Raw genomic sequence first — 115,343 nt, forward strand, 5'->3', positions numbered from 1 at the left:
CCCTTTAATTAAAGGTGTTTGAAAGTGGAATTTTCTCTGTTTAATAAACGAGGAGATTTTTATGAAAACGACTAGATTTACCGATCCACAAATCCTTGCAATCTTACGCCAAGCTGAGGGTGGTGTGTCTGTTCCTGAGCTTTGCCGCGAACACGGCATGAGCAATTCAGCATTTTATAAATGGCGCTCGAAATATGGCGGCATGGATGCCTCGATGGTCAGCCAGATGAAATCTATCGAGGATGAAAACCGTCGGCTAAAGAGAATGTTTGCTGACCTGAGCATGCAAAATGACTTACTGAAAGAAGCTCTTGGAAAAAAGTAACGGGGCGCTCGGAGCGTCGAGATATGGCCGTGATAGCTGCGAAACGGCCTGATGTCAGTATTGCGTGTGCATGCCGAGCTTTTGAAGTAAGCGAGACCTGTTATCGCTATAGCCCTCTTCTTCGTCATGAGAATGAAGAAATTGCAGATCTTCTGATTGGACTAACGGCAGCTAAAAAGACATGGGGTTTTGGATTGTGCTTTCTTTATCTTCGTAATGTCAAAGGCTATGGCTGGAACCACAAGAGGGTTTATCGTATTTATTGTGAGTTGGAGCTGAACCTTCGAATTAAGCCCCGAAAACGCCTTAAAAGGGATAAACCTGATGCTCTGGTAGTTCCAACAAAACCTAATTTGGTCTGGTCGATGGATTTCATGGCAGATCAGTTGGCAGACGGCCGGTCATTCCGGCTATTGAATGTACTGGATGATTTTAACCGTGAAGGCTTAGGCATTGAGGTGGATTTCTCTTTGCCAACAGAACGGGTTATTCGAAGTTTGAACCAGATCATCGAATGGCGCGGCAAGCCAGAGACTATACGCGTTGATAATGGCCCGGAATATATCAGTGGTAAACTTCTGGGGTGGGCTGAAAAACACTCTATTACCATCTTGTATATTCAACCAGGACAGCCTCAGCAAAATGCCTATATTGAACGCTATAACCGGACTGTCAGGCACGAATGGCTAGACCAATATATCATTGAGACAATTGAAGAAGCGCAAGCCTTCGCGACAGATTGGTTATGGACTTACAACAATGAACGTCCCAATATGGGCATAGGCGGAATAACACCCGCGCAGAAACTGAAAATGGCAGCATAAATTCCACGCCAGAACCCCGTTAAAAATGGGGGTATTACCGTTGTATTCCTTGAGCCAGCATAAATTGCTGTAATTGTGATACCTGATGGCGTAACTGATCGTGGGACAGACGGAAGCTGACACGATCTTCACCGCGGAAGACGAGGGCATCGTCGCTGCCGGTGCTGCGGAGAAGATTTTCAGCATAGTTGAGCGTGGCATCAGGGAAAAATCGCGCCTGTAGCATATCATTCGCATGAATAAGAATACGCGTTCCTTTATCGCCGATAATCTCACATTCGTCCCAAAGCAGTGACCAGAACGTTTCGGGATTTTCTACAGACCACTGATGTAGCTGCTGATAAGTTGACAGTGGTAAATTGCTGATATTTCGTGCTTTTTCGGTGAACTTTGTAAGGCCGGCATCTGCAATGAATTGCACATCTGGCTGCCATAAAGGGGGGGCAACAGTTTTATCTGATAGAGTAACGTTGCTCATCCAATTCTCCTCCGCACGGCTTGTTTCAGCTTGCATACAAGAAGACAAAGATTATCAGACGAAAGCAAGCAGGGATTTATAAAATTATGCTCACCCATAAGACGCTATTGGCTCAAATTGGTTGATTACAATCTCTGCAACTCAATAACCTTCCGGCTCACACGTGCTTGTTCGGCGGCCAGTGCCATAATGTGACTTGTGACAGATTTTTTTGCAGCCGTTTTGATCTCGTGCCCAAAAGGCGCGCGCAGGGCAGCCGCGAAATCTTCCATTAATCGCAAATCGCCACCCATATGGTCACCGACCAGTGTTTCAATTTGAATTGTAATATTTGGCCGGTCGTCAAAGAATTTAATCACCAAACTGCCGTCTTCAAAGCAGCCGGTCAGCTCTCCCTCGCTGCCGCCAATGTGAATATGGCGTTCGGTGCGCTTGTTGAAGGCATGAACTTCAAAACTGGCGGTAATATGATTGGTAAATTCGATGCCGACAATCTGCCGGTCAACCACCGTATTGTCACTGTGATAAACGCAACGACCATAGGGCCCGTTACGGATGGCCTGCGTGCGAGCTTCAAGACTGGTATCAACGGAAATCATCGATACCGGCCAGCCGGTATGCTCTCCCAGATAAATCCGGCGCGCAGAATAAGGGCATGTCATTTCCACCAGACAGCCGTCGAGGCAACGTTCAGCAGAACCCTGCGGGGCATTTTCAGGTGTAAATTGTTTCAAGCTGCCGAAACTGGAAATACGCAATGGCTCTTCATCCGTTAGCCAGTGCAGAATATCCATGTCATGGCTGCATTTCGCTAATATCAGCGGACTGCCATCCTCTAAGCGCCGGAAGTTGCCGCGCACATAACTGTGCGAGTGGTGATAATAACCGATATTCTCGGAAGCACGGATACTCTGCACAGTACCGAAAGTCCGGTTCTCAATCAGCTCTTTGATTTTGGCAAAAAACGGTGTGTAGCGCAGCACATGGCAGATCAACAAAAAGCGCTGGTTGCGTTCAGAGGCGTCTGCCATGCGCTGGCAGGCTTCCACTGTTGAAGCCATCGGTTTTTCCAGCAGCACGTTGAATTTGCGCTCGAGAGCTGCAACGGCAACAGTTTCATGATCTTTGTCGAGATTGGCAACCACAACTGCATCAATATTTTTGAGTGTATTGAGCATGGTAATGCTATCTGAAAAGCAGTTCTCCGGTGCAATGCCATGCTTGTTGGCGAAAGCAACAACCGCATCTGGTTTTATATCGCAGACGGCGACAAATTTCATGAGATGCGGGTTTTTCAGGGCAATATCGCCATAGGCATTGCCGCGATAACCGGCACCGATAAGAGCAACCTGCGGGATCTGTGTCATACTGCTATCCGCTTGTAACGGGAAAAAAATGCGGAGCAAAAGCTCCGCAGTCTTGGGTGAAGGGGTAATGGTTATGATTTGCGTGCGCCGACCAACTCATCCCACTTGCGGAAAGCCTGCACCATTTTTTCAGGTCTTAGCGGCAGCTCAATCGGATTATTGGCGATCAGGTCATCATATTCAGGACGACCGAATTGCTTGATAATGTCCTGACTATGCTGCGGTGCCATGGAAAGCGGTACATTTTTCACTGCAGGCCCCGGATAGAGCGAGCCTTCATTATAGGCAAAGGCCTGTGCTTCCGGTGTGAGCAGAAAAGCCATAATATCCAGCGTCACCGCCAAAACATCATCTTTCACGCCTTTTGGAATACACATGAAGAAGGCGTCCGAAACCCAGTGAAAGCCTTTCAGTGTGGAGATTTTGGCTGTCTCCGGCACAATGCCGACCGCGCGCGGGTTAATGTCCCAGCCGGTGGTGGTCACGATAATATCGCGTGAACCTTCGCCGAATTCCTTCATCGTTGCGCCGGTACCCGCCGGATAATAGTCGATATAATCGCCGAGTTCTGCGAGATAGTTCCATGTTTTCTCCCAGCCGTTGATCGGATCGGTCGGGTCTTTATCACCGAGAATATAAGGCAGCCCCATCATGAATGTGCGGGCAGGGCCTGAATTTGTCGGACGGGCATAGAGGAAGCGTCCCGGATTTTCTTTTGCCCAGGCCAGCAGTTCTTCAGCACTTTCCGGTGCTTTTGCCACACGCTCCGGTGCATATTCAAGCAATGGGCCGGAAGGGTAATAGGTGACAACCACACCGTAACCGGCACCCTGAATTTTATGCAGGTTCAGGGCTGCGGGTTCGTAATTGGCCTCAATATCAGGGAAAGTTTCGTTAAATTCCGGCAGGATTTGCATCCATGTATCTTCGACAAGACCGGCTGCGAGACCGTCACTGCCGGTTAGCACAAGATCAATATCAACGCGGTTGCTCTTTTGCTGCACTTTGAGCTTACCGGCGAGTTCGGTCACCGGTGCTTTCAGAAACACAATACGGGAAACCTTATCCGGATTGCGCTCGGCATATAGTTCAAGCGCAGGCTGAACGAGCGACAAAGCCCCGCCGACATCCATCAGCTTCACTTCGACCGGTTTGGTAGGCAGCGGCATTTTGCGGGCAAAACTTAAACCGCTGCCGGCCAGAAATGCGGTGGCGGATGCACCTGTAATCAGCACACGGCGGTTCATTCTCAAATCATTGATTTTCATCCTGTTCCCCTTTTTTATTTTTATAGGTTGAGCGGTTTTGATGCTTATGTGTCATGCTCCGGAAAAGCTGCTTTCCGTATAAACAGATCAGATGTCCATTCGATGAAACTCACAGGCTGCTTAATGCCTCGGGCAGTGAGGGCAGGTGCCAGAAGCGCCTCAACATTACCGGATGCCATGTGCACTGCTTCTTCAAATGAGGTGATGCCCCATGTCACAAGATTGCGTACGGCCTGATCGAGACACAGCGTTGAACCGGCGAGACCGGCACCATTCGGATTTCTGACCATGCCATTGTCATGGCGCTCAATCCGCATATCCGCGAAATGATAAAATCCTGTCTCTGCCGCTGCTGCGGAAACCGCATCGGTTACCAAGACGGAACGTGAAATTCCCTTCGCCCGTATCATTACTTTGAGAGCCAGTGGCGGAATATGAAATCCGTCGGCAATAAAGCAGGCAATGAGGCGGTCTTCGGCCAGCTGGGCAAAGAGCGGATTATCCAATTTCGGCATATGCTGCGGCAGGCCATTGCCGAGATGAGTAGAAAGGCTGGCTCCGGCCGAAGTCGCTTGAGCTGCAGTTTCAAAGTTACAATCAGAATGTCCGATGGCTGTGAGAATATTGCGAACCTTCATTGCTGCAATGAATTCTCCAGAACCGGACAGTTCCGGTGCCAGTGTCACCAGCAGGATTGGTGTGGGGATCCGTGCCTGCAAATCATCAATCAGGCTGGTATATGGTGCTGTCATAACACTAGCCGGATGGCATCCGGCAAAACCCTGTTGCGGATTAAGAAACGGCCCTTCAATATGCAGGCCTAAGCACATCAGACGGCCAAGTCTGCTATGCTGAATGGCATTATCCAGTGCTTGAATACGCTGTAACAGCACATCCGGTGCAGCAGTGATCAGCGTCGGCAAACAGGCGGTGACACCTGTCGCGAGCATAGCTTCTAATGCATGGTCGAGTTCAGATGCTGTGAGTTTGCCGGAGTTGAAATCAACACCGGCAAAGCCGTTGACCTGAAGATCAGTTAAGCCTTTGGTGCGCATGACAGGAGCGATGCTGATTGTGTGTCGAGCAAAGCCATTGTGTTGTTGTGGTTTTGCAGAATTGACGCCGGATGAAGCGGTGTTACTGATCCTTCGAGGGCGTTTTTAACAGCCTGCGCCTTGCGTTGATCCGGCACGGAAAGAATGATCAGCGACGATTTCATAATCTGTTTAATGCTCATGGAGATAGCCTGAGCAGGCACATCTTCCAGCGTGGCAAACCAGCCTTCACCCATTTGCTGGCGGCGGCAGGCTTCATCCAGATCAACAATAATATAAGGCTTGTCAGTTTCGAAATCGGCCGGCGGGTCATTAAAAGCCAGATGACAATTCTCCCCGATACCGGCAAAGCAAACATCAATGGTTTCATCGACGATCAGCTTGCTGAGCCTGACGGTTTCTGCTTCCGGATTGTCTTCGGCGTTGATTTCGTGGAGTGTCACTTTGCCGCCGAGCGGTTCAACAAAGCGTTCAATCAGATAGCGGCGGAAGCTGGCCGGATGGCTCTTTTTCATGCCGACATATTCATCGAGATGAAAGGCGGTGACTTTGGACCAGTCAATATCCGGTTCTCGGATCAGCACTTCCAGCATTTCAAACTGGCTGGCACCGGTAGCAACAATAATTGAGGCTTTTCCCTTGTTGCGCAATGCCGATCTGATGGCTTCTGCACCCTGTTTGGCAGCAGCCTCTCCCAATTGCTGTTTCGTGTCAAAAACACGTATTTCCACGCCATTCTCCCCGTTTTAAAAGACAAAGCATCAGCATTCCCGCGCAAGACGCAGGCTGCAAAGCTCTGATTGTAAGGCTGTGTGGCTTTGTCGCTTTTTTAAGCTGACACTGACCTCTGCCTCCTCCTGATTAAAAGAATACACCTTCATTTTAGGCTTGCAAGTTATTTTTGAATAATATTATTCAAAATAATAATATGGGATAAGTTGCTATGCAGAATTTTCAGAATCTCCGCTTTTCCGATGCGCATCAGCGTGATTGTGCCCGTGTTGTCAGCAGTCTGCTGAAGGCGGACGGGCAGTCCCGCGCCAGCCTTGCGGCTGCGCTTGAACTCACGTCCATGACAACATCCCGTATTATTGCGGATTTGCTGGATAATGGTTTTGTAACGGAAGACGTGGCGGAAAAGCGCGGACGCGGGCGCCCCGGAACACTCGTACGGCTGAATGCACAGCGGATTGGTTTCACCGTTATTAAAATGACCAGCTATCTGGTGGAAGGCGCTTTGCTGGATTTGCAGGGGAATATTATTGTCTCGCAGACAAAGCGTTTAAGTGCCTCGGCAGATAATCAGCAGATGACGGGTTTTCTGCGGCAAATGATACTGGAGTTACAGGCATCACAACCGGCTATGATGGTGCATGTCGGCACAACAATTCTCGTGGCGGGTATTGTCGATGTTAAAAAGCGGGTCTGGTTGATTACATCCCGCTGGCCGCAGGTGCGGGATTTTAATCTCGCTGAAGCCTTAAACCCTGTTACGCCGTTTGTCTGTTTGTTCCGCCAGCTGGATATCGAGCTGGATGTGCATTTCAAAGCAGAGACTGCGCCGGTCAATACGGCTGCACTGTTGCATTGGGGCTGGGGGATCGGGCTTGCTTATTGTTCACATAATGTCGCCAGTATTGCCCATCAGGGGCCTTTCGGGGAGATAGGCCACTGGCGCTTTGATACATTGCAAGATCGCCCTTGCGGTTGCGGAAACCGAGGTTGTCTGGAAACGGCGGTTGCCTTGCCGGTGCTGTTATCGCAACTCGGGCTGGATGATCTGATTAATCAGGGTCAAGAGCAGGATATTGGCGGCTATTTGCAGGATGTATCTCTGGCCGAACATCAGGATATGCAGCTGGCGATCCGTCTTGTGGCGCGGGCAATGGGAAATATGTGCCGCATTCTTTTTCCGGAAAGAGTGTATCTGACAGGGCCATTCACCTCAAACAAGGCTGTTTTTACTCAGCTATGCAGTCAGTTTCAGGCAGAAGGGCTGGTTGGTGCTTTAAAATTACCGGATGTGGTTATGGTACAAACCGAAAATCAGGATATTTTGCAAAGCGCTATTCGCCCGCTGATTGAGAGTGCTCTCGGAAATTTACCTGCAATTGCAGCAGGAGAATTATAGCGTATCCCGAAAAGTGTGAAGCGGTTTTCGGATAAGATACGCATTGAAACAAAGAGTTAGAGCGATTTTACCGATTTAATTTTAACGGGAACCGCTCTAAACCCGCCGACAGATCATGTTATCTGACGGCGGGTTTTTGGTTCAATTGTTAGACTGTTTGGCACGGGCAACAATCTGTGTCGGGTTGACAAAGCGCAGTGCCAGCAACAGCCATACCAGAGTTGTGATCATATAGATCACTGCCATGGCATCAATAGACTGAACAGAACGCACGCCCGAGGCAAAGACAGAATAATAGAGCGCCACAACAAGGGTCTGGCTGGTTGGTCCGGCGGTGAGGAATGTCAGTTCAAACATGGCGACTGTGCGTACGAGAACCAGCAGCAATGCAGCCAGAATACCGGGCAGCAGCATCGGCATTAGCACATAGCGAAATAACTGGAATTTGTTTGCACCGAAGACATGAGCAGCTGCTTCCACTTTTGGGTCAATCTGCTCGATGAACGGGATCATCACCAGAATAACAAAGGGAACGGTCGGCACGAGGTTTGCAAGTACAACGCCCCAGAATGTTCCCCCGACGCCAGCTTGATACAGCACGGTTGCCAGCGGAATACCGAAGGTGATCGGCGGCACCAACAATGGCAGCAGGAATAACAACATCACCAGACTGCGCCCGGGGAAATTGCGGCGTGCCATCGCATAAGCGGCCGTGATGCCAAGCAGTCCTGACAGCGCGACAACTGTAAAAACGATCTGGAAGGTGACAATCAGCACATCACCGAGTTGAAATTCCCGCCATGCGGTGAAGTACCAGCGTGTTGTCAGTGCTTGCGGTAGCCATGTGCCGAGCCACCTTGTTGAAAAAGATGACAAAACGACAGTTGCAATCATTGCCAGCAGGTTGATGACAAAAAAGGCAACGATGACCCAGACGGCGGTGATCCATAATTTGGATCCGATTGAGGTATCTCTGATCATATTAACCCTTACCTCCGCTGGTTGCGCCGCGATAAAACAGACTGCGCAGGGCAAGAACCGCCGTGACAATTGTCAACTGCACTGTTGCCATAATCATAGCAACCGCTGATGCCATAGAATAATCATATTGCTCAAAGGCTGCCTGATAGGCGGCAATGGAAATGACCCGGGTTGGCCCTGCCGGAGCGCCAAGCAATACGGCAGACGGGAAGACTGCAAAAGCCAGTACAAAGGACAAGCAGAAAGTGATTGCCAGCCCCGGCACCAGCAGTGGAAGCAGAACATGGCGAAAACGCTGCCAGCTCTTTGCCCCATGCGTTGCCGCGGCCTGTTCCAGCGCAGGATCAATGCCGGTGACATAAGACAGAGTGAGCAAAAACGTGAAAGGAAAGCCCGTAATAATCAGCGATGCGAAGACGCCCCAGTAATTATTGGTCAGCTTTAACGGGCTGTCGACAAGGCCGATAAACATCAGTGTCCGGCTGAACCAGCCCTGTGGCCCCAGATAGTTCAGCAGGCCTTCAGCGACCAGCACTGTGCCTAATGTGACTGGCAGGACGAGAATTGTTGTCAGCAGGCGCTGGCGCCGCATCAACCGGACCCGGAATGCTACAGGCACCGCAATCAACAGGCTGATAAGCGTAACAGGAATAGCCAGCCACAAAGTCGTGCCGATGGTTTTATATAAAAAAGGATCGGAGAAGAATTTGATATAATTGGCGAACATGCCTTCACCTTGTTGCGGGGTGAAAGACAACATCAGGCCGTAAATGAACGGATAGATAAAGACTGCCAGCAGAAAAAACACAGCAGGCAGCACCAGCATGGTTGTGCCGTCTATGCCTTTGACCGCTAGTCGCTGGCGTAAGGACAGTCTTTCAATGTTGAGAGAATTATCCATCATCCACCTCAAGCAGGAAAGACGAGTGCGCGGTTTGCATCAATCGCGAGTGTAATGGCGCTGCCGAGCTCTGCATTGGCAGGGGCGTGGAATACCAGCTCATGCGCATTGTCTGTGCTGGCGGTGCCGACAAAATCACGGCCGCGATATTCGATCGTGTCTACTTTGGCCTGAATGGTTGAACGGCTTGGTTCCGCTGTACTCACATCATCTGGTCGTACAGCAAGGATTGCACTCTGACCAACGCTCAGCGGTACGCGTGCCGTACCGGAAATGTGGGCATTGCCGATATCTAGCGTGATTTTATCGCCCTGTGCTTCAATCACTTTGCCAGACAGGCGGTTACGATACCCCATGAACTCGGCCACATCGAGATGATCCGGATGTTCATACAGCTCGACCGGCGAGCCGACCTGCCTGATTTCACCGTCTCTCAGCACGACAATCCTGTCTGCCAGCGACAGAGCTTCGTCCTGATCGTGGGTCACATAAATCGTTGTAGCGCCAAGCTGATTATGAATGCGGCGGATTTCGGCGCGCATTTCAAGACGTAGTTTGGCATCAAGATTGGACAGTGGTTCATCCATCAGAACCAGAGGCGGTTCAATCACGATGGCGCGGGCAATGGCAACACGCTGCTGTTGGCCGCCGGATAATTGTCCCGGAAGTTTGTCTTCCTGACCATGCAAACGCACCATGGCGATGGCGGCTTCAACGCGGCTGTTCATTTCCGCTTTAGGGGTGCCACGCATTTTCAGGCCGAAACCGACATTCTGGCGTACAGTCATATGCGGAAACAGCGCATAATTCTGAAACACCATACCGAAGCCGCGATCTTCCGGCTTCAGTGTGTCGATACGGGTTTTGTCAATATAAATCCCACCGCCTGTTGTTGCGAGCAGTCCGGCGATACAGTTTAACGCTGTGGATTTTCCGCAGCCGGACGGGCCGAGCAGGGCAATAAATTCACCTTTTCGGATCGAAAGGGAGATGCCTTTTAATGCCTGATGGGCTCCGAAAGACCGGCTAAGCTTTTCAAGCCGGATTTCCTCAAAGGGTAGTGACGCAAGTTGCATGAAATACCTCATTGACGGATGTCGCCTGACAAGCAGACGACATCCGTCGTTTACCGGTTTTATTTTGGCTGACTGGCGATTTCTTCGTCCCAACGGCGGAACGCGACGACCATGGCATCCGGATCAAGCGGAAGCTCAACCGGATTATTTGCTATCCAGTCCGCATATTCCGGACGACCATATTCCGCGATTGCATCCTGACTGGATTGCGGCGCCATTGAGAGCGGCACATCTTTAACCGCCGGGCCCGGATAGAAATAACCTTCATCATAGGTATAGGCTTGCTGCTCAGGTGTGAGGAGGAAGCTCATCAGGTCAAGCAAGACGGCGAGTTTTTCATCGCTGACACCTTTGGGTACACACATGAATTGTGCATCGGCAACCCAATGAAAACCATCCAGTTTGGCAACGGCTGCTTCTTTCGGCACCACACCGAGAACACGGGGATTAATATCCCAGCCGGTTGTGGTCACAGTCATATGACGGGTACCTTCACCAAGCTCTTTCATCAGGGCGCCGGTGCCGGTCGGGTAATATTCTACATATTTATGCAGCTCTTTTAAGTAAGCCCATGTTTTGTCCCAGCCTTTGACCGGATCGCGCGGATCTGCATCGCCCAGCAGATAAGGCAGCCCCATCAGGAATGTACGGCCGGGGCCGGAATTGGCCGGACGAGCATAGGCAAACTTATTCGGATTTTCTTTTGCCCATGCCAAAAGCTCATCGGCAGTGGTCGGCACTTTTTTCACATGTTCAGGCATATATTCCAGCAGCGGACCTGACGGATAATAGACGACGGCAACGCCGTGATCCTTGGCAAATGCCTGCATACGCCATGCCGGTTCCAGATAAATTGATTTGAGATCAGGAAGGGCTGCTGCCTGATCTGGAAACAGTTTGACCCACAATCCCATTTCCAATCCGGCAGCCAGCGCATCTGCGCCGGTCAAAACTAGATCAATATCCAGACGTTTGGCGGCCTGCTGGGCTTTTAGCTTGCCCGGAAGTTCGGGTGCGGGTGCTTTGGTAAAGGTGATTTTTGAAACCAGCTCAGGTTTCGCTGCAGCATAATTCTCAATGGCTTTCTGGGTCAGCGCCAGATTGCCGGCGACATCAACAATGTTGATTGCGACCGGCGATGTCGGCAGTGCCAGTTTGCTTTGTGCCCAGAGTTTTGTCGGAAGTGTAGCGAGAGCTGCTATCCCGCCCAAGCCTGCAATGGTCTGTCTGCGTGTGAAATGCATAATTATTCCTCCCCGTTTATTTGTTCCGTTTTATGAACGGTCTACCTCCTCAGAAAGATCGTTCTTTTATTTTAATATATTAGTCTATCAATTTTGCAGGGCAAGCAAAAAATATCCGAATTTACTGCGTACTGTTTTGTGGTTTGAAATTCTGAACTGTTTTAGCCGCGCCGTTTGTCAGTAATGTTTCAAGTTGCTGTAAAATGATGGCTTTGAAATGTGCATTCTGCGCCAGCTCGGGCGCGAAAATACTGTCAAAAGTTAGCAATGCACGCAGTATATCCTGTGCAGTGGTGAGCCCCACCGTTGCCTGCAAGAGTTGATCACATAGCGGATCACGAATGTCGATAGCCTGCCCGTTTTCATCTTTACCGGTCACAAAACGCATCCATGCGGCGACACCCAATGCCAGACGGTCAAAAGACTGACCGGCCAGAAGACGGTTATGGATTGTATTGAGCAGGCGTTGCGGCAGTTTCTGGGAGCCGTCCATAGCAATCTGTGCTGTGCGATGATGCAGAGCCGGATTGCAAAACCGTTCAATCAGCTGGTCTTTATAGGTTGAAAGATCAAAATCCGGCAGAGTGGGCAGTGTCGGCGTTATTTCTTCATCCATCATTGTTCGGATGAAGTTTTTAAAACCGGCTGCGGCCATAGTTGCGGATACGGTTTCATGACCGGCGAGAAAGCCGAGATAGGCAAGTGTGGAGTGACTGCCGTTGAGCAAGCGCAGTTTCATCAGTTCAAAGGCAGCGACATCGCGGACAAAGGTTGCGCCGGATTTTTCCCATGAAGGACGACCGGAAGGAAAGTGATCTTCAATGACCCATTGGCTGAATGGTTCGGTACAGACCGGCCATTGATCGTCCGCATTTAAGCTGCGGCTGACAGTTACACGGTCCTGATCCGTGGTCGCCGGTACAATGCGGTCAATCATACTGGACGGGAATGCAACATGTTCGTTTATGTAACTGCTAAGCCCCGCATCTGTCAGCTCTGCCAGTCGAACAGTCACGCACTTCAGTGTTTCACCATTAGCTGGCAGATTATCGCAAGACAGAACAGTGAATGGCTGTAGTCCTGATGCGTGTCTTCTTCGGATGGCCTCTACCAGAAAGCCGGGTGCAGAGCGCGGCGCATGCGGGTGTTTCAGGTCATGGATAATATCGCTGTTGCTCTCATCCAGCGTACGGCTGGCAGGGGCGTAGCAATAGCCTTTTTCGGTCACAGTAAGCGTGACAATACGAATATCCGGCTGGCACATAGCTTGCAGCACAGCTTCCGGATTTTCCGGTGCAACCAGAATATCAGTCAGGCAGCCGATAACATGCAGCTTTTCACCGGCGCCATCACGCACGGCAACACTATAGAGATAATCTTGCGGGGCGAGTGCATCTCTGGTGTCGGGACTGCGCAGTGAAACGCCGGTAATGCCCCAGTTCGGGTCATCTTGAAGGATGTTTTCCGTATAAACTGCCTGATGGGCACGATGAAACGCACCGATGCCTAAATGGATTATACCTGTTTTCAATTGAGAGCGATCATAGGCAGGCTTGCCCACAGTGGCTGGCAGATCAGGCAGTGTTTTATTGGATAAGCGGTTCTGTGGCTGGCTCATAATTTATAGGCCTGTTTGGCGAGGCGGTAGCTCAGATCATGAGCGACTTCATGGGCTTCGTCTTCATCAAGGCGATGCTCTGTAACCAGACGGGCAAGGAAAGCGCAATCCACACGACGCGCCATATCATGGCGTGCGGGAATGGAGAGATAAGCGCGGGTGTCGTCATTGAAGCCGACAGTGTTATAGAAACCGGCGCTTTCTGTTGTCAGCTCACGATAACGCCTGATGCCTTCCGGACTATCATGAAACCACCATGCGGGGCCGAGCTTAAGCGCAGGGTAATGGCCTGCAAGCGGCGCGAGTTCGCGGCTGTAAGCCGTTTCATCCAGTGTGAAAAGAATAAGAGTGAGGCGCGGGTCATTGCCATGCGCATCCAGCAAAGGCTTGAGTTCTTTGACATAGCCTGTTGAAGTCGGAATATCCGCACCTTTGTCAAAACCAAAAGCGCAGAAAATTTGCGGGTTGTGATTGCGGTATGAGCCCGGATGGATCTGCATGACCAACCCGTCATCAATGCTCATACGCGCCATTTCGGTCAACATTTGCGCGCGGAACAATTCCGCATCTTCTGCTGTCACCGATTGCTTGATGATCCGTTCAAACAGTGCCTCCGCTTGCCCTGCTGAGAGATTGGCAGTTTGCGCAGTCGGATGACCGTGATCGGTGGATGTTGCGCCGCGTGCCTTGAAATAGGCACGGCGGTTCCGGTGTGCCTGCAAATATCCCTGATAGGTCATCGGGTTGTTTGTGAGCGCGATAAACTTTTCCAGTTCACTCTGAAAATCCGGACGGGATGCATCAACCACTGCATCTGGCCGATAGGCGGGAACAACCCGCCCATGCCAACCGGAGGCGAGAATAGCATCATGATGTGTGAGCGGATCATTGGCGGAATCTGTAGTGGAGATTACCTCAATATTGAAGCGGTCATATAGCGCGCGCGGGCGCATTTCCGGCGTGGCCAGCTTCTCGGAAATCAGATCATAAAGCCGGTCGGCATTGTTTTCATTGAGACGCTCAGTAATACCGAAAACACTCTCCAGAGAATGTTCAAACCAGAGACGGGATGGGGTGCCACGAAACAGAGGCCAATGTTTTGCAAATAATCGCCAGATTGTGCGGCTGTCGGTTTCCACCGCTACACCATCCAGACGGGCAATGCCTAATTGCTCCAGCGGAATGCCCTGCGAGTAGAGCATACGGCAGATATAATGATCGGGTTTGACAAACAGGGTTGCCGGATCAGGAAAAGCTGCATCTGTTGCATACCATGCCGGTTCCGTATGTCCGTGCGGGGAGATGATCGGCAGCTTCTCGACCGATGCGAACAAGCGTCGCGCTATAGCGCGGCTGTTTGCCTCCGCAGGCAAAAGGCGATCCGGATTGAGTGCCATTGCTGGTCTTTTCCTCCCTGACAGACTTTGAATATCTGTTTCCCGTCATTGCTGTCCGGTTTTCTGCCTGCGGTTTTGATCCGTCTTGTACAGAATTTGCATCCGGTGCTTGGCGAACAGTAAATAATAATATATTAGTATGTCAACAGCGCATAGATTTTTTGTTTCGGATCGCAGTTGCGAGCGGATAAACAAGGCCTGAAGATTTAAGATTCAGGCAGGAGAGCAAGATTGAACACGCAGCCGACATTCGGGCAGATATCTACAGTGAGACGGCCAGCCGCAGCTCGCGAAACCGCAGCAAAGCTGATTTATCGTGCATTGCAGGCGGATATTGTTGCGATGAGACTGCTGCCCGGCACGGCTCTCAATGAAAAGAATTTTATTGAACAGTTCGGCGTGAGTCGCACACCGGTGCGAGAGGCACTTATTCGTCTGGCTGAAGAAGGTCTGGTCGATATCTTTCCTCAATCAGGAACTTTTGTTTCGCGGATTCCTGTTGATCTGATACCGGAATCCGTAGTGATCCGTCAGGCGCTTGAGGGAGCTGCGGCAGAACATGCTGCGCTTTCCGCAACGCCTGAAGCCGTTGACAAGCTCGATGAGTTGATTGCTTTGCAACAATTTCACGCCAGCCGTGAAAAACTTGGTCTGTTTCATGAAGCCGATGATGCTTTCCATGAGGTAATTGCCGAAATTTCTGGCTTTCCCGGTATCTGGCAGCATCTGAAGCTTGTGAAAATTCAGATTGACCGTGCGCGACGTATGACGGTTCCCGTATTGGGGCGTATAGATCAGGTTTTGCGCGAGCATAAATTCATCAGGGATGCCATAGCGGCCAAAGATGCACCGGAAGCGGTAAAGGCGATGAAGCACCATCTTAGTGCAGTTCTGCCGGATATTGATGAATTGCGAAAAAGCCATCCGGACTTCTTTGTTTGATCTGGCAGTACGTTCGCGGCCTTAAACTTGCAAAATCATAAAATATAAGTACTCGAGTGGAGGAGGGGTTAATGCGTCAAGCGTGGAGATGGTTCGGGCCGGATGCCGGTGTGCCTTTGGATGCTGTGCGTCAAGCCGGAGCGACAGATGTTGTGTCTGCTTTGCATGATGTGCCGATCGGTCAGGCATGGACTTCAAATCAAGTTTCCGAGCGCAAGACGCTGATTGAAAATACCTCTTCTGGCCGCACCCCGCTTGTCTGGTCTGTGGTGGAGAGTATCCCGATTTCTGATGCAATCAAGCGCGAAGGCGGTGCTGCTAAACAAGATATTACCGCATGGATTGCCTCAATGGAGGCTCTGGCGGCGCATGATATTAAAACCATTTGCTATAATTTTATGCCGGTTGTGGACTGGTGCCGCACCGATCTGGACTATGTAACGCCGACTGGCGCGACTGCTATGCGCTTCGATCAGGACAGATTTGCTGCTTTTGACCTTTATATTTTGCAGCGTAAAAATGCGGAACAAGAATATTCCAACGCTGACCGTCTTGCCGCCCGTGCGACCTATGAGGCAATGAGCGAGGCTGAGATCAATCAGCTGATTTTCAATATTGCCAGTGCTTTGCCGGGGTCGACAACCGAGCCGCTGACGATACCGGCTTTTCGCGACAAGCTGGAAACCTATGCGCATGTGGATGCCAATAAGTTAAGACAAAATCTGGTTGCCTTTCTGGAGGAAGTGACCCCTATTGCGGACGAGCTGGGTGTGCGCCTGACCCTGCATCCGGATGATCCGCCGCGCTCTCTGTTCGGACTGCCGCGCATTGCTTCAAATGAAGCCGATTATGCAGCGATTTTTGATGCGGTGCCGTCTTCGGCCAATGGCATGTGCTTCTGTTCTGGTAGTCTTGGCGTGCGGGCGGATAATGATCTGCCTGCAATGGCACGCCGTTTTGCATCACGTATCTATTTCTCGCATTTACGGGCAACCACACGACAGGGTGACGGACGCAGCTTCTATGAAGCCGCCCATCTTGAAGGTGATGTGGATATGGTTGCATTGCTGCGTGCGCTGGTCGAGGAAGACCGCAAGCGGGATAGTGGCTCGAAGATTATTTTCCGCTCTGATCATGGTCACCGCATGCTGGATGATTTGGCAAAACAGGTGACACCGGGCTATCCGGTTATCGGCCGGTTGCGCGGGCTTGCAGAATTGCGGGGTGTGATCGCCGCATTGGATGCCGGTGCTTTATGTCCGGCAAAGGCGGGCGGGTGAGCTATGACCCGTCAGAACAGCTCGGTTATTGTCCTTCATCCGTCTGACCATGTGGCGGTTGCGCGGGTGACAATCCGCGCCGGAGAACCTGTCGGCAGTGGTGAACTTGTAGCCACTAATCTGATCGGCAAAGGGCATAAAGTTGCACTTGTACCCATCACAAAAGGACAGGAAATCCGCAAATACGGCAATGTGATTGGTGTGGCGACAGAGGATATTGCTGCGGGTGCGCATGTGCATCTGCATAATCTGGCAATGCTGCCGTCACAGCACGAGCATGAATTCTGTGTTGATTATGCTGAGCCGGAACTGTTTCCTGAAGCGGAAAGACGCAGCTTTTTGGGCTTTGACCGTGGCGCAGGCGGGGTTGGTACGCGCAATTATATTGGTGTGATTGCAACGGTGAATTGTTCAGCCACAGTTTCGCAATATGTGGCAGATCATTTTAACCGCATGGGCGGCTTGAAAGGTTATGACAATATTGACGGTGTTGTGGTGCTTGGTCATGCGGGCGGCTGCGGGATCAATACGCAGTCGGAAGCCTATCGCGTTCTGACCCGCACGATACAGGGATATGCCCGTCATCCCAATTTCGGTGGCGTGTTGTTGATCGGGCTGGGTTGCGAGACCAACCAGATTGCTCCGATCCTTAAACATTACAAACTGGAAGAAGGTGCGCGCTTGCAGACGCTGACCATCCAGAACTATGGCGGCTCACGGAAGACAATTGAGGCGGCTATTGCGGTGATTGAAACAATGTTGCCGGTTGTGAATGCGGCGCAGCGCACGCAACAGCCTTTGTCGCAGCTTAAACTGGGTTTGCAATGCGGCGGCTCGGACGGTTATTCGGGCATTTCCGCAAATCCGGCACTGGGCTATGCATCGGATTTACTTGTGCGACATGGCGGCACCAGTGTTTTGTCGGAAACGCCGGAGATTTACGGTGCTGAACATTTGCTGACCCGAAGGGCGGCGCGGCCGGACATTGCTGAAAAGCTGTTGTCACGGATCGACTGGTGGCGTGACTACACGCAGCGCAACGGCGATGAACTCAACAATAATCCGTCTCATGGCAATAAGCTGGGCGGGCTGACCACAATCCTTGAAAAATCACTCGGTGCCGTGGCGAAAGGTGGCTCTATGCCACTGCGTCAGGTTTATGAATATGCGCAGACGATTGATGAAGCGGGTTTCGTATTTATGGATACGCCGGGTTATGATCCGGTTTCTGTGACCGGACAGGTGGCAGGGGGCTGCAATCTCATTTGTTTCACAACGGGACGCGGCTCGGTCTCAGGTTTCAAACCGGCACCGAGTATTAAAATCGCAACCAATTCAGATATGTATGAGCATATGAAGGAAGATATGGATCTGAATTGCGGTGGTATTGTCACCGGCGAAGAGACTATTCAGCAGGCAGGCGAACGTATCTTTGAGGAGATTATCGCTGTTGCTTCCGGCCGCAAGACAGTGAGTGAGATTTACGGCTATGGCGATAATGAATTTGTGCCGTGGCAACTCGGGGCAACGACCTGAAAAAACAAATAGCACTACGGGGGAATGGTGAGGAAAAAGCTCTTTTTGTCTGCCGGTGAATGTATGATTGAAATGTCCTCACTGGGAGGCAGTGAGTTTCATCTTGGCTTTGCAGGCGATACTTTAAATACCGCATGGTATGCGCGCGCTTGCCTGCCTGCGCAGGATTGGGATGTGTCATATTTTACCCGTATCGGTACGGATAGTTTTTCTGCCAAGATGAAAGATTTTCTGAACCGGAACGGGATCGGTACTGACTATATTGAGGAGGATGCGCAGCGTCAGGCTGGCCTTTATCTGATCGAAGTTGAGAACGGCGAGCGGCATTTCACCTATTGGCGCAACCAGTCGGCAGCACGTCTGCTGGCGGTTAATCAGCCCTTGCTCGCCAAGGCTTTCTCTGATGCCGATATCATCTATTTTTCTGCGATTACGCTGGCTATTCTTTGTCCTGAGCAGCGGACAGTATTTATCTCTCATTTGCGAGATGCTGCGCGTTCCGGAAAAACGGTGGTTTTTGATACCAATATCAGGCCGCGTTTGTGGGAGAGCCACGATATTTTGCGTGAAACAATTATGCAGGCGGCGGCGGTTGCGCAGATTGTTTTGCCGAGTTTTGATGATGAAGCCGCAATGTTTGGTGATCGTAGCTTAGAGGATTGCGCTGCCCGCTATCGCGCTGCCGGTGCACAAAACGTTGTAGTTAAAAATGGTGGCGGCACAATGCTGATTGGCGATGACAATGGCATGCGTCAGATCACCGATATTGAACCGCTCATGCCAGTGGACACAACCGGTGCCGGAGATTCATTCAACGGTGGTTTTCTCGCGACACTGTTGAGTGGCAAAGATATTGAGACTGCTGTCAAAGCCGGACATGCTGTAGCCGCTCAGGTCGTGATGCAACGCGGTGCATTAATGCCGATGGTGAATCTGGTTTATTAGAGAGCAAACATGCCGGTAATGCTCTGGCAGCTTATACTGTATCTTCTGTCGCGATTTTAAAAAATGCATTGATGAGCGTTCCGTTGCTGCGCTCTTGCAAGCAGATCAGCGTTTCGTCCATCAATTCTTCACGTGTATTGATAGACAACGGATGCAAGCGGCTGTCATTGCTGAATTCAGCCAATGATACAAAGCCAATACCCGCGCCGCCCGCAACGATTTCACGAACGGCCTCGCGTCCTTCTGCCTCAATTGCAGGTTTCAGCACGATATTTTTTTCAAGCGCGAGGTCTTCCAGTTTCTGGCGCGTTTTCGACCCTTTTTCACGGAAAACCAGTGGCCATTGCAACAATTCTGCGAGATCAATATTGGAAAAACGGCTAAGCGGATGATCTCTGGCCACAAAGGCAATAATAGGTGAGGAATTCAGTTTGTGAATGAGGAAGTCCCGTGCTTTGGGCACTTCTCCTAAAACACCAATATCAGCCTCATAGCGATACAGGCTAGAGATAACTTCTTCACTATTGCCGGTTTGAACGTTGATTTGAACTGAGGGATATTTTTCGCGAAAAGCACCAAGAATGCCGAGAATATGATGCGCCGCATCGGCCATAATCCGCAATTTGCCTGCACGCAGCACACGCGATTCTGACAAGAAGTCCAATGCCTGCTGCTCCACTTCGAATAGCCGGTGCGTGATCTCAAGCAGTTTCACACCGGCATCGGTCAGGCTGACTTGTTTCTTATGCCGGTTGAACAGCAAAACATCATATTCTTCTTCCAGCTTGCGCACCTGATCGGAAATAGCGGGCTGTGTCAGGCATAAAGCTTCCGCAGCGCGGGAAAATCCGCCGGAAATCGCCACATAATGAAACGCCCGTAACTGAACATAGCGCATGGATTTTTCCTGACGTTGAGTGTTTTCTGATTTGAGAGCGAAGCTTAGCACAGCAATTTTTTAACACAATATGCATCTGTAAAACTTATGGATTGATTTGAAATAACGATTTTACAAATAATTGTCTTTGCCTGAGGATGAGGCAAATCCGCATTTTGCAAGGTATCCGGAGGGACATAAAATGCAAGCAACCGGTGAAAAACAACAACAGCCACAAACGGATATGCTTCCGCACTGGAAACCTAATCAGTTTCTCGCACCGGCACTGGGGGAGCCCTATTTGCTGACACCGGGGCCACTGACAACTGATTATGCGGTGAAGCAGGCAATGTTGCGCGATTGGGGCTCATGGGATGATGATTTCCGCGCAATGACTGCAGAAATGCGTGAGCGTTTGCTGCGTGTTGCCGGTGATGACAAGCATGAGTTTGATTGCGTGCCGATACAAGGCAGCGGCTCCTTTGCGGTCGAGGCGATGCTCGGAACTTTCCTGCCGAAAGACAGTAAAATTCTGGTGCTGATGAACGGTGCCTACGGGCAGCGAATTGTGCAGACACTGAACTATCTGGGGCGTGCCCATAGTAAAATCGACAAGGGCGACTATCTGCCACCGCGTGCAGAAGAGGTGGCGCAGGCACTGGATGCCGATCCGGCGATTACCCATGTGATTGTAGTGCATTGCGAAACAAGTTCAGGCATTCTCAATCCGGTCGCGGAAATCTCAGAGGTGGTTTATGCCAAGGGACGTAAGCTGCTTGTTGATAGTATGAGTGCTTTCGGAGCGGTTGATCTGAGCGTCAATAAAATCCGCTATGAAGCTATGGTGTCCTCCGCCAATAAATGCATCGAAGGTGTGCCGGGTTTTGGCTTTGTCATTGCCCGCAAAAGCGTGTTGGAAGCATCTAAAGGGAATTGTCACTCCCTGAGCCTTGATATTCACGAGCAATGGGCGACCATGAATAAAACCGGACAGTGGCGCTATACACCGCCAACCCATGTGGTTGCAGCCTTTCTGGTCGCATTGCGGATGCATGATGCGGAAGGCGGTGCCGAAGGGCGCTTGGCGCGCTATACCAATAATCGTGATGTTATGGTGGAGGGCATGCGCCAGCTGGGTTTTGAAACACTGCTGCGTGACCGCTGGCTCTCCCCGATCATTGTAACTTTCTTCAATCCTGCCCATCCGAATTTTGAATTTTCCCGCTTTTACAATCTGATGAAAGCGAAAGGCTTCATCATCTATCCGGGTAAATTGACGGTCGTTGACAGTTTTCGTGTCGGCTGCATCGGGCGCATGGATGCTAATATTATGCGGCAGGTGGTTGCCGCAGCTGCAGATAGTCTGGCTGAGATGGACGTGGATACAGCCGCCCCGCCAGCCGCCGCACTGGATGAACGTGCCAAGCTCGCAGCCTGAGTTTTAAATTTAAAACAGCAGGTTAGCGTAATACTGCCTGCGGAGGATAATGAAGTGAACAAGATGACCAAGGTAACCGTAACCGTGAACGGCCGTGATTATAACTGGCCGAACGTCCCCGCCATCGCGATCTGCCTTGACGGGTGCGAACCGGCTTATCTGGATGAGGCGATTGCTGCGGGGCTGATGCCGACGCTGAAGCGTATTAAAGAGACCGGAACAGTGCGCACGGCCCATAGTGTTATCCCAAGCTTTACCAATCCGAATAATCTTTCCATCGCCACGGGGCGTCCGCCAGCAGTGCACGGTATTTGCGGGAACTATCTCTATGATCGGGAAACCGGCACCGAAGTGATGATGAATGATGTACGCTTTTTGCGTGCGCCGACCATTTTCAAAGGTTTCTATGATGCCGGTGCCAAAGTCGCCGTTGTGACAGCCAAAGACAAGCTGCGGGCTTTGCTGGGGGCAGGTCTGCAATTTGGAGACAGCCGTGCAATTTGCTTTTCAGCAGAGCGTTCCGATACGACAACGAAAGCGGAAAACGGTATTGATAATGCATCGCAATGGCTGGGTATGCCGGTGCCGGAGGTCTATTCCGCAGAGCTTTCAGAATTTGTATTCGCTGCTGGTGTAAAACTGCTCAAAACATTCCGGCCTGATGTGATGTATCTGACCACAACAGATTATGTGCAGCATAAATATGCACCGGGTGTGCCACAGGCCAATGCGTTTTATGAAATGTTCGACAAATATCTGGCAGAGCTGGATGCATTGGGCGCGGCCATTGTGGTGACTGCGGATCACGGCATGAAAGCAAAACATAAGGCTGACGGTTCTCCTGATGTTGTCTATGTGCAGGATGTTCTCGACGAATGGCTGGGCAAGGATGCCGCACGGGTTATTCTTCCAATCACAGATCCTTACGTGGTTCACCACGGCGCTCTCGGCTCTTTTGCAACGGCCTATCTGCCGGATGGCACGGATATCAGTGATATTATGAAACGGTTGGCTGCCATTGAAGGCATTGATGTGGTGCTGAATAATGCCGATGCTGCAGAGCGTTTTGAACTGCCTCAAGACCGCATCGGCGATATTGTTTTGGTGTCATCGGAAAACAAAGCCATCGGCACCAGTGAACATCGTCATGATTTGGCAGCCTTGAACGAGCCTTTGCGCTCGCATGGTGGTCTGACAGAACAGGCTGTGCCTTTTATCGTAAATCGCCAGATGCCGGATCTGCCCGAAGCACCGGTTTTGCGCAATTTTGATGCATTTTTCTATGCTGTGACTGCCGCAGCTGCTCAGCATTCATAACTGAAATTAAATACCGGAACATATTCCCCCGCGGCGGTAAGCTGGTGCCTGATTGTCATGTCAGGATGGCTTACCGTTGACAGGGGTGAAAGGAGCCTTCTGTGGTCAAGCCGGAAATAGCGATTAAAACAAGACATGAGCCAATGCGTATTGCCGGTAAAAAGGTTGATGCGGATGTGGTTTTTGACGTGCACTATCCTTATACGAATGCCGTGATTGGCACTGTTCCGGCAGGGCGTGCTGAACATGCCCGCGAGGCCTTCAGAATTGCGGCAGGCTATAAGCCGAAGCTGACACGCTATGAGCGTCAGAAAATTCTGCTGCGCACCGCTGAATTACTGGTGGCACGCAAGGAAGAAATGGCTGATCTGATTACTTCAGAACTGGGCATCTCGAAAATGGATTCCTATTATGAAGTCGGACGAGCTTATGACGTGTTTACATTGGCAGGGCAGATGTGCCTGCATGATGACGGCGAGATTTTTTCTTGTGATCTGACGCCGCATGGCAAAGCCCGTAAGATTTTCACGTTCCGTGAGCCATTACGTGCGATTTCAGCAATTACGCCGTTCAATCATCCGTTGAATATGGTTTCGCATAAAGTAGCACCGGCGATAGCCACCAATAATTGTGTGGTGGTAAAGCCGACCGAGCTGACACCGATGACTGCATTGCTGCTGTGCGATATTATGTATGAAGCTGGATTGCCGCCGGAAATGCTGTCAGTGGTAACAGGCCTGCCGAAAGATATCGGCTCGGAAATGATTACCAATCCGGATATTGATCTGATTACCTTTACCGGTGGTGTTCCTGTGGGCAAGATGATTGCCAATACCGCGGGCTATAAGCGCACAGTGCTGGAACTTGGCGGCAATGATCCGCTGATTATTCTCAATGATCTGAGCGATGATGATCTGGCAAAAGCGGCCGATCTTGCTGTGGCGGGTGCAACCAAAAACTCCGGCCAGCGCTGTACAGCAGTAAAACGAATTCTATGTCAGCAAAGTGTGGCCGACCGTTTCGTGCCGATGGTATTGGAGCGGGCAAAGAAAATACGCTTTGGTGATCCGATGGACCCGAAAACAGAACTTGGCACCGTTGTCCATGAGCAGGCGGCCGCACGGTTTGAAAAACTGGTTCATATGGCAGCCGAGCAGGGAGCAAAAATACTCTATAATCCGGGGCGTCAGGGTGCATTATTACCACCGATAGTCGTGGATGAAGTGCCGCATAGCTCGGAACTGGTGATGCAGGAAACTTTCGGGCCAATCATTCCGATTATTCGCGCACCGGATGATGATGACGCGCTGATCGCGCTGTCCAATTCAACGGATTTTGGTCTGTCATCCGGTGTTTGCACTAATGATTACCGGCGTATGCAGAAATATATTCGCGGGCTTAATGTTGGTACGGTCAATATCTGGGAAGTGCCGGGTTACCGTATTGAGATGTCGCCTTTCGGCGGGATCAAAGATTCCGGTAACGGTTATAAAGAAGGTGTGATTGAAGCGATGAAAAGCTTCACCAATGTTAAAACTTTCTCGCTGCCATGGGAGTGAGCAGCGGAACTGAGAGAAGGGTATCGATGTGCGCGTGCGATAAATTATAAACAGGCACATTATCTGAAAACCGTAGGGGGAGGCGGCGAGTATGAAATTGGGAGTGCATACAGAGGGCGAGTCCAATCGCTCCGAGGCAAGGAAGCGATGGCAGGCGCAGCAGAACAGTCCTTATATGGAAGAGGTGTTGCGGCGTGATGCGGATGTTTTTCTGCATCAGAGCCTTTCCAGTCCCTGTCTCACAGCGATTGTTAAGGCGCAGGGCATCTGGATTGAGGATGCCAATGGACGCCGTTTTATGGACTTTCACGGCAATAGTGCCCATCATATCGGCTATGCCCATCCTAAGTTAATTGCTGCCGTTAAACAGCAAATGGACGATCTGAGTTTTGCACCGCGCCGTTTTACTTGTGAGCCGGCGATTGAACTGGCCGAGAAGCTAGCCGAAATTGCACCGGGTAATCTGGGAAAAACGCTGTTCACTACCGGAGGGTCAGATGCCATTGAAGTCGCGCTGAAAGTGGCGCGTGCGGCGACAGGGCGGTTTAAAACCCTGTCTTTCTGGGATGCATTTCATGGGGCGGGGTTTGGTGCATCGTCAGTCGGCGGGGAAGCAACATTCCGCTCGGGTATTGCAGGGCCTTTATTGTCCGGTGCCGAGCATGTGCCGCCATTTGCCTGTTACCGCTGCCATTATAAGCACAAGGGGCCTGAGAACTGCGGTATTGCCTGCGCAGACGTTGTGTCTTTCGTGCTGGAACGTGAGGGCGATATTGCGGCAGTGGTGGCTGAGCCGATGCGCGCCACACCCTATCCACCGCCGCCAGGCTTTTGGCAAAAAGTGCGCGAGGCCTGCGACCGTCACGGAACTTTGCTGATCTTTGATGAGATACCGACAGGGCTTGGCAAGACGGGCAAGTTTTTCGCGTCAGATCATGATGGTGTGACGCCGGATATGATCGTTCTTGGCAAATCATTAGGTGGCGGTATGTTGCCGATTGCAGCTGCAATTGTGCGCCGCGATCTGGATGTATGTGGTGATTTTGCTATCGGGCATTACACACATGAGAAAAATCCGGTGACAACCCGTGCTGCGCTCACCACGATTCAAATTATTGAAGAGGAAGGGCTGGTTCAGCGAGCGGCCGAACTGGGGCACTATGCGATGAGCCGTTTACGCGAATTGCAGTTACGCTCACCGCATGTGGGAGATGTGCGTGGCCGTGGCTTGCTGTTCGGGGTGGAACTGGTGCGTGACCGGCAAAGCCGTGAACCGGATAATGCGCTGGCTGAGGCGGTTTATTACCGTTGTCTGGAGGGCGGCGTCAGCTTCAAGATCAGTCAGGGCAATGTGCTGACATTATCGCCGCCACTCATTATCACGCAGGAAGAACTGGAGCAGGCTTTATCCATTGTCGAAGAGGCAATATTGGCAGGCGTGTAGTTTTTGCGCCTTATAGAAAATCCCTTCAACCTATAAGTTTTGAAGGGCGATGTATAAAATAAATAGATTTTACTTATTGAAATACGGTTCGCACTATGAGGAGCCATAAAAGGGAACAGCCTGCAAAAGCAGGTATAAAAATAAGCAATCAGCTATCAAACAGATAATAAAAAGCTGATATAATAATGGGGAAATATGAAATGAAAAAGCATCGCGCTTTTATTCTGTCCCTTGCTGCCGGTATTGTTTTGGCATCAAGTGCTTATGCACAAACGGAACTATCTGTTTATACCGCTTTTGAGGCTGTTGATTTACAACGCTTTGCAGAAGCTTTCAACAAAGATCATCCGGATATTAAAGTGAACTGGGTTCGTGACTCAACCGGTGTCATGACCGCCAAATTGCTGGCTGAGAAAAATAATCCGAAAGCCGATATCGTCTGGGGTATCGCTGCCACATCACTGCTAATCCTTAAAAATGAAGGTATGCTCGAGCCTTACACGCCCAAAGATGTTGATAAGCTTGACCCGCGTTTTGTAGACAAGGATCGTCCGACCAGCTGGATTGGTCTTGATGCCTATGTTGCCGCCATTTGTTTCAATACGGTTGAAGCTGAGAAGCTTGGTCTGAAGCCGCCGAAAAGCTGGAAAGATCTCACTAAGCCTGAATATAAAGGCCATGTGGTGATGCCTAATCCGGCATCCTCCGGTACAGGTTTCCTTGATGTTTCATCATGGTTGCAGATGTTCGGTGAAAAGGGTGGCTGGGACTATATGGACGGCCTGCATGAGAATATCGCCAACTATACACATTCAGGTTCCAAGCCATGTAAAATGGCGGGTGCGGGTGAAGTGCCGATTGGCGTTTCCTTTGAGTTTCCGGCCTCTCAGGTAAAGAGTGCCGGTGCGCCAGTGGATATTATCTTCCCTGAGGAAGGCTCCGGCTGGGAGTCCGAGGCTGTGGCGATTATGGCGGGTACCCAGAATATGGATGCTGCCAAAACGCTGATGGACTGGACATTGACCCCGAATGCCATGGAAGCGCTAAACAAGAGTTTCGCCGTGGTGGCACTGCCGGGTATTGCCAAGCCGGTAGAGCATATTCCTGCTGATCTTGAAAAGAAGATGATCAAAAACGATCTGGAATGGGCGGCGAATAACCGCAAAGCCATTCTGGAAGAATGGTCGAAACGCTACGATTCAAAATCTGAATCCAAAGGCTGATCAGGGTGTCGTTTCATTGAGCAGCGTGAGTTTCGTCATCTGTATCATTTCGGATGGATGGCGGTTCTCATATGAAACGAAGCTGCTCTAGCAGACACGCATAATGCGACTGCGAACGCGGATTTTCCGCGTTCGTTCAGGGAGTGTGAACATGTCAGTCCAGAGGAATGAATTCGTGAAACATGAAATGGCGACAGGTGCGGTTCGGATCGGTCAGCATGGGCTTAATGCTGATGATACGACAGCCAACAAACAGGAATATCTCAAAGTTGGCGGTCTCTGGAAAGCTTTCGGAGAGTTTTATGCCCTGAAGGATATTAATCTTGAAATCAGGGAAGGTGAGTTCGTCTGTTTTCTCGGGCCTTCAGGCTGTGGCAAAACCACACTTTTACGCGCTATTGCGGGGCTGGATTTACAAACAAGAGGCACAGTTCATCAGGCATCAAAAGATATTTCCGATCTGCCGCCGGCACAACGTGATTACGGGATTGTCTTTCAGTCTTATGCTCTGTTTCCCAATCTGACGATTGAAAAAAATATCGCCTTCGGGCTTGAAAACATGAAGAAATCACGCGCGGAAATTACGCAGCGTGTTGCAGAATTACTGGAGCTGGTCGGACTGGCGGATCAGGCGAAAAAATATCCGTCGCAATTGTCCGGTGGCCAGCAGCAGCGTATTGCGCTGGCACGCGCGATTGCGATTTCTCCTGGCCTTTTGCTGCTCGATGAACCGCTTTCTGCGCTCGATGCTAAAGTGCGCGTTCACTTGCGCCATGAGATTAAAGAGCTGCAACGCAAGCTCGGTGTAACGACAATCATGGTCACCCACGATCAGGAAGAAGCGCTGGCTATGGCTGATCGGATTGTGGTGATGAACAAAGGGACAATCGAGCAGATAGGCACGCCGCTTGAGGTCTATCGTCAGCCGAGCAGCCTATTTGTTGCAGACTTCATCGGGGAGACCAATAAATATCCGGTCAGGATTGGTGCGGAAGGCACAGCCGTTTCGGGCGATCTGGTATTGCAATGTCATGACCATAATCTGGCAGAGGGCAGTGATGCGATTGTGGTGATCCGCCCGAATGATGTGATCCCTCATGGCCGCGCGCTGGATACCAGCTCATCTGCCGGTAACGGAGAAAATCTGATTGAGGTGCAGATTGAGAGCATGGAATTTCTTGGCTCGTTCTGGCGCACACATATGCGTAGTACGTATTTGCAAAACCAGCAATTGATCGCGGATTTTTCCATTAATGCGGAGCGTCGTCTCGGCCTGACAGAGGGTATGACCATTCTGGTGGAACTGCCGAAAAGCCGTTTGCTGATTTTTGACGGAAAGGGCAAGCGATGAGTGCTGTAAGTGATTATCACGCTGCTCCGGTGATGCCTGCAGGAAAGGCTATCCGTCAGAAAGTCAGCTCGGATGATTGGATCAAACGCGGTATGATGCTGATTATCGGCGCATATCTGCTGGTGACATTGGCCGCGCCGCTCTATGTGATGTTATCCAAATCCTTTGCCAGCTATCAGTTTCAGTTGGAGAATTATGAAGTTCAGATTGGTGACGGCAAAGGAAACTGGGCTCCGGCACAATCTTTGGGTCAGTTGAATGCTGAACTGAAAACGATTTCATCCGAAGAATTGGCAACATCCAATAGTGGTCGCCTGTCTCCGGTGGCATTGTTTCCGGATTTCAGTTTTCGCGGGGCTGAACATTACCGCATCCGTGGTCTGACGGATGACAGCTGGTTTCTGATCGGTTCTGCTCCATATCGTGGGCAGGAATGGCAGGAGGTGGATTCTAATAATTTCCGCCGTGTCATGCTGATGCCGCAGCAGACCACAGGTCTGGATAATTACCGGACTTATTTCACATCGCCGGCACTGTTTCAGTCGATCAAAAATTCACTGGTGATTGCGTTAATCAGCATGGTGCTGACCGTGTCGCTGGCTTTTGGTTTTTCCTATGCGCTGAACCGTTCAAAAATGCGCTTTAAAGGCTTCTTCAAACTGGTCGCCGTTATGCCCATTCTGGTGCCGTCACTCTTGCCGGGTATTGCGCTGATCTATCTGTTCGGTAATCAGGGGATTTTAAAGGAGCTGCTGTTTGGCCTGCCGATTTACGGACCGCTGGGTATCGTGCTGGGTTCGGTTTTCTTTACGTTTCCGCATGCGCTGATGATTATTTCAACGGCTCTGGCCGTATCTGATGCTCGTCATTATGAGGCGGCAGATTCCCTGCGCGCTAGCAAATGGCGCACGTTCTGGACAGTGACGGTGCCGGGTGCCCGTTATGGTTTGATCTCTGCTGCTTTTGTTGTGTTCAATCTGGTCATCACAGATTTTGGCCTGCCAAAGGTTATCGGCGGTCAGTATAATGTGCTGGCGGTGGATATTTATAAGCAGGTGATCGGCCAGCAGAATTTTGAAATCGGTGCTGTTGTCTCCGTGATGTTGCTGTTTCCGGCGATTATCGCATTCGCTGTTGACCGGTTTATTCAGCGCAAGCAGGTCGCTTTGTTATCCGCACGCGCTGTACCGTTTTCTCCGAAAAAGAAACCGCTGTTTGATAATCTGTGCTTGCTTTACTGCACTCTGATCGGGCTGTTCATCACCGGACTTCTGCTGGTTTGTCAGTTGGCAGCTATCGTTAAATTCTGGCCATATGATATGAGCCTGAGCCTGCGCAATTTTGATTTCGGACGGATGGATGGCGGTGGCTGGAGTTCCTATTTCAACTCTATTCAGCTGGCTTTTTTGACGGCTATTATCGGCACAGTGGTTGTGTTTGTTGGTGCCTATGCGGTTGAGAAAACTGAGGGCTTTGCTAAAGGTCGTGCTTTGTTTCAGTTTCTGGCTATGTTGCCGATGGCTGTGCCGGGTATGGTGCTGGGGCTTGCCTATATCTTCTTCTTCAACAATCCTGCCAATCCGTTAAGCGGCATTTATGGAACGATGATTATTCTCGTCATTTGTACCGTAACGCATTTTTACACAGTTTCTCATTTGACGGCACTGACCGCACTGAAACAAATGGACCCGGAATTTGAATCGGTTTCGGCGTCACTAAAACAGCCGTTCTATAAATTATTTGCACGGGTGACGGTGCCGGTGTGTCTGCCAGCTATTCTGGATATCTCGATCTATCTGTTTGTCAATGCGATGACGACAGTATCAGCCGTCGTGTTTCTGTATTCTGCCCATACAACGCTCGCTTCTGTAGCTGTGTTGAATATGGATGATGCAGGGGATGTGGCGCCTGCCGCCGCAATGGGGATGATGATCTTCTATACCAATGTTGCAGCGCGACTGGTGCATTATGGCTTGTCGCAAATGCTGCTGCGTAAAACACAGAAGTGGCGAATGTAGAATTATGCGCCTTTAACGACCGGTAGTTACAGAATATGTTGCATTGCGTGGCTGTTTTTGATTAAAGGTCACAAAATGCAACATTTCTGTGTCGGGAGTTGGCTGTGGTAAAAAAATCATCGCATGTTGAGCAGCATGGTCCGGCAGAGCATCGCATTCTCGCCTCGCAGCGGCATGATGAAATATTACGCAGGCTGAATGAAGATGGTGTTGCGGGTATCAGTGAAGTCGCGACATTTTTCGATGTATCGCGGGAAACGATCCGTCGCGATCTGAAATATTTGGCACAGCGCGGGTTAATAACGCTTGTTCATGGCGGGGCAACAAAGCCCCAGTTGAATGAACCTGCTTTCGGGTTGCGCAGTAAGGAGAATGCCGCAGGAAAAGCGGCAATCGGAAAGGTGGCCGCCGCTCTGATCCGCTCTGATATGGTGGTTTTCCTTGATTCAGGAACCACAACTTTGGCGCTGGCACAGGCACTGAGCCAGCAAGAGAAAACACCGGAAAACCTGACAATTTGCACGACAAGTCTGCGGATTGTACTGCAACTTTGCCATATGCAGGGTGTGCGTGTGCATATCCTTGGCGGAGAGATCAATGCAATCGAAGAATCCACTGGTGGAATTGATGTGCTGAGGGCAGCAGAGAATTTTCGGTTCGATCTGGCTTTTCTTGGTGCCGGTGGCATTACCCCGAATGGGGAGGTCACTGATTTCACGCGGGATGGTGCCGAGTTACGCTCAAAAATGGCAGTGAGTGCCACTGAGGCGTGGTTTCTTGCAGATGCTGAAAAATTTGGTCGGATGACTCCGCTACGGGTTGCACATTTTGAGCAGGCTGCGGGCATTATTACGGATCGCAAGCCTGAGCCACAGTTTTTAACGGCCCTAGCTGAAAAAGGTATCAAGCTGCACATTACTTAAATGTGATTTTTTGTTGCATTTAATGTTGTGTTTTGTGGTTTTATTTTTATACTGATCTCAATAGGGGAGTGAGATCATGACGCAGCATTCAGCAAGCAATAAAGAAATATCGGATAAGTTCCCGTCTCAGGCACGGGTTGTGATTATTGGCGGGGGCATTATCGGTTGCTCCGTTGCCTATCATCTGACAAAAGCGGGCTGGACAGATGTCGTGCTGCTTGAGCAGGGCAGCCTGAGTTGCGGGACGACATGGCATGCGGCGGGATTGGTAGGGCAATTACGCAGCCACGCCAATATGACCGGTCTGATCCGCTATTCCACACAGCTTTATAGTGAACTTGAAGCGGAAACCGGTCTGGCAACTGGCTGGAAAAAATGCGGCTCTCTGTCCGTAGCACGCACAAAAGACCGTATGACTGTTCTGCAACGCACTGCCGCTTCTGCACGAGCGCAGGGCGTGAACGTCGAGGTGATTTCAGCTCGTGAAGCCGGTGATCTCTGGCCGGTTATGGCGACAGATGATTTGCAAGGCGCTGTCTGGTTGCCGGATGACGGCAAGGCCAATCCGAGCGATTTGACGCAATCTCTGGCGCGCGGTGCACGAATGCGCGGTGCCAAAATATTGGAACGCGTTCAGGTAACCGGTATTACTGTCAAGAATGGCGTGGCCTGCGGTGTTGAGACTGAGCGCGGAAATATTGCGGCAGAGATTGTCGTCAATTGTGCAGGGCAATGGGCGCGAAAAGTCGGTCAAATGTGTGGTGTTACGGTTCCGCTGCATTCGGCCGAGCATATGTATATTGTCACCGGAAAAATTGAAGGCGTGCATCCGGATTTACCGGTCATGCGTGATCCCGATGGTTATATTTATTTCAAGGAAGAAGTCGGTGGTCTGGTCATGGGGGGCTTTGAACCCCAGGCTAAACCTTGGGGTATGAAGGGCATACCGAATAAATTTGAATTTGCTTTGCTTGAGGATGATTGGGATCAGTTTGAGCCGCTGATGGAAAATGCGCTGCTGCGTGTACCGCAATTGGCCAATGCCGAAGTGAAAAAGTTTTACAACGGACCAGAGAGCTTTACACCGGATAATAATTTTATACTCGGGGAGGCGCCGGAGCTGAAAAATTTCTTTGTCGGAGCAGGCTTTAATTCCATGGGCATTGCCAGTGCCGGCGGAGCTGGGCGTGCACTGGCGGAGTGGATTATCAATGGCGCGCCAACAATGGATCTCTGGCCGGTGGATATTCGCCGTTTTGCCGGATTTAATAATAATCAGCGCTGGTTGCATGATCGGGTCAAAGAAACGCTGGGTTTGCATTATGCTATGCCGTGGCCGAACAGGGAGTTGGATACGGCACGGCCATTTCGGAGGTCACCGCTTTATCATCTTCTGCAGGCAAAAGGCGCTTGCTTTGGCTCCAAAATGGGCTGGGAACGGGCGAACTGGTTTGCCGATAAAGGGCAACAGCCAGCAACAGTTTATAGTTTCGGACGGCAAAACTGCCATGATAATGTCGGACGCGAAATGCAGGCGGTACGTGAGCGTGTTGCTTTATTTGACCAGAGTTCTTTCGCGAAACTGCTGGTGCAGGGGCGTGATGCTTGCCATGTTTTGAATTATCTTTGTGTGGCCAATATTGATGTACCTGTTGGGACATCAGTATACACCGGTATGCTCAATGAGCGCGGTGGCTACGAGACGGATTTGACGGTGTTGCGTCTTGCAGCAGAGAAGTTTCTGATTATTACCGGATCAGCGCAGGCAATCCATGATGCGGATTGGATCAACCGGCATATTAAGAGTGACGATCATGCCATTGTCACGGATGTTTCTTCTGCCTATGCGGTACTGGCACTGATGGGGCCAAAATCCCGTGATGTGTTGCAAAAACTGAGTGATACAGATTTTACGAATAAGGCATTTCCTTTCGGGCACGTACAGGAGATTGCTCTGGGCTATGCGACAGCCTATGCAAATCGTATGACCTATGTGGGGGAGCTTGGCTGGGAGTTAATTGTTCCGGTTGAATTTGCAGTCGGTGTTTATGAAGCGTTGCATCAGGCCGGACAAGAGTTTGGTCTGTCTGATGCCGGATATTATGCACTTGAAGCGCTACGTCTTGAAAAAGGCTATCGCGCATGGAGCCGTGAACTGACACCGGATATAAATCCCTATGAAGCGGGACTTGGCTTTACCGTGGCAATGGATAAATCTGGCGGTTTTATCGGGCGCGATGCGCTGGCGAAATTCAAAGCTGAAAACAACATCAAACGACGCATTGTGCAACTGACACTTGAAGATGGCGATGCCGTTTTATGGGGCGGTGAGCTGATCCTGAGAAATGGTGTGCCTGTCGGGGAAATCCGTTCGGCTGCGCATGGCCATACATTAGGATGCGCGGTAGTGCTCGGACAGGTCTCTGATGCAAGCGGCATTGATAAGGACTGGATGGAGCAAGGCAACTTTGAAGTTGATGCAGCCGGAACGCTCTATCAAGCAAGACTACATCTGCGCAGCCCTTATGATCCGAAATCAGAACGGATAAAAATTTGAGTTTGACGTCGGATGCCAATTCTTGCGCGTGAAGATTTTACCTTTATGTTACAGGAAGTGCCAGGGCATATGCTGTGGGTAATAACGACAATGTACAATAAGTACATTTTGGAATTGTAGCTGCTATCTCTTGTATGAGCTTCAGATTTTTTGTCGTTGAGTTGCGTTATTCATATCTGTTGGAATAATGATTTATATATAGTTCTCTTGCTTTAGAGCGAGAGAGCTTTCCTGAAGATGTATATTCGAGACTACGAGGAGGAACCAGAACGGCTTTAATTATTGTACCGTGGCTAGCAGTCATTGTTGTTTGAACCGCGGAGATTAGCTTTTTCCGTTCTGCCGGACTGCTGATATTGTTTTCAATAAGGATGATTATTGCCTCGCTTTTATCATCGTTAACGGAAAATGCAGCGGCACGGTTCGATGATAAGCCAGGTAAAGTCGCAAGAGTATGCTCTATGTCCTGTGGCCATATATTTCTGCCATTCACCGTTATCATATCCTTATAACGACCGGTGATAACGATCTCTCCATCACACAAATATCCCATATCTCCGGTATCTTGATAAATCGAGTTATCGTGGGGCGGATGGGGTGTTGCATTTTGATTGCAGTAACCTGACATCAGGCTGGGTCCGCACAGATAAATATGCCCGACATGACGTGCTGGTAATGGTTTACTCTGTGCATCTCCGACAAATAGTTCATGTCCTTTAAGAGATTTCCCGCAGAAGGTAAAAGTAAGTGAATGGCTGTTATTATGGTTACAGGGAACGGCAACACCGTCCTTTTCCAGCTTGCACTTGTCGATGGTGTCCGTCTTTAAACCATGTCGGTAGCTGACTAAAAGTGTTGATTCAGCCATGCCATAGCTAGGGGTCAGACTATCGGAATTGAAGCCGCTATCGGCAAATATTGTGCAGAATTGCTGCAACTGTCCGGCGTTGATCATATCGCCGCCAATACCTGCAATTTTTAAAGCGGAAAGATCAAGTTTTGTATCTTCGGGCTTATGGCGCAATGCAGCGAGATTATAACCAAATATTGGTGCATAGGTTATTGTTGAGCGACGCTCAGACATTAATTGCAGCCATAATAAAGGTCTGCGCGCGAACAGGGTGGGGGAAATATAATCAACAGGTGTCTGTGCAAAAAGCGGCGCTATTGAAAAACCGACCAGTCCCATGTCGTGGTAAAGTGGTAACCAAGAAAAGGCGCGGTCTGATGGTGTAATACAGATACATTCACGCAAAATCCCCCGCGCATTATGCGAGATTGCGCGCTGAGAAATGATAATGCCTTTCGGCTCCGAAGTTGAACCGGAAGAGAATTGAATATAAGCGGCTTCATGCGGTTGCAGTGGTGTGGTTTCCTTCGTAGCGGGAAGGTCTGCAAGGTCGGAGAAGCTAAAGGCCTGAATTTGCATTGCCTCAGTAAACTGTTCCGACAGATTTTTCAGGCCGTCTGGGTGCCATAAGATCTTCGCATCTGCGGCTTTGAGTAAATTGTTGACGCGCTGGGTATAAGCTGCTTTTCCACCAAGATATATTGTATAAGGCAGAGGACATGGGATAAGTCCTGCATATTGGCAGCCGTAAAAAAGCGCAAAAAACTCCACACATGTATCCGCTATAATCGCGACAACATCACCGCGCCCAAGACCAAGAGTAAGTAATTTCTTGCCTGTATACAGAGCCAATTCCCGCAGGCTTTTATATGATAGCTCCTCTTGAACCTCCCCTTTTGCATTATAAATGCGGATGCCATTTGTGCCCTGAGCAGCATAATCCAAAGCCTCACAGATCGTATCGAAATCACCGATGCGTTGCGCAGGCTGCTGGGCCGGTGTCATTGTTTCAATTGCAATTTGAGATGATGAGCACATTATCGAACCGGAATACTGGCGCTGTCAGAAGACGGTACTGCGAGGAGAGATGGCATCATTGCTGTTTCAGTCTCAATGTCGTTGCTGAGGCTTTGTGTTTGAGCCTGATCTATTGCACCTTTGATTATTGCTAGTGAAAGAATAATCATATTTTTGCTTAGTTTTTCCAGCCGCGGCAGAACTTCGATCTCTTTACCACCCGTTGTCTGTAGTCGGATCAGCTTTGCATCATCTGCTGCTTGAAGCATTTTCTGCACATGTGCTCTGGATACACCAAAACTACGGGACAAATGAGAAAATGGCAGTGAAATTACTTTATTATGATGCGAACAGTGACGGGTAGCTTGGAGGATTTTTAACAAGATAGGATAACCAGCTTCACGCTTTAAAAATACATATAATGCTGATTTTGGTCTGTATAATAGAGATGTTCTAAAATATATATCTAAATAATTTTCAGAAATAGATGCTGATTTTGTCGTTGAATCAAATTTAATATTAGAAAACATTAAATTTAGTATTTTTTTGTTGCGGTCAATTTGCTCATCTTTGATTTTGTAAAACTTTTCCGTAGCCGAGAGAATATTGTGACGCCGATCATTGATTGATGGCTTTGATATTAAAAAACCAAGATGAATAGCAGTATCAATAATCGCCGAGGTTCGGTTCGGCGTTGCGAGCTGTTTGTCACTTGTAAATATTTGCAAGTTGCTTTTGGTAAATGAAGATGAACTGGATTTCAGTATTGCTGAAATTTTTATAGATATTAAGTATTTTTTATATTCAGATATTAATTTTGATAAAAATTTATTTTTCTCAAAAAAATCTATTTGACTAATTACATGGTTGTAAATCGCATCATCAATGTTCGAAGAACATTTTATTGCTTTTATATCTTGATGTAATTTTTCATAAATCAATAAAATCATCCTGATTTTATTTCTGATAGCATGAAAATTAATTTAAGTATTTATTAATTTTCGTCAATAAATTTTATATCTGTACTTTTTGCTGTTTTTTGCTGTTCCTTTGCAGCCTGTAATCTGTTTTCTGTTTCGCGAATTATGTTTTTATAACTATCGCTGCCCAGAATAAGGCGGAGTGGTGGGTTTGTAACTGTGCTGACCTTAATTATCATTTGCGCAACTTTGGCGGGGTCTCCGATCATTGGAAATCGCCCCATCGCTAAAAGACGGAAATATGTGCCGACTGTCGTTTTGCGATAATCGTCAAGTTGAGGTTCTGTAATCACAGCATTATTGTCGAACTCCGTTTTAATCCGTCCGGGTTCAATGAGCGTAACCTTGATGCCCAAATTTTGCACTTCTTTGGCAAGAGCTTCAAAAAAGCCTTCAGCGCCCCATTTGCTGGCATGATAAATGCTTGCAGACGGGTAAGTAATTTGGCCACCCTCACTTGAGATATGCAGGATATGTCCGGTTTTTTGCTCCCTGAAATATGGTAAAGCGGCTTTAGTAAGGTAAATCGGTGCCAGCAGATTTGTGGTGATCTGGGTGGAAATCGCATTTTCATTCAGCTCTTCTGCCGCGCCGACCAGCGCATAACCTGCCGCGTTGAGTAAGACATCTATGCGACCCGCGTGCTGAAAAGCACGCTCCACTGATGGTGCGATTTTCTCTGTTTGTGTCAGATCAAGTTTCAGGATGTTGAGTGTTGTAGGATATTGGTCTGTGAATGCCTGAAGCTTTTGAGGGCTGCGTACCAAAGCAATAACTTTGTGCCCATCTTGTAATAACTGCTTGGTTGCGTTCAAGCCGATGCCACTGCTTGCTCCGGTGATGAGCCAGGTCTTTAAAAGAGGAGTGCTGACGGTCATCTTATAGCTCCGTAACGCGAACTGGTTGCCCGCCAAGACGCAGCATTTGGGATTTCCAGAGATAAGCGGGCGGCTCGTCGGACGTCAGCTCAAATCGCGCCCGCGTCAAAAATATACTTAAAAAGGTGATCATTTCCAGAAGGGCGAATTGTTTGCCACCACAGACACGCGGACCAATACTGAATGCCATTGTATCGCCGGAAGCAACCTGTGCGCGGGTATCTGTAATATTCGGCAACCATGGATCATCGCGCAGGCGTTTATCATGCTGAATGCCGATAAAGGACACCATAATATTTTGTCCGGCCTGTACCGGATTGTCGCTGAGCTGATCCTCTTCAATGGCATAACGCGCAACGATCGGAGTTGGCGGAAACAGACGCAAAGCTTCTGAGATGAAGCGGGCTAAAGGTGTGACAGAAGAGAGGCTTTTCCAGCTTGGTTGCGGTGAGTGCCAAAATTGTTGAGACAGGCCGCGCAACTGGTCTTGTATATCCGGATAAAGCGCCAGTAAATAACATGCCCAGCTCATTGTTGCGGCAGATGTTTCTGCTCCGGCGGCCATGAATGTCATTAATTCATGTTCGAGTACCACACGGTCTGTATTACGTTGGTCTGCTGCCAGTAAATCCTGCAATAAAGGAGAGTGAGGCAGATCGGCGCTGCGGAAATATCCGAGTTGATGGAGAACTTTTCTGCGTAACTCTGGAAGTTGCTGCAATCTGCTACGATACAGATCTGTGGTTTTGCCTTGTGGTACAAAGGAATAATCTGAGCCGGCTTCCATAAAAGTAGCCAATACAGATAAATCAATGCCCGTTGTATTCAGCTTAATATTAAAAAAGTTATCGACAAGAACGCTCGCTGTCATTGTGCGCAATATCGCATCATCAATGCGGTCACTTGTCGATCCTGCTTCTGTGAGAGCTGCCACTGCCTGCGTGGCATAATGACGGGCAAGTTGAAACGTTTTCTCGCGGTCGAATTTGTTAAAATAAGATTGTGTCAGATCCCGCCTTATCTGCCATGCATGGCCGTCTTCGGAGAACCGTGAGGGCCCAAATACCAGACGGAACCATGCCATATTTTTGCGATAGTTGGTCGCATTGAGACGCAGAATGTGATCAGCATCTTCATGGCGCTGAATGATGCGAACATCGACGCCATTTAGTGTCGTCGAAATATTTTTACCATTATGTGTACGGGCAAAATCATAGAGCTGCGCACAAATACCGGAAGAAAGACTCATTGGCGTGCTTTTTTCAAAAGTTCAGCCATGTCTTTGACTGTTCTCATATCAAGAAGGGCAATCGGATCGACTTCTTGTCCGATAAATTTTTCAGTTTCCAATATAATGAGTTCGAATGTGAGACTGTCGATATCGCTGAGCGAATTAATATCCGCGTCCTCAGCAATCGTTTCCGCAGGAATGAACAGGCAGCCTGCAAGAATTTCACGGGTTATTTGCATATAGTCAATTTTATCAGTCATCGCTTTGGCGCTCTTGATGATGCAGGGCATGGCGGGAAATGGTTTGAGGCGGTGTGTCTTTAAATGAAGCAAACACCAATAAATCAACGCGTTTGCCATCCGGTGCGAGACATTCGCGCTTCAGATGAGCCTCCAACGTAAAGCGGGTGTTGTTTTTAAAATTAAACAGCATGGCATAATTGCGCGCCAGAATACGGGCTGTGAATTTTTCAATATCACGCTGTGCATAAAAATGATCAAGAATGGCGTCGATTGTCGCCCATAATGTACGTCTGCCTCGTTCGGAGGTGTCGCCAATTCCGGTGGTCAGGCTGCCGGTTTTATGTGTTCGGTTAACATCAATCGTGTAAAAACCAACGAGTCTATTGTCCGGGCAATCAAAAATCCCAAGAATGTAATGGTGATAATTATCAAAGCTGGCGATGAAATTACGTAACTGTGGGAGGTCGAAATCGATTTTTTTGAGATTGAGACCGCGCAGCATGTCTGCCCGGTTCAACCAGGATAACAGCTCTTCGCTTGCATCTGTCGTTCTCAGACTGCGAACGATATAGGTGCCGCTTTCAATGTAAACTGGTTGGTATGTATTGTTGACTGTGGCTTCTTCTTTCAGCTCAGGAAGAGGAACCGTGACTGGTCGTTTGGCAAGGGGAATAACAGACATCTCTATACCTGCTCCGCAAGCTGTGCGGCTTTTAAATGCCGGTGCCAATGTAAATGTGAGAAAATGATAAGGGTGGCAGCATCAAGCCAGCCTTTCTGATGCCAGCTATGCACAATATGAGCAGGCAAATTACGATAAGCCTGCTCATCAATCATGAAAAACGGATGGATTTTATCTATCCCATCTTCCTGTACTTTAAACTCAAGCTGGCTGGGGATGAGTATCCCGACATCTTTCAGGGCAAGCGCCAGTTTTTTTGCCTGTAAATGGCCTGTGTAAAACTGTGCTGCGGCAGCACCTATCTGATACAATATATCGGTGGGATTCCCGTTCTCATCAAACAGAGCAAGTGCGGAACTGTCAGCTGCTGATGACGTGATTTGCTTGCTGCTTTCATCAAAAATCAGAACACCAGCTGCCTGATCTGGCAATTTGTGCAATGCGAATGGATAAAGCTGTTTAAGCGCTGGCTGATAAATCTCAGACGTGTTGCCGGAATGAGTGACGGAAGGGTTATGAAGGCCGGTGATTGCAACAGGAATGATGTCATCTTCGCCTAAAAAAAAGATCGGATAATGGTTCACTATGTTGATCAGTTCAAATAAAGCGATAGGCGTAAAGAGATTATTTGCGGGCTTTGACTGGAGATTTTCTTGAGTGAAACCGTATTTTTGATGTTTTTCTGCACAAAGAGAGACAGGTGATTGCAGTATTGAGGAATAAGAAATCTGCATCAATTACAATTCCTGTTTTCATGTTGTGATTTTTACATCAAAGATAAATCATAAACAAAAACAATGATTGTCTTATTTGTAACGTCATATGAATCATGAGCATCATTCAATAAAAATCCAAGAAATAACAAGTGTTTTATGTTTTAAATTATTAAAATATAAAATTACCACCAAATTTTATCAAAAAAGATCAATTGCAAAGATTCCAATTCTGATTCTATCCGGTATTTTTTTGATTCTATAAATAATTACTGAATCTCGATACGCGATAGACGCAGGAGGTAATCATGGCAACATTGATGACACGGAATCAGGGTGCAGCAAGATATGCCTCGGTTAGAGACAGGGTGCGACTGCATCTGCTCACCTCTGCTGCTATTGCTATAGTTGTTATAAGTTCGGCATCTGTGGCCACGGCAAATGAATGGGTGGGGGCGGTTGATAATGATTTCTTTAAAAAAGAAAATTGGGATGACCTTGGCGGGCCGCAAGGTGCAGGGTCATCTGTCAATAACGGGCACGCTGTCGGGGTAATCAATTTAAAAACAGACTCGAGTTCTGTTATCGCTGAGGATATCGGGGCTGTTGCAAACGCTAATGCGAGTCTGAAACTGCAAGTTTTGACAAATCCTGACGATATTATGAATAGTTTCGTATTAAATTTCGGCCCGCAGTTACAGGTCGGTGCGAATGGTGGAACAGGTCTACTTCAGATCTCGCTGAATGGGTCTGCCATGAGTAATATTTATTCAGAAAGTATTGAGGTTGGTGCTGGAGCGGGGAGTGTTGGTACTATTAATTTGATTGGTACCGGAAAAAACACGAGTAGCGGACCAAATTCATCATTCAAAATATCAAATAAATATCGGGATAAAACTATTGATGAGCTAATTAACATGCCCAAGGATGGGCAAGATTGTATGATTTGTTCCTCTTTATATCATTTTGATGGCAGCGGCGGTATTTTCATTGGTAAAGACCAAGGAAGCGGTACCCTCAATATTAGCAATAGTGCGTTCAATGTTAGTGAGCGCAGTGATTTTGTCATCGGTGAAGGTGCCGGTAGTTCGGGTGTCGTCAATGTGCTTGCTGGTGGCAAACTGAGCGATGCCGGCTATGGCTATGAAAATAAAAATAGCATGCGTATCGGCAATGCAGGAGGGCGGGGTACTCTGAATGTCGCTGGCTTGGCAGGAGGTAGCCAGGGATCTTCTCCGGTTGCAATTTTCTCTGCCGGCTTGCAAGTCGGGAGCGGGGCAGGCAGCCGTGGTGAGGTAAATATTTTAGCCGGCGGTAAGGCTCATAGTTATCTTAATACGTCATTGGCGAACGGGGCTGACAAGCCTGATGCTTCAGCTGCAGAATATTCGGATTATCGTACACGTATTGGTGCAGATTCCGGTATAGGTTCCCTGACTGTCTCAGGTGAAAATTCTGTATGGTATCAATCCGGTTTTGTTGATGGTTCACTGCTGAAATGGAACACTAATGTTACGACATCGACCGGGCATCTCTATGTTGGTGAGAGTGGCGAAGGGGCACTGACCATTGCTGATGGCGGGGTTGTGCGCGTTGGTACCGCCTCTTGGTCTTATGATGATGATAGTTATTATACCTATCGTAAATTGAATGATCATGTCGCAGACGGAACCGTTTTTGTAGGAGAAAAAGCCGGAGGTAGCGGAACTATCAATATCGGTGGTAAAGTCGGCGAAGCACCGACTGCGGCTGGCAGACTGATGGCAAAAACGCTTGAATTCGGTGAAGGATCAGGCCTCGTTCGCTTTAATCATACTTCATCCGATTATATTTTTGACGAATTTGATGCCAAATATCGTGACGGACCTTCGCGGCTCAGCAAGCTTGAAATAAAAGGCAAGGGAGTGCTTGAAGCAGCTGCCGGACGTACTATTCTTCAGCACGATCAGCTCGGGTTTACTGGTGTTCTCCGTCCTGCCGGCGGTATTTTGCAAGTGAACAGCGATATTTCGACGGCTGAAGCGCAAGTCCAGCTTGGCGGAGTTCTGGAAGGCGTTGGCTTTGTCGGAAATACTAAAAATGCCGGTATTATTGCTCCGGGGAAAACACCAGACGGCGCGCAAGGATATCTCAGTTCCATAGGAACATTAACAGTCAAGGGTGATTACACCGGTGAAAATGGTGTGCTGTCTCTGGACACTGTGCTGGGTGGTGATGCTTCGAGAACAGACCGGCTGGTTGTGACCGGCGACACCTCAGGGCAGACAACAGTCATTGTGAAGAATATCGGGGGGGAAGGCGCTCAGACTGCTAATGGCATCGAGGTTATCAGCGTTGGCGGTAAATCTGAGGGTCAATTTACGCTGCTTGGAAATTATAACTTTAATGGCAATCAGGCAGTTGTCGGCGGCGCTTATGCCTATCAGTTGTATCAGGGTGGTTTGGTAAATCCTGCTGATGGCAATTGGTATCTGCGTTCTGAGTTGATCCCGGATAAGCCGCTCTATCAGGCGGGTGTACCGGTTTATGAAGTCTATCCGCAATTCCTATTAGGCTTAAATGGTTTGTCGACATTGCAACAGCGCGTTGGCCGCCGTTATTGGAATGATGACGGTAACAGGGTGGTGGCTGAGGGAGCAGATGTTGTCGGCTCGCCTTATGCTGCACCACAAGAAGCTGGTAGTGTTGTTGATCGTAATGGTGTCTGGGGTCGTATTGAGGGCTCGTATAGTAAAGTTAAGCCGCAGACTTCCACATCGAATGCGAATTATAATTTTGACAGTTTCCGTATGCAGGCAGGCATTGACGGTATGCTGGCTGAATATGAAACTGGTAAGTTGATTGGCGGAATTACAGCACATTATGTCCACGGCTCTGCAAGAATCCGTGCAACATATGAAAACAATACGATTTCAGCGACATATGGTGGCGGAGATATCTCAACGGATGGTTATGGTTTTGGCGGAACGCTGAGCTGGTATGGCGAAAACGGTTTCTACCTGGATGGGCAGGCACAGGCGACATGGTATGACAGTGATCTGAGCTCGCGACTGGCCGGTACAGGACTTACAAATGGTAATAACGGTTTTGGTCATGCGTTCTCGATTGAAGGCGGGCAGCGGATTGCCATGGATCAAAACTGGACGATTACCCCTCAGGGGCAGCTGATTTATTCTCATGTGTCTTTTGACAGTTTTGATGATGTGTTTGGTGCCCATGTTCGGCTTGATCGCGGATCAAGCTTACAGGGACGCATGGGACTTGCCGTTGAACGACAAAATTCATGGTATGCTTCAAATGGTATGATTGCCCGCAGTAATATCTATGGCGTCGGTAATCTGTATTATGAATTTTTAAACGGAACAAAGGTTGAAACTGCTGATGTTACGTTTGCTAATCGCAATCAAAGACTTTGGGGCGGAATAGGGGTTGGTGGCAGTTATAACTGGAATGGTGATAAATATGCCATTTATGGTGAGAGCTCAGTTAATACCAGTTTGAGCAGTTTCGGAGACAGCTACTCCTATAAAGGGAATGTTGGCTTCCGTATGAAATGGTAGTGCAGAGTGAGGTCAGAGGATTGGCTGGCCAGACATCGAGCAATTGGTTTTAGCGAAGTTGATGACAGTTGTCATAGAGAGTTCCAGCGAGTTTTGCATAACCCGCTGGAGCTCTAATTTCAGATACAGGTATTTAGGCATACCTGAAGCCGTGAGAAAAATTACTTAGCAGCTAAGAAGTCTGCAACGTCCAGCAAGATAAACTCGTTATTCGCGGCTTCACCGATCTGACGCCCTGCTGAGAATGGCAGGTTGTTGTCGTTGGCGATCAGGATATGCTTATCGTCAACGCGCATTACATTTTCAATGGTAAAGAACGGGAAGGTGAATTTGCCTTTGAGGTCTCGTGCTGCTGCAGTCTTCAGGATTGCCTTATTGTCCGGATCCTGAATATCCATCAAATTGATATGCCCTATACGGTGAATATAGCCGTCTGCATCAATTTTAGCTGTATCAACCAAAACGATATTCTTCACTTTGGCCGGCAGCGGATAGCAGGCTGAAAGATCGTCTGTCTTACATTCAAGGCTCGGATCGCCTTCACCATTATCGCGCTCAATAACTAATGCGCGGGTGTCGTCAATGAAATTAAAATCACCGATAGCTGTAGCACCCTCTGCAAGACGGAAGCGATAGTTGTTGCCTGTCCACTCAGCTTTGCCGGTATCAAAAGTCATAACACGTAAGAAGTCGCCTTCCGGCTTACCGCTGTCGTCATAAAGCGGTTTTTCCAGCATCGCCCACAGCTGGTTGGTTTTTGGTTGCAGCGCCATGCCTTCATAACCGCCCGAACGCTGAACACGATAATCCTTGCCGGCAACCGCTGGCACGACGATGCCGGGTGTATCGGGGCCTGCCAGTTGCTTGCCATCCAGCATGGTTGGATAAACGGCTTTCACGCGGCCATCGATACCCGCACGGATGATGTAAGGCCCGAATTCGTCACCGATCCAGATTTCGTCATTGAGATACTGGATGCTTTCCGGATCAAAATCCGCGCCGGTCAGATAGCGGCTGTCAGTGCCTTCATAAGCAATACGGAAGGGTACTTTCTTGTCAGGATCGCTGAGAAACACCGATTCCATACGCTCGACTTTACCGGTTTCGAAATCAGGCTTTAAGCGATGGAAAAACAGCAATGCGTCCGGGCTGTTGGCCTTCGTACCAAAACCGTTATCGGTCAGTGTAAAAACGCTGCCGTCGTCTGCGCGGTTCATCGCGAAGCCTGACAGGCCCTGCACCGGCTGGCCAATGAAAGGAAGCGAGATACCGGTGGTGTGACTGCCATAGGCTTTGCCAACATCACCCATGACACTCATTGGCTTGTCATTGCGTGCCTTGCCTGTGAACTTGCCGGAAACCCATGCATCGCGGGGTGCATCTGCAGGCGGCGTGATCAGTGTCAGAGCTGGCAGATAGGCGTGACCTGCCAGTTTAGCTGTAAATGTCTCTTCAGCCATTGCTGATGACGTCATAGCAATTGTGGCAATGGAAGCGAGAAGATGGCCAAGGCGCATAAGGAATCCCTCTGGTTACAAGAATAAGCAGGCGGATTCATAAAGACGCTTTGTGACGTATAATTATCATCCAAATAAAAATTAAATGACGGTTTTTACGCGTTTTATTGGGTTGCTAGGGCTGGGTAGCATCTTTTCATAAATGTGTCGGACATCTGTTATATTAGTGTCATCTGAGCTTCTTATTTGTGTATCGAGTGAACATACCGTAAGGAATTCTGATATGCACAAACTGCTTATTGCTCTTGCCTCGTCAACTATGCTGACGACTGCTGCTGGTGCTGCAACTGTCTATCCGATTGATCGGGCGACAATTCTTGTCAACTCACCATTCGATTTCAAGGTTGAGTTCGATAAGGTCGTTAAGCCAGAGGACGTGAAGGTTAGCGTCAATGGCCAGAACTACGAGGCTGTGTTTGGCAGTAAGGCTGAATTCGTTGCTGAAGAAAAAGGTGCTGAAGACAAAGTGCTGGGCTCTGCCCTCATTTTGCGTGGCCTCAAAATCGATAAAGCCGGTGATTATAAGGTTGAAGTCTCTGCCGGTGACGAAACCAAATCGGTCAACTGGGATGTCTATGCAACCGGTTCTGAAGCCAAAGCCAAGAATGTTATTTTCCTGATTGCTGATGGCCTGTCTGTTGCTCACCGCACCGGTGCGCGCATCATGTCCAAAGGCATGACCGAGGGTAAAGCCAATGGTCGTCTGAGCATGGATGATATTCCGCCGGTTGCGTTTATCGGCACCTCATCAACCCATTCGATCGCGACGGATAGTGCCAATACGATGTCGGCTTATATGACTGGCCATAAATCGCGGGTGAATGCACTCGGCGTTTATGCAGATCGTACACCGGACAGTCAGGACGATCCTAAAGTTGAAACCATTGCAGAAGCAATGCGCCGTGAAACGAAGAAATCAATCGGCATTGTTACGACTTCCGAACTTCAGGATGCCACTCCAGCAGCATTGGTTGCACATACACGCAAGCGTTCTGACAAAGCCGATATTGTCGGCATGATTTATGATGTCAAACCTGACGTGCTTCTCGGTGGCGGCTCTGCTTACTTCCTCGCCAAAGATATTCCGGGTTCGAAGCGCAAAGACGACAAAGACTATATCCAGCTTTTCAAGGATGCAGGTTACGCGCTGGCGACGAGCAAGGATGAACTTGCGGCTTCCAATACGTCTAATCAGGATAAATTGCTCGGCCTTTTCCACACCGGTAATCTTGATGTGACGCTTGACCGTGAGTTTCTCAAAAAAGGCACTGTCGACAAGTTCCCTAACCAGCCGGGTCTGGTAGACATGACCAGAACGGCTTTAGAAAAGCTTTCCAAAAATCCGGAAGGCTTTTTCCTGATGGTTGAAGGTGCGTCGGTTGACAAGATGAGCCATCCGCTTGATTGGGACCGTGCATTGATCGAAACTATCGAGTTCGACAAAGCTGTGGGTGTTGCCCGTGAGTTTGCCGCGAAAAACCCGGATACATTAATCATCGTGACCGGTGACCATACGCATGGTGTTTCAATTATCGGCACAGTTGATGATGAAAAACCGGGCGATGATATGCGCGAAAAAGTCGGCACTTATGACAATGCCGGTTTCCCGAATTACGAGGATACCAATGGTGACGGTTATCCGGATCGCGTTGATGTCTCACGCCGCCTGTTCCTCTCGGCCAATAATGGTCCGGATCATTATGAAACTTTCCGTCCGAAAATGGATGGTGCTTTCGTACCGGCCGTCAAGAATGAGAAGGGCGAATATGTAGCCAACGAAGCGTACAAAGATGTACCGGGTGCGGTTTTCGTACAAGGTAACATCCCGCGCGAAGATGACACCGGCGTACACTCTGTGGATGATGTTGTTCTGCAGGCAACGGGCCCAGGTTCTGAAGGACTGCGCGGCTATATGGAACAGAGTGACGTTTACCGTGTGCTCGCTGACGTTCTCGCGCTTGGCAAGGCAAAGTCCGAGTAATTATCCACTTGAATAAGGGCAGGCGGCAAAACCGCCTGCTCGTCTTTTTACGGGAGTGCACGATGCACACAGGACAGTATTTCAATCGCAGGCAATTCATGCTTGGTGCATTGGCAACCGCCCCCTTGATGTGCATTGCAAACAGAGCATATGCCGCAGAACAGCTTGGTTTCGATAATCTCTACAAGAGCTTTGGGGTTCTGGGTTTGGAGTTTTCCGATCAGGTTAAAAATGCTTCAGGTAAAGAAGTAGCAATCAGCGGATTTATGGCGCCACCGCTCAAAGCTGAGGCCAATTTCTTCGTTCTGACCGAAATTCCTATGTCAATCTGTCCGTTCTGTTCGTCGGATTCTGATTGGCCGGATAATATCATGGTGGTTTATCTGGCTTCTAAACAGACATTTGTGCAGTTCAACGCGCCAATCCTGACGCGTGGTACACTTGAATATGGCTCATGGACTGATCCGGAAACCGGCTTTGTCAGTCAGCTGCGTCTGCGTGATGCTTCTTTTAAAATGGTCTGATGCGGATGCTTGTTAAATCCTCAGGTCTGGCGCTTGATATTCGTCAGTTGGAAGTGCGTTTTCCCGGACTGCAACTCCCTGTTTTATCTGTTAAAAAATTTAATCTTGCTGCCGGAGAGCATCTGGCAATTACCGGCGCATCAGGTTCGGGCAAAAGCACGCTCGTCAATGTGATAACCGGCCTTGAACCTGTGAAAACCGGCAAGGTGGTTTGGGGCGAGACAGAAATCAGCAGGCTTTCTTCTTTCAAATGTGATGCGTTTCGTGCCCGTAATATCGGGCTGGTGATGCAGGATTTTCATTTGTTTCCCGGTCTGTCCGCTCTTGCCAATGTGCTATTGCCGCTTAAGCTTAATCGTGGCGTGAAAACTGCCGATCGTGAGCGCGCATTGAGCCTGCTTGAAACAGTTGGCATTAAGCGCCCTTCACAACATATAGAAACTCTGTCGCGCGGCGAGATGCAGCGCGTGGCTATTGCACGCGCCTTGCTTGCAAAGCCTGGTGTGATTGTTGCCGATGAGCCGACGGCAAGTCTTGATCAAAAAACCGGCGCAGATATTGCGGAGCTACTGGTGCGCCTTGCATCTGAAGAGAAAGCGACACTGGTTGTTGTCACGCATGATCCGCAGCTCATGCGCTATTTCCAACGCCGCATTCGCCTTGAAGGTGGGAAAATTGCCAGCGACAGCGCGGAAATGGAACTCTCATGATTGCATTTATTCTAGCCGATCTGCGCCGTTTTTGGGGCGGTGCAGTTGCTATTGTCGTGCTGCTGGCGCTGTCAGTGGCTTTAAGTTCGGTTGTTACTTTGCAGGAACGTGCCGTGCGGCTTGGTACGGCGCGTGCATCGGATAAATTCGATCTTGTGATCGGGGCGGCCGGTAGCGATACACAGCTCACACTTTCATCGGTTTTTTTGCAACCGTCGCCTTTACCGCTGATGTCCGGCGCGATGCTGGGCAAACTCGCCGATGATAGTCGCGTGGCTTTTGCTGCACCTATCGGTTTTGGTGACAGCGCGATGGGCTTTCCGATTGTTGGCACCACAACGCAGCTAATTTCAGCGTTATCACCACAGCTTGCCGAGGGCGTATTATTTTCTCGTTTGGGCGAGGCGGTTATCGGCTCGGCTGTGGAATTGCCGATTGGTGGCAGGGTTAGTCCGATGCATGGGACGGTGGAAACCGGTGGTCATGCACATACAGAAGTCAGGTATCATATTGCGGGTAAAATGGCACCAACCGGTACGGCATGGGACCGCGCTATTCTGGTGCCAATTCGCACGGTCTGGCAGCTGCATGGCATGGAGGTGAACGAAGATCATGGGCATAAGGATCATGCCGGAACGCCGCACGCCCATGAGCACGAGATCGATATTAATGCCCCGCTTGATGAGGTTTTTGATGCAAATAGTCCTGGTGTTCCGGCTATCCTCGTGAAGCCTAGGACGATTGCAGATGCCTATCGCTTGCGGCAGGAATATCGCTCTGAAAACACATTGGCGGTCTTTCCGGCAGAGGTTCTTACCAGACTTTATTCGACGCTCGGTGATGCCCGTAGTCTCTTACTCGGGATAGCCGTTGGTACGCAGGCTATTGTGGTTCTCGCACTGTTACTTGTGGCTGTTATGCATATTGGTGCACGTAAACGCCAGATTGGTGCCTTGCGGGCATTTGGCGCTCCGGTTCGTTCCATTATGACTATTGTCTGGGGTGAGTTGTTCTTTCTGTTGCTGCTTGGGATTTTCTTCGGCCTCGCATTTGGTTACGCGGTAACGCATGTCATTACATCATGGCTCACGGCTACAACTGCGGTCAGAATGCCGGTTGAGTTCGCGATGAGCGACCTTTGGCTGGCTGTCGGTTTTGTTCTTGTTGCTGCTGTTGTTTCATTGGTTCCGGCACTGATGACATTGCGTATGAGTGCGGCATCCGCTTTGCAATCTTGAATGAAAAATACAATATTGTTTAAATTTTAATATAATTATTACAATTTCAAATATTTATAAATATAAATGAAAATTTTATTGATAGAATTGTTTGTGTTGACGTTATTTGTCGCCTGAATTATCATTCAATTTATATGAATAATTCATTTTAAGTATATTTTATATTTATATTAATTTTTTATAATTAGGTGTAGGTTTGATAATTTGCGCATATATTATTGTTTTCATCTTTTGCTTTGTTTTTTGTGTTTTTAATGTCGCAAAATTATTACGGCAAAAAGATGGTGCAGCTTACGCGCCAGCGTTCACAGCTTCTTATAAAGGAGCTGTGCTGTGTTTGTTTGTTGGTTCAGCTACGCCTGTTTTCTCAGCTGATTTATATTGGGACGCGAACGGCACATCCGTTGGAAGTGGCGGTACGGGTACATGGAACCTCACAGCGCTGACATGGAGCCCAAACAGTGATGGTGTCAGCGGCCCCTATAGAGCATGGAACAATACGGCGTTAGACAATACTATTTTCGCCGGCACTGCGGGGACGGTGACATTGGGGGCGGCGATCTCCGTTCATAATCTCACCTTCACAACAAACAACTATACACTCAGCGGTAATACACTGACGCTTGCTGGCTCCCAGCCTGTAATTACAACCAATACCGGTATTACATCGACAATCAGCTCTGTTGTCGCAGGAACCGCAGGATTTACTAAAGATGGTGCGGGAACACTTGTTCTGACGGGAACAAATAGTTTTACAGGTAATCTGCTACTCGTTGCGGGGTTGCTCTCTGTTAATACAGATGCTGCGCTCGGAGCCGCAGGAAATCAGGTAATAACGTCAGGTGGTACAACACTGATTGCAACGGGGGCGCTGAATGCAAGCCGCATTATTAATTTAAGTGGTGGTGGTGTGACGGCTTTGAGTGGTGCAGGCGTTGGTTCTGCGCACTATACCGGTACGGGTGGTATAACGACTGGTGCCAATGTCCGGCTGAATAATGATACCAATGATTTCACCGGATCTGCAGTTTTTGCGTTTAACGGGTCTGCTTATTTTACATCAGTCGGTGATATTGGGCAGGCCAGTTCGCTAGGAGCCGCAAATACTGTTGCAACGGCGACTATTCGTTTTACAGGACTCAATCAATATTCTGATGCTCTTTACTATGAGGGCACAGGCTCATCCAGCAACCGCAACTGGGAGTTTTCTACAAGTGGCGGAAGTCCCGCTACGCAGCTCGTTAACAATGGTAGCGGCTTATTAAGCTTAAGTGGCACGATGGCTGCAAATGGTTCCGGTATGGTTTTCGGCGCAGCAAATGCTGACATGGAACTGTCGGGCGTGATTAGCAGTGTACGTGGCATCAATTTTCAGCTTGGCGCTGGGCGCTCAATAACATTGGGTAATTCAAATACTTATAGCGGTGGTACTATTTTCAGTGCAGGTACCGCTGCAACGCTCGGAACCAGAACCGTTAATATAGGATCCTTAACAAATACCGGCATTGCCAGCGCATTCGGAACAGGCACCAGCAGTGGCATCACACTTACGAATGGTATTACTATCAATTATACGGGAGCTGCTTCAAACAGTAACAGAAACTGGACGATTAACGGAACGACCAGAGAGAGCAATATTTTTAATAATGGCACCGGTGCGCTGAATTTAAGCGGATCAGTGAGTTTGGCGCATACCCTGACACTGGGCGGCAGTTTTGCAGGTGAAAATACGCTGTCCGGTATCATTTCCGGCACGGGTGCTCTCGGCAGCAGCGGGGCAGGTATCTGGACATTGACCGGCGCGAACACACGGACAGGGGCCGTTGTCGTTGATGGCGGAACCTTGCGTGCAGGCAGCGCCACCTCCTTCGGTACTGTTACGGGCATTACGGTCAATAGCGGCCTGCTTGACCTGAATAATTTTGATATCCTGACACCCAGTCTGACAGGAGCAGGCGGAGAAATTGCGCTCGGCACAGGTATAATGACTGTGAACGGCACGACAACGACCAGCTATGCGGGTAAGCTTACAGGCACCGGCGGACTCATAAAAGCAGGGACAGGAACGCTGGCTCTGTCGGGTGCGAATACTTATACCGGTGATACCACTGTACAGGGCGGGCAACTAAATTTGGTTTTCGCGACTTCCGGCACGCCTGTCAGTGACATTATCTCGGCATCTTCAACGCTGAATATGGACGTCGGAACGCTGAAAATCACAGGTGTGAATGGTGCCGCCAATATACAGAATTTTAACGGGCTGAATATTATTCAAGGCAGTAACCGGATTTCGGCAGTATCAGGCAATGGCGGCAGTGTAACGGTTAATTTCGGTGCCATACACCAGACTGGTGGGACGATTGATTTTGGGCTGCCAGTCAATGGCAGCTTCCTGACAACAAGTACAACACTAGGCGGTTGGGCGACTGTCAATGGCACGGATTATGCAAAAGTCGTTTCCGGCGTCATAACAGCCTTTACGAATAATGATTATGTGAAAAAAGATGATGCAGGAACGTGGCAAGGCGGAGATATTGTCTCTGATCAGGACGGGTTTTTCGGAACTGTAAATAACACAGTTCAAATTGGCGGATTACGCTATACTGTACCGAAAAACTCAACTGTCAGTGTTGCAACCGGTCAGATACTTGGAGTTGATGGCACTATTATTGTTGCGCCATCAGTCCTCAGTTTTAATCAGGTTATAACCGGGGGATCCATAACCGGTGTTGCTGGCGGCGGCGCACTCAGCATTCTGCAAAATAGTACCGGTAATTTTACGATTGCATCGCAGATTATCAATAATAACGGGGTTACAGGTTTTACCAAGAGCGGAACGGGGCTGCTCACACTGACCAGTGCAAATACTTATACTGGCGCTACAACAGTGAATGGCGGTGTGCTTGCAATCAGCAGTGTTGCGAATGGTGGTGCTGCCAGTAATATTGGCGCATCCACAGCGGATGCTTCTAATCTTATTATCGGAAATGGCACGCTGCGCTATACAGGCACAACCACGGTGTCGGACAGAGGCTTTACACTTGTCAATGCGGGTGTTTCGCGGATTATTGAAGTTACAAGCAGTATAGCCAATTTAACTTTCAACGGACTGGTAACCAGTGATGATGATGCCGGTTTTAACAAGACGGGTGCGGGTACACTGACACTCGGAAATGCCGCCAATGATTATATTGGTGTGACTACAGTTCTGGGCGGTACACTTGCAGTCAGTACATTAGCAAATGGCGGTATGGTCAGCAGTATTGGCAAGTCTGGCGCAGATGCTGCCAATCTGGTTTTGGCAGGCGGAAAGCTGCAATATACTGGTTCAACTGTGAGTACTGACCGTGGTTTCACTCTTGGCACAGGCGGGGGAAAAGTTGGCGTAACTGATGCCGTTGCGGCCCTAACATTTAGTGGTGCAATTGTTGGGACGACCGGCCTCACCAAAGAAGATGCCGGAACACTGATACTCTCTGCAAACAATGCTTATACAGGTGGCAATATTGTCAACGGAGGAACTTTGCGTGCAGGTTCAGCACAAGCCTTCGGAAGTACTGCAAACCGGATGACGGTGAACAGTCCGGGCAAGGTTGAACTTGCGGGTTTTAGCGTGACTGTCGGTGGATTAACGGGCACCGGAACGGTTGATTTAAGTACCGGAACATTGACCTCATCTGGCATCAGTGCGGCGTTCTCCGGAAAAATTACGGGTAGCGGAGGGCTGACACGGACGGGTTCATTCACGCAAACACTTACTGGTTGTGCGAGTGACTATACAGGCCGAACCACAATAAATGGCGGAACGCTTAGTGTTGATTGTCTGGCCAATGGTGGAGCTCCGAGCAGTATTGGTGCATCGAGCGACGCATCTGCCAATCTTACTTTAAGTAATGGTACATTTAATTATACCGGCAACAGTGTAAAAACAGACCGTGGTTTTACGATCTCCGGCAGCCCAGGTATTATCAATGTTGCAAATTCTTCGACGGTGTTGGAGTTTACAGGACAAGTTGTAGGGGGAGGTTATTTAAGAAAATCCGGTCCCGGAACATTGGTACTAGGGGGAAGTAATACTTATACAAATTATACATATGTGAATGAAGGCATCTTACGTCTTAATTCAACAAGCGCTTTGGGTACACCTGCGTCGGTGCTTTTGGATAATACCAGCGGTGTATTGTTAGATCTGAATGGATTCAACACGAATATAACTTATTTGACAGGTGGCGGAACTGCCGGTGGTGATGTAGCACTTGGAAGCGGCGATCTGACACTTACTGCCGGTAACCCTGCAGCAGATTTTGCCGGCAAGATCAGCGGCACAGGAAAATTCATCAAAAGCGGTACCGGCTTGCAAAAACTGTCAGGGTGCCAAAGTACATATACAGGTGTCACGAGTATAAATGGTGGCATACTTGAAGTCAGTTGCCTTAAAAATGGCGGTGTTGCGAGTTCTATCGGTAATTCTGCAAACGCCGCAGGAAATCTTGTGATTAATGGCGGTACATTACAATATACCGGCAATGGCGACACTACTGATCGTCAGCTTACATTAGGAGCCAGCTCCGGCAATACAATTGATGCATCCGGATCAGGCACAATCAGCTTTACAAGCTCCTCTCCCGTTACGTTTTCAGCGGCGAATTCGGCTCAGACCCTGACACTAAGCGGGCTAAATAAGGGTTACAATAAATTTGAACTGCAGCTTGGTAATAATGGCACAGGCGTAACATCCCTTGCAAAAACTGGCACCGGAACCTGGATTTTAACGAATTCTGCCAGTACGTATACCGGTATTACCTCAATTACCGGTGGTATTCTTGGTGTTGATAAACTCGCTGACGGTGGCGTTGCGAGTAGTCTAGGGGCATCGTCATCAGCTGCATCTAATCTGGTTATCGGAAACGGTTCCACTCTTCGCTATACCGGTAGCGGGGATAGTACCAACCGCTTGTTTACCCTTGCTGCAGGAACAACATTTCTTGAATCATCCGGCAGCGGTGCGATTGTTTTTACAGATACCGGACCTGTGACCCTTCAGGGAAATAATCAGGCTCGTACAATAGCCTTGGGCGGCAGTAATCTCGGTAATAACACACTGGCAGGTGCCATAGGAGATTCCGGCACAGGCAAAACTGTTCTCGCAAAAAATGATGACGGCACGTGGATTCTAGCGGGCAATAATACTTATAGTGGCAATACAGTCATTAATGGCGGCATGCTGCAAATCGGCAATGGCGGTACGACCGGTTCTATTGTCAGTGATCTGTTTAACAACAGTATTCTGAGCTTTAATCGTCAGGATACTTATAGTTATGGCGGATTGATTTCCGGCGCGGGCGAAATACGTCAAACTGGTTCTGGTACAACAGTTCTTACGGGGACGAATATCTATACGGGCACAACGACAGTTGAGGCCGGAACTCTGTTAATCAATGGCAATCAGTCTGCCGCGGCGGGTATTACAACAGTTACAGCCAACGGGAAGCTTGGAGGCAGTGGTATTATTGGCGGTGACGTCAATGTTACGGGCGGTACATTGTCTGCTGGCGGTGATGATGTCGGAAAACTCACGATCAACGGCAATTTGAAACTGGATTCCGCTTCCAGTATTCATATGAAATTTGGCCAATCCAACGCTGTTGGCGGTATGCTCAATGATCTGATTGAGGTCAATGGAGATGTTGTACTTGATGGCACACTCAACGTATCCGTTGCAACCGGTGGTAGTTTTGAAGTGGGCATGTATCGTGTGCTGAATTTTAGTGGTCGACTGAATGGTAATGGGTTGCTCGTTGGCAATATGGCAGGCGGTAGCTCAAGCGGTGCTTTCGTTCAGACATCGGTTAGTGGTCAGGTCAATCTGATTTATACGAATGGTCTGGTTCTGAATTACTGGGATGGCAATGCGGGTCCGAAGTTCAACGGTATTGTGGATGGCGGTAGCGGAACTTGGCAAAATAGCAGTGGCAACAACAACTGGACCGAGATAAGTGGCGGTGTTAATTCGATCTATAGCGATGGATCTTATGCAATTTTCTCAAATGTAGCTGGTATTGTCAAAGTGGATAATATGTTGGGGGCGGTCACTGCATCGGGTATGCAGTTTGCAGCTGACGGTTATAGAGTTGAAGGGGATTCGCTGGCACTCGCTGGCGCGGAAGCGACAATCCGGGTTGGTGACGGAACAGGCGCAGGCTCGGGTTTCACTGCAACGATTACATCCGTTCTAACCGGTACAAGCAAGCTGACCAAAACGGATGCTGGTACTCTGATTCTGACAGGCACGAATAGCTACAGTGGAGGCACCGAGATTAGAGCTGGCACACTTCGGATCGCTCAGGATAGTAACCTTGGTGCAGCTGGTGGGCTTACTTTAAATGGCGGCACGCTCAACACCACAGCTAATATTGTGAGCGATAGAGATATTACGCTGACGGGTGCGGGAACCTTCAATCAAGATGCTAATACGTCACTGACGCTTTCAGGTGGTTCTGCAACGGGCACAGGTGCCTTGACCAAGGATGGTGACGGTGCATTGATATTGACTGGCGATGCCGCACATAGCGGCGGCACGACAATAACGGCCGGTGTATTCCAAATCGGAACAGGTGGGACGAGCGGTTCGATTGCTGGTGATATTGTCAATAATGCTTCGCTCGTTTTTAATCGTAGTGATGATATTACCTATGCCAATGTTGTTTCCGGTAGCGGTTCACTACGCCAAAGCGGGGCAGGCACAACGACACTGATCGGCGTTAACACCTATAGCGGTGCAACTGCCGTCGATGCAGGCAGACTGGTTGTGCAGTCGGGCGGAAAAGTCACGGCAACGTCTCACTTCAATATTGCTGAGACCAGTGCCACTCAGGCGGGCATGGTCATTGACGGTTCCACTGCCGCCGTTACATCGACGGGCGCAGCCACTTCTCTTGTCGGAGGGGCAGGCGAGGGCACATTGACGGTGCAGAATGGTGGAAAACTAACCTCTGGTGGTACGGGCAATGTGCAAGTCGGTAGTGCAGCAACAGGGAAAGGCACGGTCAATGTTAACGGTGCAGGATCCCAATGGGACATTGCTAACACGCTTGATGTTCTGCGTGGTTCGTTCACTCTTTTTAACGGCGGAGTAGCCACAAGTGGCTCTGCAACCTTTGCCGGAGGGGATGAAAATAATGCCGATCTTCTTATCACAGGTGCAGGTTCACGATTTGAGACTATTGGCGGATTTGCACTTGCAAATCATGCGACTGCGAGTGGAACGGTTACTCTTGCTGTCAGCGGAACGCTGAAAGTCGGTGGCGGAACATTCACTATGGGAGCGGGCAATGCCGTATTGAATATTGGTGGTGTGGAGGGTTCTGCAGACGTGAGCGCAGGTACGCTTGATGCTGCATCTTTGCAATTGGGAGCGGCAACCAATCGCCTGAACTTCAATCATAATGATACGCAATATAGTTTTTCAACAGCGGTGTCCGGCGCAGGCTCAGTTCATCACAATGGTAGCGGCGGTACTATACTGACAGGCACCAGTAGCTATACAGGTGCCACGACAGTTACTGCGGGTAGCCTTTATATTAATGGTGATCAATCTGCGGCTAAAGGCCAAACAAGTGTAGAGTCAGGCGCCAAGCTTGGCGGGAAGGGGACTATTGGTGGTAATGTAACCATTGCCGATGGTGGAGCACTTAACCCTGGTGATGTTGGGCAGGCACCGGGAGAGTTGACAATCGGGGGTAATCTTGAGCTTGCCGCTAATGCGGTAATGAATTACCGTTTCGGTAAATCCGGTATGATTGGTGGTCCGCTGAATGATCTCGTGACGGTAAAAGGTGATCTGACTTTGGCTGGTTTGCTCAACGTACAAACCTCAGCTGGCGGCAGTTTTGATCCGGGAGTTTATCGGGTAATCAGCTATGATGGTGCGTTTGTAGATAACGAACTTACAGTGGGTACAATTCCGTCTCCCGATTTTTATTTGCAAACATCCGTCCCGGGGCAGGTCAATCTGATTAATACTTCGGGTTTTACATTGAACTATTGGGACGGAGCACTGGCTGCCCATAAAAATAATAGTCAGGCTGATGGCGGCGATGGTATCTGGCAAAATGCAGCGGGTATTGACAACTGGACAATTGATACCGGCGCACTGAATGCCCCCTACAGTGATAATGCTTTTGCAATTTTCACAGGCACATTAGGCATTGTGACCACAGACAGCAGTCAGGGGGATATTAAGGCTAGCGGTATGCAATTCCTCACCACGGGCTATGTGATACAGGGTGATACAATCAATCTGACCGGCGGCGCAAAGTCGGTCATCCGTACAGGTGATGGAACTGCAGCGGGTGCAGCAATAACGGTCACCATCAAATCTGAACTTACTGGTTCAACACAACTGGTTAAATCTGACCTCGGTACACTAATTTTGGCGGCAGCCAACACCTATACCGGCGGGACGGCAATCAACGGCGGCACGCTACAAGTTTCTGCTGATAATAACCTTGGGGTAACAGCAGGAGATGTAACATTCGACGGCGGTACACTTGCCACGACAACGACCATGATCACGAGCCGGAATCTGATATTTAACGGTATTGGTGGCGCTTTGCAGAGCGCTGGCAATACGACATTAACTATTGACGGTACGGTTACAGGGACGGGCGCTCTACACAAAGCCGGAGCCGGTACACTCTTGGTTCTGAGTGACACCGCGCATACTGGCGGCACGCTGATCGACAATGGCACATTGCAACTGGGTAATAGAGGCACTACCGGCCGCGTGTCTGGCGCGATCATCAATGATGGCTTACTTATCGCCAACCGCTCTGATGGACTACGCTTAGATAATGTAATCTCTGGTAGCGGTGCATTTGAACAAGCCGGTACAGGCAGTACCATTCTTGCCGGCATCAACAGCTATAAAGGTTCAACCGCAGTCAAATCGGGCGTGCTGTTTATCAATGGAGATCAATCCGCAGCAACAGGTGATACCAATGTTTTGAGTGGTGCAACCTTGAGCGGTGCCGGAACAATCGGCGGCAATGTAATCGTTGCTAATGGTGCTGTTCTTGAACCGGGCAGTGCTGCCGGAGCTGCCAGTACCCTGCATATTAATGGCGATTTGAGACTCGCTAATAACTCTGTTCTGAACATGCAATTTGGTGAAGCCAATGTTGCAGGCGGTGCCTATAATGATCTTATCAATGTGGGTGGAGATCTGACACTTGGAGGCACACTCAATGTTTCGGTTTCTACCAATGGTGTTTTCGGCTTCGGTCTCTACCGCATCATCAACTTTAGCGGGCATTTGACAGATAACGGTCTGGCGCTTGGTCAGGCTCCGCTTAATTACAGACTAAGTATTCAAACTTCCGTTGCAGGGCAGATTAATCTGGTAAGTGATGATCCTGCAAACATGAATTACTGGGATGGTGATGGTGGCGAAAAGGGTGACCATACTATAACCGGCGGTGATGGTATCTGGCAGAACAATCTCGGCAATGATAATTGGACAACTTTCTCCGGCGATAAAAATGGTGCTTATACTAACGGTTCCTATGCGATTTTTACAGGAAAAGCAGGGACAGTCACGGTTGACGATAGTCTTGGTCAGATAGAAACATCAGGCATGCAATTTGCGATCAGCGGCTATCAGCTGAAGGGCGATAGTTTAAAACTCACCGGATCGCAGGCGATTATTAGTGTCGGTGATGGTTCATATGGTGGCGCTGTAATACATGCCACAATAGCGAATGCGCTTAGCGGAGCGAGCCAGCTCGTCAAATCTGATCTGGGCACACTCATTCTCTCAGGTAACAATACTTATACTGGCGGCACTGCAATCAACGGAGGCACAGTCCAGATCGACACAGATCAATCACTGGGCGATGTGGCAGGAAGTATATCGTTTAATAACGGTACATTGTATACGACACAGGATTTACAGAGCAGCCGGTCGATTGCAATCGAAAACAGTGGAATATTGAGAACTGCTGCCAATACCAACCTGACTTTGGATGGCATAATTTCAGGCACAGGTAATCTCACAAAGACTGGTACTGGCACATTGATTATGACTGCCGATAACAGCGCCTATAACGCGCATACGCAGATTGAAGCGGGGGCGCTACATATGAAAGGCGTGCTTGGCGGCACTGTATCTGTTAGCACACAAAGCTGGCTGCAAGGCACAGGAAAAGTCGGCTCCACCATGAACAGCGGTACGATTGCACCTGGTTCGGATGATATAGGAACCCTGACGATACAGGGTGATTATGTGAGTAATAATGGCACCCTTCAAATCAGTGCTGTATTGGGTGACGACACCTCAACAACCAGTCTCCTGACAATCACTGGTGCAACCAGTGGTGCCACGCAGCTTAACGTGATTAATCGCGGCGGAATGGGCGCTCAAACCGTACAAGGCATCAAAATCATTGATGTTAAAGGCATATCCAATGGTACTTTTGCGCTTAATGGCGACTATGTCTTTAATGGCGAACAGGCAATTGTTGCCGGTGCTTACGGTTACCGGCTTTATAAAAACGGGCTTAATACGCCTGATGACGGAGATTGGTATTTACGGTCTGCCTTGCTTGAAACCCAGCCGGAGCAAGCGCTTTATCAACCAGGTGTACCGCTCTATGAAAGTTACGCCGGCCTGCTACAGGAGTTCAATAAGCTAAGCACCTTGCAGCAACGTGTCGGCAACAGACAGTGGGCCGAGCGTACAGATAAAAGCCGGTCGGATACGAAAGATAACCGCTCAATTGATAGCAACGGCGTTTGGGCGCGCATTGAAGCAGCACATAGTAACCGCGATCCGGCAATCTCCACATCAGGCGCAACATATGATGCAAATGTCTGGAAACTCCAGACCGGCATCGACGGCTTGCTGGTGGAAAATGAAACCGGATCGTTAACAGGCAGTGTGTTTGCGCAATATGGGACGATCAAGTCGAATGTGCATTCGCTTTATGGATCGGGCACAATCAATACATCCGGCTATGGCATAGGCACAGCACTGACATGGTATAGTGATAATGGTTTTTATGCGGATGCCCAAGTACAACTGACAGGTTATGATAGCGATATTCATTCCTCTAAGGCAGGGCGCGATCTTGTCAGCGGTAATAATGCTTATGGCACAAGCCTGAGCATAGAAGCGGGGAAACGTATCGCAATCAGCGAAAACTGGTCACTCACACCACAGGCACAGCTAGCCTTTTCAGCGGTCAGGTTTGGTTCTTTTAAAGATATTTACGGTGCGGATGTTTCACTGGATAAAAGCCGGAGCCTGACAGGTCGTTTGGGCCTTGCTGCAAACCATAATATTCAATGGCAGGACAGTGAGGGGCGAAACAATCGCACCCATTTTTATGCTCTTGCCAATGTTTATTATGAATTTGCCGGAGATTCAGAAATTACAGTTTCAGAGACAGGATTTGTTAGCAGAAATGAGCGCCTGAATACGAGCATTAGCGCAGGTGGTTCATTCAACTGGGCCGACGATAAATATTCAATCTATGGTGAAGCCCGTTTTGCAACGGGCATCAACTCGATTGGCAAAAACAATGAAGTCGGAGGAACAGTCGGTCTCCGCACCAGATGGTGATGCTTATGGTTTAGGCGAAAATCTTTCGATTTCACATCCACGGGTTTTCTATGCGTGGCCAGATTGGCCGCGCAAGTTTGGTGTAATTCGTAATGCGGGGATTGCTCGGATAAGAACTTGGCGCGTCAACATAAATAATCTCGGCTGCAATGGGTGCAAAGCCTGCATAAAAATGATTGGTGGACTTGACCACAAGCATGGCCTTTTCCAGTGGATCAATGCCTAAATGAGTGAATATATCTGGCTCAAAGGTCTGCGTTCGGTTGGTGTTGAGAATAATATCGATTTCCGTGCCTTGAATACGCACGACTGCGGCGGCACCAAGAGGGACGCGACTAGGGCCAAAACTCTGCCAGGCTTTTTCAGCGACTTTCATAACCGTAATGCAGGCATCAATAGGTTCACCGCCAAGAGGGCCTGATTTGCCACCAATCCGCAGGTTAATAACCGCCCCTTCGCCTGCGGCATGGCAGAACGTTACTGCAACCGGATCCCATATTGTAGCAAAACCAACACTATGGATTTTCCGTTCAATCAGATGGCGCAGAATATGGGTTCCGTCACCCGCAACACCACCACCCGGATTGTCCCACACATCAGCGATAACCACAGGTTTATCCGGGTATATTGCATGAACCGCCAGAGCATGTTGAATGCCCTGATCGGTATTGAGCATTTTCATCAGCGTTTGCTCACGCATAGCTATGAGTTCGTGTCCGAGACTTTTTGCGAGCGCATCACCTTGGATAGCATCATTATCGGTAACAACAACAATACGCGTTCCCATTTCCGGCACATCCGCCGCCATAAAACCATGAATAACGGAAACAGAGAGAATACCGTTTTTTCCGTGCATCGCTTTGATGCGATCGACAAAAGAACGCATAGGGTCTTCGCTCGTCGGCAAAACTGTAATCATGCGACAATCGAAAGTGGAAATGACGGGCTTGATATGACCTTTAAGCGTATCAAGTGCCAAGGCAACAACATGCTCACCGCGTTCATAAAAATCCGTATGCGGAAATTCAAGAAATGCGGCAAGGATATCGAGATTGGCAACGCGCTTTGGCGTGAGATGGCTATGCGGATCAAATTCGCTGGCAATTAAAACATCCGGCCCGATAATGCCCCGTATCCGCTCCAGCAGGTCGCCTTCGCAATCATCATAGCCTTGGGCAACCATTGCACCATGTAAGCCTAATATCACCGCATCCACCGGCAACGCAGATTTAAGCTGATCCAGAATTTCGTCACGCAGGCCTTCATATGCCTGTCGCTGTAACAATCCGCCGGGCTCTGCCCACGTGGCAGTGCCTTCAATGATTGTAAGATCAGGGTCTACGGTTGCAAGTTTTCGGAGTGCTACAATCGGTGCGGAACATAGTGTCGGGGTTGCCGGATGCTCACCGGGTGCTGCATAAAAGGCCATCTCAAAAGACGCGCGATCCGTTGGAACCGGAGAGAACGTATTGGTTTCAGTCGCAAAAGATGCCGTGAAAATGCGCATTCTGATGCTCCGGCTATTTCTGAGGGGCGTAAGCGATGGCTTCGATTTCAATTTTAATGTCAATCATCAAGCGCGATTCAACGGTAGTACGCGCAGGCGGATCTTTAGGGAAATAGGTCGCGTAAACAGCATTCATACGGCCAAAATCACGCGCGTCTTCAAGCCAGATCGTTGTTTTGACGACATCTTTCAGAGTGGCTCCGGCAAGCGCCAGCGCCGATTTGATATTTTCCAAAACCTGTCGTGTCTGCGCCTCGATATTGCCCTCGATAATTTTACCATCTGTCCCTACAGGCACTTGGCCTGAAATATAGATCATATCTCCCGCACGTATTGCTGGAGAGAGCGGCACATGCGAAGTACCAAAGGCTTGTTTCATCGACATAATTATCTCCGGTTATTTGACGGCGCCAAGCGCTAGACCCTTAATCAAATAGCGCTGAAGCCAGACAAAAAGAATTGCCACAGGCAGTGTTGCAACAAGGGTTGCTGCCATCACATAATGCCATTCGACTGTGTAGCGGCCCGCAACAAGTGAAAATACCTGTATGGGCAAGGTATAGCTGTCTTGACTGCGCAGCATCGTCAGTGCGACGACAAATTCGTTCCACGCATTGATAAATGTAAAAATGGCAGTCACAGCAATTGCAGGCAGGCAAAGTGGCAGAAACACTTTTACCAGTGTTTTCCAGCGTCCTGCACCTTCCATCCACGATGCCTCTTCAAGATCACGCGGTATGGTGTCGAAGTAGCTTTGCAACATCCAAACGGTAAACGCGATATTGAAAGCCATATAGACGCCGCCAACCGCTGATACGCTCTCGATGAGACCATAGGTTGCCAAGAGCCGAAACAAACCAAGCACCAGCACAATTGGTGATATCATCTGTGATATCAGCAGAAATTGGCGGAATGCTCCGTGACCGGCAAAGCGAAAGCGCGACATTGCATATGCGGCCGGAATAGAAATAAGAATTGCGCCAAGCGATGCGATCACAGAGACATAAAGAGAATTGAGTAGCGCTCTGCCAAACTTGGTCTGCACCCACATTTCACTAAAATTCTCCCAGCGGAATGTGCTTGGCCACCAATGCGGGGACAGAACCTCCTGCGGAGGCTTAACGGCCGTCAGAAACATCACAGCAAACGGGAAAAGAGTGAGAATAACGAGCGGTGAGAGAACGGCCCAAGCTATGATCGTCCGCTTTGTTTTGGGTGTGATCATGTTTGTTCACTCCGCATTGCGAGCCGGATATAGATAGCAGTAAAGACGAGCAAGATTGCCAGCATAATCAGTGAAACTGCTGAAGCTTCGCCAAGTTTTCCAAGTCTGAAGGCCAGCTTGTAGAGATGGGTCACCAGAATATCCGTCGTGTTTGCGGGCCCGCCCTGCGTCATCACCCAGATAATCGGGAAAGAATTAAAGACATAGATTGTGTTGAGTACGATCGCGATATTCACAAATGGCTTGAGAAGCGGAAAGGTAATTTCCCGAAACTGTTGCCAGAGGCTCGCCCCTTCAAGCGATGAGGCTTCATAAAGATCTTCAGGTATGGACGATAAACCACCGAGAAATATGGTTGTGGTAAATGGCACAGTTACCAGTATCCCGACAAGAATTTGCATCGGGAATGCTGTGGCTGCGCTGGCCAGCCATTGTATATTGGTATCAATCAGACCAAGCTCGCGCAGAGCGGAGTTGAGCATACCGCTTTCACCATTGAGAGCCCACCGCCAAACGATCGCAGTCATCGTGAGTGACACAGCCCAGGGCAGCATAATAATGACACGGGCAACAGAGCGCCCGTAAAAGTCCATATTGAGAATGATAGCGACGGGAATGGAAACAACAAGTGCGCCGCCCACGACGCAAATTGTCCAGAATGCGGTGCGCCAGAGCGCATTCATAAAATCAGGTGAGGCAAAGAGCGCAGAGAAATTTGCGCCACCATTGAAATCACGCAACTGTCCGAAGCGGTTGACATCATGCGTGGCAATCTCGAACAGATGAACCACAGGCCAAAAGATGACAACCGCTGCCAGCAAGAGGCTCGGTAAGATCAAAAAATAAGGTACAGACCGGTTTTGCATCAGGAGATACTGTTCCATCAGGTCGGAGAGGATACCGGCAGAGCTGCCGCCGCTGCCGGTTAAACACCACAAGTGATCTATTTCTTGAGAATAGCGTCTGCTTTTGCAGCTGCATCTTTCAGCACGGTTTCCGGTTCGCCTTTACCAAGATAAATGCTTTGCATCGCATTGGATGTGATATCAGCGATTTCTTCCCAGCCCGGAATGATTGGTGCAAAACGGGCATCGGGCAGCAGTGCGGTGAAAGCGGCGAGGTCAGCATTATTCACGTAATAATCCATCTTCGCTTCTTCCTTATTTACCGGCAGGAAACCTTCTCCCTGCGTGAACTTGGCGCGCCATTCTTTTTGGAACAGAAAGTCGAGGAGCTTCCACGCTTCGTCTTTATTTTTTGAATTCTCAAACATCACCACAGAGTCTGTCACGCCATAGGTGCCGCGTGCGCCCGTTGCCCCTGCGGGAATAGCGGCGACGCCATATTTAAGATTTGGCGCTTCTTCCTTGATCTGATTGGATAAAAACGGCGCGGTAATCATCATGCCGACTTTACCCTGTTTGAAGAGGTTTTGAACATCTTCACGGGCATAGGAGGTTACACCCGGTTGGGTCAGGCCTTCATCAATCAGAGATTTGTAGAGCTTGGCTGCTTCCAGTGCGCCAGTTGTGCCAAGGCCGGATGTGCCATCCTTATTCAAAATTTCTGTACCGTATGACCACATGGCATAGTAATAATAGACATCGGTTTCAATCTCTTTGCCCTGTAAGCCAAAGCCGTAATTCTCACCGCCGAGGGCTTTGATTTTTGCTGCGTCAGCTTTGAGTGTTTCCCAATTTTCGGGCGGATTATTGATGCCTGCTTTGGCAAAAATATCCTTGTTGTAATACATCGCGCGAGCAGAGGCCGCGATCGGCAGGCCATATGTTTTACCATCCAGAATCGACGGCGAAAGGAATGTTTCAATGAAGCGATCTTTAAAAGCACCATCCATGTAGCCATCAAGCGGCGCAGCAATGCCTTGTTGCACAAAATCGATCAGCCAGCGTGTGCCGATAATCGAAAGATCGGCATTGGTTCCTGCGGAAATATCGGTGGTCAGTTTCTGCAATAAAACATCCCACGGAACGATTTCAAATTGTACGGTTATGCCGGGGTTTTCGGCTTCAAAAGCTTTTTTAACATCTTCAAAATAAGGGCCTGTTTTGGAGCTGTATTCCGCAACAGTCATGCGCACTACACCAGCATTAGCACTCGTACCAAGCGCCAGAATACTTAATCCGGCCAGAAGGCCAGCCTTCCATTTTGCCTGTGACATGTTTCGTTCCCTCGTTATTCGGTAGTTTACCGATTTGTAATTTTTGTTGTATTATTACATTATCTTGAATTTTGCAGCTTTCAAGTGCAATTTTGTGTTGTAAAATTACATTTTCGCTTTTACCTTGCATAAATAAGCTGACGCCTAAAGGTCAGATCAAGGGGAGCATTCGTGAGATATCCGTTTGAGTTTGAGAATAAGACCGTTTTGATTACCGGAGCAGGCGGAGGCGTTGGTAACGCCCTGAACGCAATATTCGCATCGCGGGGAGCGAAGGTTATCGGCTGCGATAGATCATTAGAAAATATGGCGCATTCTGATTTTCACGCCCGCTATATTTTTGATCTTCTGGACAGGAAGGGCTTGGAAGCAGCTGTCCAGAAAATTTTCAAGGAAAGCGGTGTGCCGGATATCGTGATTAATAATGCGGGCTGGACACGCGCAGAAACACTGAATGACCTCAATCAAGATAAGATCGAAACAGAAATTGATCTCAATCTCACGGCCGTAGCCGCTTTTTCTAATCTGTTAATGCAGGCCATGGCGGAGCGCGGCAATGGTTGTTTTGTGTTTATATCTTCCGTCAATGCCCTATCGCACTTCGGCAATCCGGCTTATGCCGCTGCAAAAGCCGGCATCAATGCCTTTGCACGCGCTATAGCTGTTGAATATGGTCATAAGGGCGTGCGTGCCAATGTGGTTTGTCCGGGTTCAATCCGCACCCCTGCATGGGATCACCGCATTAAACAAAACCCACAAGTGCTTGAAAAGCTCAAGCGTCTATATCCCTTGGGTCGAATTGTTAATGTTGAAGAGGTTGCGGAAGCTGTCGCTTTTCTTGCTTCAGACAGGGCATCCGGCATAACCGGCACTATACTCCCTGTTGATGCGGGGCTGACGGCAGGGTGTCGCCCGTTTATTGAAGATATTCTCGGAGGCAATTGATTATGCAGGATGTCTCTTTACGCGGTATTTCAAAGTCTTTTGGTAATCTTTCGATTATTAATAATCTTGATCTTGATATTAAGGGCGGCGAGTTTGTCGTTCTCGTAGGCCCCTCAGGCTGTGGTAAGTCCACGCTACTGCGAATGATCGCGGGATTAGAGCCGATTTCCGGCGGTGATCTGATCATTGGCGGGCAGCGTGCGAATGATCTCCCTCCGCAAAAACGAAATATTTCGATGGTATTTCAGTCATACGCATTGTTTCCGCATATGACTGCGCGGGAAAATATCAGTTTCGGACCGCGGATTCGCGGGGAAAATGCAACGGAAACAGCACAGAAAGTTGACAGTGCTGCCGCTATTCTAAACCTTCATTCCTATCTCGACCGTTACCCGCGCCAGCTCTCAGGGGGACAGCGCCAACGTGTTGCAATGGGGCGGGCAATTGTACGCGACCCCTCGGTTTTTCTGTTTGATGAACCACTGTCGAACCTTGATGCCCAACTGCGTGTCCAGATGCGCACAGAGATAAAGGCGCTGCATCATCGTTTGAAGTCAACCGTGATATACGTGACTCATGATCAGATCGAGGCTATGACCATGGCCGACCGGATTGTGGTTATGAGTCAGGGGAAAATCTTGCAAGTGGGGGCGCCGTTAGATCTCTATGACCGGCCTGCAAATAAATTTGTCGCTGGCTTTCTCGGTTCGCCATCCATGAGCTTCATTCCGGGGCAGATCATAACCGGCGCGACGGATAGTCGTTTTCGCACACATGAAGGCGAAGAGATTGTTTTGGCTGATCGTTTAACAGTATCCGGTGAGGCCGAAGCAGGTATCCGACCTGAAAATTTTGTAATGACTGAGGCAGGACGAGGGGTGACGCTCATTGTAGAGGTTGTTGAGCCGACAGGGCCGGAAACACATATCTATGGACGGATTGCCGGTGAACCGGTTCGGGTTGTTTTCCGCGAGCGTGTTCATCTTAAATCTGGTGACAGAGTGCCGGTGACAGCCGCACCAAATCATATTCACCTCTTTGATAAGTCAAGCGGCCTGCCATTATGAGACGTGGCAACAGGCGATACGCCAATATGAGAACTGAATGAATAGCGTTGCAGATATTATAACACAGCTTCACGCCGTGGCTCAGGAGGGATCAAAGTCAGACAGGCGCTTGGCAGCACTGGTCTTGGCAGATCCGGATTATGCTTCTAAAGCTGCAATTGCAGAGATTGCAGTTCGTGCGGGCGTCAGTGAACCAACGGTTACACGCTTTTGCAGGACAGTCGGTTGTGATGGTATTCGTGAGTTTAAATTTTTTCTGGCACAAGCTCTTGCCTTTGGCGGGCAATATCTGAGCGCTGAAATACCAGCCCGCGATGCGGATGAAAGTCGTATTGTGACAGCGGTTACCACTGCTGCAATCGCTGCAATACAACGTGCAAGCGATGGGCTGGATACAATTACTCTGATGAGGGTTGCGGAAAGGCTCGCAACTTCTGGGCATGTCCTATGTCTTGGTTCAGGCGGGACCTCATCTATGCTGGCAACGGAAATGCAGAACCGTTTGTTTCGGCTAGGCCTTTCTGTGAGCGCGCATGTTGATGGTCAGTTGCAACGTATGTATGCCGCTGTTGCAACCCGCGATACGATTGTGATTGCATTTTCTGTGTCGGGATATGCACGTTCTGTGGTTGAAGCGCTGAATGTGGCACGACAATATGGTGCGGAGACCATAGCTATTACTGCGCCAAATTCTGATCTTGCGAAAGCTGCGGATGTTCTGATCCCTTATCAGGTGAATGAAGATGGCAATATTTATAAGCCTTCATCATCCCGATATGCCCTGCTAACCATTCTCGATATTATTGCGACTGCGACAGCTGAGGCGAGGGGGCCGCAGGTTTTAGAAAGCCTGCGTCGTATTAAACACAGTTTGAATACGCTTAAAATTGATGATCCGAACTTACCATTAGGGGATTAATCCCTGCGTAGGACGACCATTAAAAACAAAAATCGGAGTGCAAACATGAAAAGTGCTGTTAATCCATTTGATGGGGACAAAGATCGCGCACAAATCTGGGAGATGCTCGTTCGACGCGATATAGAAGCGTTTGTCGCGCAGGATTGGTCAGTGGTGGCGGATGATTTTGATGAAATGCGCTTTCTGGGGATTCATGCCCATGGTGAACATAATCCGGATAAATGGGATGCAGCGTTTCCGGCTCTATCGGTCTATCGGGATGAGTGGTTACGACAGGCCGCTGTAAGTGCTGCAACAGATTATGCTGAACCTTTGCGCGAGGGCATATTGCGCGCTACTGATCTAAGCACAATTGATATTACGGGCACTATTGCTGTTGCTCGCAAAAAATTCAACGGCACAATTGCGAAAACAGATGGCTCTGCGGATATTCTCAAATGGCAGACACTCTACTTTTGCCGCCATGACAATATACGCTGGAAAATTACAGGTTTTATTGGGTATATGGCGTGAGTTTTCTTGCAAGGCTTTATAGCTCAGTACGTACTTTCCAAAGTTCAGGAAATAGCACAACTTCGAGCATTTTTCGCAGATAAGAGACGCCGCCGGTGCCGCCGGTGCCGCGTTTCAGGCCGATAATGCGCTCAACAGTTGTCACGTGATTAAAGCGCCAGCGCCGGAAATAATCCTCAAAATCAACCAGCTTTTCTGCCAGCTCATAAAGCTGCCAGTATTTTTCCGGTGCCTGATAAATCTGTTTCCACGCATCGAGAACCTGTTCATTTTCTGTGCGCTTTTCACGCCAGTCTGTGCGGGTCGCATCGGCGCCGATATCGAAACCATTGCGTGCCAGTAACAGCAAGGCTTCATCGTAGAGACTTGGTGCAGCCAGTATGCCTTCCAGTAAAGCGGAAATATCTTCACGATGTGCATGGGGTTGCAACATGGCGATGTTGCGATTGCCCGCTAAAAATTCAATCATCCGGTATTGATAAGACTGAAAGCCTGATGACTGACCAAGTGAATTACGAAATTCCGTATATTCACTCGGAGTCATGGTGCGCAAAACATCCCAGGCATTGTTGAGCTGCTCAAAAATTCGTGCAACCCGTGTCAGCATTTTAAAAGCCGGTTGGGGCTGATCGTTGCGGATACAGGTAATAGCCGACCGAATTTCATGAATAGCCAGTTTCATCCAGAGTTCTGAGGCCTGATGCTGAATAATGAACAGCAGCTCATCATGGGCTTGCGAGAGCGGTGCCTGTGCATCCAGAATTTTGTCCAAAGACAAATAATCGCCATAGGACATGCGGTCTTTGAAAGACATTTGCGCGCCTTCTTTTGAAGGATCATAAGTCATTGTCATGTCACATGTACCTTATTGATTGTCAGATGGACGTCGGAAACGGATCACATAATTTTACTTTATGCTGGATTCGGATTGCAGATAAACATCAAGCGTATAGCCGATATGCTCGCTCATCAGCCTGCGTGCGCTCTCCGTATCTCTGTTGAGCACTGCATTCATTAATTCAGTGTGATGTGCCAGTCCCATAGCTTCTTCGAGTGCAGCAGAGGCATGCTGTCCGGCTTCATCCAGCACTGCTGCTGCACGGATTGTGGGAGCAAGACTTAAAAAACGATGGTGCCGACGCAGCTGGAACCAAAGAGCTGTATAAAAATGCTTGAGCCAGTTTGATGTTGCCGCACTGAGCAATGCATTGTGAAAGGCAGTGTGCCTTTCTTCCCACTCATCAATTGCTGCTTCAGATACATTTCCCGATGAGATTGTGCATCGTGACAGACGATAATGACTGGTGACAATTGCTGCCTCCCAATCATCATCTCCGCGCTGCATAGATTCAAGCAAAAGCGGTATTTCAACAACCATCCGCGCTTGAGTTAAATCTTCAAGCTCAGCCTGAGACACCGGCGCAACTGCAAAGCCCCGATTACTGGAAGCGGTTACAAGTTTCTCAGCCTCAAGACGTGATAATGCTTCTCGCAGTGGCGTCCAGCCAAAATCATACTGTTCGAGCAAGGTTTTTAATTTCAGCGGTGCACCAGGGCGTAACCGCACCGATAAAATATCGCTGCGCAGTTGTTGATAAGCCTGCTGGGTTTTTGTTGAAATTTCATTGTCTTGCATCGTTTGGCCGCCTCCAAGTAGCTAAAATATATATTTCATCGGCTTTATGTCAATAATATATATAGTTATTGACACGCGACTGAAGGCGAATACACTGCCCTAACGCTGTAAAATAAGCAGCATCGCCAATAATGGGGATATAAAATGGGAACTATTCGTAAAGTTACTTTTTTGAGCGCTATCATTGCGGGTGTATTCGCAGCATCCCTTGCGCTGGCTGATCCAATTAAAGTTGGGATCGCCAATTTCGGTGAACATCCGCAGCTTAATACGGCTGTTCAAGGCTTCAAGAAGGCACTGACTGCGGCCGGATATGTGGAAGGAAAGGATGTGGTTTACAGCGAAAGCCATACCAATTTTGACATATCACTAGTGCCGCAAATGATCGCTAAGCTGGAAGCAGAAAAGCCAAAACTTATTTATACGATTACCACGCCAGTTTCGCAGGTCGCCAAAAAAGCACTGTTAGGATCAGGTATTCCGGTGGTCTTTGCTGCAGTAACTGATCCGGTGGACGCAAAACTTGTCCCTTCATTGGACGCGGGTGATAAAGGCATGACCGGTGCAACAGACTTGCAGGATGTTGCTGCCATTATGGCCTTCACAAAGAAGCTGCTGCCGAATGCAAGTCGTTTTGGTGTGGCCTATAATCCGGGTGAAGCGAATGACGTGGCTCTGCTTCGCAAATTTGAAGAGGCCGGAAGCGGTGCTGGTTTCACGGTCGTTCCGGTAGGCATTGATAATATTAACGACGTTCAGCAGCGTATCACTGCTTTTTCCGGAAAAGTGGACGTTATTTATACGCCTGGATCGAACCTTTTGCAGCCTGCTATTGCTGCAGTTGCCGCCGCGGCCCGTCAAATCTCTGTGCCTGTTATGAATGTGGATGAGAGCGCGGTCACCAATCATATTGTTCCGGCAAGCTTTGCAGTGAATTATGAGCAGGTTGGAGAAAATGCAGGTAAAATTGCCGCTGAAATTCTCAAAGGCAAAGCACCTGAGACCATTCCGCCTTCACGTCCGACCTATGAAGACCACAGGCCGCTGATTTCAAAAAAAGCGCTCACAACTTTTGGCATAACGCTCCCAGAAGCACTGGCTGATTGCAATTGCTTCGTTGAATGATCTTGTCTCCACATGTGTGTAGAACAGGCTGCATTGCCGTGTAATGCAGCCCAATCCGGTACAGGGGAGCAAAAAATGCTTGAAATCAAATCAGCTCGTAAGGTTTTCTATAAAGGTCAGGCTGACGAAAAAGTTGCGCTTGATGATCTTTCATTGTCGCTGGCCACAGGCGAATTTGGCATTGTTATCGGCTCAAACGGCGCCGGTAAAAGCAGTATGTTGAATGCCATATCCGGTGCGCTGCAACTGGATAGCGGTCAGATTATTATCAATGGTGATGATGTAACTGCAATGCCTGTTCACAAACGCGCGCTCCGTCTTGCGCGCGTTTTTCAGGATCCGATGCGTGGTACAGCAGCCAGCATGACTGTGGCTGAAAATATGCTGCTTGCAGAATTGCGCAGCTCGAAGCGTTCCTTCCGCAATGGTTTGAACGCGGGTCGAATTGCGGCTTATAAAGAACGCCTGACCCTTCTTGGATTAGGGCTTGAAGACCGGCTGAACACGCGGGTTGAATTATTATCGGGCGGGCAACGGCAATCCCTGTCACTCATAATGGCAGTAGGTGGCTCACCCGATCTGCTTTTGCTGGATGAGCATACTGCCGCGCTTGATCCGCGCACCGCAGATATTGTCATGCAGGCAACAGTTCGGGCTGTGAACGCTCTGAAGCTGACCACGTTAATGGTGACCCATAATATGCAACATGCTGTTGATTTTGGTAACCGCATTCTCATGCTAAATGCAGGACGTGTTCATCTGGAAATTGCCGGTACGCAGAAAGAACAGACCAGTATTCCTGATCTGATTAATCATTTTTCCATCAAATCTGACCATATGTTACTGGCGAGCTGAAGTAATGGATTTTATTCAAAATATTCTTACCAGTTTTATCGCTCTTGTGCCGGTTACGCTTGCACAAAGTCTCATTCTGGCTTTTGTTGTCCTCGGGATCATGATCCCGTTTCGGATGCTCAATTTTCCGGATTTAACCAGCGAAGGGGCATTTCCGCTCGGTGGTTGTGTTTGCGGGGTGATGCTGGCGTCTGGTTTTGCGGCGCCTGTGGCTATCGCAGGCGCTCTGCTTGCCGGTTTTGTTGCAGGCTCGTGTACGGCTTTCATCCATTTGCGGTTTCGTATTCATACACTTTTGGCCGGTATTTTAATGATGACGATGCTCTATAGCATCAATCTGCGCATCATGGGTAAATCCAACCTCTCTGTTTTCGGCACACCGACCGTTTTTGACTGGGTGCCATTTACCACGCCCGGTTTTGCGGCCAGTAAAATTATTATTGCCGGCCTGTTGGGACTGCTCGTTTTGATAGGGCTGAACAGTTTTTTCAAAACCGAAAAAGGCACCGCAATGCGTGCCGTTGGTGCCAATCCTGACATGGCTGAAGCGCAAGGCATTAATGTCTGGGTTGCAACCATTGGTGGCGTCGGGCTTGCCGGTGCTTTCTCTGCCGCTGGCGGCGCACTCATGGTGCAATCGCAAGGCTTTGCCGATGTGAATATGGGGTTGGGCATTCTTATTAATGGGCTGGCTTCCCTGATGATCGGTGAAGCGCTTGTTGGCAAACAGACCGTATTCCGGCAGCTGCTTGCACCCTTTATTGGGGCAATCGTCTATTACCAGCTTGTGTCTCTCTGCTTGGCCGCTGGCATGCCACCGCCGGATTTGAAACTCGCAACCGGATTATTCGTTCTCGCGATGCTGGCACTTCCAAGTCTGCGCCGTAGTCGTGGTCCTGCACCCGCCCGCGAAGTTCTTCGATAAAGCAGTTTTCGATACTGCTCTGATACAGGAAAGATAAGTTATGAGACAAGTTCCAGACTTGGTTGAGATCAAAGCCATGGATAGTGCTGATACATTGCGATCAATGCGGGATCAGTTTACTCTGCCGGAGGGTATCATATATCTGGACGGCAATTCACTTGGTGCGGCCTCAAAGATTACCTTGCAAAGCTTGCAGGAGGCTAGCCAAGAGTGGAGCCAGGACCTGATCAAGAGCTGGAATAAAGCGGGTTGGTTTGAATTGCCTTTGGCTCTTGGCGATCGTATCGGCAATCTGGTCGGTGCTGCGCAGGGGCAAGTTGTCGTCTGTGATACTACGTCCTCTAACCTCTACAAGGTGCTGCATGCCGCCTTGGCAATGCGTCCTGATCGCTCGGTTATTGTTGCAGAGGGTGGCAGTTTTCCGACCGATCTCTATGTGGCAGAGGGGGTTATGTCCGTGCTGCCCGATATAGTAATGCGGTTGGAAGGTGTTGATGCGCCAGACATTGAAAACCTTATTGATGACAGCGTTGCCGTGGTGCTTATCAACCACGTCAATTATATAACCGGTGAGTTACGGGATATGGCGGCACTCACGCAAACAGCGCATGAAGCCGGTGCCTTGATTATCTGGGATCTTTGTCATAGTGCCGGTGCCTTGCCGGTGCATCTCGATGAAGCCCAAGCCGATTTCGCAGTCGGCTGCTCATATAAATATCTCAACGGGGGCCCGGGTGCGCCCGCGTTCATTTATGCTGCCCGACATTTGCATGAGAAAATCCGGCAGCCTTTGTCTGGCTGGTGGGGGCATGCACGGCCTTTTACATTTGAGCAGACTTATGCTGCTTCAGCCGGCATAGGCCAGTTTCTATGTGGAACACAGCCGATTTTATCCATGCGTGCGCTTAAAGGCGCACTAAGCATCTGGGATAATGTAGACTTGCAAGTCATTCGTCATAAAAGCATCGCGCTCACAGATTTGTTTATCAATCTCGTTGAGGCAAAATGCGCTGATTATGGTTTTGAACTGGAAAGCAACCGTAACGGCCAGAAGCGTGGCAGTCAGGTTTCTATTTCTCACACTAACAGCTACGAAATTATGCAGGCTCTCATCGCTCGTGGTGTGATTGGTGATTTTCGTGCCCCATCCAGTATGCGTTTTGGGTTTACGCCGCTTTACACCAGCTATGAAGATGTCTGGCAGGCTGTGTGTATTCTTGAAGATGTGATGGCGACTGGCGCGTGGCGGGACGCTCAATATGCCGTTCGCGCTGCTGTTACTTGAAGAGAGCTGCACCATGTATGATCGTTATATTTCAGATTGGGATAATGCCTATGCCAACGGTATTCATATTGTTGGCGGCGATCAGTGGGGCGATATCTGGGAACAACGCTCGACCCAGTTCCGCACAACACAACTTGAAGCGCAGCGAGCAGATCTCGACGTGCCTTACGGGGAAAAACCACGCAATCTTTATGATCTGTTTTTGCCGGAAGGTGATGCAAAAGGGCTGGTCGTTTTTATTCACGGTGGTTTTTGGACGGAGACAGACAAAAGCTACTGGTCATATCTGGCCTCTGGTTCGGTTGAGCATGGCTTTGCCGTTGCCATGCCGTCCTATACTCTATGCCCCGAGGCGACTATATCCGGCATCACGGTAGAAATCGCCCAAGCTATTGAACATGCTGCGGCAAGAATCTCAGGCCCCATTTATCTGGCCGGTCATTCTGCAGGCGGACAACTTGCCTGCCGGATGATGACTTTATCCAGCCCTCTTAGCCCGATCACGCGGCAGCGTGTCAGGCATGTCCTGTCGATTTCAGGTTTGCATGATCTGCGGCCTCTGATGCAAATGGAATTGAATACATCTTTACAGATTGATGAGGATGAGGCTTTCGCTGAAAGCCCGGCATTATTGCGACCTCTTGAGGCAACACGATTGACGTGCTGGTATGGGAGCAACGAGCGGCCTGAATTTATCCGGCAATCGAAACTTCTTGCCAATATCTGGCTCGGCCTTGGCGCAACCACAACCTGTATTGAAGAGATGGACAAGCATCATTTCGATGTGATTGACGGCCTGTCTGATGCCTCACATCCGCTCATCAAGAGGTTTTTATTTTCGGAGTGACAACCTGATCAATAGCGCCAAAAATGGAATGCCCTTTTTGATCTCTCATCTCAATCTGCACACGATCTCCAAACGTCATATAAGGTGTGTGAGCTACACCATGCAGGATTGTTTCAATCATGCGGATTTCTGCAATACAGGAAAATCCATTCCCGCCCTGATCAATAGGTTTGCCAAAGCCGCCATCTTGTTTGTTTGAAACTGTACCCGAGCCGATAATCGTGCCTGCAACAAGATTTCGGGTTTTGGCAGCATGAACAATAAGCGCACCAAAATCAAATGTCATATCCACCCCCGCATTTGCTCTGCCAAATGGTTTGCCATTCAACGAAACCAGAAGGGGCAAATGAACCTTCCCACGCTCCCATGCTTCACCTAATTCATCAGGTGTAACGGCAACAGGAGAAAATGCTGAGGCCGGTTTGGATTGAAAAAAACCAAATCCTTTGGCCAATTCTGAAGGAATAAGCTCGCGCAAAGAAATATCATTTACGAGCATAATCAGCCGGATAGCTTTAAGTGCCTGCTCGTAGCTTGCACCCATGGGGACATCATCGACGATGACAGCAATTTCCCCTTCCATATCGAGACCATAGGCTTCATCAGCGAGCAAAATCGGCGCGTGTGGACACAAAAAACCATCCGAGCCGCCCTGATACATCAAAGGATCCGTCCAAAAGCTCTGTGGCATTGGGGCATTGCGCGCTTTGCGAACAAGCTCAACATGATTAACATAGGCCGAGCCGTCTGCCCATTGATAGGCACGCGGTAGCGGGGAGGCTGCCTCCTGCTCCCGAAATGGCAGGTTAGGCTCATTGCCTGCCTCTAGGCGTTCTGCAATTTGTATCAGTGCAGGCGCGACTTGCTGCCAGTGATCGAGTGCGAACTGAAGTGTATGTGCGACCTGACCCGCTTCCGCATAGCGGGTAAGATCGCGAGAGACGACCACGAGCCTGCCATCTCTGGTGCCATCTTTTAGTGTCGCGAGTTTCATAGCAAAATCCACATGAGCTAAACGAGAAAACAGCGCTTTATTTAAGGCCCGGAGTTCCGTCGAACCGCCGTTCCAAACCATCCCAACATTGATGATAATCATCTTGTCGGGTTTCTAATTCCGCAGCAAATTGGGTAATTTGCTGAGGGAAGCGTGTTTCGAACATAAAGGCCATGGTGTCGCTGAGTTTGACAGGTTGAAGTTCGCTATTGGTTGCTTTTTCAAAGCCGTAAGTGTCGGGCCCGTGGGGGAGCATCATATTATGCAAACTCATACCGCCCGGAACAAAACCTTTCTCCTTGGCATCATATTGTCCCTGAATAAGCCCCATGAACTCACTCATAATGTTGCGGTGGTACCACGGTGGTCTGAAACTATGTTCGGCCACCACCCAACGTGGCGGAAAAATCACAAAATCAACATTGGCCGTTCCGGCTTCTCCTGAAGGGGCTGTCAGGACAGTAAAAATAGACGGGTCGGGATGATCAAATAAGATCGCACCAACCGGAGAGAAGTTCCGTAAATCATATTTGAAGGGCGTATAATTTCCATGCCACGCGACGACATCGAGCGGCGAGTGATCAATTTTCGTGACATAGAATTTACCGCACCATTTAATGTGAATCCTGCACGTGGTTTCTTTGTCTTCATAGGCCGCTACGGGAATTTTGAAGTCGCGCGGGTTGGCAAGACAATTTGCACCAATGGGGCCACGGTCAGGAAGTGTAAATTTAGCACCATAATTTTCGCAGATATATCCGCGCCAGACCGACTGCGTGCCAATAGCGGAAACCTTAAACACCATTCCACGAGGGATCAGACAGATTTCGTTCGGCTCCACATCCATAATGCCAAGTTCAGTGAAAACACGAATAGTACCCTGTTGAGGAACAATAAGCAGTTCACCATCTGCATTGCAGAAATAGTCGTCAGTCATCGTCTCGTTGAAATTATAAATATGTGCCGCCATTCCCGTTTGTGTCAGGACATCGCCTGCCGTCGTCATGGTGCGGATGCTTTCAATAAAATTGGCGGTTTGCTGTAAAGGCGGTGGCGGATCCCAGCGCAACTGCCCAAGGGGCAGGGAGTGCTCAGCTATACAGGGCGCTGATTGCCAAAAGGGATAGCTGGCATTCGAAAAACGCTTCATATGTTTGACGCTGGGGCGAATACGATATAGCCACGAGCGTTCATTGGTTCCGCGTGGAGCCGTGAAGGGGGAGCCGGATAGTTGCTCGGCATAGAGACCGTAATTGCATTTCTGAGGGCTGTTCTGCCCCTGAGGAAGCGCACCGGCAAGAGCCTCGGTCTCGAAATCGTTTCCAAAACCCGGCATATAAGTCAGAGGGGCAACTGGTGCGTTCCGTTCCATTCCATTTCTCCAAAGATATTCAGAGCAAATTGATCTGTCGCAGCTATCTTTGCTAAATTGCCTTGGCTGTGCCAATCACACCACGTTGAAGCTGATCTGCTTCGATGGATTCAAACAACGCACGGAAGTTTCCTTCCCCAAAGCCTTCATCACCTTTGCGCTGAATAAACTCGAAAAAAATTGGCCCAATGACGGTCTTTGAGAAAATTTGCAGCAGGATTTTTGTTGTTCCGCCGTCCACAACGCCTTCCCCGTCGATGAGAATACCGTGTTTTTTCATAAGCTCGACCGGTTCATCGTGCCCGTGAACACGGTTGAAAGACATATCGTAATAAGTTGACGGCGGGCCCGGCATAAATCGCAATCCATTATCTGCCAGCCTGTCGGTTGCTTCGTAAATATTGTCGGTGCCTACAGCAATATGCTGTATTCCTTCGCCTTTGTAATGTTTCAGGAATTCTTCAATTTGGCTTGTATCATCTTTTGATTCATTGAGCGGAATGCGGATTTTCCCGCATGGAGATGTGATGGCGCGGCTGACAAGGCCGGTAATACGGCCATCTATATTGAAAAAATGGATTTGCCTGAAGTTGAAAAGATCGCGGTAAAAAGCCCACCACTTATCCATATTCCCGCGATAGACATTATGGGTCAAGTGGTCGAGATAGTAGAAGCCGACGCCTTTGGGGTGAGGGTTTGTTTCATCAGTCCAGTCAAACTCAGCTTCATAGGCCGAGCCTTTAGCACCATAGGTTTCGATGAAATAAAGCAATGACCCGCCGATACCTATGATAGCCGGTACATTTAATGTTTTATCCTCACCTTCATAGGGCTGGGCGCCTTTTGAAACAGCATGATCAAAAGCGTGTTGGGCATTCACCACGCGCCACGCCATAGAAGGCGCACAGGGGCCATGTGTCTCTGTAAAGCGCATAGCATGACTGTCCGGCTCAGCATTCAGAATGTAATTGATATCCCCTTGGCGCCATACTGTGATGTTTTTGGTCTTATGTCTGGCCGTCAGGGTGTAGCCCATACGCATGAATAATTCGCGTAACTGCTGCGGCTCCGAATGCGCGAACTCAACAAATTCAAAACCGTCTGTACCTGCCGGATTATCAGCCGTTATTTCAGAAACTGGTGCATCATGTGGAAACGGACCCATAATATCCTCCCGAGAACAGGTGCGTCGTAATGCAAAGTATCGCGCCTATTTCATGCAAGGTGCTTGCGAAGACAGAGTTAGAATGGAAATCTATGCACAATTCGTGAGTGATATAGGGGAAATACGCAATGAATGAGCCACTCGATCGCTTTGATCGTCGTTTGCTGCAAGAGCTTCAAAATGACGGGCATCTTACCAATAATGAACTGGGAGAACGCATAGCATTATCTCCGTCGCAATGCTCAAGAAGACGGATGCGGTTGGAAGCAGAAGGTTACATTTGCGGATATCAGGCAAAGATCAACAGGCAAAAAATCGGGCTGGATATGATCGTGATTATTGCGGTCACGCTGGCGACACATAATCGGGACAATGCGTATAAATTTTCACAGCTTATCAATGCCTTGCCGGAGGTTCTTGAAGCTTATGCTTTAACCGGTGAAATGGATTATCACATTAAAGTCGCCGTCCGAAATTTAAAGGACTTGTCCCGATTTGTTAACGACATTCTCTTGCCGCATGAATCTGTGCAGCATCTGAAAACATCAATTGTTTTAGACACTTTAAAGACCTTCGAGGGCTTTCCGATACTGGAAACTTAACGGTTTCTAATTGTTAATTATCACCAAAATACTATTAAATATATTTTAAGCAGCAACTGAAAGCTTATAAATCAATAACTTGCGGGGAGCTAATCCCGAGCAGGGTGTTCTCCATATCCGGCTCATTACCGGAGCAGACACATAGGATTTCAGCATCCTGCTCGCTAACCGATAAATAGGCATGTCCCATGGTTGAATCGATATAGACGCTCTCACCGGTTTTGAGCCGCACCGGTGCATATTGATCTGTATGTAGCTCAATCTCACCATTGAGAACCATCAGAAATTCCTCACCGGCATGTTTGGTCAGGGGGCCAAATTCTTCCAAAGTGCGGGCACGGGCAAAAGCATGGATAGGCACCATTCTTTTGCGGGTAAGGTCGGTTGCAAGATAATGATAATCATAATTTTGCGTCAGCTGGCGCAATGTCGACATGGCCGAACTCACAGAGCGCCGCGCACGATTGGCCGCAGGATGACTGTCACAACTCAGAAGTTCTGTCAGGTGAATGCCTAAGCCATGGCAAATTTGCAGCAGTTTATCATAGCTGAGAGACAGCTGATCATTCTCAACTTTCGACAGCGTGGAAACCGCAACGCCGGTGCGGTCGCTGACTTGTTGAAGCGTCCATTGGTGGTTCTTGCGCAGTTTACGCAGGCAATTGGCTAGGTTCGGTTGTCCTGACATTTTTACCCCGTTAAATTCCTGCATTCATCTTATTCTGTACGCCAGATCTGAGCAATATTTTTATTATATGCTAAATATTGACTAAATTTGAAAACTGACATAGCCATTTCTTATGGGAGAAAATTCAAAAACTATTATCATTATCGGTGGGGGCATTGCTGGCCTTTCCGCTGCTGCTGTTTTGGCTCAGTCGTCTTCAGTTCTATTGCTGGAGCGAGAGAAACAGCTTGGCTATCATGCGAGCGGCCGTTCGGCCGCCCTGTTTTCGGAAACCTACGGTAATCGTGTTGTACGCGGATTGTCGGTTGCCAGTCGTCCGGCTTTAGAAAATGGCGGTTTTTTTGAACATCGCCGCGGTGCTTTGCATATCGGTGGTGTGGCTGATGCTGCTGCGATTGATGAACTGGCGCAGGAATTGCAAGCACTGTTGCCATCAGTACGTCGTCTGTCTGCGAGTGAAGTCAGCGCTATGGTTTCTGTAATCCCACCGGACAAGACCTGCGGTGGTGTCTATGAAGCTGATGCCATGGATATTGATACCAACAAGATGCTGAGCGACCGCGCCACTCAGTTTAAAGCGGCAGGTGGAACTGTTCGCCTTGGTGAAGAAGTAATGGAAATCCGTAAAACCGAAAACGGATTTCAGGTAGTGACGAATACCGGCACTTACGAGGCGGATATTGTTATCAATGCGTCCGGTGCATGGGCGGATGTCATTGCTGAGCGGGCAGGGCTGTCCGGTCTCGGTATGCAGCCGAAGCGCCGCACAGCTTTTATGTTCGATGCAGAGGATGAAGCCTTACGTGAATGGCCATTAGTCGTTGATCTGCATGAGCAGTTTTATTTCAAGCCGGATGCCGGACGTTTGATTGGTTCGCTGGCTGATGAAACAGATACGCCTCCTTGTGACGCCTATCCGGAAGATCTGGATGTCGCGATCGCCGTTGACCGTATTGAGCAGGCCACCACTCTGCACATCGGTCGTCCTGCAACGCCATGGGCAGGGCTGAGAACATTTTCACCGGATCGCACGCCGGTGGTTGGCTTTGATCCGCGTTTATCCGGTTTTTTCTGGCTGGTCGGGCAGGGCGGCTACGGTTTTCAGGTCTCGCTAGCCTTGGCGGATATGACTGCGAAACTGATCCGGCATGAGCCACTGCCGGATGAGCTGGGCGTTAGTGCTGAAGCATTGGCACCGGAACGGTTTCTGACGACGAAAAATTAATTTTAACCGGCACATGATGTGCCGGTTTTATTTTATATTGAGCGGGAGAGAGACATGACAATTGAAGTTGAATGGGCACGCATGACCGCGCCGGACTTGCGCGAAATTGCAGCGGGTAAAAATGCTCTGGCAATTTTGCCGATCGGATCGCTGGAACAGCATGGCCCACATTTGCCGGTTATCACCGATACTGCGAGTGCTTCGGAAGCGGCAATCCGTGCCGCGCGTTTGGTTTCCGGTGAAATGCCTGTAGCGGTTCTGCCTGGTTTATGGTTGGGGATGAGCGAACATCATCTGCCATTCGGTGGTACGATTACGCTGGATTTTGAAGCGCTGCGCAAAGTCCTGCAATGCATTGTGCGCTCTCTGAAAGCGCTTGGTTTCTCTCGTCTTCTGATCGTGAATGGTCATGGTGGCAATATTGACCCGCTGGCGGTTGCCGTGCGTGAACTGGCTGTCGAATTCGCCATGCCGATTGTATCTACACTGCCTTGGGAACTGGCGCCGGAAGAAACACTGAAAATTTTTGACGTGGATAATGGTGCCCATCATGCCTGTGAGGGTGAATCTTCAGTCATGCTGGCAATTACGCCCCAAACCGTGCGCTCAGATCGTTTTGAGCAGGCTTTTGGCAATCAGCAGCATCCGTTGGAAAATCTGCCAAAGGGAGCAACGCGCTTCTATTCCTTCTCGGAACATGCACCGATAACCGGCACATGGGGTGATCCACGCAGCGCAACAGCTGAAAAGGGCGAGCGTTTTCTGGATTTGCAGGCCGCTGAAGTTGCAAAACTCATTCGCTGTGATGCTCTGTGGACGGCGCCGGATCCGGTTTGGTCTGCAGGACGAGGCCAGAAAACATCAGCCGGACGGCTCGAAATCTAAATTTAGGTGCATAATGGGGAGGAAGATTATGCGTTTATTTTCATCTCGGGCAGCGTTGCTGGGTGCAACACTGCTCTCCGGTACGCTTGCAGTTGTTGGCGGAACGGTTGCCGCACAGGCTAAGACACTGGTTTATTGTTCAGAAGGCTCACCAGAAGGTTTTGACGCTGCGCTTTACTCGACAAACAGCACATGGGATGCGTCATCCGAGACGGTCTATGATCGACTGACTGAGTTTAAAGCCGGCACAACAGAGATTGTGCCGGGACTGGCCGAGAGCTGGACAATTTCGGATGATAATCTGGAATATGTGCTGAAATTACGGGAAGGCGTGCAATTCCAGAAGACGGATTATTTTACACCGTCACGTGAGTTTAATGCCGATGATGTGCTGTTCTCATTCAACCGCCAGATCGATAAAACCAGTCCTTGGTATAATTATACCGGCATGGGCAATTGGGAAATGTTCGATGCGATGGAGATGGGCAAAATCGTCAAAGAAATCGTGAAAGTTGACGATCATACGGTTAAATTTGTGCTTAATCAGCCGGATGCATCTCTGCTCGCAAAACTGGCGTTGAATTTTGGCGTCATTCTCTCAGTCGAATATGCCGATCAGCTTGAGAAATCAGATAACCGGCTGGATCTCGATCATAAACCGGTGGGCACCGGACCTTTCGTGTTCAATGCCTATCAGCAGGATGCGGTGATCCGTTTCGCAGCGAACCCTGATTATTGGGGCGGCAAGCCGAAAATTGATACGCTGATATTTGCGATTACAGTGGATTCCACTGCACGGATGCAGCGCCTGAAAGCGGGCGAATGCCAGATTGCGCCTTATCCCGCTCCGGCCGATGTGGAGGGGCTTAAAGCCGATCCGTCGCTGACCGTTGTAGAACAACCGGGGCTCAATGTCGCTTATATGTCTTACAACACGCTTGTCGCACCTTTTGACAAGGTTGAAGTGCGTAAGGCATTGAATATGGCGATTAACCGTCAGGCGATTGTCGATAGTATCTATCAGGGCTTCGGACAGGTTGCGCAGACCGGTGTGCCCCCGACAATGTGGAGTTATAACGGAGCGATTAAAGGTCCGGTTTATGATCCGGAACAGGCAAAGAAAATGCTGGATGAAGCCGGTGTCAAAGATCTGAACATGAAAATCTGGGCAATGCCAGTGGCCAGACCTTATATGCCGAATGCACGCCGTACTGCCGAAATGATGCAGGCCGATCTGGCACAGGTCGGTGTGAAGGTTGAGATCGTATCCTATGAATGGGGCGAATATCTCAAGAAAAGCCGTGATAAAGCCCGTGACGGTGCAGTGATCCTCGGGGCGACCAGTGATAATGGCGATCCGGATAATATGCTGAGTTTCTTCTTTGTTTGCTCGGCAATTGGTTCCAGTAATATGTCAAACTGGTGCTATAAGCCAGTGGATGACTTGCTGCAAAAGGGGCGTGTCACCTCTGATCTGAACGAACGCAGAAAGATCTATGAAAAAGCACAGGAATATATTGATGAGCAGGCACCATGGCTGCCGATTGCCCATTCAACCGTTGTGCTGCCCATGTCGAAAAAGGTCAAAAATTATGTGATGGAACCGCTGGGTTCACATCGCTTTAAAAATGTTGATCTCGACGAGTAATAAAGCTGCACCGCTTTTGGTTTGTTTTTTCAAAAGCGGTGCTAATCAAACTTTTTGATGAATTCAAATGTTTAGCTTATTTTCATTTCTACCGCGTTCAAGTTTTTAAACGCCTCCTTACATCATAAATCCTGCCGCTTAATTCCTAAAGCTTCAGCATGCGTGTCTGTGCGCAGCTGTCGTGTACGGCATTTGTTTTATTGGCTCACAAACACGCAAACATCTGTCTGAATTTTCAAAATTTAGTCTATCCTCATAAAGAGTTGTGGCGACCATGTTGAAATGTCCACTTCTGCGCAGAGTAGAAATTTCACTGTGATGACGCGTGTAGCGTCAGCCCCGTCAAGCTGGCTGGTAGGTGTTGCTTAGCCTGAACGGGGGCGGGGGAATGCGTGCCTCTTCGGCTTTAGTTTTCTCGTTCACCGTTGATCGTGGTGCGCTTCCGGTATGTGCCCGTTTCCTGCTGCTCCCAAAGCTGCTATGATTTTGGCATGGCTAAAGACGTTCTGAGGTTTTTCTTCGATTACGGCGCAGGTGGCTGCCTATGGGCAGGTGACACCGCAACGCGTGATAGGCTCGATATAGGGCCTGTCGATGCAGTGGCCTTTGACTGCGAAGGGCGAGTGAGTAAGCCCGCCTGCGTGGAGCTTTCTGAATTGGCTCAAAGTTTGCGTGACCAACTAGACTTCGAGCACTCTTGCTATCTTAACCCACTGTATCCACCTGATCCAAGCCTTTGGACACAGGCTCTCTGTGAGAGTTTCAATACGAATGTGGACAGGTTGCTAGCGATTTTACGCCACGAAATTGGCAAGGACTACGAGATATTGGACGAACAAATCCGCTATGTGGAAGATCCTCAACTTGATGATTATCTGGCCGTCAACCCAGGCCTCACTAGATTGAACGAAGTCAAGGTTCGGACTGTCCGCTAAGGCTAAAGTTGCCGATTATCAACCACCTCCATACGCGTTAATGCCTTCTATCGGTGTACGATGATAGCTGGGTCATTGATGATATCAGTCCGTCGTCCTGGTTTACGGCCATTTGGCTTATAGCCATTCTTTTTGCTGTTACTCTTCACCCTTGGTTGTGGCATTCATTCCTGCTGTTCTTTGATAAATACCAGAACATGGCTGAGCCTTTTATTCTCGACAATGGCGGCGTGGGTAACACACTGATCCATTTCAAACATCTTATAAGGCAGAGAAAGACCTCGGCAACGGATATCAAGACGACGATCAGCAAAGGCATAGGTATCAACATATTTACCAATCAGACCATGGGTTATATCATTGGCCTCCAACATAACATTGCTCTCGTTTGCACAGAATGTCACGAAGGAGATAATTGATTATATTCTATGGCTTATGCAGATTATAACAACGGGTAGGGAGCTTGAAAAACTTAGCATTATTTCGCATCATAAACTCTGGTAAGAAAGCATTACCTGCCTCCATATCCGATACCCAGCCAGTCTGAGCTCCTTGACCAAACGATCCTGCAATGTGCGATTAGCACGCTCAACACGCCCTTTCGCTTAGCTGGAAATTGCACACAGGATCTCAATATTGAGCTCTGAAAGGGCACGTCCGAATTGCGTCATGCCCTGACCACCTTTGGCATCCGCCTTGGCCACCCGAAATACCGAATGTTTGTCGGAATAAAGGGCTATTGGGCGACCACGTGTTTTTAGGTAAAGTTCTAAAGCTTCAAAATACGTAAAAGCATTCTCTGAGCGCACAAAAAGTAATTGCATCAATGTGCTGGTGGCATCGTCAATGAAAACAAGCAGCGTGCAGGGTGGCCCACGGACTTTAAGCCACCGATGATCAGAGCCATCAATCTGGACCAATTCGCCATAGGCTTCGCGACGCAATCGTGACTGATGAAATGTCTGGCTTTTTTTTCGGGAAAGCCATATTTCGGCTTCTTGCATCCATTTGCGCAGCGTCTCACGTGACACGTTAAGCCCATGATGTTCAGCCAGTTTCTCTGCTGTGAGTGTCGGCCAAAATCGAGATAGCTCTCGCGGATCAAAGGCAGAGCATAATCACGGATACCATTAGGCAAGCGATTGTTAGAACAGCGACCTCGGCTTTTGTGGCGAAGACTGGCCGCACCATCATTTATAAAACGATCCAACAACCGGTGGACATGACGCTCGCTCAAAGCTAGCACATGCGGCGAAGAGCCTCGGCGGTGGCGATGTCCGATGTGAGACGCGCGGTTGGTCCGGGGCCGAGGTTGCAGCCATAGCTGTAGACCGTGAGAATATAGCGTTGTTCTGCGTTAGAAAGCTTAGGGTTTGCGCCAAATGGTGGCCTAAAATGACGAGTGTAGCTGGTCCAGCATGTGCCGTTTTTGAGAATATCGAGCAGATGCCGTTCACCCATACGACTGTGAACTTCCGCTTCGAAGGAAGCCAGTCCTTCAGGCTGAGATTTGCGAAGTGTTTGTTTAAGAAAAGGCTTCCCGTTTGGGTCAATCGTCACCTCGGCATTGTCTGGAAAACCGTTATCAAATTGCGCTGCTGCCTGAGTGCGTTGAGCTTTCAGCCCGGTGGCGAACGTCATGCCTTCCTCCGGCATGCCGACGGCATGGCAATAGTCCGTCAAGCGCGGCAGGCAATCCGCCCATGGCAGAAGTTGGGAACGATAGTCATAGAAAATTTCGGCGCCCACGACGTAGAGACCACCCGCCTGCAAGGCATCCGCCAGATGGGTGAAGACGCAGTCCTCGAATGCTCGTCGCGCAGCAAAGCCACGGTTGGAGCAGCATTTGATGACAAAGCTCTGCCGTCGTTACCGATCCGGTTGGGACAATAAGCAAACCGTCCGGCGGCATCAGGTATCAGACGGCCCGCTACGGAAACATACATGAGACTATGAACTTGAGCTCGCAAATTGCCAACTAACCGATCCAGGGTACTAAACGCAGGCAAATCTATGCCAGCAACGCAGCTCTTCTATGGCGCGATTAATCAGATCGGCCGGATCATTCATGGTCAATCCCGCTTACGTAATCGCCGCCGAGACCAAGCTTTCGCCCTTCGGGTTGTAGGAACGGGCACCAAGATAGACAAAAGCGGCCGCTCGATAGCAGCAAAGCGTTTTCTCGCTGATTTCTGTGCCCCCTTAGAGGCGACAAAATTAAGCTGCCCCGCGATGTTGTCAACGATACATACATGTGTTTCACCCGAGATGGGAAAGCAACCAACGCCACGGCGGACAGTCAATAATACGGCCAGTGTCAGACAACTCGCTTCACCTCGAGTGTTTGCGTTAATAAATTCTCTGTCGGAATCACTCAGAGAATGTCGGGCAATAAGCTTTTCACGTGTCAGTGCCTCGCCCAAGTTCGGATAAGTGGTATGGTCAATTATAGTCATCAGAGTATCCAGAAAAAGAGCTGCCAAATGCTCGGAACGACATGAGGAAATCGATGGCGACAGCCCATCCCATTTTACAGTCTAAATAATATTCATCGGAAAACACTTTGTTTTCCGCTCACCTTCTGGAGATTTCGATTTTTGATCGGATCATACCGTGAAATTCAAGTGGAAAACCCTGTCGGAATGATACTAAGTGTGGATACCTCATTTTTGAAGTTTTCCGTACATGTTGATCGGGTATATGCGTGTTGCATCAGCAGATGATCGACAAAGTGTCGATCTGCAACGTGATGCTCTGATTGCGGCCGGTGTCGATGCGCGGCATTTACATGCTGACAAAGTTAATGGCGTGCGCGACGACAGGCCAGGTCTGAAATTCTGTCTCGCTTTCCTGCGATCTGGAGATTGTCTTGTTGTATGGAAAGTCGACCAGCTTGGGCGTTCCTTGACGCATCTCTTGACCATCATCAATGATCTTAAACAACGCAAGATCGCCTTTCATTCACTCACTGAACAAATGGATACGACTACAGCACAAGGAGAATTATTTTTCTCTTTGTTTGGCGCTCTTGCTCAATATGAGCGCTCCCTGCTTCAGGAACGCGTGAATGCTGGTTTAGCTGCAGCGCGCCGGCGCGGCCGTAAAGGCAGCAGACCACGGGCCATTGATCCTGAAAAGCTTGAGAAAATCATCGGTGCGCTTCATATTGGATCGAGTAAAGCTTCGATCTGCCGTACAATCCAAATTCCTTGCTCTACACTCATTGATACTCTTGCGCGGGCAGGCTGGAATGCGGCACAAGTGCTCAATTGACAATATTTTAGTTAAAGCTCTAAGTATTCGTAAATTGCGATATACGAATACTTAATTTCAATTCGTAAATTCTTTTCATATTTAGATTAGTGTTCTAAAAGAGAGGAGAATGTTCAATATTTAACTCGTCTTAAGGCTCTGATATGAACAAGCAATTACAGCTAAAAACGTTACAACAAGGTCGTGGTTTGGCTGCTATGGCAGTTGTTGCCTTTCATCTCTCCCTGCTGCTTGGAAACTTTCGTTATTTAAATGATGCTGTTTTTTTAGATTTCACATATCGTGGTAATTTAGGGGTTGATTTTTTCTTTGTACTGTCCGGTTTCATTATTGTTTTTGCCCATTACAAAGACATTGATCGTCCGAACCACATTTCGGAATATTTGCTGAAACGCTTTACACGGCTCTTTCCAGTCTATTGGCTCTATACCGCAATTTTTTGCAGTTTGGTTGCACTCGGTATCGGGAGTGCCAGTATCGTTCCGGAAACTTTAAACAATTGGATATCTACGGTTTTTTTGATCCGTCTTGATAGTTTCGAACTTCCGATCACGCCTGCGTGGACCCTTATTCACGAACTTGCTTTTTACCTGGTTTTTGCAACGCTCATTCTGAACAGGACTCTCGGTATTATCATCTTATCCGCATGGTTGATCACCGGCGGCCTTGTTTTTCAATATGCAGATGAAGGCTCTAGGTCGCCTCTAACAACGTATTTTTCACCACTAAATTTTAATTTTATTATAGGAATGGCCGCTTTTTATGCTTTTCAAAAATTCAGCTCTATAAATATGAAGCCAGCTTTTCTGTCCGGCCTCATATTGTTCATTATTATATATATTCTTGAAAACCGTGGCATTAGTTATAATTATTTGCAAATTGCCTATGCGCTCAGTTTCGGATTGCTTATTCTGGGCTCTGCCTCTTATGAAAGAAGCGGATTTAAAGCGGAAAAGTTTAAAATTCTCAGCCTGATAGGCGATGCCTCTTATACAATCTATCTGACCCATTTGGCATTTCTTGGTCTTTTTTCCAAGATAGTGATTAAACTATCGCAATATTTCCCATTAAATCCGGCCGCTATTTATTCTATTGTTTTTGTTTTAACTATCATATGCGGTTGTCTCCTATATAGTTTCGTGGAGCGCCCATTGTTGCAGTATTGCAGAAAATTTCTTGCAAAAAATCGCCGGAACAGGCTGATCACCGAAACTGTCTGAGCGGAAAAATTGAAGTGCGGGACCTTAACTTTCCGCACTTCAATATTAATTCTGTAAACGCTCTATCAAGAAGTATGTTGTTGGTCCATTTGTCGGCGTATTTGTCCATATTTCTGCAGCCATTGCACCTGAGCCTGAGGTAATGGGGGCAAGCACTGTGCCATCGAGCATAACAGGCGATATCTGCCATGTATCTGTATAAGGAAGACTGATACCTATGTGATCAACCCTGATAATAACGGGGAGTGCGCCATAACTTGTTACTGTTTTTTCTGTTGCATCTGTGAAAGTCATCCCGGTATTTTGAGCGTCTGTTGCGTAGATGATAAGAAGGCGACGGCTGTTCGCAATGCTTTGACCATCCAGTGAAGACACTGCAAAAAGGCCTCCTGCGGTTGCATAATTAATTGTGAGCGCATCCAAAGTAACCGGATTAGATATTCCTGAAAAGGCAATAGCTTCTGTTTGCGATGTCACAACCTTTAATATTCCGTCTATTGAGTTGAGATGGAGTTGTTTTGTGTCGCTGACATAAACACCTGCATTCGCATCCGTAGGATTTGTTGCGTCCAGAATACCGTTTTGACGCAGAAACTGGACGGCATCAGCATTCGTGGTAAATGGCCGTTGTGACGGGATAACGACATCGCCTGATTGGTGAGGCGCAGATCCTTGTCCTATTGCGGTTAAAAGCGACAAGATTGTCACTTGGTCAGGTTCGCGCGTATCTATGCCGCCTCCACTGACAAGTGAGGAAGCTGTCTGCATTTCAGTCACAACCGATGCCGTCGAGCCAGATACATCACCCCTTCGGAACAATAAGGCAGCCAGCATTTCACCCTCGCGCGCGACAGGATCCAACGCAAATGTGTAGGGCAGAATAGACTTCTTCCGCGGATAGTCTTCACCATAAGCCAAAATAATTGGCCCTTCACCGTGACGGCAAAGAATATCCCAGTTTTGAAGAGCAGCATATGCAGGCAGGGCCAAGCCAGATTCATAGCGGAAATGATTCCAGAAAAGATGCTCATATTCGGTCAGGATAAAGGGGCGATGCGCCCAGCGTGTTGACGCTGCCAACCGCATATAAGCTAGATTATCTGTTAATGAACTTGTTTGTTGGAGACTGTCTTGCCCGCTGAGATCTCCGATCCAGTCATGATATGTGTTCATCGTAACAGCATCTTGCCCTTGACGGGACAGGGCCGTTTGTACGCCTGGCCAATTATTATATGGCGCTATAACCGCTCTGCATCCCATTGCCCGTAAGCAATCTGTCATTTTCGCTGCGGTTTGCACCTCAGTATCCACAAAGAATAATGCCAGATCACGGAGACGAGCTGTCATAACATAACGATTGGCAGGTAATGCAACTGTCTTATTTTCTAATTGTTCATTCGGCTGAAGTTCCCAGCTCCATGCAGTCTGTAAAGCACCTGTTGTACCATACTTAACAAGTAGCCAGTCATTGAAAGGCACTTGCAGTAAAGATTGAAAAACCGGGCCGCCCTGATCGAAGGCAACCTGACTGAGAAAACCAAGACTGTTTTCATTAAACGGAACAACAACAGCCAATGCAGGATCTTCAAAGGGAACAAGGCCTGTGTATGGGTTCTGGGTACAAAAAATATCAACCTGAAACCGCAGCCAGTGACCAAATGCTTCATTCTCTAAATGTGTTCTTAGCCGCAGATCACCAACATTAGCCCATCTGTCGTCATAACCACCATAAGCTCCCCGTTCTGAGGTCATCCCGTCTATGATCCAGTAAATTCCGTTTTCTTTCAAGGCATGCATCAAATAGCGCACCCGATCGAGAACATCAGGATCATAGTCAAAATCTTTGGTGCGGTTAAACATTAAACTGGCATCAAGAAAATGAAATCTCGCACAATTGTAGCCATGACGGCGAAGCTGCAGAGCATAACGATCCGCGGTTGAATGGTCTGGAAAACCGCCAGCGGCCGGATTAAAGCCCAATGATGCACAGAGCATACGAACAGGAATATGGGGCGTTGAAGCAAACGCTAAACGGCCTTTATTGTTGATTATGATCCGTGTGTCTTCAGTAATTGCCGGATTGGGTAGAATGGATGAAAAATCTAAAGGGCTTTCTGAGGCCACTTCAAGATTAATGGTTTGAACAGGCGCTGCATCCATAATTTATATTTCCTTCCAAGAGGTGCCTGAAATAAGTGCGTAAAATTAGCGAAATGTATATTTATAATAATATTTTTATATCAATAAAATTGTAAATTTTATTTGATTCAATTAAAATAATTTATTTTTCTCTCGTGGAGAACTTGTCTTTGCTGAGGGCACCTTTCGTTCAAAATCCCGTATGTTTACGAGTAGTTCTTGTTCTGCCCACCCCTACAACCTCTGGCAGCGCTATTGATAGCCGAGACATGAGTGGCGATGATTACCAAATTAATCCTCGATTCCTACCACAAAAAGCCTAGTGACCGATTATTACACGTATCCTCAACCCACTCCCTTATGCCTACTCACTCGGGTAGCTATCGGGGCAGGTATTTTACGTATTTATTTCATGCACTAAAAAGCATGAATAAGTCAGCGATTTTAAGGTTAGTTTGCATCCTGCTATCGTGGAAATAAAATATTTGAGGGAATGATAATGAGCATAGCCGGGATATGGCAAAATGAATATGGATCACGCATGACCCTGACGGTGCGCGGTTCAGTCGTTGAAGGTGTTTACGCATCGACAACCGGTTCTACCGGTGAGTTCAGCGTTACAGGCTGGGCTTGTGAAAACACAGCCACCACAGAGGCCGGACAGCCTGTTGCTCTTTCGGTTAAATGGCATTCGCTCGTTGACGGGATAGCCGATGCAAGCTGGAACTGGGCATCTGCAATGGGCGGTCAGGTCAGTATTTTTGATGGTCGCGAGGCAATGGTCTTGTCACACTTCATGATTGCCTCGCGATCATTCGAAAGCCTATGCAAGCACGGCCTATATATCGATAAGCTGACATTCTACCGGATTAGCGATGTACCAAAACCAGTTGAAAAACTGAACTTTATTGAGGCGAAAGCTGTTGATCCTATTAGCGGATCATGGACAGCATCCGACGGAAGCCAAATGGATATTTCTGTCCAGTATGAGAGCGAATACAGGCTCGGTCGCTTGAGCGGTTTCTTACATCTTGATGGCGCGAAATTGGTTTTATCCGGCTTCACCGATGTGAAGGCAGAAGATCATCAGCTTGAATTGCAGGCTACGAGTATTGTTGTGCATAATACTCATAATAATAGTACCATGGCGCTGGGTGGATTTTTGAAACTGAAAGACGGTGTGTTAGAATTGCAGGTGCTGACTAATCAAACGACAGGCAGTGAAGTCAGCTATACGCAAAACCAGATAAGTTTCTTACGTTTTAACCGTAAGGTTTAATGTTTAATCTGCGCGGCACTCAGCAGTGCTTGGCAGATTAATGAGCTGGGATAGTTCCAGGCGCTTGGTATTCAGCTCCGGCCGCAAGCAATCTGCTCATGGGGGGAGCAATGCCAGATTATCCAATCATTCCTGATATTGAACAACTGCTTCAGCTCAAGCTGATGATACCGCGCCTGCCCGCAAATCTGGTCAGCAGACCCAGGTTAATAGAAATATTGGACAGCGTTCCTGATCATTCTTTTATAAAGTTTATTGCACCGGCAGGTTTTGGAAAAACAACCTTGCTGGCGCAATGGTGCGAGCATTTATCCTCACGTGGCGAGAAAATTGCCTGGCTGTCACTGGATGACAGTGATGCCGATCCGTATCGGTTTCTTACAGGAATTGTGCGGGCAATGGAAGTTGCACAGATTGATACCGGTATCTTGTTATCAAAGATTGACCGCGATGCCTCGGAACTCAGTATCAATAACTTGCTGCGTGATTTGTACAAGGTTTTAGCGGGTGTGCGTGAACCTCTCACGCTGATATTAGATGATTATCATCGTGCATCGAATAACCATCTGGATGAATTATTAGAGCATCTACGCAGTCATTTATCCGCGCATGTCCGGATTTTGCTCAGTACCAGATTACGGGCTGAGAATACGCATCGTCATAAATTCATTGCTTCAACTCTGGTTGAGATAACCAGTGATATGCTGCGCTTTACGCCGGAAGAGGCGCGTCAGGTTCTTAATATTGATATTTGTGACACGGATCGCGACGTATTGGTAGAGCGAATTGAGGGATATCCCGTCGTGTTGCAGCTCGCGCGGCTGGTGGCCTTTCAAGGGCAGTCTTCGCCGGATGTGCTGGAGCGGTTAATGGCACGGGGCGGGCATCTCTGGAGCTTTCTGACCGAAGAAGTGCTGCGCAATCTGCCGGAAGAGGTTGTTGATTTCCTGCTGGATACATCGATATTTGACCGGTTTACCGTGGAAATCGCGGATGTCGTACGGCAGCGTAAAGATAGCTGGCAAATCATGTCGCAGTTGGAAACGCTGCAAACATTATTGACCCCGTTGGATTCCAATAATCACTGGTATCGTTATCATCATCTTTTTGCTGAATATTTACAGGCTCAGTTACGGCAGCGTCATCCGGCAAAACTGGCTGCGTTGCGTTTGCGCGCCTCTGAAGCTTTCCAGCAATATAACATATTGGGGGAGGCGGTTCGCCATGCCAGTCTGGCCGGTGACTATAATCGCTGCACGCAATTGATTGAATCCGCCGGAGGATGGCGGCTGGTGCTTTACGGCGGTATGAGCCAGCTCAACCAGTTGCTGAATTATATTCCCAAAGCGGAGAGACTGTCACATCCGAGATTACTGCTGGCCGAAGCCTATCTAATGCTGAAAAGCGGAAATATGACGGATGCCCGCACGACATTTAATCTGGTTGCACAATCAATGCCGGATTTCCCGCCGGATTGGGATTTTCTGGATGAATGGGGACGTGATTTTTTCAGCGTTGATGTGCTCATCCGAACCTATGAAGATAATAGTGTTAACGCCAACTATCTTGCATTCTTTGAGAAGATCAAAGACTGGCCGCCGGAAACAGACGGGCTTGCTTATGGTGTGCTCGGTTGTGCGGGGGCTGTTTATGCCTTGTGTCTCGGCAGGCTGAATGCAGCAGAAGAATTTGCCCGAAAAGCGATGACCGCGATGCGGTTTGATAACTCGGTTCTCGGTCTGAATTACTGTTTTATCCATGCAGCCATTGCCTGCACATATCGTGGTGAATTGCGCAGCGCGGCCGCTTATTTGTCACGCGCACAGGCCATGGCTATCGAGAATTTTGGCGAAGACAGCGGGCTTAAGGCAATTATTGATGTCCTGCTGGTCATGGTCAATCAATGGGGCAATAATGATCTGGCCATTGTCTCTGCTGAATATGATGCTTCATTTCAGCAAGTCTGCGAATATGACGGCTGGTTTGACATTTATGCGGCGGGGCTGGATGCCCGTTTCTGGATCGCATGGAAAAGCAGGGATATTCGTAAGCTTGATCAGGTGATCCGCGATGGTGCTAGTCTGGCCCGTTCTCGCGGTCTTGATCGGCTTTCCGGACTGGTTGAAGCGCAAACGCTGCTAAGGCATTCTCTGGTACAGGACGAAAAGTCTGAATTTTCTGTCGCGCAACATCTTGGTCAAATATACCCGTTGGGATGCTGGCGGGAGAACGCTGCCAAGTGGCGTCCATATCAGGATGTGGGCTACGCATTGATCAACTGGTTGCTCACGCATAATATTCAGCAAGCAAAATTACGGGCTGATGACCTGTTGTCTTGTGCAAAAAATTACGGTGCCGGTCTCTATCAGATCCGTGCTTTGTTATTGCGTGCCCGCGTTGCCCAAGCGTTAAAGGATCGTGATAAAGCGTGCGGGCTGATCGGACAGGCCGTTGAACTTGCGGCAGCGGAAAAGATTATTCGTCCTTTTCTCGAGCAACACGGATTGGCACAGCTCTTTACGCAGCTTAAGCGCGAATTATGGGAAACCGGCCGTCATCCGGTTGAAGCTTCTTTCTTGTCGAATATCACTGATATTCTGAGTGAGTTCTATCCGGATACGCAACAAACACTGCTGGTTTTAAGCGCCCGTGAACAGGAAGTGATGCAGGAATTATCACGCGGATTGACGAACAAGGAAATAGCGCGCGTTCTGGATATGACGGAACATACTGTGAAGTTTCATTTGAAAAATATCTTCGCAAAGTTGAACGTCGACAGGCGTGCCCACGCGATTGAGATTTACCGGAAAACGGAAGCCTCGACCCTATAAAGCTACCCGTTCGGGTAGGGCATTGGTTGCTTTTTCGAGGGCGGCTACGCTTCAAGGTAGCTTGTACGCTGAAAGCTCTCAGAGGACACTCGCTGCTTAATGTCACAGAAGACCGGAACATAATTTACCGGCACGTGATCTTAAGAGGGAGAGGACATGTCAGCCATATCGCATACAGAGCAGCCAGCAACAACACCATTGAAAATTCTATGGGTTAATCCCATCAATCAATCGGGCTATGACCAGCCTATTGCAGATTTGATTGAACGCGTGAAACTGCCCAATACTGAAGTTCACGTTGTATCACTTGATATTCCTGAACCGGTGAAGCTAACCAATCTTGAATGGCGCGGATTTGAAAGCAAAATCTGGTTTCCGGTCACAGCCATTGCCAATTATGCTGCCGAAAACGGCTATGACGGTTATGCGATTGGTTGTTTTTACGATACCGCTCTGGATGAGGCGCGTGAGGTCTCCGGCGATGCAGTCGTGTGCGCACCCTGCCAGTCGGCCTTGCAAATAGTTTCCAATCTTTGCAACCGTTTCTCGGTGGTAATCGGAGTGGAAAAATGGAAGGTGCAGATGGAAGATCGCATCCGCCATTATGGTTATCACGACAGATTAGCTTCATTCCGTACAATTGGTTTGCATGTTGACGAGTTTCAGCAGGATAAACAATGCACCGAAGACGCTATCCGTAAAGCTGTACGCGATGCGATTGAAATCGATAAAGCAGAAGCCATTATTCTCGGCTGCACAATTGAATTCGGCTTCTATGCGCAACTGCAAAAAGAATTCAATGTACCGATCGTAGATGCGCTCTATGCCTGCTTTAAAGGTACGGAAAATGCAGCGCTCAATAAAGTACAGTTCGGCTGGAAACCGAGCCGGCTCTATAGCATGGCTCCGCCGGAAGCCGAGCGTCTGAAAGAAAGCGGCATTTTTGCTGCGCCTGCTCCGATTGCGAACACAGTGATCGTTCCGCGTACTTAATCAGACTGCAATAAAATCAGGGCAGCCGCTGCAGATGAGCGGCTATCCTGACCGCCACAGCCGCGCACATAAAATACATCATAGGAAACAGAGTTATGAAAACTCGCGCAATCGGCAAAAGTGCAGCATATATTTGTGCTGCAGCCATAACAATTTTAACACCATTATTAAGTGTTACGCCTTCAAAAGCAGGTAATTTTATCGGGCATTCGACACCGGGCAAACCCGGCTACGCTATTCAGTTCTGGCCGAGCTTTTCGCACAGATCGGGCGGCACTGACTCTGCGGGTAGTTTTTATCAGCTGGCGTGGTTCAGTGAAACCGGACTGACCGGCACCAAGCGCGATCAGTTTGAGCTCTGGCTTGGTTTTAATGCAGGCTATGCAAGCACGACAGCCGGCTCCGGCGATGCACAGTGGGGTGCCACAGCCCCACAAATTGGTTTTGAGTACTATTATGAGGTTATTCAGCCTGAAGTAGAGGCCGGAAAAACCGGACATCGCAACTGGTGGATCAGCCCGACATTAATGGTCAACACCCCCAACGGCAACGATAAATCGAGTGGTTTCGGTGCTGGAACGAACCAATTTTCCGTTGCCTTTAACATCAATAATTACTTTGCCTATGATCGTTGGCAGCTGACCGTTTCACCGGTCTCAGCGCTGTATTCATTTGAAAACCAGCATAAATCCGAGTGGGTTAATGGCAAGCAAAAGCGTTTGCGCGGTGGCTTGTCGCTGACCTTTGCAGATGCCGCCCTTGGCTATCGTGTGACGGATGATCTGAGTGTCGGTATTCATCATCAGTTTGATATTTTTAACAGTGCGTCATCCGATTTCAAGCGCAGTGAACGAGGGGCGGTGGGCCCAAGCTTTACCTATACGGGCTTTGCTTCAAAGGGGTATTTTATGTCTGCGACGCTGGATTTTGACTACTACAACAGAGGCACCACCCGCAGCACGTCGTTGAATACATGGCTAGCGAAAACGTTCTGAAGCTACGCGCGGCAGATCAGACAACACCCGATCTTACAATGCATGATCAGGCATTCTCCTGAAATAAGTCTTGGGAAATATTGAGATGAACAACAAAACAATACGCGTAGCAACGGATGTCGGGGGGACATTTACAGATCTCGTTTGCTTTGAGACGGATAAGCAAACGGGGCAATCCCGCATCATTACGGCTAAATCAGACACCACGCCGCCAAACTTTGAGCAGGGCGTTCTGAATGTTCTGGATAAAGCACAGATTGATCCCGCTACGGTTGATTTTCTGGCTCACGGAACGACAGTTGTTATCAATGCGCTAACAGAACGCAAAGGCGTTAAAGTCGGGCTTATCACGACGGAAGGTTTCCGCGATACTTTGGAAATCGCCCGTGGTAATCGCCCTGATTTTTTCAATTTGCACTATAAAAAACCGGAGCCGTTTGTCCCGCGCTATCTGCGTCGTGAATTGCAGGGACGCCTGTCCTATAAAGGGGAGGAGCTGACCGCTCTTGATCTGGCGCCGCTTGCTGACATTCTCGCCGATTTTAAGCGGGAAGGTGTTGAGGCCGTCGCGGTTTGCTTTCTCCATTCATATGCCAATAGTGCGCATGAAGAAGCAGCATTGGCAGAGATTAAACACCTGTGGCCGGAAGTGTCCGCCGTTTCATCGCACCAGATCACTCGTGAATGGCGCGAATATGAACGCTGCAATACCACGGCTTTGTCGGCTTATGTTCAACCATTGGCTGAGCGATATCTGTCGCGTCTTGCGAGCGGATTACAGGAAAAAGGCTTGCGCAGCGATCCGTATATTATGCAATCCAATTGCGGCGTGAGCACTCTTGAGACCACTGCACAAATTCCTATTACCATGGTTGAATCCGGTCCTGCATCTGGTTTCTGGGGCGCGGCAGAACTTGGTAAGCTGATTGATGAGCCTAATATTCTGGCACTTGATATCGGCGGCACCACCGCAAAATGTTCTCTGATTGAGAAAAGCGAAGTTAAGATCAAGACAGACTATTGGATCGAGCGTGATCAGACCTCGGCAGGCTATCCGATTATGGTGCCGGTTGTGGATCTGGTGGAAATCGGCAATGGCGGCGGATCAATCGCCTGGGTCGATAATTTTGAAGAACTGCATGTGGGGCCGCAATCTGCAGGGGCTTCCCCGGGTCCTGCTGCCTATGGCAGAGGTGGTAACAACGCCACGACGACCGATGCCAATTTATGGCTTGGGCGCATCAATAAGGATTATTTCTGCGGTGGTGAAGTTGTTGCCGATATGGCGGCAACAGAAGCTGCGATGAAACAGGTTGGCGACAGACTGGGGATCAGCACCGATGAAGCCGCACGGGGCATCATTCGTATCGCCAATAATAATATGGTCAATGCGCTGAAACTGGTATCGCTAAACCGTGGGCATGACCCGCGTGAATTTACACTGGTTGCCTTTGGCGGCGGCGGCGCATTGCATGCGGTTGCACTTGGCCTGGAACTGGGTGTTAAAAAGGTTGTTATTCCTGCCGGTGCTGCGGTGTTCTCAGCATGGGGAATGATGATGTCGGACTTACGTCGCGACTATTTTGTAACCCGTCTTGCTGAGCTGGACACAGGCTCTGCCACAGTGATCGAAGATGTCTTCTCCGAAGCTGAAACGCTGGCTTTGGCACAGTTTGCGGCTGAGAATATTGACGCCAGTAAGGTGGAGTTTCAGCGCTATGGTAAATTCCGCTATCAAAATCAGGAACATACCACTGAAGTTCTGATCGAGGCTGGAGCAATTACACCTCAGCGTATTGCCGCGATTGAGAGTGCTTTCCATGATCTCTACGAGCAGGAATATACCTATCGCCTGAATGCACCGGTTGAAATGGTTGGCATTCATTTGGTGGCTTCGTCAGAGGTTGGCAAGCTGACCATGAAGAAGCAGGAACTGTCCGGTGCAGATGCTCAAGCGGCACTCAAAGGCCGTCGTGATGTTGATTATGCGCTGGAGGGTATTCATAGCGCCGCGATTTATGATCGTGATCTGCTTGTGCCCGGAATGAGATTCACAGGGCCTGCCATTATTGAGGATTCTGGAACAACCGTTGTCATTCATCCGGACAATGATGTTCAGATTGATGGTTACGGTAATATTCACATTGTTCTGGCGGCATAAGGGAGAGACCAATGAACAAGCATCTTCAAGACCCTATTACGCTGCGGATTATCCAGAACTCACTTCAGGCAACTGCAGATGAAATGTTTGCAGTCATGCGCAAGACGGCCATGAGTTCGATTATTTATGAAGTGCTGGATATGGGAACCGGCATTACAGACCCTAAAGGCCAGCTGGCCTCGTCCGGTGCCGGTATTCCTGCTTTTGTCGGTGTTCTCGACAAAGCGGTGAAAGTGCTGGTCGAGAAGTTCAACCAGCCGGGCGATATCGAACCGGGCGATGTTTTCGCAACCAACGATCCTTATTATGGCGGCGTTACCCATCTGAACGATATCATCGTGGCAATGCCCGTCTTCTCAGGAGATCAGATTATCGCATGGACAGCCGCTATCGGGCATAATTCTGATGTCGGCGGCATGGCTCCGGGCTCGCTGAGCGGTGATGCAACGGAGATTTTTCAGGAGGGCTTACGCCTTCCGGCAATTAAAATGATCTCAAAGGGCGAACCGATCCGTCCGGTAATTGAAATCATCAAAACCAACTCCCGTATGCCGGATGTCCTTGAAGGCGACGTCTGGGCGGCGATTGCCTCTGTGCGTATCGGCGCCAAGCGGTTGGTGGATGTCAGCGAGAAATACGGCGTTGAAACATTCAACCATGCCATGAGCGCATTCATGGATATGGGGGAGAAAATTGCGCTGTCCGAATTGCAGAAACTGCCGAAAGGACAGTTTGAGCTTTCTGAAGAACAAGATGACGGCCGTATCTTCAATGTGAAAATCACGATCACAGATACGGAGTTCATTGTTGATCTGCGTGATAACCCTGATCAGTCCGACAATCCGGTCAATACCAGCCGTGACGGTGTGATGATCTCCGCACAGATGCTCTTTAAATCTCTGACAGATCCTTATTCTGCGGCCAATGAAGGCTCGTTCCGACCTATCAAGCTTCTGACCCGAAAAGGCTCGGTCTTTGAGGCGCAGGAACCGGCACCGATGGGCTTCTATTATGAGATTGAGTTGCGGGTTTACGATATTATGTGGCGCTGTCTTGCACCGCATGTATCTGACCGCCTTGCGGCTGGTCACTTCGCCTCTGTTTGCGGAACATTTATCAGCGGTCTTCATCCTGATACCGGTCGCCAATATACAATTATTGAACCACAGATCGGCGGCTGGGGCGCGAGCCGTACCGGCGACGGTAACAGTGCAATGTTCTGTGGTTTCCATGGCGAAACCTATAATTGTCCTGCTGAAATCAATGAAGCGCGCAACGGGGTCTTTGTTGACCGTATGGAACTGAACCTCAATCCGGGAGGCGAGGGTAAACATACGGGCGGACGCGGTATTATTATGGATTATCGCGTGCGGGCTAATAACTGCCTTTTGACTATGGGCTATACCCGTTCGAAATTTCCGCCTTGGGCACTTGAAGGCGGACATGAAGGCTCTTCCAATTATGTTGAAGTGTTGCGTGCAAAAGACGGCAGCAAAGAAATATACGCTTTCGTCTCCGGTTTGAAGGCTTACACGAATGATGTGATCCGTGTTGTGACCGGTAATGGCGGCGGATTTGGTGATCCTAAAGAGCGTGATCAAACTCTCGTGGCACAAGATATTCGCAATGGCGTGCTGAGTGTTGAGCGAGCCCGTTCTGTCTACGGCTATCAAGACTGACGGAGCATCACTGACTTACAGTGAGCTTTTTAAGCAAGTATTTCGCCCTCGGTGCTGAGGGCGAAATATAAAGGATGTTGATGAGGATTGAGCTGCTGGTTGCCTTAGTGCGGCATTTGTGGGGGGAGGCCGGTTATCATATATCTCGCCTTTGAAGAGGGTTGGTTAGCTGCTCTACAAGTCACTTTGTGAAAGTCTTGATTTGCCGCGCGTGCGGGTCTGGAACAATAGGGATTGGCACCTGACTATCAGTTGCCGGGTTTGCCAGGCGCACAAGCCAAGGCATCAGCATGACTATTTATGAAATGCTGATCTAATGCGGGAGCGATAAAGTACCACTGCATGCGGGTATATGTTTTTCACGGAACCGTTGCGCAATGGTTTGCAGAACCGACACTTAGCATCACGCAGCCTTTCGGAGAATAAATACATTTAACAACAAACGAGCCATTTAAGGCTCGCTGGGGAGGAGACCCAATGTCTGGTTTATCAAACGAGGCAGCTACGAGCGGCTATGCCAACGAACTGGTGCCTGTGAGTGAGCAGGGCAGTGGCTGGAAGATTTTCTTTATTGTTGCAGGCAGCCTGTGCGGATTACCTGTTTTTATTCTTTCAGCGCATATTTTCTCCAGCCTTGGCTTCGTTCAGGGTATGGCAGCCGTGGCTGTGGGGGGCGTAATCTCAGGCTTGTTAGGGGCTTTGACAGCTTTTACCGGTTCAAAGTCGCGCATGGGACTGGCATTGCTGGCAGATCAAGCATTTGGTCCATGGGGAGCAAGTCTGGTAAAACTGGTTATTGCCATTTCACTGATCGGATGGTTTGGCGTTAATATTGGTGTACTGGGTGTAACTGCTGCCAGTGCGCTCACACAGATGACCGGCTATAATATTGCAGCACTTACAATTGGTTTGCCTGTGTGTTTTCTTATTGCGGGTATCACCCTCTACGGTGCTTCAGGTCTGGAGCGTTTAGGCAATATTCTTGTACCGGCAACTTTACTGGTGCTGATTGCATCACTGGTTTTAGTTGCACCGCAATTGGGAGAGGTGTGGAGCAAGCAGGGCAACGGTGCAATCAGTTTTGGCGGCGCTGTTTCTGCGGTTGTTGGTGCCTATGTTGTGGGCATAGTTATTCAGCCGGATTATGGTCGTTTTGTCCGCCGCCCTGCCTTTGCTGCAATGGGAGCAGGCGTAGCGCTTGGTATTGCTTATCCGGTCATCATGACTATGTCTTCTGTCGCAAGTCTTGCATCTGGTACGCCTGAATTTATTTCGGCAATGATCCTGCTGGGGTTCGGTTTGCCTGCACTGTTGGTGTTGCTGCTGGGGGCGTGGATTGATTCATCCGCATGTCTGTATTCTGCCAGCCTATCACTGGCCAATCAGTTTCCGCGTTTTAAGTTCATTACGATTATCTCAGCAATTACAGTTGTGGGTGTTGTGCTGGTTATCGTTGGCGCTGATAAAGCGTTCATCCCGTTTTTGATTGCTCTGAGTGTAAGCCTGCCGCCGCTGGCCACAATTTTAGTACTTTCCGCGCTTTTGCCGCAACCGTCGCGGCCTCACGCCGTTCACAGGGCTATTCCATTATTGTGCTGGGTATTAGCAACGATTTTCGGCTTGATGACAAATTATGGTTATTGGAGTTTTTCAACACTGCCAACTTTTGATGCCGTTTTAATCTCGGCTGTCATCTTTATAATGTTGCGTGTTGTGATCTCTTTTGCACCTTTAACGTCAGCCGTTAGTGACGGATCAGTCGAATAAGTATTACCTTTTGCTTTATCGGGTTTTTTTTGTTCCGATAAAGCTCATAGGGGGCGGATAAAAACTTGGGCTGGTTTTACGGCACGATGCTATGAATATTTCGATTGGACTTGCGGGCCAAGTGATATCTTGATGCGCTTCTCGTTGTACCATCGAATGCAGCTATCAATTTTTTTGATAAACTGTTCGAGCGTGGTTAACTTCCAATGCCGCTAAACGTTTCTTCTCAAGGCTGGTCCTGCAATTTAGTCGGCCCCGCGTCGTGGTTGCGGATAAGCTTGCCAGATATATTAAGCCGATACAGACAATCGCGCCAAATGCCGATCATAGTGTTCATAAGGGCTTGAACAACAGAACTGAAAACTCACATCGGCTGAGCCGATAACGTGAGAAAATCATAGTACGGTTTCAATCGCCTCGTCAGGCACAACGGTTCCTTTCGGCTCACGATCAAATCAACACGATCCTCCGTCCTCGCTGCTACAATCTCACCGCCATCTCCTACAGCCATGCAAAGGCAGATGCTTTCTGCCTGCGGGCCGAATACACCGCAGAAATGACCAATTGAAACACATAACCAAGCTGCTCGAAGCCTTAACCAAACAACTTGGCAATGCGGAGAGTGTTACATTCTTATTTTGCGGCTACAAGATTAAAGTGCATAATCTTTGTTATGGAACAATTTTTTAAAATAGCTACTACAGACTAATGTGATTTAACCAACTCAACATAATCAATATGCAATGAAAACTACCTATAATCTGCTCATTGCGTTTTAACTCAGAGATACCCACGACAGCTTGCGGACTGAAGTCGAACTTATCTTCGAACTCCGATGCATATCTAAACTTCGACATATGGATTCTATCGTGAAACAGTTGCAACCAAATCAGTCTTTTTATGCTGAATTTGATAACCATTGTACGCGAGTGTTTTAAGGAATAGCCGTATGTATCTCACTTTAGAGATATTCTAAGTGATTGATTATTATAAATATTTTTTGAAATTTGTTAATTTTATGGCTTTAGCTAAAAGAAAATTAGCATTACAAGTAATAACAACAATGTTCAGTTTGATGAGCATGTTGCCAGGGGGAATTGGGGGAACGAGGCTCTTTAATAAGCTTCGATCATTCTATCTGTATCTCAAAAATATAACCAATGTCGAAATGAACCAGAGAGCCGTTACACTTCTCCGGAATAGGGGAAGTTATGTCGACTATTTTGTCTACACACACGCACAGTTTCCAAACGCGCAAACTACTATCGAGTGTATCCTATGTGTGCTTGACGCTTGCTGTGGCCACTACATTAAGTAGCCCGGTTCATGCTGCTAATTTTACCGCTTCTAATGAGGCAGAATTAGTAATCGCGATTGACCAAGCTAATGCCAGCGGTGATGCCAGATCTACGATAACATTGACAGGCAGCTTTGCTCTCTCTGGTTCAACGCCACTGCCAGCCGCAAGTGGCAACATAACAATTGATACTGCAACATACACCCTATCGACAAATCGGGCTGCGCCAATCAAAACCACATCTTCAGGCTTAATAACTATTACGGGCACTATCTCTGGTCCCAGTTCTGGTGATATTGGGCAGTTACCTGTCAGCGGCGACGGTACAGTGGTGCTCAGTGGTGTAAAAGGCACTTTAGGGAGTGCTATTACGGTCGCCAGTGGTACTGTCCGTGTTGAAAACGGTAGTCAGATTAATATCAATGGCGCAGCTAATAATGGCGTGGTGAACATAACGCGCGACACAGCTACTGTTGTTATAAGCGGCTCCAATACCGCTCTGACTACAACAGCCGCTAGTGCAACGTCTACTATCGGCGTAAAAGACGGCATGGCCACCCTAACCGTTGAAAAAGGCGCAACTTTTACTGGGAAGTCTCTTCAGCTTGGTAATACGGCGTATACGAACGGAACGATTAATGTTGATGGAACGAATTCTCAATTAAATGCCGCTGTTATCCAAAATACAGCCGGTAATTCATACATTAATATTACGAATGGCGGCAGTTTGAATGCTACTAGTGCATATTTTGGCGGACAAGCAGCAATCAACAGAGGTGGTGTTGGCATTGTCAATATTTCTGGCAAAGATTCAACCTTTACGACAGTGAGTCAAGTCTATTTATTCAATGGTTCCATGTCGATTACTGATGGCGGGTCTTATAAAGGGACATCTCTTCAAATTGCTCTTGATACGAACACCAAAGCTTCAGTTTTTATCTCTGGCGAGAATTCTCAAATATTGACCACCACGCCATTAGGTGGTGTTCAGGTTGGCACGAAAGGCGAAGGTAGCCTTACTATTGCAGATGGTGCCAAAGTGACGAGCGGTGGCTCGCTTCTCGTAGCCACCAATGCCAGTGGCACCGGAACAATCAATATCGGCGGAGAAGCTGGAAAAGCTGCAACCCGCGCAGGCACGATTGAAGCTGCTGCGATCCAGTTCGGCTTGGGCAATGGTACGCTGAACTTCAATCATACCGATACAGACTATGCCTTTGATATTGCTTTGAAAGGCAATGGCTCGGTCAATCAGACTGGCTCTGGTAAAACAGTTTTCAATACAGATCAAAGCGGCTTCACGGGTAAAACACTTGTTAGTGCCGGCACTCTAGCTGTGAACAATACCCTCGGTGGTACGATGACCGTCACTGGCGGTCGATTGCAGGGTGTTGGTAAGGTCGGCGCGACGGTCAATGAAACAGGCGGCGTCATCGCTCCGGGTAACGATATTCTCGGCACCCTCACTATTGATGGCAATTATGAAGGCAAAGGCGGCATTGTTGCTATTCGCACCGCACTTGGTGATGACACTTCAAAGACCGATCAGTTGGTTATTACGGGTAATACGTCCGGCAATTCGAATGTTCGCGTGGCCAATTTCAATGGTGCAGGTGCGCTCACTTCTGAAGGTATCAAAATTATTCAGGTTGATGGCCTGTCAGAAGGTGCATTCACTTTGAACGGTGATTACGCGCTTGAAGGCCAGCAGGTTGTGGTTGCAGGCGCTTATGCTTATGCTCTGCATAAAAATGGGATTGGCGATCCTCAGGATGGCAGCTGGTATCTGCGTTCACAGCTGATCCCTGCCCCTGAGCAACCGACACAGCCCGAGAGCCCGCTTTATCAGGCTGGCATCCCTGTTTATGAAGCCTATGCACAAGGATTGCTCACCGCAAATCGTTTGCCGACATTGCAGCAGCGTGTTGGTAACCGTTACTGGAGTAGTGCAAACGCACAAGAAAGTGGTGATACGGAATCTGCCAGTGCTGTTTGGGGTCGCATTGAGGGTTCCCATAGCCGCTTTGAACCTAAAACGACTACGACACTCGACAATTACGATGTTGACGTTTGAAAAATGCAGGCCGGTCTTGATGGTCAGTTGATTGAAAATGATAATGGCAAACTGATTGGCGGTATCACGGTTCATTATGCCAACATCTCGACAGATGTCGCGTCGTTCTATGGCAATGGCTCAATCAAAACAGACGGTTGGGGCTTGGGCGGCACGCTCACTTGGTATGGCAATGACGGTTTCTACGTGGACGCGCAGACACATGCAACGTGGTATAATAGCGATCTGAACTCAAAATCAGCCAATGCAGGTCTGACAAATAGCAATGACGCATTCGGCTATGCCTTCAGCGTTGAAACCGGTAAGCGTTTCGGCATTGCAGAGGGCTGGACGCTAACACCGCAGGCTCAGCTTGCTTATTCTGCAGTCGATTTCGATAGCTTTAATGATCGTTACGGCGCGGATGTCACACTCGATCGCGGCAACAGTTTGCTCGGACGTCTTGGTCTGTCCGCAGATTATGAAGCGAGCAGAACAAGCACTGACGGCAAGACTACACGCAATCATGTTTATGCTATTGCCAATCTCTATCAAGAGTTCCTGAATGGTTCACGCATCAGCGTAGCAGATACAGGTTTTGCAACTGAGAACGAGCGTACATGGGGTGGCATTGGCACCGGCGGCAGTTACAACTGGGGCAATGATAAATACAAGCTCTATGGTGAGGTGTCCGTCAATACCAGCCTGAAGAACTTTGGCGACAGCTATTCTGTCAAGGGCACAGCTGGCTTCAAAGTCGCGTTCTGATTAATCACTGTTATGAAATTATAAGACCGGCCTGCATTTTTATGCAGGCCGGTCTTATGTATAATGAGTTTTAAGCTGTGATCACTTCACTCTGAAACCGCCAGCTCTTTCGAAGGCAAAAGCTCTGCTACCACGGAGGAAATCAGCCCTGCAAGTCTGGTCATAACATCAGTTGCATTGCTTGATTTACGCCAATATAGACCAATATCACGCTGAAAACCCTCTGTTTCCAAAGGCAGGAACGCAATATGGCTCTGAGCGTTCACTTCAACGCAAGCTAGTTGCGGCAATAAAGTCAGCCCCATCCCTGCAATCACCATTTGGCGTAATGTTTCGAGACTGGTACCGCGAAAACCATCATACTCATGCGCGCCATAGCGATGGCACAGGGTCAGCGCCTGATCGCGCAGACAATGCCCCTCCTCCAGCAACATCAGACGCTGGCCGAAAAGTGCATTACTTGTAAGTCGTTCTTGCTTTGCGAGCACATGTCCCGCTGGCACAGCCAGCCGGAATGGCTCAGTGAATAATTTGTGCCCTGTGATATGTGGGTCTTCAACCGGCAAAGCCAGCAAAGCTGCATCAATTTGCCCGTCAATCAGACGTTGAAGCAGCACTGTGCTTTTCTCTTCTGTCAGTAGTATTTCCGTGGATGGAAAGCTCTCCATGAAGCGCGGCATAACATGCGGCAGAAGATAAGGGCCAAGCGTCGGAAATACACCAAGATGCAGACGCCGCGTGCCGTCAGCACAATGCCCCGTGGCTTCATCGCGCATGTGTGTGATCTCACGCAATATTGTGCGGGCGCGTTTGACTGCGGCTTCGCCAGCCTGCGTCAGGATAAGTCCGCGCGATGAGCGCTCGAACAAAACAACACCAAGCTCCTGCTCCAGCTTACGTATCTGAGCAGAAAGTGTTGGCTGACTGGCATTGCAAAGCTCAGCTGCACGATGAAAGTTGCGCTGATCAGCCAGCGCAACAAGATATTCCAAATCGCGCAGATTCATTTTGAAACGAGCCTCAAGCTGCCTTTTCTGCAACCGGCAGACGGATCAGATAATCGAAAGCGGCCAGCGAAGACCGTGCGCCCTCACCCATTGCAATAACAATCTGCTTATATGGTGCGGTTGTACAGTCGCCGGCTGCAAACACGCCAGGCATAGAGGTCGCACCATGATTATCAGTGATGATCTCACCATGGGCAGTCAGTGTCAGCGTATCTTTCAGCCATTCAGTATTTGGCACCAGACCGATCTGCACAAAAACACCTTCCAGCGCAACTTTATGCACTTCACCGCTCACGCGATCTTCATAGACCAGGCCATTAACGCGCTTGCCGTCACCGGTGATTTCTGTTGTTTTCGCTGATGTGAGAATGGTCACATTCGGCAGGCTCTTGAGCTTACGTTGCAGCACTTCATCGGCACGCAGCACTTTGTCAAACTCAATCAGTGTAACATGGCTGACGAGTCCAGCCAGATCAATTGCTGCTTCCACGCCGGAATTTCCACCGCCGATCACTGCAATGCGTTTGCCTTTAAACAACGGGCCATCACAATGCGGGCAGAAAGCCACGCCTTTATTGATATATTGATCTTCACCCGGTACGCCCATTTTGCGCCAGCGGGCACCGGTCGACAGAATGATCGAAGTACTGGTGAGCGTAGCTCCTGAAGCGAGCTGTACTTTAAAGCCTTCTGAAATCCGCTCCAGTTTAACCGCTTGCTGGCCAGTGATGATCTCGGCATCATAGTCACGCACATGCGCTTCCATAGCGCGTGCCAGTTTTGGCCCTTCCGTATGAGTCACGGAAATAAAGTTCTCAATCGACATCGTATCCAGTACCTGACCACCAAAGCGATCGGCAACAATACCGGTACGAATGCCCTTACGAGCAGCATAAATCGCAGCAGCAGCACCGGCGGGACCACCGCCAACGATCAACACATCAAATGGTGCCTGTGCCTTAATCGCCTCGGCTGCACGTTCTCCTGCGCCTGTATCGATTTTAGCGAGAATATCTTCTGCACCCATACGGCCGGAACCGAATGCTTCACCATTAAGGAAGATTGACGGAACCGACATCACCTGACGTTCAGAGACTTCATCCTGAAACAGCGCGCCATCAATAGCGACATGCTCGATACCAGGATTAAGAACAGCCATAAGATTGAGTGCCTGCACTACATCAGGGCAGTTTTGGCAGGACAGTGAATAGTATGTTTCGAAACGGAATTTGCCTTTGATACCACGAATTTGGTCGATCAATGCCTGCTCAACCTTTGGCGGATAGCCGCCAACCTGTAGAAGAGCCAGTACAAGAGATGTAAATTCGTGACCAAGTGGCAGACCGGCAAAAACCAGACGGATATCTTCACCCGGTGAGGTCAGTGCGAAGGACGGTACGCGCGCGCCCTCAACATCACCGTGCTTGATTGTGATCTTGTCTGACTGCTCACGGATTTGTTCAAGAAGTTGCAGCAGCTCACGCGATTTAGCATCGTCACCGGCATAAGCAATGATTTCAACCGGCCGTACCAGACGTTCAAGATAGCCCTTGAGCTGGGTTTTCAAGTTCGTGTCGAGCATACTGTGTTCCTCTGCAAAACTGTCACAGAGCGCCTTCCGAAGTAACACTATTATTCAGGATAGATGCGCTCAAAACAAATAGATGAAGCATTTTAACGTGCCGGTCTGAACCGAAAATGCTTGAGGTTATCTGGCAGCACTGGGAGAGTGCTGCCAGATATTTTTACTTACGAATAATCAGATTTTGCCGACCAGATCGAGCGAAGGAGCGAGTGTCGCTTCGCCTTCCTGCCATTTTGCAGGGCAAACTTCACCCGGATGCGAGCGCACATATTGTGCAGCTTTGATCTTGCGCACGAGATCGGAAGCATCACGGCCAATGCCTTCAGCAGTGATTTCCATTGCCTGAATGATACCATCCGGATCAACGATGAAAGTCGCACGATCTGCAAGACCCTGACCTTCGCGCATAACACCGAAATTGTTGGTCACAACGCCGCTTGGGTCGCCGAGCATGGTGTAGTTGATTTTGCCGATTGTGTCGGATGAATCGTGCCATGCTTTGTGCGTGAAATGCGTGTCGGTTGAAACCGAATAAACTTCAACGCCCATTTTCTGCAGTTCAGCATAATGGTCTGCAAGGTCGCCCAGTTCGGTAGGACATACAAATGTAAAGTCAGCTGGATAGAAAAAAAATACGGCCCATTTGCCCAATACATCTTCTTCGGTCACAGAAATGAATTTACCTTCACGGTAAGCCTGCGCGATGAAAGGTTTGATCTGTGTGTTTACGGTTGCCATTATGCACTCCTGTCAGAATGTTGTCTGGCTCCCATATAGAGGCGGAAACGAAATTTGCAAAATCAATTAACAACTAAATATCGATTGACGCTATCTATTGCGCAGATAAAAGCGTCTTAAACATATTTAAATAACACTTATCGTGTGGTTTTATCGGTTTTTTAAGGTATGTGTTTTTTGCATAGCTGCTATGCACTGGAAATTATATATGTTTTAGCGCTATGCATGTGCCGGAATGGTTTTGATCATAGACTAAGATTCGAATTCAGAGATCAGATGATTTTTTGATTTTACGACTGTCGAGTTAAACCCTCACCTTACATATGCATCATATACTTACAGAACTAGCTGCTTGAAGTTGGCTTTTGAATCCTTTGGCCCGATACTGGTAGAAATGTCGAAATCGGACCGCTCGCCTTTCATCGCTCATTTTTTGAACGACAGCCAACGCGTACCATGAGTATTCATCAGATTATCAGTATAACCCTCAATCTTATCAGAGACGAGCGCCTGCGATGAAGAAGCGAGTAACGGTATCACCGGCACCTCATTGAGTAAAATTCTCTCAGCTTCAGCCAAAGTTTCAGCACGGGCCTGAGTGTCTGTCATGGTTTCTGATTTGATAATCAGTGCATCATAATCTTTGTTCGACCAGTCAGAATAATTAAAACTATTTCCGGTCGTAAACAGGCTCAGGAAAGAATAAGGGTCGTCATAATCACCGATCCATGCCTGATAGGCAAAGTCATACATGCCTTTTTCTTGTAAATAGTTGAAATAGGTCGTCCCCTCCACTTCGTCCTGCTCGGCTTTGATGCCGATATTTTTGAGCATATCCGCGATAGCGATCATCGTGTTCTTGTTGTTCACTGACGTTGCATAGCGCAGTTTTACTGACAGGCTGCCCGGTGCCACACCGGCCTCCTTCATCAATTCCTTCGCCTTATCCTCGCGGTCAAGTATATCCTGATTGCTATAAAGCAATTGAGGAGCATCATCGACATAGTTCTTAGTACCGGATGGAACCATAGAATATTTTGGCAACAACATGCCGCGGCGAACTTGATTTGCTAAAAAATCACGGTCGATCACCATAGAAATTGCCTGACGCACTCGCGGATCACGCAGCTTGCTATCCGGCTCGCCTTTGACATTAAGGTAATTGACACCGAAATAAGGCGATATATGCAAATATTGTTTTAGATTGGCATTGATATAATCCATCTGCTCCGCTGCGACAGTTGAGCAAATATCAACCTCTTTTGCCTCAAACCGCCGCATACAACTGGCAGGTTGTTCAAATGGCATCCAGTTCACCACATCAATCTGAACATCTTTTGCCTTCCAATAATATGGGTTTTTCTTCAAAACGATTTTATCATTCGGCGTGAAGCTGGAGAGTATATAAGCGCCATTTGATACCAGATTACCGGGCGCAGTGAATTTATCACCGTATTTCTCCACGGCTTTGCGGTTCATAGGATAGGCAGTCTGATGTGTTAAAAGTGACAAGAAATAAGCCGTTGGCGAAGCCAGAGTAATTTTTAACGTATGGTCGTCAACGGCTTCAACACCAAGCTGGTCAACTGGTAGTTTTCCGGTATTAATGGCTCTTGCGTTTTTTATGGCGTAAAGCACATTAGCATATCCGGCAGCGGTCTTAGGATCCATTATACGGTGCAGTGAAAATTCAAAATCACCGGCTGTCACCGGCTCACCATTCGACCACTTGGCATCCTCGCGTAAATGAAAAACATAAGTCAAACCATTGGGTGAAATCTCCCAGGATTGTGCCACACCGGGGATTATTTGGCCTTCCCCGTCGAAAGTGACAAGCCCCTCATAGAGATCGCGTAATATGTAACCTTCATTCACCGCCGAGGAATGATGCTGATCCAGTGTTGATGGATCGCCGCTGCTGTCACGGTTGATTGTGATTTCAGCTGATGCTGCAACAGTCAGAGATAGCAGGCAGACACTTGCTAATAACAAATTACGATACATAAGACCTCACAATAGCAGACAGCCTCGTGATGAGACTAATTAGACTATCAATGTACTTTTTCTTATAAATGTTTTCTATATTAAGTAATAGCTAGCAATAAATAGCTATAGATCAATTACTAAAAATGAAATTACTGTATTTTATTTAATTTATCATCGTGATTTATTTTTGTAATTACACATTGCTCCGCAATGCCATTTTTAAATTTCATGGGGGGACACAGAATGCAGGCGTTAAAACCCAGATCTTTTTTCGTAACATCCCTTTTAATCATCATCGCGATATTAGGGGCATTTTCCCTCGGATTTATTGCTTTGAACCGTAATGAACCGGTCAATGCAATGTGGATTGTCATTGCTTCGGTGTGTACGTATTTTATTGCTTACCGTCTTTATGGCCAGTTTATTCTCAAGACTGTGTTGAAGGCAGATTCAACACGAATGACACCTGCCTTCCGACATAATGACGGTCTGGATTATGTCCCGACCGACAAAAACATTTTATACGGCCACCACTTTGCGGCAATTGCCGGTGCAGGGCCTCTGGTGGGGCCTGTGCTGGCTGCACAGATGGGCTATTTGCCGGGTATGCTCTGGATATTGGCGGGCTGCGTATTAGCTGGCGCAGTGCAGGACTTCATGGTGTTGTTCATATCAACCCGGCGCGATGGACGCTCTCTCGGCGAGCTTGTACGCGAAGAAATGGGCAATGCTGCGGGTATCATCGCCCTGATTGCCTGCTTCATGATTATGATTATCATTCTGGGTGTTCTTGCCATGGTCGTGGTGAAGGCTTTGGCAGAAAGCCCATGGGGAACCTATACTGTCGGCTTTACAATACCGCTCGCATTATTCATGGGCATTTATCTGCGCTATATCCGCCCTGGTCGTGTGGGCGAAGTATCAATTATCGGTTTGGTTTTTCTGTTATTTGCGATTGTATCCGGTGGTTGGATTAAAGACAGTGCTTACGCATCGTGGTTCACTTTTGATGCAACAACCTTAACCGGCATTATTATTGTCTATGGTTTTATTGCTGCCGTTCTGCCTGTCTGGCTTTTACTTGCGCCGCGCGACTACCTTTCAACCTTTCTGAAAATCGGCACAATCATAGCACTGGCCATAGGCATTGTTATTTTGCGGCCTGTGCTGGAAATGCCTGCCCTGACACGTTTTACCGATGGAACAGGTCCT

General features: G+C 48.8%; 84 protein-coding genes and 5 pseudogenes (1 of these 89 running past the window's edge). 48 read left to right on the plus strand and 41 right to left on the minus strand.

Features of this window, described 5'->3' with window-relative positions; genetic code table 11:
* Positions 1-61: 61 nt before the first annotated feature.
* Positions 62-1,149, plus strand: a protein-coding gene (locus QUF18_RS14510; RefSeq protein WP_113946470.1) for an IS3 family transposase whose coding sequence is annotated in 2 segments (ribosomal slippage) — positions 62-323 and positions 323-1,149 — 1,089 coding nt in all. Because the reading frame shifts where the segments join, the coding sequence is not laid out codon by codon here.
* Between the two features lie 34 nt (positions 1,150-1,183).
* Here QUF18_RS14510 and QUF18_RS14515 read toward each other — a convergent pair.
* From QUF18_RS14515 to QUF18_RS14535, 5 genes are all read right to left on the minus strand, one after another.
* Entirely contained in the window at positions 1,184-1,627 is a 444-nt protein-coding gene (locus QUF18_RS14515; RefSeq protein ID WP_289387961.1) for an acetyl-coenzyme A synthetase N-terminal domain-containing protein, read from the minus strand.
* Between the two features lie 125 nt (positions 1,628-1,752).
* A complete protein-coding gene (locus tag QUF18_RS14520; RefSeq protein WP_289387962.1) occupies positions 1,753-2,994 on the minus strand; it encodes a Gfo/Idh/MocA family protein in 1,242 nt (413 codons plus the stop codon).
* Between the two features lie 71 nt (positions 2,995-3,065).
* Positions 3,066-4,247: an ABC transporter substrate-binding protein gene (locus QUF18_RS14525; RefSeq protein ID WP_289388040.1), complete on the minus strand. Its 1,182-nt coding sequence runs from the start codon at positions 4,245-4,247 to the stop codon at positions 3,066-3,068.
* Positions 4,248-4,306: 59 nt separating this feature from the next.
* Positions 4,307-5,317 (minus strand): N-acetylglucosamine-6-phosphate deacetylase, encoded by a 1,011-nt coding sequence (locus QUF18_RS14530; protein ID WP_289387963.1) that lies wholly within the window; start codon positions 5,315-5,317, stop codon positions 4,307-4,309.
* Positions 5,299-6,048: a glucosamine-6-phosphate deaminase gene (locus tag QUF18_RS14535; protein WP_289387964.1), complete on the minus strand. Its 750-nt coding sequence runs from the start codon at positions 6,046-6,048 to the stop codon at positions 5,299-5,301. Before QUF18_RS14535 ends, QUF18_RS14530 begins: the two co-directional genes overlap by 19 nt.
* A gap of 212 nt (positions 6,049-6,260) precedes the next feature.
* On the opposite strand from QUF18_RS14535, the gene QUF18_RS14540 reads away from it, so the two are divergent.
* Positions 6,261-7,448 carry an ROK family transcriptional regulator gene (locus tag QUF18_RS14540; protein ID WP_289387965.1) on the plus strand — a complete coding sequence of 396 codons (1,188 nt, stop codon included), beginning with the start codon at positions 6,261-6,263 and terminating at the stop codon, positions 7,446-7,448.
* Positions 7,449-7,589: 141 nt separating this feature from the next.
* Here QUF18_RS14540 and QUF18_RS14545 read toward each other — a convergent pair whose 3' ends face one another.
* From QUF18_RS14545 to uxaC, 6 genes are all read right to left on the minus strand, one after another.
* Positions 7,590-8,429 (minus strand): ABC transporter permease, encoded by an 840-nt coding sequence (locus QUF18_RS14545; RefSeq protein WP_289387966.1) that lies wholly within the window; start codon positions 8,427-8,429, stop codon positions 7,590-7,592.
* A 1-nt stretch (position 8,430) separates the two neighbouring features.
* Entirely contained in the window at positions 8,431-9,330 is a 900-nt protein-coding gene (locus QUF18_RS14550) for an ABC transporter permease (protein WP_289388041.1), read from the minus strand.
* A gap of 8 nt (positions 9,331-9,338) precedes the next feature.
* Positions 9,339-10,406 (minus strand): ABC transporter ATP-binding protein, encoded by a 1,068-nt coding sequence (locus QUF18_RS14555; RefSeq protein ID WP_289387967.1) that lies wholly within the window; start codon positions 10,404-10,406, stop codon positions 9,339-9,341.
* Positions 10,407-10,465: 59 nt separating this feature from the next.
* Positions 10,466-11,650, minus strand: a complete 1,185-nt coding sequence (locus tag QUF18_RS14560) for an ABC transporter substrate-binding protein (protein ID WP_289387968.1) — start codon at positions 11,648-11,650, stop codon at positions 10,466-10,468.
* 121 nt (positions 11,651-11,771) lie between these two features.
* Positions 11,772-13,268, minus strand: a complete 1,497-nt coding sequence (locus QUF18_RS14565; RefSeq protein ID WP_289387969.1) for a mannitol dehydrogenase family protein — start codon at positions 13,266-13,268, stop codon at positions 11,772-11,774.
* Entirely contained in the window at positions 13,265-14,665 is a 1,401-nt protein-coding gene (gene uxaC, locus QUF18_RS14570; protein ID WP_289387970.1) for a glucuronate isomerase, read from the minus strand. The genes QUF18_RS14565 and uxaC overlap by 4 nt, the downstream gene beginning before the upstream one ends.
* 231 nt (positions 14,666-14,896) lie before the next feature.
* On the opposite strand from uxaC, the gene QUF18_RS14575 reads away from it, so the two are divergent.
* The 4 genes from QUF18_RS14575 (at position 14,897) to QUF18_RS14590 (ending at position 19,368) form a co-directional block, all read left to right on the plus strand.
* Complete coding sequence (locus QUF18_RS14575) at positions 14,897-15,607, plus strand: GntR family transcriptional regulator (RefSeq protein ID WP_374807183.1); 711 nt, start codon at positions 14,897-14,899, stop codon at positions 15,605-15,607.
* A 71-nt stretch (positions 15,608-15,678) separates the two neighbouring features.
* A complete protein-coding gene (uxuA, locus tag QUF18_RS14580) occupies positions 15,679-16,887 on the plus strand; it encodes a mannonate dehydratase (RefSeq protein WP_289387971.1) in 1,209 nt (402 codons plus the stop codon).
* A gap of 3 nt (positions 16,888-16,890) precedes the next feature.
* Positions 16,891-18,423 carry a UxaA family hydrolase gene (locus QUF18_RS14585; RefSeq protein WP_289387972.1) on the plus strand — a complete coding sequence of 511 codons (1,533 nt, stop codon included), beginning with the start codon at positions 16,891-16,893 and terminating at the stop codon, positions 18,421-18,423.
* Positions 18,424-18,486: 63 nt separating this feature from the next.
* On the plus strand, positions 18,487-19,368 hold the full coding sequence (locus tag QUF18_RS14590) for a sugar kinase (protein ID WP_289387973.1): 882 nt from the start codon (positions 18,487-18,489) through the stop codon (positions 19,366-19,368).
* Positions 19,369-19,399: 31 nt separating this feature from the next.
* Here QUF18_RS14590 and QUF18_RS14595 read toward each other — a convergent pair whose 3' ends face one another.
* A complete protein-coding gene (locus QUF18_RS14595) occupies positions 19,400-20,266 on the minus strand; it encodes a LysR substrate-binding domain-containing protein (protein ID WP_289387975.1) in 867 nt (288 codons plus the stop codon).
* Positions 20,267-20,489: 223 nt separating this feature from the next.
* Here QUF18_RS14595 and QUF18_RS14600 point away from each other — a divergent pair, with 223 nt between their 5' ends.
* The 9 genes from QUF18_RS14600 (at position 20,490) to QUF18_RS14640 (ending at position 34,075) form a co-directional block, all read left to right on the plus strand.
* Complete coding sequence (locus QUF18_RS14600; protein WP_289388042.1) at positions 20,490-21,683, plus strand: 2-aminoethylphosphonate--pyruvate transaminase; 1,194 nt, start codon at positions 20,490-20,492, stop codon at positions 21,681-21,683.
* Positions 21,684-21,737: 54 nt separating this feature from the next.
* Positions 21,738-23,000, plus strand: a complete 1,263-nt coding sequence (gene phnA / locus QUF18_RS14605) for a phosphonoacetate hydrolase (protein ID WP_289387976.1) — start codon at positions 21,738-21,740, stop codon at positions 22,998-23,000.
* 143 nt (positions 23,001-23,143) lie between these two features.
* Positions 23,144-24,559 (plus strand): phosphonoacetaldehyde dehydrogenase, encoded by a 1,416-nt coding sequence (gene phnY, locus QUF18_RS14610; protein WP_374807184.1) that lies wholly within the window; start codon positions 23,144-23,146, stop codon positions 24,557-24,559.
* 91 nt (positions 24,560-24,650) lie between these two features.
* Positions 24,651-26,003: a (R)-1-hydroxy-2-aminoethylphosphonate ammonia-lyase gene (gene pbfA, locus QUF18_RS14615; protein WP_289387978.1), complete on the plus strand. Its 1,353-nt coding sequence runs from the start codon at positions 24,651-24,653 to the stop codon at positions 26,001-26,003.
* 200 nt (positions 26,004-26,203) lie between these two features.
* Positions 26,204-27,226 carry a putative 2-aminoethylphosphonate ABC transporter substrate-binding protein gene (locus tag QUF18_RS14620; protein WP_289387979.1) on the plus strand — a complete coding sequence of 341 codons (1,023 nt, stop codon included), beginning with the start codon at positions 26,204-26,206 and terminating at the stop codon, positions 27,224-27,226.
* Between the two features lie 187 nt (positions 27,227-27,413).
* Positions 27,414-28,577: a putative 2-aminoethylphosphonate ABC transporter ATP-binding protein gene (locus tag QUF18_RS14625; protein WP_289388043.1), complete on the plus strand. Its 1,164-nt coding sequence runs from the start codon at positions 27,414-27,416 to the stop codon at positions 28,575-28,577.
* Positions 28,574-30,595: a putative 2-aminoethylphosphonate ABC transporter permease subunit gene (locus tag QUF18_RS14630; protein WP_289387980.1), complete on the plus strand. Its 2,022-nt coding sequence runs from the start codon at positions 28,574-28,576 to the stop codon at positions 30,593-30,595. Before QUF18_RS14625 ends, QUF18_RS14630 begins: the two co-directional genes overlap by 4 nt.
* Positions 30,596-30,699: 104 nt before the next feature.
* On the plus strand, positions 30,700-31,518 hold the full coding sequence (locus tag QUF18_RS14635) for a DeoR/GlpR family DNA-binding transcription regulator (protein ID WP_289387981.1): 819 nt from the start codon (positions 30,700-30,702) through the stop codon (positions 31,516-31,518).
* A 76-nt stretch (positions 31,519-31,594) separates the two neighbouring features.
* Positions 31,595-34,075 (plus strand): GcvT family protein, encoded by a 2,481-nt coding sequence (locus QUF18_RS14640; protein WP_374807182.1) that lies wholly within the window; start codon positions 31,595-31,597, stop codon positions 34,073-34,075.
* Between the two features lie 166 nt (positions 34,076-34,241).
* On the opposite strand, the gene QUF18_RS14645 is transcribed toward QUF18_RS14640, so the two are convergent.
* From QUF18_RS14645 to QUF18_RS14675, 7 genes are read right to left on the minus strand one after another with little or no spacing between them, the layout of a single operon-like run.
* Entirely contained in the window at positions 34,242-35,963 is a 1,722-nt protein-coding gene (locus tag QUF18_RS14645; RefSeq protein ID WP_289387982.1) for a fatty acyl-AMP ligase, read from the minus strand.
* Complete coding sequence (locus QUF18_RS14650) at positions 35,963-36,883, minus strand: hypothetical protein (protein ID WP_289387983.1); 921 nt, start codon at positions 36,881-36,883, stop codon at positions 35,963-35,965. Before QUF18_RS14650 ends, QUF18_RS14645 begins: the two co-directional genes overlap by 1 nt.
* A 53-nt stretch (positions 36,884-36,936) precedes the next feature.
* Positions 36,937-37,800 (minus strand): SDR family oxidoreductase, encoded by an 864-nt coding sequence (locus tag QUF18_RS14655; protein WP_289387984.1) that lies wholly within the window; start codon positions 37,798-37,800, stop codon positions 36,937-36,939.
* 1 nt (position 37,801) lies between these two features.
* The gene (locus QUF18_RS14660) at positions 37,802-39,049 is read right to left on the minus strand and encodes a cytochrome P450 (RefSeq protein ID WP_289387985.1); all 1,248 of its coding nucleotides are present in this window, start codon (positions 39,047-39,049) and stop codon (positions 37,802-37,804) included.
* Positions 39,046-39,291, minus strand: coding sequence for an acyl carrier protein (locus QUF18_RS14665; RefSeq protein ID WP_289387986.1), 246 nt, complete (start codon positions 39,289-39,291; stop codon positions 39,046-39,048). The genes QUF18_RS14660 and QUF18_RS14665 overlap by 4 nt, the downstream gene beginning before the upstream one ends.
* Positions 39,284-39,955 (minus strand): GNAT family N-acetyltransferase, encoded by a 672-nt coding sequence (locus QUF18_RS14670; RefSeq protein ID WP_289387987.1) that lies wholly within the window; start codon positions 39,953-39,955, stop codon positions 39,284-39,286. The genes QUF18_RS14665 and QUF18_RS14670 overlap by 8 nt, the downstream gene beginning before the upstream one ends.
* 2 nt (positions 39,956-39,957) lie before the next feature.
* Positions 39,958-40,689: a SapC family protein gene (locus QUF18_RS14675; protein ID WP_289388045.1), complete on the minus strand. Its 732-nt coding sequence runs from the start codon at positions 40,687-40,689 to the stop codon at positions 39,958-39,960.
* Between the two features lie 920 nt (positions 40,690-41,609).
* Between QUF18_RS14675 and QUF18_RS14680 the strand changes: the two genes are divergently transcribed.
* Positions 41,610-44,228 (plus strand): autotransporter family protein, encoded by a 2,619-nt coding sequence (locus QUF18_RS14680; protein WP_289387988.1) that lies wholly within the window; start codon positions 41,610-41,612, stop codon positions 44,226-44,228.
* A 161-nt stretch (positions 44,229-44,389) separates the two neighbouring features.
* Here the strand turns inward: QUF18_RS14680 and QUF18_RS14685 are convergent, their stop codons facing one another.
* Positions 44,390-45,745 carry an esterase-like activity of phytase family protein gene (locus QUF18_RS14685; protein ID WP_289387990.1) on the minus strand — a complete coding sequence of 452 codons (1,356 nt, stop codon included), beginning with the start codon at positions 45,743-45,745 and terminating at the stop codon, positions 44,390-44,392.
* Between the two features lie 223 nt (positions 45,746-45,968).
* On the opposite strand from QUF18_RS14685, the gene QUF18_RS14690 reads away from it, so the two are divergent.
* The 5 genes from QUF18_RS14690 to QUF18_RS14710 all read left to right on the plus strand — a co-directional run bounded on the left by QUF18_RS14690 (position 45,969) and on the right by QUF18_RS14710 (position 61,818).
* Positions 45,969-47,726 (plus strand): alkaline phosphatase, encoded by a 1,758-nt coding sequence (locus tag QUF18_RS14690; RefSeq protein ID WP_289387992.1) that lies wholly within the window; start codon positions 45,969-45,971, stop codon positions 47,724-47,726.
* A gap of 62 nt (positions 47,727-47,788) precedes the next feature.
* A complete protein-coding gene (locus QUF18_RS14695) occupies positions 47,789-48,250 on the plus strand; it encodes a hypothetical protein (RefSeq protein WP_289387994.1) in 462 nt (153 codons plus the stop codon).
* The gene (locus QUF18_RS14700) at positions 48,250-48,960 is read left to right on the plus strand and encodes an ABC transporter ATP-binding protein (protein ID WP_289387995.1); all 711 of its coding nucleotides are present in this window, start codon (positions 48,250-48,252) and stop codon (positions 48,958-48,960) included. Before QUF18_RS14695 ends, QUF18_RS14700 begins: the two co-directional genes overlap by 1 nt.
* Positions 48,957-50,198 (plus strand): FtsX-like permease family protein, encoded by a 1,242-nt coding sequence (locus QUF18_RS14705; RefSeq protein ID WP_289387996.1) that lies wholly within the window; start codon positions 48,957-48,959, stop codon positions 50,196-50,198. Before QUF18_RS14700 ends, QUF18_RS14705 begins: the two co-directional genes overlap by 4 nt.
* Before the next feature lie 337 nt (positions 50,199-50,535).
* A complete protein-coding gene (locus QUF18_RS14710; protein ID WP_289387997.1) occupies positions 50,536-61,818 on the plus strand; it encodes an autotransporter-associated beta strand repeat-containing protein in 11,283 nt (3,760 codons plus the stop codon).
* Positions 61,819-61,849: 31 nt separating this feature from the next.
* Here the strand turns inward: QUF18_RS14710 and QUF18_RS14715 are convergent, their stop codons facing one another.
* From QUF18_RS14715 to QUF18_RS14735, 5 genes are all read right to left on the minus strand, one after another.
* Positions 61,850-63,325, minus strand: coding sequence for a M81 family metallopeptidase (locus QUF18_RS14715; RefSeq protein WP_289387998.1), 1,476 nt, complete (start codon positions 63,323-63,325; stop codon positions 61,850-61,852).
* Positions 63,326-63,338: 13 nt separating this feature from the next.
* Positions 63,339-63,710 (minus strand): RidA family protein, encoded by a 372-nt coding sequence (locus tag QUF18_RS14720; RefSeq protein WP_289387999.1) that lies wholly within the window; start codon positions 63,708-63,710, stop codon positions 63,339-63,341.
* A 12-nt stretch (positions 63,711-63,722) separates the two neighbouring features.
* Positions 63,723-64,550, minus strand: a complete 828-nt coding sequence (locus QUF18_RS14725; protein ID WP_289388000.1) for a carbohydrate ABC transporter permease — start codon at positions 64,548-64,550, stop codon at positions 63,723-63,725.
* Entirely contained in the window at positions 64,547-65,416 is an 870-nt protein-coding gene (locus QUF18_RS14730; protein ID WP_289388046.1) for a carbohydrate ABC transporter permease, read from the minus strand. The genes QUF18_RS14725 and QUF18_RS14730 overlap by 4 nt, the downstream gene beginning before the upstream one ends.
* Before the next feature lie 77 nt (positions 65,417-65,493).
* Positions 65,494-66,729, minus strand: coding sequence for an ABC transporter substrate-binding protein (locus tag QUF18_RS14735; RefSeq protein WP_289388001.1), 1,236 nt, complete (start codon positions 66,727-66,729; stop codon positions 65,494-65,496).
* Positions 66,730-66,900: 171 nt separating this feature from the next.
* Between QUF18_RS14735 and QUF18_RS14740 the strand changes: the two genes are divergently transcribed.
* From QUF18_RS14740 to QUF18_RS14755, 4 genes are read left to right on the plus strand one after another with little or no spacing between them, the layout of a single operon-like run.
* Positions 66,901-67,674 (plus strand): SDR family oxidoreductase, encoded by a 774-nt coding sequence (locus tag QUF18_RS14740; RefSeq protein WP_289388002.1) that lies wholly within the window; start codon positions 66,901-66,903, stop codon positions 67,672-67,674.
* Positions 67,675-67,676: 2 nt separating this feature from the next.
* Positions 67,677-68,741 (plus strand): ABC transporter ATP-binding protein, encoded by a 1,065-nt coding sequence (locus QUF18_RS14745; protein WP_289388003.1) that lies wholly within the window; start codon positions 67,677-67,679, stop codon positions 68,739-68,741.
* A gap of 37 nt (positions 68,742-68,778) precedes the next feature.
* On the plus strand, positions 68,779-69,660 hold the full coding sequence (locus tag QUF18_RS14750; protein ID WP_289388004.1) for a MurR/RpiR family transcriptional regulator: 882 nt from the start codon (positions 68,779-68,781) through the stop codon (positions 69,658-69,660).
* Positions 69,661-69,705: 45 nt separating this feature from the next.
* Entirely contained in the window at positions 69,706-70,173 is a 468-nt protein-coding gene (locus QUF18_RS14755; protein WP_289388005.1) for a hypothetical protein, read from the plus strand.
* Between the two features lie 16 nt (positions 70,174-70,189).
* Here QUF18_RS14755 and kynA read toward each other — a convergent pair whose 3' ends face one another.
* Together kynA and QUF18_RS14765 are read right to left on the minus strand one after the other, a co-directional pair.
* Positions 70,190-71,026, minus strand: coding sequence for a tryptophan 2,3-dioxygenase (gene kynA / locus QUF18_RS14760; protein WP_289388006.1), 837 nt, complete (start codon positions 71,024-71,026; stop codon positions 70,190-70,192).
* Positions 71,027-71,080: 54 nt separating this feature from the next.
* Entirely contained in the window at positions 71,081-71,809 is a 729-nt protein-coding gene (locus tag QUF18_RS14765; protein WP_289388007.1) for a GntR family transcriptional regulator, read from the minus strand.
* Positions 71,810-71,953: 144 nt separating this feature from the next.
* On the opposite strand from QUF18_RS14765, the gene QUF18_RS14770 reads away from it, so the two are divergent.
* From QUF18_RS14770 to QUF18_RS14790, 5 genes are all read left to right on the plus strand, one after another.
* Positions 71,954-72,934 carry an ABC transporter substrate-binding protein gene (locus tag QUF18_RS14770; protein WP_289388008.1) on the plus strand — a complete coding sequence of 327 codons (981 nt, stop codon included), beginning with the start codon at positions 71,954-71,956 and terminating at the stop codon, positions 72,932-72,934.
* Between the two features lie 75 nt (positions 72,935-73,009).
* Positions 73,010-73,789 (plus strand): ABC transporter ATP-binding protein, encoded by a 780-nt coding sequence (locus QUF18_RS14775; protein ID WP_289388009.1) that lies wholly within the window; start codon positions 73,010-73,012, stop codon positions 73,787-73,789.
* A gap of 4 nt (positions 73,790-73,793) precedes the next feature.
* Entirely contained in the window at positions 73,794-74,714 is a 921-nt protein-coding gene (locus tag QUF18_RS14780) for an ABC transporter permease (RefSeq protein WP_289388010.1), read from the plus strand.
* Between the two features lie 40 nt (positions 74,715-74,754).
* Positions 74,755-75,999 carry a kynureninase gene (kynU, locus tag QUF18_RS14785; protein ID WP_289388011.1) on the plus strand — a complete coding sequence of 415 codons (1,245 nt, stop codon included), beginning with the start codon at positions 74,755-74,757 and terminating at the stop codon, positions 75,997-75,999.
* Between the two features lie 13 nt (positions 76,000-76,012).
* A complete protein-coding gene (locus QUF18_RS14790) occupies positions 76,013-76,846 on the plus strand; it encodes a hormone-sensitive lipase (RefSeq protein WP_289388012.1) in 834 nt (277 codons plus the stop codon).
* Here QUF18_RS14790 and QUF18_RS14795 read toward each other — a convergent pair.
* Genes QUF18_RS14795 through hppD form a run of 3 tightly spaced genes read right to left on the minus strand, consistent with a single transcriptional unit; the run spans position 76,821 to position 80,377 of the window.
* On the minus strand, positions 76,821-77,840 hold the full coding sequence (locus QUF18_RS14795) for a fumarylacetoacetate hydrolase family protein (RefSeq protein ID WP_289388047.1): 1,020 nt from the start codon (positions 77,838-77,840) through the stop codon (positions 76,821-76,823). The genes QUF18_RS14790 and QUF18_RS14795 overlap by 26 nt on opposite strands.
* Before the next feature lie 37 nt (positions 77,841-77,877).
* Positions 77,878-79,212, minus strand: a complete 1,335-nt coding sequence (hmgA, locus tag QUF18_RS14800) for a homogentisate 1,2-dioxygenase (protein ID WP_289388013.1) — start codon at positions 79,210-79,212, stop codon at positions 77,878-77,880.
* Positions 79,213-79,264: 52 nt separating this feature from the next.
* A complete protein-coding gene (hppD, locus tag QUF18_RS14805; protein ID WP_289388014.1) occupies positions 79,265-80,377 on the minus strand; it encodes a 4-hydroxyphenylpyruvate dioxygenase in 1,113 nt (370 codons plus the stop codon).
* Between the two features lie 128 nt (positions 80,378-80,505).
* Between hppD and QUF18_RS14810 the strand changes: the two genes are divergently transcribed.
* Complete coding sequence (locus QUF18_RS14810) at positions 80,506-80,979, plus strand: Lrp/AsnC family transcriptional regulator (RefSeq protein WP_289388015.1); 474 nt, start codon at positions 80,506-80,508, stop codon at positions 80,977-80,979.
* A 64-nt stretch (positions 80,980-81,043) separates the two neighbouring features.
* On the opposite strand, the gene QUF18_RS14815 is transcribed toward QUF18_RS14810, so the two are convergent.
* Positions 81,044-81,667 carry a helix-turn-helix domain-containing protein gene (locus tag QUF18_RS14815; RefSeq protein WP_289388016.1) on the minus strand — a complete coding sequence of 208 codons (624 nt, stop codon included), beginning with the start codon at positions 81,665-81,667 and terminating at the stop codon, positions 81,044-81,046.
* A 112-nt stretch (positions 81,668-81,779) separates the two neighbouring features.
* On the opposite strand from QUF18_RS14815, the gene QUF18_RS14820 reads away from it, so the two are divergent.
* The 4 genes from QUF18_RS14820 (at position 81,780) to QUF18_RS14835 (ending at position 86,360) form a co-directional block, all read left to right on the plus strand.
* Positions 81,780-82,892, plus strand: coding sequence for an NAD(P)/FAD-dependent oxidoreductase (locus QUF18_RS14820; protein WP_289388017.1), 1,113 nt, complete (start codon positions 81,780-81,782; stop codon positions 82,890-82,892).
* 54 nt (positions 82,893-82,946) lie between these two features.
* Complete coding sequence (locus tag QUF18_RS14825; protein WP_289388018.1) at positions 82,947-83,777, plus strand: creatininase family protein; 831 nt, start codon at positions 82,947-82,949, stop codon at positions 83,775-83,777.
* A gap of 28 nt (positions 83,778-83,805) precedes the next feature.
* Positions 83,806-85,425, plus strand: a complete 1,620-nt coding sequence (locus tag QUF18_RS14830; RefSeq protein WP_289388019.1) for an ABC transporter substrate-binding protein — start codon at positions 83,806-83,808, stop codon at positions 85,423-85,425.
* Between the two features lie 491 nt (positions 85,426-85,916).
* Positions 85,917-86,360 (plus strand): hypothetical protein, encoded by a 444-nt coding sequence (locus tag QUF18_RS14835; RefSeq protein ID WP_289388020.1) that lies wholly within the window; start codon positions 85,917-85,919, stop codon positions 86,358-86,360.
* Between the two features lie 47 nt (positions 86,361-86,407).
* Here the strand turns inward: QUF18_RS14835 and QUF18_RS14840 are convergent.
* Together QUF18_RS14840 and QUF18_RS20390 are read right to left on the minus strand one after the other, a co-directional pair.
* Positions 86,408-87,618: pseudogene (locus tag QUF18_RS14840) on the minus strand (ISNCY family transposase); the annotation flags it as partial.
* Complete coding sequence (locus tag QUF18_RS20390; protein ID WP_353074526.1) at positions 87,600-88,016, minus strand: Tn3 family transposase; 417 nt, start codon at positions 88,014-88,016, stop codon at positions 87,600-87,602. The gene QUF18_RS20390 and the pseudogene QUF18_RS14840, both read right to left, overlap by 19 nt.
* Positions 88,017-88,025: 9 nt before the next feature.
* On the opposite strand from QUF18_RS20390, the gene QUF18_RS14850 reads away from it, so the two are divergent.
* Positions 88,026-88,253 carry a hypothetical protein gene (locus tag QUF18_RS14850; RefSeq protein WP_289388021.1) on the plus strand — a complete coding sequence of 76 codons (228 nt, stop codon included), beginning with the start codon at positions 88,026-88,028 and terminating at the stop codon, positions 88,251-88,253.
* 179 nt (positions 88,254-88,432) lie between these two features.
* Here QUF18_RS14850 and QUF18_RS20395 read toward each other — a convergent pair whose 3' ends face one another.
* Positions 88,433-88,816 carry a DUF4158 domain-containing protein gene (locus QUF18_RS20395; protein ID WP_353074523.1) on the minus strand — a complete coding sequence of 128 codons (384 nt, stop codon included), beginning with the start codon at positions 88,814-88,816 and terminating at the stop codon, positions 88,433-88,435.
* Between the two features lie 244 nt (positions 88,817-89,060).
* On the opposite strand from QUF18_RS20395, the gene QUF18_RS14855 reads away from it, so the two are divergent.
* Complete coding sequence (locus QUF18_RS14855) at positions 89,061-89,633, plus strand: recombinase family protein (RefSeq protein WP_434547423.1); 573 nt, start codon at positions 89,061-89,063, stop codon at positions 89,631-89,633.
* A gap of 143 nt (positions 89,634-89,776) precedes the next feature.
* Complete coding sequence (locus QUF18_RS14860; RefSeq protein WP_289388023.1) at positions 89,777-90,853, plus strand: acyltransferase family protein; 1,077 nt, start codon at positions 89,777-89,779, stop codon at positions 90,851-90,853.
* Positions 90,854-90,898: 45 nt separating this feature from the next.
* Here QUF18_RS14860 and QUF18_RS14865 read toward each other — a convergent pair whose 3' ends face one another.
* Positions 90,899-93,013 (minus strand): glycoside hydrolase, encoded by a 2,115-nt coding sequence (locus QUF18_RS14865; protein ID WP_289388025.1) that lies wholly within the window; start codon positions 93,011-93,013, stop codon positions 90,899-90,901.
* Between the two features lie 478 nt (positions 93,014-93,491).
* Between QUF18_RS14865 and QUF18_RS14870 the strand changes: the two genes are divergently transcribed.
* The 7 genes from QUF18_RS14870 (at position 93,492) to QUF18_RS14900 (ending at position 104,697) form a co-directional block, all read left to right on the plus strand.
* Positions 93,492-94,271, plus strand: coding sequence for an avidin/streptavidin family protein (locus QUF18_RS14870; RefSeq protein WP_289388026.1), 780 nt, complete (start codon positions 93,492-93,494; stop codon positions 94,269-94,271).
* Positions 94,272-94,381: 110 nt separating this feature from the next.
* Positions 94,382-97,102: a winged helix-turn-helix domain-containing protein gene (locus QUF18_RS14875; RefSeq protein ID WP_289388027.1), complete on the plus strand. Its 2,721-nt coding sequence runs from the start codon at positions 94,382-94,384 to the stop codon at positions 97,100-97,102.
* Positions 97,103-97,258: 156 nt separating this feature from the next.
* Positions 97,259-98,095: an aspartate/glutamate racemase family protein gene (locus QUF18_RS14880; RefSeq protein WP_289388028.1), complete on the plus strand. Its 837-nt coding sequence runs from the start codon at positions 97,259-97,261 to the stop codon at positions 98,093-98,095.
* A gap of 95 nt (positions 98,096-98,190) precedes the next feature.
* On the plus strand, positions 98,191-99,090 hold the full coding sequence (locus QUF18_RS14885; protein ID WP_289388029.1) for a transporter family protein: 900 nt from the start codon (positions 98,191-98,193) through the stop codon (positions 99,088-99,090).
* A gap of 85 nt (positions 99,091-99,175) precedes the next feature.
* On the plus strand, positions 99,176-101,251 hold the full coding sequence (locus tag QUF18_RS14890; RefSeq protein ID WP_289388030.1) for a hydantoinase/oxoprolinase family protein: 2,076 nt from the start codon (positions 99,176-99,178) through the stop codon (positions 101,249-101,251).
* A gap of 11 nt (positions 101,252-101,262) precedes the next feature.
* On the plus strand, positions 101,263-102,930 hold the full coding sequence (locus QUF18_RS14895) for a hydantoinase B/oxoprolinase family protein (protein ID WP_289388031.1): 1,668 nt from the start codon (positions 101,263-101,265) through the stop codon (positions 102,928-102,930).
* 477 nt (positions 102,931-103,407) lie between these two features.
* Positions 103,408-104,697, plus strand: coding sequence for a cytosine permease (locus QUF18_RS14900; protein WP_289388033.1), 1,290 nt, complete (start codon positions 103,408-103,410; stop codon positions 104,695-104,697).
* 89 nt (positions 104,698-104,786) lie between these two features.
* Here QUF18_RS14900 and QUF18_RS14905 read toward each other — a convergent pair.
* Positions 104,787-104,909: pseudogene (locus QUF18_RS14905) on the minus strand (IS3 family transposase); the annotation flags it as partial.
* On the opposite strand from QUF18_RS14905, the pseudogene QUF18_RS14910 reads away from it, so the two are divergent.
* Positions 104,900-105,265 (plus strand): annotated as a pseudogene (locus tag QUF18_RS14910) (DDE-type integrase/transposase/recombinase); the annotation flags it as partial. The pseudogenes QUF18_RS14905 and QUF18_RS14910 sit on opposite strands and share 10 nt — an antisense overlap.
* 756 nt (positions 105,266-106,021) lie before the next feature.
* On the opposite strand, the gene QUF18_RS14915 reads toward QUF18_RS14910, so the two are convergent.
* A complete protein-coding gene (locus QUF18_RS14915) occupies positions 106,022-106,264 on the minus strand; it encodes a hypothetical protein (RefSeq protein ID WP_289388034.1) in 243 nt (80 codons plus the stop codon).
* Positions 106,265-106,850: 586 nt separating this feature from the next.
* Between QUF18_RS14915 and QUF18_RS14920 the strand changes: the two are divergent.
* Positions 106,851-108,815: pseudogene (locus QUF18_RS14920) on the plus strand (autotransporter family protein).
* 86 nt (positions 108,816-108,901) lie between these two features.
* Here QUF18_RS14920 and QUF18_RS14925 read toward each other — a convergent pair.
* The 4 genes from QUF18_RS14925 to QUF18_RS14940 form a co-directional block, all read right to left on the minus strand.
* Complete coding sequence (locus QUF18_RS14925) at positions 108,902-109,822, minus strand: LysR substrate-binding domain-containing protein (RefSeq protein ID WP_289388035.1); 921 nt, start codon at positions 109,820-109,822, stop codon at positions 108,902-108,904.
* Between the two features lie 13 nt (positions 109,823-109,835).
* Complete coding sequence (gene ahpF, locus QUF18_RS14930; protein ID WP_289388036.1) at positions 109,836-111,404, minus strand: alkyl hydroperoxide reductase subunit F; 1,569 nt, start codon at positions 111,402-111,404, stop codon at positions 109,836-109,838.
* Positions 111,405-111,581: 177 nt separating this feature from the next.
* The gene (gene ahpC / locus QUF18_RS14935; RefSeq protein WP_289388037.1) at positions 111,582-112,145 is read right to left on the minus strand and encodes an alkyl hydroperoxide reductase subunit C; all 564 of its coding nucleotides are present in this window, start codon (positions 112,143-112,145) and stop codon (positions 111,582-111,584) included.
* A 426-nt stretch (positions 112,146-112,571) separates the two neighbouring features.
* On the minus strand, positions 112,572-114,149 hold the full coding sequence (locus QUF18_RS14940; protein ID WP_289388038.1) for a peptide ABC transporter substrate-binding protein: 1,578 nt from the start codon (positions 114,147-114,149) through the stop codon (positions 112,572-112,574).
* A 225-nt stretch (positions 114,150-114,374) separates the two neighbouring features.
* Between QUF18_RS14940 and QUF18_RS14945 the strand changes: the two are divergent.
* Positions 114,375-115,343 (plus strand): annotated as a pseudogene (locus QUF18_RS14945) (carbon starvation CstA family protein); it runs 1,086 nt beyond the window's last position.

Origin of the sequence: Pseudochrobactrum kiredjianiae, from assembly GCF_030362795.1 — a bacterium.
GTDB classification, from domain to species: Bacteria; Pseudomonadota; Alphaproteobacteria; order Rhizobiales; family Rhizobiaceae; genus Pseudochrobactrum; species Pseudochrobactrum kiredjianiae.

What these genes read in the sequence shown, in the direction of transcription:
- QUF18_RS14675 (WP_289388045.1), bottom strand. Translation starts at nt 40,689, where the DNA reads ATGCAGATTTCTTATTCCTCAATACTGCAATCACCTGTCTCTCTTTGT.
- QUF18_RS14895 (WP_289388031.1), top strand. Translation starts at nt 101,263, where the DNA reads ATGAACAAGCATCTTCAAGACCCTATTACGCTGCGGATTATCCAGAAC.
- QUF18_RS14520 (WP_289387962.1), bottom strand. Translation starts at nt 2,994, where the DNA reads ATGACACAGATCCCGCAGGTTGCTCTTATCGGTGCCGGTTATCGCGGC.
- hppD (WP_289388014.1), bottom strand. Translation starts at nt 80,377, where the DNA reads ATGGGTCCGTTTCCACATGATGCACCAGTTTCTGAAATAACGGCTGAT.
- QUF18_RS14725 (WP_289388000.1), bottom strand. Translation starts at nt 64,550, where the DNA reads ATGATCACACCCAAAACAAAGCGGACGATCATAGCTTGGGCCGTTCTC.
- QUF18_RS14815 (WP_289388016.1), bottom strand. Translation starts at nt 81,667, where the DNA reads ATGTCAGGACAACCGAACCTAGCCAATTGCCTGCGTAAACTGCGCAAG.
- QUF18_RS14865 (WP_289388025.1), bottom strand. Translation starts at nt 93,013, where the DNA reads ATGGATGCAGCGCCTGTTCAAACCATTAATCTTGAAGTGGCCTCAGAA.
- QUF18_RS14875 (WP_289388027.1), top strand. Translation starts at nt 94,382, where the DNA reads ATGCCAGATTATCCAATCATTCCTGATATTGAACAACTGCTTCAGCTC.
- QUF18_RS20390 (WP_353074526.1), bottom strand. Translation starts at nt 88,016, where the DNA reads ATGCCGGAGGAAGGCATGACGTTCGCCACCGGGCTGAAAGCTCAACGC.
- QUF18_RS14515 (WP_289387961.1), bottom strand. Translation starts at nt 1,627, where the DNA reads ATGAGCAACGTTACTCTATCAGATAAAACTGTTGCCCCCCCTTTATGG.
- QUF18_RS14850 (WP_289388021.1), top strand. Translation starts at nt 88,026, where the DNA reads ATGGCAATAGTCCGTCAAGCGCGGCAGGCAATCCGCCCATGGCAGAAG.
- QUF18_RS14715 (WP_289387998.1), bottom strand. Translation starts at nt 63,325, where the DNA reads ATGCGCATTTTCACGGCATCTTTTGCGACTGAAACCAATACGTTCTCT.
- QUF18_RS14790 (WP_289388012.1), top strand. Translation starts at nt 76,013, where the DNA reads ATGTATGATCGTTATATTTCAGATTGGGATAATGCCTATGCCAACGGT.
- QUF18_RS14600 (WP_289388042.1), top strand. Translation starts at nt 20,490, where the DNA reads ATGCTTCCGCACTGGAAACCTAATCAGTTTCTCGCACCGGCACTGGGG.
- QUF18_RS14560 (WP_289387968.1), bottom strand. Translation starts at nt 11,650, where the DNA reads ATGCATTTCACACGCAGACAGACCATTGCAGGCTTGGGCGGGATAGCA.
- QUF18_RS14900 (WP_289388033.1), top strand. Translation starts at nt 103,408, where the DNA reads ATGTCTGGTTTATCAAACGAGGCAGCTACGAGCGGCTATGCCAACGAA.
- QUF18_RS14620 (WP_289387979.1), top strand. Translation starts at nt 26,204, where the DNA reads ATGAAAAAGCATCGCGCTTTTATTCTGTCCCTTGCTGCCGGTATTGTT.
- QUF18_RS14780 (WP_289388010.1), top strand. Translation starts at nt 73,794, where the DNA reads ATGGATTTTATTCAAAATATTCTTACCAGTTTTATCGCTCTTGTGCCG.
- QUF18_RS14670 (WP_289387987.1), bottom strand. Translation starts at nt 39,955, where the DNA reads ATGTCTGTTATTCCCCTTGCCAAACGACCAGTCACGGTTCCTCTTCCT.
- QUF18_RS14655 (WP_289387984.1), bottom strand. Translation starts at nt 37,800, where the DNA reads ATGACCGTCAGCACTCCTCTTTTAAAGACCTGGCTCATCACCGGAGCA.
- QUF18_RS14835 (WP_289388020.1), top strand. Translation starts at nt 85,917, where the DNA reads ATGGCTAAAGACGTTCTGAGGTTTTTCTTCGATTACGGCGCAGGTGGC.
- QUF18_RS14745 (WP_289388003.1), top strand. Translation starts at nt 67,677, where the DNA reads ATGCAGGATGTCTCTTTACGCGGTATTTCAAAGTCTTTTGGTAATCTT.
- QUF18_RS14860 (WP_289388023.1), top strand. Translation starts at nt 89,777, where the DNA reads ATGAACAAGCAATTACAGCTAAAAACGTTACAACAAGGTCGTGGTTTG.
- QUF18_RS14885 (WP_289388029.1), top strand. Translation starts at nt 98,191, where the DNA reads ATGAAAACTCGCGCAATCGGCAAAAGTGCAGCATATATTTGTGCTGCA.
- QUF18_RS14810 (WP_289388015.1), top strand. Translation starts at nt 80,506, where the DNA reads ATGAATGAGCCACTCGATCGCTTTGATCGTCGTTTGCTGCAAGAGCTT.
- hmgA (WP_289388013.1), bottom strand. Translation starts at nt 79,212, where the DNA reads ATGGAACGGAACGCACCAGTTGCCCCTCTGACTTATATGCCGGGTTTT.
- QUF18_RS14680 (WP_289387988.1), top strand. Translation starts at nt 41,610, where the DNA reads ATGATTTGTTCCTCTTTATATCATTTTGATGGCAGCGGCGGTATTTTC.
- ahpC (WP_289388037.1), bottom strand. Translation starts at nt 112,145, where the DNA reads ATGGCAACCGTAAACACACAGATCAAACCTTTCATCGCGCAGGCTTAC.
- QUF18_RS14795 (WP_289388047.1), bottom strand. Translation starts at nt 77,840, where the DNA reads ATGAAACTCGCGACACTAAAAGATGGCACCAGAGATGGCAGGCTCGTG.
- QUF18_RS14545 (WP_289387966.1), bottom strand. Translation starts at nt 8,429, where the DNA reads ATGATCAGAGATACCTCAATCGGATCCAAATTATGGATCACCGCCGTC.
- QUF18_RS14940 (WP_289388038.1), bottom strand. Translation starts at nt 114,149, where the DNA reads ATGTATCGTAATTTGTTATTAGCAAGTGTCTGCCTGCTATCTCTGACT.
- phnY (WP_374807184.1), top strand. Translation starts at nt 23,144, where the DNA reads ATGCGTATTGCCGGTAAAAAGGTTGATGCGGATGTGGTTTTTGACGTG.
- QUF18_RS14555 (WP_289387967.1), bottom strand. Translation starts at nt 10,406, where the DNA reads ATGCAACTTGCGTCACTACCCTTTGAGGAAATCCGGCTTGAAAAGCTT.
- kynA (WP_289388006.1), bottom strand. Translation starts at nt 71,026, where the DNA reads ATGACAATGACTTATGATCCTTCAAAAGAAGGCGCGCAAATGTCTTTC.
- QUF18_RS14665 (WP_289387986.1), bottom strand. Translation starts at nt 39,291, where the DNA reads ATGACTGATAAAATTGACTATATGCAAATAACCCGTGAAATTCTTGCA.
- QUF18_RS14825 (WP_289388018.1), top strand. Translation starts at nt 82,947, where the DNA reads ATGACAATTGAAGTTGAATGGGCACGCATGACCGCGCCGGACTTGCGC.
- QUF18_RS14625 (WP_289388043.1), top strand. Translation starts at nt 27,414, where the DNA reads ATGGCGACAGGTGCGGTTCGGATCGGTCAGCATGGGCTTAATGCTGAT.
- QUF18_RS20395 (WP_353074523.1), bottom strand. Translation starts at nt 88,816, where the DNA reads ATGACTATAATTGACCATACCACTTATCCGAACTTGGGCGAGGCACTG.
- ahpF (WP_289388036.1), bottom strand. Translation starts at nt 111,404, where the DNA reads ATGCTCGACACGAACTTGAAAACCCAGCTCAAGGGCTATCTTGAACGT.
- QUF18_RS14890 (WP_289388030.1), top strand. Translation starts at nt 99,176, where the DNA reads ATGAACAACAAAACAATACGCGTAGCAACGGATGTCGGGGGGACATTT.
- QUF18_RS14755 (WP_289388005.1), top strand. Translation starts at nt 69,706, where the DNA reads ATGAAAAGTGCTGTTAATCCATTTGATGGGGACAAAGATCGCGCACAA.
- QUF18_RS14770 (WP_289388008.1), top strand. Translation starts at nt 71,954, where the DNA reads ATGGGAACTATTCGTAAAGTTACTTTTTTGAGCGCTATCATTGCGGGT.
- QUF18_RS14550 (WP_289388041.1), bottom strand. Translation starts at nt 9,330, where the DNA reads ATGGATAATTCTCTCAACATTGAAAGACTGTCCTTACGCCAGCGACTA.
- QUF18_RS14830 (WP_289388019.1), top strand. Translation starts at nt 83,806, where the DNA reads ATGCGTTTATTTTCATCTCGGGCAGCGTTGCTGGGTGCAACACTGCTC.
- QUF18_RS14645 (WP_289387982.1), bottom strand. Translation starts at nt 35,963, where the DNA reads ATGTGCTCATCATCTCAAATTGCAATTGAAACAATGACACCGGCCCAG.
- pbfA (WP_289387978.1), top strand. Translation starts at nt 24,651, where the DNA reads ATGAAATTGGGAGTGCATACAGAGGGCGAGTCCAATCGCTCCGAGGCA.
- QUF18_RS14685 (WP_289387990.1), bottom strand. Translation starts at nt 45,745, where the DNA reads ATGCGCCTTGGCCATCTTCTCGCTTCCATTGCCACAATTGCTATGACG.
- QUF18_RS14595 (WP_289387975.1), bottom strand. Translation starts at nt 20,266, where the DNA reads ATGCGCTATGTTCAGTTACGGGCGTTTCATTATGTGGCGATTTCCGGC.
- QUF18_RS14630 (WP_289387980.1), top strand. Translation starts at nt 28,574, where the DNA reads ATGAGTGCTGTAAGTGATTATCACGCTGCTCCGGTGATGCCTGCAGGA.
- QUF18_RS14530 (WP_289387963.1), bottom strand. Translation starts at nt 5,317, where the DNA reads ATGCGCACCAAAGGCTTAACTGATCTTCAGGTCAACGGCTTTGCCGGT.
- QUF18_RS14695 (WP_289387994.1), top strand. Translation starts at nt 47,789, where the DNA reads ATGCACACAGGACAGTATTTCAATCGCAGGCAATTCATGCTTGGTGCA.
- uxaC (WP_289387970.1), bottom strand. Translation starts at nt 14,665, where the DNA reads ATGGCACTCAATCCGGATCGCCTTTTGCCTGCGGAGGCAAACAGCCGC.
- uxuA (WP_289387971.1), top strand. Translation starts at nt 15,679, where the DNA reads ATGCGTCAAGCGTGGAGATGGTTCGGGCCGGATGCCGGTGTGCCTTTG.
- QUF18_RS14590 (WP_289387973.1), top strand. Translation starts at nt 18,487, where the DNA reads ATGATTGAAATGTCCTCACTGGGAGGCAGTGAGTTTCATCTTGGCTTT.
- QUF18_RS14690 (WP_289387992.1), top strand. Translation starts at nt 45,969, where the DNA reads ATGCACAAACTGCTTATTGCTCTTGCCTCGTCAACTATGCTGACGACT.
- QUF18_RS14820 (WP_289388017.1), top strand. Translation starts at nt 81,780, where the DNA reads ATGGGAGAAAATTCAAAAACTATTATCATTATCGGTGGGGGCATTGCT.
- QUF18_RS14585 (WP_289387972.1), top strand. Translation starts at nt 16,891, where the DNA reads ATGACCCGTCAGAACAGCTCGGTTATTGTCCTTCATCCGTCTGACCAT.
- kynU (WP_289388011.1), top strand. Translation starts at nt 74,755, where the DNA reads ATGAGACAAGTTCCAGACTTGGTTGAGATCAAAGCCATGGATAGTGCT.
- QUF18_RS14880 (WP_289388028.1), top strand. Translation starts at nt 97,259, where the DNA reads ATGTCAGCCATATCGCATACAGAGCAGCCAGCAACAACACCATTGAAA.
- QUF18_RS14765 (WP_289388007.1), bottom strand. Translation starts at nt 71,809, where the DNA reads ATGCAAGACAATGAAATTTCAACAAAAACCCAGCAGGCTTATCAACAA.
- QUF18_RS14775 (WP_289388009.1), top strand. Translation starts at nt 73,010, where the DNA reads ATGCTTGAAATCAAATCAGCTCGTAAGGTTTTCTATAAAGGTCAGGCT.
- QUF18_RS14750 (WP_289388004.1), top strand. Translation starts at nt 68,779, where the DNA reads ATGAATAGCGTTGCAGATATTATAACACAGCTTCACGCCGTGGCTCAG.
- QUF18_RS14735 (WP_289388001.1), bottom strand. Translation starts at nt 66,729, where the DNA reads ATGTCACAGGCAAAATGGAAGGCTGGCCTTCTGGCCGGATTAAGTATT.
- QUF18_RS14660 (WP_289387985.1), bottom strand. Translation starts at nt 39,049, where the DNA reads ATGAGTCTTTCTTCCGGTATTTGTGCGCAGCTCTATGATTTTGCCCGT.
- QUF18_RS14640 (WP_374807182.1), top strand. Translation starts at nt 31,595, where the DNA reads ATGACGCAGCATTCAGCAAGCAATAAAGAAATATCGGATAAGTTCCCG.
- QUF18_RS14540 (WP_289387965.1), top strand. Translation starts at nt 6,261, where the DNA reads ATGCAGAATTTTCAGAATCTCCGCTTTTCCGATGCGCATCAGCGTGAT.
- QUF18_RS14700 (WP_289387995.1), top strand. Translation starts at nt 48,250, where the DNA reads ATGCGGATGCTTGTTAAATCCTCAGGTCTGGCGCTTGATATTCGTCAG.
- QUF18_RS14565 (WP_289387969.1), bottom strand. Translation starts at nt 13,268, where the DNA reads ATGAGCCAGCCACAGAACCGCTTATCCAATAAAACACTGCCTGATCTG.
- QUF18_RS14705 (WP_289387996.1), top strand. Translation starts at nt 48,957, where the DNA reads ATGATTGCATTTATTCTAGCCGATCTGCGCCGTTTTTGGGGCGGTGCA.
- QUF18_RS14730 (WP_289388046.1), bottom strand. Translation starts at nt 65,416, where the DNA reads ATGCAAAACCGGTCTGTACCTTATTTTTTGATCTTACCGAGCCTCTTG.
- QUF18_RS14870 (WP_289388026.1), top strand. Translation starts at nt 93,492, where the DNA reads ATGAGCATAGCCGGGATATGGCAAAATGAATATGGATCACGCATGACC.
- QUF18_RS14720 (WP_289387999.1), bottom strand. Translation starts at nt 63,710, where the DNA reads ATGTCGATGAAACAAGCCTTTGGTACTTCGCATGTGCCGCTCTCTCCA.
- QUF18_RS14925 (WP_289388035.1), bottom strand. Translation starts at nt 109,822, where the DNA reads ATGAATCTGCGCGATTTGGAATATCTTGTTGCGCTGGCTGATCAGCGC.
- QUF18_RS14855 (WP_434547423.1), top strand. Translation starts at nt 89,061, where the DNA reads ATGCGTGTTGCATCAGCAGATGATCGACAAAGTGTCGATCTGCAACGT.